Source organism: Sporolactobacillus sp. KGMB 08714, assembly GCF_036598985.1.
In the GTDB taxonomy this organism is placed as follows: domain Bacteria; phylum Bacillota; class Bacilli; order Bacillales; family Sporolactobacillaceae; genus Sporolactobacillus.
Window position 1 is genome coordinate 57,672 of the sequence record NZ_JAUUBW010000023.1, and the last position, 115,343, is coordinate 173,014.

The following is a 115,343-nucleotide window of genomic DNA, read 5'->3' on the forward strand; positions in this document are numbered from 1 at the left end:
ACCGTCGATTTTTCCAAAAAACGATCGCTTTGCACGGGCGCCAGTCTATCCTTTTGAATATCCATGCGGCGGCTTATTCCGCTGAAAAAGAGGGTTATCCTGCACGGACAGGCGTTATCCGGCAGAAACACCCGAATGTTCTCTTCGACCTGCCGCGAAGTTCTGTGAATCATGGCAGGAGTCGCCGGGCTATCAACAATAAACGGACCGGAATCAATAAGTGCGAATAATCGGAACATCAAGATTGTACCTGATTGATTGAATCAACTGTGGCAAGGAGTTCAGTCGTTAAACTCTTGCCGGGGCGATACTCCGCCGGAATCGGGTGAATCGAGCCCATTTTAGGGCGAAAGCTCACTGTTCCAGGGCGATTCATTCTTTTTTCGGGGCGATAAACTCTTGCCGAGGGCGATACTTTGCCGGAATCGGGTGAATCGCGATCATTTTGGGGCGATAGCTTGCTGTTTCAGGTCGATTAACAAATTTTTCGGGACAAGAATTCTCGGACCGATACTGGCCGGCGGCTCGGCTGCATGGATCGGATTTTAGTGCATGATCGACCGTTAGCAGCTGTTTATCGGTCGTCCCAGGGAGTTTATCGGTCGTTACACCCGGCTTTTCGGTCGTCAACGATGCTTAATCGGTCTTCAGCAGGTACACCCGATTGATCAGCCGTGACAGAAGTTTATCGACTGTCACAGGAGCTTTATTGCGTGAAAACGCTATCTGTCTTTCGCGAGATGGTCTCAGAAAAAGCCGATCATCAATTGACGACAGGCACAGCAGGACAATGAGCTGGGTACCCGTAGTTAAAAAAACACGGGTACCCTCTAATTATTTCGAAAAGCGATCACTTTGCACGGGCGCCAGTCTATTCTTTTGAATGTTCATGCGGAGAGCGGTTTATTCCGCTGAAAAAGAGGGCTATCCTGCACGGACAGGCGTTACCCGGCGGAAACACCCGATCGTTCTCTTCGGCCTGCCGCGAAGTTCTGTGAATCGTGACTAAAATCGCCGGGAAACGCCGGCGAATCAGTAAAGCGCAATTTACCGCCGATTCTTTGAGCTTTACTGGTGATACTCAGCTATCTACTGACGATTTCCGGCACGGTTTATATGAATAGACAGAGGACGAAAGAAAAGTCCTGACTATTTTCCGGAATTCAAACCTCTGTCCGGGCATTCCAAAAAAGTCAATCATGGCCCGCGTTAATTTATTGGCCTTCAGAAGGGCGGACGGTGCATTCCCAAACCACGTCTGCCAGGTGAGAAAATTCATTAAAAAAATAAATGATGTAAACGCTTTCTAATTTTGGCCTTTTCCATTATAATGAAAACTGTTTGGGAAAGTATGAACATAGTGTGACACGCGAGTGACGAATGTGTTATCTTTTGTCGAAAAAAGTCTATTTGTAATTTTAGTCACAGCAATCAGGCCCCTACTGAGATAAAATACCGCCTTTATGCTATAATGTGAATGCTTATCGGAATTTACCTCAAAGAGGGGCCCAAAATTCGGCAGAAACAGGAGGGGGGAAAAGAGAGACAATGATGAAAAACTTCAAGATGAAAGGATTGGCTGTTCTTGCGCCGTTATTGGTCCTGCTGACCGGATGCTCAGATAAAATTACTGTTCTTAATCCTCAGGGACCCGTGGCCCGGGAGCAATATCATCTGATCGTCTGGTCGCTGATCATGATGAGTCTGGTTTTAGCAATTGTTCTCATTATCTATATTTATGTACTTGTCCGGTTTGGGCGTAAAAACAATAAGGGTTTTGATCCGAATGATACGGGAAACAGAAAACTGGAAATCATCTGGCTGATTGTGCCTGTCGTGATTTGTATTTTGCTTGCTGTTCCGACCGTGCGGACGCTTTATGCGCTCAACGATCCGCCGAAAGCGACGGCTAAGGCTCCGGCCGTTCTTAACAGCAAAACGATGACAATCGATGTGACGTCCGCTGACTGGAAATGGCTGTTCCGCTATCCGGGCCAGAATATCGAAACCGTGAATTATGTCGTGATTCCAGCCGGGATTCCGGTGAATTTCCGTCTCCATGCTTATGACGCCATGAATGCTTTCTGGGTTCCGGAACTCGGCGGACAACAATACACAATGACGGACATGTCAATGCATGTCTGGCTGCAGGCGGATAAGCCGGGAACGTACGCCGGGCGGAGCTCAAACTATTCAGGCCAGGGTTTTGCACATATGACGTTTAACGTCCTTGCCAAGTCGTCGTCTGATTTTGACAGCTGGGTCAGCGACGTCAAGAAAAATCAGCCTGCGCTGACGATGAGCAAGTACAAGCAATTGCTGAAACCGGACAGTGTGAAACCGATGACCTTCTCATCTTACCCAAAAGAAATCGAAAAGAACCTGAACAAGGCACAAATGGAAGGTACAGAATCGGGAACATCCATGGATCATTCAGATTCCATGCCGGGTATGAACATGTCGGGTAATAGCGGGAAAGGGGGGAACAACCCGTAATGCAAAATATCACAAATTTTCTCAGCCACTTCTTTGTTACCGGCGATCCGATGATTTACGGAGCAGACGTCTCCATTGCTCTTGTCTCGATCGGAATCATTTTTGTCCTGACCTATTTGAAAAAGTGGAAATGGCTCTGGGACGAATGGCTGACGACCGTGGATCATAAACGGATCGGCATTATGTATATTATTGCCGCATTGCTGATGCTGTTCCGCGGCGGCATCGATGCGCTGATGATGCGCACGCAGCTGGCGCTGCCCAATATGCATTTTCTTAGTGCGGAACATTATGACCAGGTCTTTACCACACACGGCACGATCATGATTATCTTCGTCGCCATGCCGTTTCTTTTCGGACTGATGAATATTGCCATCCCGCTTCAGATCGGTGCGCGCGACGTTGCGTATCCTTTCCTGAACGCGTTGAGCTTCTGGCTGTTCTTTTTCGGTGCGATGCTTTTCAACCTGTCCTTTGTCATCGGCGGTTCGCCGGACGCCGGCTGGTCGAGCTACGCGCCGTTTGCCGGGGCGGAACTGAATCCGGGAGTCGGGCAGAACTATTATCTGATCGGTGTCCAGATCTCCGGTATCGGGTCGCTCGCGACCGGAATCAATTTTCTGGTGACCATTCTGAAAATGCGCGCACCGGGCATGAAATTATTTAAAATGCCGATGTTCTCGTGGTCGGTTCTGATCACATCGGTGATCATCATCTTCGCATTCCCGGCTTTTACCGTTGCTCTTGCACTGATGACGATCGACCGTCTTTTCGGCGCCCATTTCTTTACGATAGCTGCCGGCGGTTCGCCGATGCTCTGGGCCAACCTGTTCTGGTTCTGGGGGCATCCGGAGGTCTATATCGTGCTGCTTCCGGTGTTCGGCATTTACTCTGAAGTGATTGCGACGTTCGCCCATAAGACACTGTTCGGATACGTCGTCATGGTCTGGTCGATGGTCGCCATTTCTTTTTTGAGCTTTCTCACGTGGCTGCACCACTTCTTTACGATGGGCAATACGGCGCCGGTCAATGCTTTCTTTTCGATATCGACAATGCTGATTGCGATACCGACCGGTGTAAAGATTTTCAACTGGCTGTTTACCCTGAATAAGGGACGAATAGAGTTTACAACGCCGATGCTCTGGGCCCTTGCATTTATTCCGAACTTTACGGTCGGCGGGATTACCGGTGTCATGCTGGCAATGGCGCCTGCCGACTATCAGTACCACAACAGCTATTTTCTGGTCGCCCACTTCCACAGTACGCTGATTGCGGCCACCGTCTTCGGAATTTTCTGCGGCCTCCATTACTGGTGGCCGAAGATATTCGGCTATCTGCTCAATGAAAAGCTGGGTAAATGGTCGTTCTGGATATTTATGATTTCGTTCAATATCTGCTTTATGCCGATGTACTTCCTTGGGCTGATGGGCATGACGCGGCGTATGTACACTTATCCGGCCGGACTCGGCTGGGGGCCGATCAACTTCATCATCACAATCGGTGCGTTCGGCATGGGCCTCGGCTTTATCATCATGGCACTGAATATCGTCTGGAGCGCCATTCATGGAAAAAGAGACACGACAGGCGATCCGTGGAACGGCCGTACGCTCGAATGGTCGACCGCTTCTCCCGCTCCTGAATACAATTTTGCCCATATTCCGACCGTATCGACGCGCGATGCTTTTGAAACCATAAAGGAGGAAAAGAGAAAGGGCGGGAAGCAACCGCAGCGGCCGTTTAAACCGATCCATTTGCCGAATAACACAGGCATTCCGTTCATCATGTCGGCCTTTATGTTTGTGGCCGGATTCGGATTCGTGTTCAAATGGTACTGGATGGGCATCCCGGGACTCGTCGCCGTCGCCATCTGTATGATTGTTCGTTCCTTTGTTTACAATGATTACCATTACATTTCGGTTGACGAAATTGAACGCACTGAGCGCGCTGCGGGGAGGTTATCATAATGGCTGAATCCATCCTGGACGCAAAAGACAAAAAGAACATGCCTCTGGAGTACTCGACAGAAGAGGGAGATCTTCGCATCGTCGGATTCTGGATTTTCCTTGCCGCCGAACTGGTTCTTTTCGGTACATTGTTTGCCAGTTATCTGGTGATGCAGAGCCATACCGCGGGAGGGCCGACGGCAAGGGATCTGTTTAAAATCAATCCGGTCATGGCCGAAACGATCATCCTTCTGGTCAGCAGTTTTACATGCGGCCTCGGTACGCTTGAATTGCGCCGCCATCATGTAAAAGGACTGATCGGCTGGCTGGTTGTGACGGTGATTCTCGGACTCGCCTTTATTGGCCTCGAAGCAAATGAGTTTTATTCGTATGCCGTACACGAAGGCGCACCGATCACGAGAAGCGCCTTTCTGTCGGGGTTTTTCGTCCTGCTCGGTACGCACGGCGTCCATGTGTCGCTGGGGATTGTCTGGGTGACTTCGATCATCATCCAGCTTGCGCAGCGCGGCATCACAGCCGTTACCGCAAGAAAAGCATTTATGGTCGGCCTTTACTGGCATTTTCTTGACGTCGTCTGGATCTTCATCTTCACAGCAGTTTATTTGACAGGGCTGGTGATTTAAAATGCATGAAAATGAAAATCAGGCAATCAAACAGGAACAGACAGGTTTTCCCTGGAAACAGGTTATCGGACTGATCCTCTCGCTGGCACTGACCTTTCTCGCTTTGTGGGTGGCAGTCGGCCTTTCTCTGCCGGTTCATGTCACGCTGACGATTATTGTCGCACTGGCGATTTTCCAGGCGCTGATTCAATTGTTCATGTTTATGCATGTAACTGAAGGCACCGAACCGGTGCACCAGATTCTCGGTCTCCTGTTCGGCATCTTTGTAGCTTTTGCCATGGTTGCCGGCTCGATCTGGATTCTTGCCTATGTTATTAAATAGAACACAAAAAAAAAATTAAAAACGAAAAGCGGACGGGATCATCCTTACGGGGAATCCCGTCTTTTTTTTAATGGATTGATTTCTCCATTGCCCCGTTTAAACGACTGGCATTTTTTGATTGCTTTGTGATCTAATTTGATTGATATTGACTGATTATCCCTTTATAATAAATATCTTGGGAGGGTCAAAAATTGATTTCCGGTTCCTGCGCGGGACGGCTGCAGCAACCGAAGTGAATCACACGGATGGAACGTATGGTCCGCAAAAGCGATGAAAGGTTGAAACCGGCAATAAAGAGGGAAAATGATCAGGCAAACTGTATCCTTCCGCCTGTATGTTTTTATCGCTTTGCTCCCCCAATAAATGAATCATGAAACCAAGTCCGGCGGGGTACGGAAATAATAACAGATGAACAGGGGCTGATCACTGGTGATCTATACATGCACACTGAATCCGGCAGTCGACTATTTCCTGCAGATCGACCATTTCAGGGCCGGAGAACTGAATCATGTCGAAACGGATCGAAAAATGCCCGGCGGGAAAGGGATTAATGTATCGCGGGTGCTGAATCATCTGGGACAGACGTCAAAATGCCTCGGTTTCATCGGCGGCTTCACCGGCAATTTTATCAAGGAGCAGCTCGCCGGAGAGGGTATCGAAACGGATTTCGTCCCCGTGAACGGGGATACGCGAATCAATGTGAAGCTGAAAAGCGACACGGAAACAGAGATCAACGGCGTCGCTCCGCAGATTACGGACAGCCAGCTGGACGCGCTTTTTGCGAAAATCGCCGGATTGACGGCGGAAGACATTCTGGTGCTGTCGGGCAGTGTGCCCGGCACCCTTCCGATAACAATTTACAAGGACATGATTGAAAAAGTCGCTGCCGGCCGGGCAAAAGTCGTGGTCGATACGAGCGGCGAGGCTTTCGAAGAGGTCGTCACGGCTAAACCGTTTCTGATTAAGCCCAATCATCATGAGCTCGGCGAGTACTTCGGCGTGATGATTAAATCTGCCGACGATGTGAAAAAATATGGGAAGAAACTTGTCGATCAAGGAATCGAGCATGTCATCGTATCCATGGGCGGAAAGGGAGCCGTCTACATAGATAAAGACGAATATCTTTTCGCTCCTCCTGCCAAGGGCGTGCTCAGAAACTCTGTCGGCGCCGGGGATTCTCTGGTCGGCGGTTTCCTCTCCGAATACGCTGTCAGCGGCAGCTTCCGGAAAGCTTTTCAGAAAGGCGCGGCTGCCGGAAGTGCGACGGCTTTCTCGGTTGATTTGTGCAGCAGGGAAAAAGTAGAAGAACTCCTGCCTCAGATAAAAGTCAGCAATATTTAAAATAAAAGGCTATGGAGGAACGGAACAGGGCAGAAATCCCTGTTCTGCTTTACGCGGAACCGGCCCCTATCAGCCCCTAATTGTGACAAATCTTATACAAGAAATTGCACTCGCTTTCAATATAAATGACGACTTGCTATAATAACTAGTGTCATGCTTTCCGGTGTAAAAAATAGCCGTAAATGGCTTGCAAGTAATGAAAAAAATTTACAAAGGCCTGTGAAATCGTCATTTACGGAAGCTGCACACCGGCAGACAGAAGCGATCCGGTACGCTTCACAGCCCGCGGGACAAAGGCCGGAAATCAAGGCAGCCGTGCCTGTCATCGATAATCTGGCCGGCAGCGGGATCGCAAGGTTGCGACGGATCTGACGAGAAGCGGTTTCATAATCGCTGAATTCTTAAAATTTGAAGGGCTGGGTGAGTCTGATCATGACTGAAAAGATTAAGGGTATTGCCGCATCTGCCGGCATTGCCATTGCTAAGACGTTTATTCTGAAAAATCCGGATCTGACTTTTGAGAGGAAAACGGTCGACGACAAAGCGGCTGAAAAAAAGAGGCTCGATGCCGCGCTCGAAATCTCAAAAAAGGAACTGACAGAGATAAAGGGAACTGCTGAAAAAGAGTTGGGCAAAGATAAAGCCGATGTCTTTGCCGCCCATCTGATGTTTCTCAGCGATCCGGAGTTTGTCGGCGCAATCGCCAATAAGATCAATGATGAAAGCCTCAGCGCCGAAGCCGCGCTTGAGGATGTATCGACATTTTTTATTCAGACTTTTGAAAGTATGAAGGACAATGAGTACATGAGAGAAAGAGCGGCAGATGTACGCGATGTGTCCAAAAGGATCCTGGCCCATCTGCTCGGCGTTTCTTTCACGTCTCCGGCAAGCATCACGGAAGAAGCCGTCATTATAGCTGAAGATCTGACCCCTTCGGATACGGCTCAGCTCAACCGTAAATACGTCAAAGGATTTGCAACGAACGTCGGCGGCCGCACATCTCACTCGGCGATTATGTCCCGTTCGATGGAAATTCCGGCCGTTGTCGGCACAAAAACGGTGCTTGAAAAGGCAGAGGAGGACCAGCTTGTCATCGTCGACGGCCTGAACGGCGAGGTCATTCTCGATCCGAGCGAGGAAGAAATTAGAGAATATCGCGCGAAGCAGGCCGCCTTTAAAGAACAGCAGGAAGAATGGAAAAAGCTGGTCAATGAACCGACGAAAACGAAAGATGACGTTCGCGTCCTGCTCGGCGCCAACATAGGCAATCCGGGCGACGTAACCGGAGTTGCCAACAACGGCGGCGAAGCGATCGGACTGTACCGGACGGAATTCCTTTATATGGGCCGTGACAGCCTGCCGTCGGAAGATGAGCAGTTCGAAGCATATAAAGAAGTTCTCGAAAAAATGGAAGGAAAACCGGTAGTGATCCGGACACTTGATATCGGCGGCGATAAGAAGCTGAAGTATCTGCCGCTTCCACAGGAAATGAATCCGTTCCTGGGCTTCCGCGCGATCCGGCTCTGCCTGGAGCGTCAGGATATATTCCGTACCCAGCTTCGCGCCTTGCTGAGAGCAAGCGTATTCGGCAAACTGCAGATTATGTTCCCGATGATCGCGACCGTCAATGAACTCCGTGAAGCGAAGAAGATTCTGTTTGAAGAGAAGGACAAGCTTGTTGCTGCAGGGACCCGGGTTTCCGACGACATTGAGGTCGGGATGATGATGGAGATCCCGGCATCCGCTGTGCTGGCGGATCGCTTTGCCAAAGAAGCCGACTTCTTCAGCATCGGCACAAACGATCTGATTCAGTATACGATGGCAGCCGATCGGATGAACGAGCATGTTTCCTATTTGTACCAGCCTCTGAACCCGGCGATTCTCCGCCTCGTCAGCCGTGTGATTGATGCGGCACACAAAGAGGGACACTGGGCAGGCATGTGCGGCGAAATGGCCGGCGATGCGACAGCCATTCCTGTTCTGCTCGCCCTCGGCCTTGATGAGTTCAGCATGAGTGCGACATCGATTCTTCCGGCAAGAACTCAGCTGCTGAAGTTGTCCAAGGAAGAAGTGGCCAAGCATAAAGAAGCGATCCTGAATCTGGATACGGCGGCAGACGTACTCGATTATGTCAAAGCGAGAATGAGCTGATCCTCATTTTGTTATATTAAAAGACAGGCCCGGAATCATAATGTGATTCCGGGCCTGTCTTTTTGCGGCCTATGGATGGGGAGAGCGATACCGGAGTGCTATCGGCTGGTTCAGGCAGTGGGACTCCCAGCTGCTGAAAACAGCAGGCCCCGGGTAAGAAAGCCTCTCTCTAAATCGGCTGCGCGATTATTATTTCAGCAAATCCGTGAAAATATTTTTGACTTTCGGTGTAACCGCGTGACTGCCGCCCTGATTCTGAGTGTTCTCGACGACCATCGTGACAAGCAGCCGCGGATTGTCCGTATTGTAGGCGACAAACCATCCGTTTTCCCGCCCGGCCTGATTCTGCTTCATCTTGAACTCGGGTGTTCCGGTTTTCCCGGCAAGGGTGAGGCCGTTAATCTGAGCGTCATGGGCGGTGCCGGCCGGGTTGCTGACGACCTGAATCAGATCCTGGTTGAGAAGCCGGGCCGTTGCCGGCGACATCACGTTCTTTTTCCACATTTCCGCAGGCGCGTCAGTCTTGATCAGGCGCGGTTTGATGATACTTCCGTCATTGACGAACGCGGAGTAGATGAGCGACAGATGCAGGGGATTGACGCTGACCTCGCCCTGACCGTATCCGGAATTGGCAAGCAGCAGCGAATCATTCAGATTTCCGCTGCTGGAAAGTGTTGACGGCTGCATCGGATAAGGCACGGGCAGCGTCTCGCCGAATCCGAATTTTTTGGCATCGGCCGCAAAGGTCTGACCGCCGATCTTCAGAGCGGTTTGAGCGAAATAGATATTGTCCGACAGGTACAGCGCCTGCTCGAGATTGACACTTGGCGAGCTGTCGAGGCGGGTGACATAGAAATCTCCCCATGACTTGCTGTCCTGCCATTTAAGGCCGTTGATTGCAACCGATTGTGCCGGATTAATGGCTTTGCGGTCAAGCGCAATGGCAGCCGTGACCGGCTTGAAGACCGAACCGGGAGCGGAGGCGGAAGCAAAACGGTTTTCCAGCGGCTTCATCGGATCGTTGCTCAGCTTCGCATAATCTGCGGCGGAGATGCCGAGAGCGAAACTGTTGGGATCATAAGACGGTGTGCTGACCAGCCCGAGAATATCGCCTGTTTTCGGATTGATCGCTACGGCTGAACCGGCGCTGTTTTTCATTTCCTGATAGAGCGCATCCTGCACATTCCGATCGATGGTCAGCTGAATGTTCCGGCCGTTTTTCGGCGCCGTTTTGGCAATGATGCCGGTCTGCTTGCCGGATTTATTAAGCCGGGCAATCGTGGCACCGTCGTGCTGACGAAGCTGATTTTCAAAAAGCTGTTCCAGCCCGGTGATTCCGATCACGGATGTGTCGCTGTATCCTGCATTTGGATTCTTTTTAAGCAGTTCGGCCGTTATCTGGCTGACATAGCCGGTCAGATGTCCGCTCGCCGGGCCGTCCGGATAAATCCGGCTTTCAACGTTTGTCCGGACGACGCCGGGCAGCGAGGTGGCCTGCCTGATCAGGCTGACGTTTCCGGCGCCGATGGTTTTAATCGGAACAAAGCTGTCGGCCTGAACCCATGAAGCGGCCATCGCGTCGTTGATCTGCTGAACGGACACGCCGAGAATTTGGGCGAGCCTGCTGATTGTCCGGGCCTTCCCGCTCCCTGTCCCTAATTGACCGGGAACGACGCCGATGCTCGCTGCGCTTCCGTCTATAGCGAGCGGTTGTCCGTTGCGGTCGAGAATTTCACCGCGCTTGCTCGGCACGGTCTCGACATTGACGGTGTCCCCTGTCTTTAATCCGGGCAGAATCAGCGAAGGCTGCCAGTCCACGTACCAATTTTGCCGGTTGTTGCGTGTTTCCTGCGTCATCTGAACGGATTGCGAAAAACTGACCGGGCCGGCGAGGGTTGCGAGGGCCGCTTTAAAAGATACGGCATTCTTTTTTTCCTGATCCGTTTTCTGAACGGCTGCCGTCATTTTTCCGGCTGAAATGCCATTATAGATTTTCTGATAACGTGCGACAAAAGCCGACTTGCTGATCGTTTTTTGAGAACTTTTTGAAAGAAACCCGTACATTGCTGTAAAATTTTTACTCTGCCATGCCTTAACATACGCCTGAAATCTGCTTTCCGCCGTCGGCTGCCTGCTTCCGCATCCCGCAAGCATAAGCAGCGCGGAGACCAACAGAACGGCAAGTGCTGAATAATGTCGAAACCGCATGAAGACACCTCCGTTTCGTATCTGAAAAAGATGGACGATCTTGTTAAAAAATGAATCATCTGCGTGCATCGGATCATAATGGGACTATTTGATTACAGACACCTTTTTCTATTATAGCCGATCGGCAACGGACCGGCGTGACGATTCGCTTCATCGTATCCGGGCGTAAGAAACATTTTTCGCTGCCCGCCCGGATAAAGATTAAAAGAAAATTTTTACAGGCAATGACGGTTTTATTGCCGACAGACGCGGGACGTCATGGTAGTATGAAAAGAGGACGGAGGACTGCAGATGGAAACCATGAAACTGGTGATTTTGGAAACGAGCGATGTTCACGGGAACATCTATCCGATCAGCTACGCCAACAATGAACGAAGGGATCTCGGCATGGGCAGGATTGCCACTCTTGTACGCCGGGAGAGAAAAGCCTGCCCGAATGTCCTCCTCATTGACGACGGTGATATGATTCAGGGAACTCCGCTCCTTTATTATTATGCCCGCTTTGATGACCGGCGGCCGAACCCGATGATCGTGCTGGCCAACCGGCTCGGCTACGACTGCGCTGTATTCGGCAATCATGAATTCGATTTCGGCATCGGCCTGCTTGCCGAAACTGTGCGAAATTCGGCATTTCCGTGGCTCGCAGCCAACATACTGGATCGCAAAACCGGCAAGCCCTTTTTTGGAAGGCCGTATATTATAAAAACATTTGCAAACGGCCTGCGGGCTGCTGTACTGGGACTGACAACAAAATACATACCGAATTGGGAAAATGCGGAAAATATTCCGGATATGCAGTTTGCGGATCCGGTTGAGGCGGCAAAAAAGTGGGTGCCGGTCCTGAAAGAACGGAAGCGGGCAGATATTATTATCGTGTCCTATCACGGCGGTTTTGAGCGGAATCTGGAGACGAGCGAAACTGAGGGAAAGCCCACCGGGGAAAATCAGGGATACCGGCTGTGCATGGAGGTGCCGGATATTGACGTCCTGCTGACCGGACACCAGCACCGTCTGATCGGCGGCCGGCAAATTAAGGGTGTAACCGTGGTTCAACCGGGTTCGAACGGCTCTTTTCTTGGAAGAGTGACGCTTGATCTGGTCAGAAAAGGCGGACGCTGGAGCATCACCGGCAAAGTGTCGGATCTTCTTTCTGTCCGCGCCGTACCCGAGGATAGAGAGCTGCTCAAGCTGACGGACGGCTATGAAAAAGATACCCAGGCCTGGCTGGACAGACCGCTTGGCAGGATTGAGGGGGATATGACGGTCGGCGATCCGATGGACGTCCGCATGCACGATCATCCGCTGATCGAATTTATCAATGACCTGCAGATGAAGGTTTCGGGAGCGGATATTTCGTCAACGGCGCTGTTTAACAATGAGTCGCCGGGGCTTCCGCACGACGTGTCGATGCGCGATATCGTTGCTAATTACATCTATCCGAACACACTGAGAGTGATCCGGATCAGCGGGCGCGATATGCTCGATGCGCTGGAACGGTCGGCTTCCTATTTCAAACAGTATGACGGAGAGCCGCATAAAGACGGGGAGAGCTTTACGGCGCCGAAACTTCAGCACTATAATTATGATATGTGGGAAGGCATCGACTATGTCATTGATATTTCGAAACCTGTGGGGAGGCGCATTACGAAGCTGGAATATCACGGCGAGCCTGTTCAGATGGGCCGGAACTATGATGTGGTCATGAACAATTACCGTTCAGGCGGAGGCGGCGACTATCTGATGTTCCGCAATAAACCGGTTGTCAAGGATATCCCGGTTGACGTGTCTGAAATCATAGCGAACGAAATACTTGAAAAAAAGGTGATCCGGGCTAAAGTCAACAATAACTGGAAGCTGATTCCTTCCCGGCAGGATGGGGCATGATCGGGCAGATAAAGGTCTTGATTTGTTAATTAAAAAATCCGGCCGCAATCACGACCGGGCATTTGGGAGAGGTGTGCTGCTGTTGAAGAAACATATATTGACCAATGACTGGGAGCCGATTCTCGAACCTGAATTCCAGAAAGACTACTATTTGAAACTGAGAACATTCCTGAAGCAGGAATATACAACGAAAACCATCTATCCGGACATGTACGATCTGTTCAACGCGCTGAAATACACACCGTATGAAAAGGTGAAAGTGGTGATCCTCGGACAGGATCCCTACCATGAACCGGGACAGGCACACGGACTCAGCTTCTCCGTTAAACCGGGTGTGCCGCAGCCGCCGTCGCTGCAGAATATTTTCAAAGAGCTGCATGACGATCTCGGCTGCCCGATTCCGCATCACGGCTGCCTGATCGAGTGGGCGCGCCAGGGCGTGCTGCTGCTCAACACGGTGCTTTCCGTCCGCCGCGGAGCCGCCAACTCTCACAAGGGTATGGGCTGGGAACAGTTTACCGACGCAGTGATCCGCGATCTGAATAAACGTGAAAAGCCGATCGTATTCATTCTCTGGGGACGCAACGCCCAGGCGAAAGCGGATCTGATCACAGAAGACCGTCATTTTATTATCAAGTCTTCCCATCCGAGCCCGTTTTCCGCACGCTATGGGTTCTTCGGAAGCCGGCCTTTTTCACGGGCCAACCACTATCTCGAATCAGCCGGAGAGGAACCGATCGACTGGCAGATTTCTATGGAAGAACCGAGTATCCCGTTGGAAACCAAATAAAAAGTCCGTCGGAACGAATCTTCCGGCGGATTTCTTATATATTAACTGAATTATTCTCTCGGCTCATGATCAGCCGCAGTCTGTGTCTTCACCCGGCGGAGGATGGAAAACTTTCCGCTTTTCCGGGCCCGAGTCAATTGTTCCGAGTAGTGGCCTGAACCTGAAATGGCCAAAAAACAAGATCGTTTTTCCGGAGCTAAGGGAGCCCGCATAGGATAATAAAAATCAGTGTGTCTCCGTCTTCTTTTTTACAGATCCAGTTTTTTCTCAAGCAGCCATCCGGCAAGCATGATGAGCAGCCCGCTTAGTACCCAGCCGATGAGGACGGCGGGGATCGGGAGTGACGGTATCTGAAGAGACTGGCCGGATGCCTGTATCCATTCCGATGGGTCGCCTATACTCCAGCCCATGCCCCAGCCTATGCTCAGGACGATCCAGAACAGCGGGACAGCCGGACGCCACTTCGTCCTGATCAATGTACCGTAAAGGAGACCGAAGGCGATAGCCAGAGGAAAAAAGCATATATCGAGAAGGAAAAAATAAAGGCCCGATTCGGCAAAAACTCCAAAATCTTGCAAAGACAGACTTGCACTGATCAGCGTTGCGTAGCCTCCGAACAAAAAAATCAGAACATAGGCGGCGAGAGCAATCAGAAGACTCCTCATTAAACCGGCGATAAACTTTGCCAGAATCAGTGTCTGCCGGGAATAGGGCAGGGTCAGCCACCATCCGACCGTTTCTCCTTTCCATTCCCGTACGATTCTGGAGATAGAGAGTCCGAACATGGCCCAGGGAAGGCCCAAAAATACAAACCAAATATAGTTCAGCTGTATCGTGTGAAATAAAGAAAAATAAGTCGTCAGAATCAGAATAACAGCCAGGAAAAACAGACCGTAGGCAAGCTGCCACTGTTTGCTCATCCATTGGCGCCTTCTGCGGTGTCTGCGCCGGAATTCATGTCTGACCAGCGGAACGAGAACGGATTTAAGATTCGGTTCCATCTTATCTTTCCTCCTCGCGGTAGAGCTTCTTTGACAGGGCATCGATCGAGCCGTACTGCCTGCGCAGCGATTCTGCCTCGCCGGACAGTGCCACGCGTCCCTGTCTCAGGAAAACAACATCATCGAACAGGCCTTCCGCTTCGTAAATTTCATGTGTGCTGATCAGCAGCGTCTGCTGCTTCTCGCTGAGCGCGTCAATCAGGACGTCTATAATGTGTTCCCGCGAGCTGCCGTCTATTCCGGAAAACGGCTCGTCAAGAATCACAAGCGGAACGCGGCGGGCCATACATAAAATCAGCATCAGCCGCGCTTCCTGCCCCTTCGACATCTCGCTGGCTTTCAGATCCCGCGGAAGACGCATGATCTCTGCAAGCCGGCCGGCCTCTTCGCGATCAAAACCGGGAAGAAAACGGCTCCCCCATTCGATGCCCTGATCGGCAGTATAATCGCTGTACCAGCGTGCACGGTCGGGCAGATAAGCTATTTCGGCATCGCTGCGCCATCCCGGTTCCTTTCCGAGTACCTCGATCTGTCCGTTATCGGGCCGGACAAGACCGACAATCATTCGGAAAAAGGTTGATTTTCCGGCACCGTTCGCCCCGAGGACGCCCAAAACCCGCCCTTTGCCGACATTCAGTGTCAGGTTCTCAACGGCAGCCCGGCTGCCGTATCTTTTTGTGAGTTCTTTTGCGGAAATCACCGGCTCGGACATTTCATCGTTCCCCCTTCTTTTTTTTGATCGTGTTCAGAAAAGACTGTATTTCCGTCCACCTGAATCCAAGGCAGTACATATTTTCTAAAAACTGATTGCTGTAATCAAAAGCGAGCCGTTCTTTAAAACGTCTGATCTGGGCTGCCGATTCTGTTACAAACGTACCCTGGCCGCGCCTTTTCTCCGTCAGTCCGTCACGCTCAAGTTCCTGATAGGCGTGCATGACTGTGTTCGGATTAATTTTTAATTCATGAGCCATTTCCCGGACAGAAGGAATTTTTTCCCCTGCATGAATCGTTCCCCTGGCAATAAAACGGCGCATCTGCGTGAGTATCTGTTCGTAAAGAGGGCGGCTGAGATCAAGCGTAAGCAGGAGCGGCCCGACCTGCCGCTCATTCATGGAACAACCTCCATTCGGATTCATGCACATTATATGTTTCACGTGTATTATATCATATAATACACATAAAAAAGAAATGCATGCAAAAAAATTCCGGCTGCAGGCCGGAATCATGAGTCCTTGGCGTCAAAACACGCGCTGCTCGTTTTTCTCACCACTTTACGGTTTATTAAACCTTGATCCCCGGGAGGAAAAAGCAAGTTTGGCCTGCCCCCTTCTCGGAAATCTATGAAAAATGCGCGGACCGTCTCCGCGTGTACGGCCGATGACAAGCAAAAAAATCAGGTAGGAGGCAGCGATACCGGCGATCGACCATAACGTCGCCGTCATACCGGCATGGTCGATCGAGAAACCGGTAAATGCAGGGAAAACGGCCGATCCGAGACCGGAAAGGCCGGCAATGACCGGCGTGACCAGGTGGGCGCTGTCCGGGATCGAATAGTTGGCATAAACGAGCGTGATCGAATAAAGGCCGGACATCATCAGGCCGAGTGTCGTGACAAAAAAGTAGCCCATCGGCGCGTTCTTCAGAGTGATAAACAGAATCAGCGAAAGAAGCGCTCCGCAGATATTGATCAGCAAATAAATATTATAGGCAACTCTGCGTATGATCACCCCGGTTAATGCCCGCCCGACGACCATTGCTGCCCAAAAAACGCCGATGCTGATCGACGCGTCGTATGCCACGACATCCAGATAGTTCATAAAAATCGATGACAGAAAGTTGTTCAGGCTGCCTTCAAGCCCTCCGTACAGAAAAACAATCAGGGCAAACAGCCCGAGCGTGATCCATTTTCGGCCCATCCGCAGCGGCCCGGATTCTGCAAGGCCGGAAGCATCCAGCCGCTCCGACGGCACGGCGGCTTTTTTTGAAAAGGAGATCTGTGTCCAAACGACGGCCAGAATGAGGGCAAGTACAGATGTTACAACGAACAGATAGCGCCATATATTCAGCGCGATGAACAGGCTGGCCATGATCGGCATTGTAAACGCGCCGAGACCGAACGATACTTCGAGATAGCTCATGGCAACGGCCTGCCTGCCGATAAAGACTTCAATGATCATGGTGGCGACAACGACGCCGATGGCGGCCTGCCCCATACTGTTTATGAAATAGAACGCCATGAACAGCGGAATGGGAGGGAGGAGCAGAATGCCGAGCTGAGCCCCTGCGATAATCAGAGACGAGACGGTCAGCAAAGGTTTCGGCCGGAATCGGTTATTCAAATAGGAAGAAACGAGCACTCCGGCGAGAAAGCCCATAGCGCCAATAAAAATCAGCTGCCCGCCGATTGTGTACGAGACTTTGTAATACGCCAGCAGCTGAGGCAGTACGGATCCGATGGAAATAGCAGTCAGTCCGGTCAGAAAATACAAGGCGCATGACGCTAAAGTAAATTGACGCATAAGCCACTCCTTTTTAGGACGGATTGAAAATGGATAAATGAAAAAAGTAAAGAAGACGTGAAGAACATCTGTCCGCTCACACATTTTTTAAATCACAACTCAGTACATTGTAGCAGGATTGCCCACCCGATTAAAGATATTTTTCGGACGTTTTTTAAATAGTTTCCGGGACCGTGCATCCGCAGAAAACAGGGGTCCGGATCGAACTTCATCCGGACATTTTAAACCCCTTCCCTCTATAAAAAACGGGTTGCGGAGTGATGTGCAGAGGTACAAGCAAAAAAGACTTTTTATAATAAAATGAAAAGAAAAATCCTATTATGGTTTGAGAGAGGACTTGGTCTGATGACATTCAAACTCTATCTGGATCCGGGGCACGGCGGCAAGGATCGCGGCGCTTCCGCATACGGATTAACGGAAAAACAGGTGACCCTTTTGATTGCCGACCGGATCCGGGAAATCATCGAGCGGGAATATACGGATGTAAACGTAAGAATGAGCAGGGAAAACGACACGGAAGTTTCAGTGGAGGAGCGCGTGCGTGCGGCCAATTTGTGGGGCGCCGATTTCTTTCTCAGCCTTCATGTCGATGCCGGAGACGGGACGGGTTTTGAAGACTGTATTTTTACGAAAGCCGGAAATGGTGTGGAAACATACCGGTCGACCATTCATCGGGCAGTTCTCCGAGCGACCGGCTGGGCGGACAGAGGAAAAGGAAAGGCAGATTTTTCCGAACTGATGAAGAGCGGGATGCCGGCCGTGATGACAAAGAACGGGTCCATTGAGACGCGGGCGGATAATACAAAGCTGCGATCTGAGATGTTCATCGGGAAAATTGCCCGCGGCCATGTGAACGGCCTGGCCGCCGCATTCGGACTGAAGAAGAAAAAGGGCACCGATCAAGCGGGGCGTTTTCTGGTAAGGGTCCGGGCCCGGGATCTTTATTACTATGGCCGGCCCGACTGGTCGGCAAGGAACGGCCTTGTGCATAAAGGACAAGTGTTTGCCGTCGTCCGCACATTAACCGTTAACCAATCAAAAATGTACGCATTGAATAATGGCAACTATTTGACCGCCAATGAAAATTATGTGGAAAAAATTTTATAGTAAAGACATCCTTTTTTTTCTAAAATAAAGCCCGAAAATTCGGGCAAACCGGACAGGCAACTGACCGAAAGCAGGAAAATCCTTTTCTCCCTTCTCTGACCGGACAAAAAAATTAATTTAAATGGGCGTCCCCTCCATTCATGTATCCTGTCGAATCACGGTGTGAAAGCGCCGTCGATTTTTCCAGAAGACGATCGCTTGCATGGGCGCCAGTCTATTCTTTTGAATGTTCAGGCGGGCGGCGGTTTATTCCTTCGAAAAAAGAGAGATATCCGGTACGGACAGGCGTTACCTGGCGGAAACACCCGATCTTTCTCTTCGGCCCGCCGCGAATTTCTGTGAATCGTGGCGAAGACCGCCAGGAAAATGCCGGCGTATCAACAATAAACGGACTGGAATCAATTAGTGCGGATAATCGGAATGTACCTGATTGATTTAATCAATTGTTGCAGGGAGTTCAGTCGTCAAACTCTTGCCGGGGCGATACTTTGCCGGAACAGGGCGAATCGAGATCATTTTAGAGCGATAGCTCGCTGCTTCAGGTCGATTCATTCTTTTTTCGGGGTGATAAACTCTTGCTGGGGCGATACTTTGCCGGAACAGGGCGAATCGAGATTATTTTAGGGCGATAGCTCGCTGTTTTAGGGCGATTCATTCTTTTTTCGGGGTGATACTTTGCCGGAACAGGGCGAATCGAGATCATTTTAGAGCGATAGCTCGCTGCTTTAGGGCGATTCATTCTTTTTTCGGGGCGATACTTTGCCGGAACAGGGAGAATCGAGATCATTTTAGAGCGATAGCTCGCTGCTTCAGGTCGATTCATTCTTTTTTCGGGGCGATAAACTCTTGCCGGGGCGATACTTTGCCGGAACAGGGCGAATCGAGATCATTTTAGAGCGATAGCTCGCTGTTTCAGGTCGATTAGCAAATTCTTCAGGGCAAAGATTTTCGGACCGATACTGCCCAGCGGCCCGGTTGTATGGATCGGATTTCAGTCCATGATCGACCGTTAGTAGCTGTTTTTCGGTCGTCGACGGTGCTTAATCGATTTTCAGCAGGTACCCCGATCTATCATCAGCCGTGACAGAAGTTTATCGACTGTGAAAACGCCATCTGTCTTTCAAAAGATGGCCTCAGGAAAAGCCGATCATCATTTAATGGCACAGCAGGACAATAAGCTAAAGAGAGACTCATATTAATTTATTTTAAATGTATACCGTCCGACGTACATGCACGAAGAACGGCAGCCTGCTCCCAGTGGACGGAATCATTTATTCAGAATCTGGAAAAAACAAACCTTTTTGACAGGGCCTGAAAGAAGCGCCCGCCTGTGTATTTCGGATCATGGGACGGGTCCGCGCAGCAGGCCTTTTCCGGGTCTGGGCGACCACTCGGAGGAAAGCGGCAGCTCACGACGCGATATAGCGATTTTTCCTCCATATTGATATAATTAACTAAAAAGATTTATCAGGGAGGAAAAAGAATCATGGGGCAGCAGATTGCGTTTCAGAAAGCGGATCGGCTGAAGGTTAAGCCGGATCCGGAAAATCTCGGTTTCGGAAAGCATTTTACAGATTACATGTTTGAGATGGACTATACTGCGGCCGAAGGATGGCACGATGCCCGGATTGTTCCTTATGGCCCGATTGCGCTTGAACCCGCCGCAACAATCTTTCATTACGGTCAGGAAGTTTTCGAAGGGATGAAGGCCTATCGGGCCGAAGACGGGCGCATTCTGCTTTTCCGGCCGGAAATGAATATGAAACGGATGAACCAATCGTGCGCCCGCCTGAATATTCCGGCAATCGATGAGGTATTCGTGATTGAGGCGATCATGAAACTTGTCGCCGTCGAAAGGGACTGGATTCCTTCAAAACCCGGACAGTCCCTTTATATCCGTCCGTTTATCATCGGGACCGAACCGTTTCTCGGCGTTCATCCCGCCGAATCGTATAAGTTATTTGTTATCCTGTCGCCGGTCGCTTCCTATTTCGGCGATGCGGTTAGCCCTGTCAGGATTTATGTGGAAGATGAATATGTACGAGCGGTGAGAGGCGGAGTCGGGTTTGCCAAAACGAGCGGAAACTACGCGGCAAGCCTGAAGGCACAGTCGAAAGCCGGAGAGCTCGGCTTCGATCAGGTACTGTGGCTTGACGGCGTGGAACACAAATATGTTGAGGAAGTCGGCAGCATGAATATTTTCTTTAAAGTTGAGGGCGAAGTCTGGACGCCTGCCCTGAACGGGAGTATCCTTCCGGGTGTGACGCGCGACTCAGTCATTCGGCTGCTGCGGTATTGGGATGTTCCCGTCAAAGAGAAGAGAATTTCGGTTAAAAAGCTGTTTAAAAAGGCGGAAAAGCAGAAGCTCGAAGAAGTCTTCGGGACAGGAACGGCAGCCGTGATCTCTCCGGTCGGCTTCCTGAAATGGGAGGATCGTCTCATCAAGATTGGAAAGGGTGAGATCGGCCCACTCGCCAAGAAGCTTTACGAGACGCTGACCGGAATTCAGTCGGGCCGTCTGAAGGATGAGCTTGGCTGGACACGGGAAGTCACTGTTGAAGAAGCAGCGATGACTGACTGATGAGCCTGAAAAACAAAGCCTTTGCGCGCGGCATGCAGAGGCTTTCTTCATTTCATGCGAATAATAATCTAAATAGAGGTCTCCTCGGCATGTACCGCGGCCGTGGCGTGAAAGAAGCTATCATCTATTGGTACACAGTGGAATAAAGAGGGCAGTCTGCCAGTGCCCGTGGCGGAATACTCCTCTGGAGGGCGTATGAGGGGCAGACGGGTGGTCATTCCGGAAATACCGGCTGCTTTTCTTCCGCCTGCTGCATATTTATATGAATCGTGCCGAAAATCATCGGCCAACGCCGGTATATCACGGGTAAATAGCCGTTTATCATTGGTAGACTTCAGAATTTCGGAAGCAAGTGTGCAAAATCAACAGCAAAACGTAAAGAATCAACAGTCAACGACCTGAAATCAATATGTGTGAATAGCCGGAACTATAAAAGGGCTTTTGGCCGGTGAACGGCAGGGCGGTATCGACGCTCCGAAGGGATGAGAAATATGGAAAGCAGAGTGAACGGACGTGTCCGCTCGATTCAGATCAGCGGCATCCGTCGTTTTTTTAATAAAGTCAAAGACTATCCGGGGGCGGTTTCACTGACGATCGGTCAGCCTGATTTTCCGACGCCGGAGCATATTAAAGAGGCCGGGAAGGCGGCGATTGATCATAATCACACGGTCTATACAGCGAATGCCGGACTTCTCGGGCTGCGGCAGGCCGTTTCCGGATATGTCGCTGAAAAATACAATCTTTACTACGACCCGGAAACGGAAATCATCACTACGGTCGGTGCCAGTGAGGCGCTCGATCTCTCCTTCCGAACCATTCTCGAGCAAGGGGACGAAGTCATTCTGCCCGGACCGGCCTATCCGGGTTACGCGGCGCCGATCAGGCTCGCCGGCGGCGTTCCCGTCTATATTGATACGACCGGAACCGGCTTTAAGATGACGGCGGATCAGATTGCCGGCCGGCTGAACGAACGGACGAAGGCGGTTATTCTGCCGTATCCTTCCAATCCGACAGGCTGCGTGCTGTCCGCCGATGAACTGGCCGCCATTGCCGATCTGCTTCGGGATCGGGACATTTTTGTTGTCTCCGATGAAATTTACAGCGAACTTACGTACGGACGGAAGCACGTTTCCATTGCTTCTTTTCCGGGAATGAAAAAGGCGGCTCTCGTAATCAACGGACTGTCGAAATCGCACGCGATGACGGGCTGGCGGATGGGCTATGTGCTTGCCGACCGGCCGATTGCCGAACAGCTGATTAAGGTCCATCAATACGGAATTTCCTGCATCACCAGCATTACCCAGTATGCGGCGATCGAAGCGCTGACTGCTGGGAAGGACGACGCGGCGCCGATGAGAAAAGCTTATAGGCAGCGGCTCGATTACGTGCTCGGCCGGCTTGAAAAGATGGGCATCGAGGCGGTCCGTCCGTCGGGTGCATTTTATGTGTTCCCGTCGATTAAAAAATTCAGCATGACGTCTGAAGATTTCGCGCTGCATCTGCTTGAAAAGGAGCGGCTGGCGGCAGTGCCCGGCAGTGCCTTTTCTTCATACGGCGAAGGCTATCTGCGCCTGTCCTACGCCTATTCACCGGAAGTCCTCAAGGAAGGGCTCGACCGGCTTGAAAGGTTTGTCGGCGGCCTGAACGGATCATTAAGCTGATAGGGAGAAAAAGAAATAACCGGCTGTACCCGCATCGCTGTTTATGTCGGACTTTGATTAAATGAGGCAGAGCGCCGGAAATGACACCGCTGAAAAAATAAGGCATTCCAGGATCAAAGCGACTTTACCATTTTTCTGTGTTGCCGGGTACTCAGTTTTGCCGGCTCAACTGAACCGGCTGAATCAGCGCGAGACATTTTGTCGGGCTGAACATCCCTCCAGATGCAGATGCGGGCCATCGTGTGCTCTTCCGGAGAACGGGTATTGTCTTCTGAAAGACGATGTGAACGGCGATAATGCTTCTCTGACAGGTGATATCATTCGCGGACGGGTGTTAAATGCCGAAAATGTCCGACACTTTTCTTCCGTCTGCCGTCTATTCATGTGAATCATGCCGAAAATTGTCCGCAGGCATTGGAAAAGCACCGGTAAGTTGCAAAGCATCACCCGTAACTGCCGGCATATCGTTGGTAAACAGCAAAATATCAACATGGGAAATCACCCATAACGGCCTAGTAAGTGCAAATAATCGGAACGGAAGAAAGAAATTTTAACGGACATTTCAACAGTGATGGAACGCCCATCCTGAAGGGCCGGTTTGTTATCGATACCTTGGGACACAGTCTGCCGGCCTGATGGCAAGAGGAAAAAAGAAAAGGCTATCCTGACGCTGTCATGGATTAGGCAGGCACTCCAATCTTTGATTGTTCAAAGGGTGCGCAATAGAAAGAATAAAAAGGGACGTCTCATCGTCGAAAAATCGGCTGATGCGGCGCCCTTCTTTTCTCACTCGATCGCCAGTGTGTCGATGGCTTTCGGATGTTTCGGCCCGTGAATTTTCAATATTCCGTTTGAAAATGAGGCACGGGTGCGCGACCGGTCAATGGTATACGGAAGGACGATCAGACGTTCAGCCCGCTCAAACCGTCTTTCGTGTGTCTGGATGTTTTTTTCTTCGTTCTTCGTTTCCATTGAGACATCGTTTTCTATCGCAATCCGGATCCGGTCTCCCAACAGTTCAATATGAATGTTTTCCTGTTTCACACCGGGAAGTTCGGCTTCGACAATCCATTCATCCCCGGATTCGTATTGGCGGACGGAGAATCCGGCGAAAAACGAATGCTTTTCAAAAAAGTCGTCAATCGATTTTAAAATACCGCGAAAAGGATCCTGCTGAAAAAAGGTATCGATCTCATCCATCAGATTTCGTCTTATCGGCAATCGGGGATCCTGATGATCTTTCTGATCCATAATTATCAATTCTCCCTTCATAAAACCAATCTACTTCAGCATATGAGAAATTATATGAATGGTTCGGACGGATAGCGGACGCTTCCGCCGGGCTTCTGATTTTTGGGAAACAACGGTCCGGTTTGTTGAGCCTTTTCACGATCAGGCGCGGCGGCCGATCGTGAAAAGATCGATAGAATCGCTCAAAGTCGGTCGATTCTGAATGGCAGCGGCGGCCGCTGCATCCCGTCGACGGCCAGAAGAGGCGCCTGAAATCGGCCGGTGCCGGACATTTTACGTTCAGGCAGAAAAACGAAACTTGGCCGGATTGGGCGGATCCTGTGATAAAATGAAACTAGTATTTTCGCGGCATGCAAAGGCCGGAAAAAGGTGGTTTCATTGATGCAGGACGCTGTCCACAAAGTATTGAAACAATATTTCGGTTATGATGAATTGCGCAAGGGCCAGGGTGAGATTATTTCGTCTCTGCTGTCCGGCAAAGATACGGTCGGCATCATGCCGACGGGAGGCGGGAAATCGCTCTGTTATCAGATACCGTCCCTGCTTCTCCCGGGGACGACGCTGGTGATTTCCCCGCTGATCTCGCTGATGAAGGATCAAGTCGATGCTCTGGAGAATGCAGGGATTGCGGCGACGTTTATTAACAGCTCGCTTTCTTTCGGCGACGGCAAAAGGCGGCTGAACCAGGCAGCCGCCGGCCGTTACAGGCTGGTGTATGTGGCTCCGGAACGTCTGGAGGTTCCGGCTTTCCAGCAGGCACTTGAGAAGATGAACGTCTCGCTTGTCGCCGTTGACGAGGCCCATTGTATCTCGCAGTGGGGCCATGATTTTCGGCCGAGCTACCGCCTGATTGCGGATATGATTGCCCGCTTCCCGCGCAAGCCTGCCGTCGCCGCTCTGACGGCAACGGCCACTCCGCGTGTTACGGCCGATATCTGCCGGCTGCTCCATATTCCGCAGACCCACGTCGTCATCACCGGATTTGCCCGCGACAACCTTAATTTTCAAGTGATCCGCGGCCAGAATCCGGATGCTTTTTTGCGGGATTATCTAAAAAAGAATCGCGATCAGCCGGGCATTATTTATGCCGCGACGCGCAAAGAAGTGGATCGGCTCTGCGACAGACTGACAACAGACGGATTCGCGGCCGGAAAATATCATGCGGGTCTCTCCGAGGCAGAACGTGCGGCCGGCCAGGAGCATTTTCTCTATGACGATTTATCGGTGCTGGTGGCGACGAACGCTTTCGGCATGGGTATTAACAAGTCGAATGTCCGCTATGTGATTCATTACAATATGCCCCGCAATATTGAGGCTTATTATCAGGAGGCGGGCAGAGCGGGGCGCGACGGTGAAAAAAGCGACTGCATCCTGCTTTTTTCGCCGCAGGATATCCGGCTTCAGAAATTTTTTATCGAACAATCGGAAATGGACGATGCGCTGAAAAATGAGGAATATCATAAGCTTGAACAGATGGTCGGATACTGCCACACGGAGTCCTGCCTGCAGGCTTATATTCTCCGCTATTTCGGAGAACAGAATTCCGAGCCGTGCCGTCACTGCGGCAACTGTCTCGATACCCGCGAAAAAACGGATGTCACGACGGCGGCACAGAAAGTGCTTTCCTGTGTTAAACGGCTGCGCGAGCGTTACGGGAAAACGATGGTGACTAAGGTGCTTGCCGGGGCGGCCGATCAGAAAATCATTCAATATAAACTGAATACCCTGCCGACTTACGGTATTATGAAAGATTTGACACAGCGGCGAATCGGCGAATTTATCGATTTTCTGACCGCCGAGCAGTATTTGGCCCAGCAGGGCGGCGCCTATCCGACTCTGGCACTGACTGCCCGGTCGCTGCCGGTGCTAAAAGGAGAGACACACGTGCTGAAAAAGGGTGCGGTGCGGGCCGTGCAGCTTGAAGTTCATAATGAACTGTTTGAACGGTTGAAAAACGTGCGGAAGCAGCTCGCACAGAAAGAGTACGTGCCGCCCTATATTATCTTTTCTGATCAATCGCTCCGCGAAATGAGCGCGAAGCTGCCTGCGGAAGACCGGGAATTCCTGATGATAAAAGGGGTCGGACAGCAAAAACTGGAAAAATACGGACGCGTATTCATGAAAACGATAGCACAGTATGAAGCGGAGCGGGGCAGCATGAAGGCATCCGTTTCTCCGAACGAATGAAGACAAGAATTGACGATTGCAAAAGGGTTCTATAAAGGGTACAATGACTGTTGGTATTTAAGGCCGATCTCCTCGCATGGACCAGAGGAGGTAGAGGTTGCGGTGTTTAAGACTAGCGTATGGAAGGCATAAGGAAGCCGCTTGACTGTGCGTGAAAGGAAACATCGCCGAAGTGCGCCCGTTGCCTTAACGGGCGTGCTGGGCCCGCATCCGAAGAGGGGCGGGACTGTCACATGAAAACACATGTGATGTGCTATCGACGGAAGACATGGATGGAGAGAGTAAGAGAAGGCTGTATGGAAACATGCCGCCGCTCGGAAAGTCACACGTTTTGAGTGTCAGTTGAAAAAGTATCGCATAGATACCGGTAAGGTTGTGAGAAATTCTTTCCGGGATCGGCAGCCGTATCCGCGCGGGTCCGTGAATGACGCGAGTCGGACAGGCGCCGCCGGTATGTTCCGCCTTTTTTAACGATCCTCCCATGTATGATACATTTCGTCCGTCGTAAGCACGATGCGCTTCCGGCGGTTTTTATTTTCTTCATCTGTCTCCCGAGAGAACGAACAGAAAAAGGGGAGAAAAAGAAAGATGCAGCAGAAGATTGGAAGAAGCATGCAGTATGAAGAAGCGACAAAAAAGCCCAGAACATTAAAGCGCGGTCTGAAATCACGCCATCTGACGATGATTGCGCTCGGCGGAGCGATTGGCACGGGGCTGTTTCTGGCAAGCGGGAACTCGATCTATCAGGCGGGACCGGGCGGGGCCCTGCTTGCTTACGGCATCATCGGCATCATGGTCTATTTTCTGATGACAAGCCTCGGCGAACTCGCCGCCTTTATGCCGACGAGCGGTTCGTTCAGCACCTATGCAGCGCGATTCGTTGACCCGTCATTCGGCTTTGCGCTCGGCTGGAACTACTGGTATAACTGGGCCATCACCATCGCCAGCGAACTGTCCGCGGCAACGCTGATCATGAAATTCTGGTTCCCGGACAGCCCGTCGATACTCTGGAGCGGCCTGTTTTTGCTGATTATTTTTTTACTGAATGCCCTGTCTGTAAAAGGGTACGGCGAATCGGAATATTGGTTTGCTTTTATTAAAATTGCGACGGTCATTATCTTTATCGTTCTCGGCCTTCTGATGATTGTCGGGATTATCGGCGGCGGCGTGCCCGGTTTCCGAAATTTTACGATCGGCGACGCCCCCTTCCACGGAGGCTTTCTGGCGACGTTCGGCGTTTTTCTGGCGGCCGGCTATTCATTCCAGGGCACGGAGCTGCTTGGCGTCAGCGCCGGCGAAAGCACGCATCCGGAGAAAAATGTACCGAAGGCCATGAAAACAATATTTTGGCGGATCCTGCTGTTCTACATCCTGGCTATTTTTATCATCGGCATGATCATACCTTACACCAATCACAATTTGTCGATTACTGACACGATCATGGTCAGTCCGTTTACACTGGTGTTTCAGAAGGCCGGTCTTGCGGTCGCGGCTTCTGTCATGAATGCCGTGATTTTAACTGCGGTGCTTTCGGCCGGCAACTCCGGGCTGTATGCTTCGACGCGGATTCTTTATGCGCTTGCAAGAAAGGGCAAGGCACCCAGGCTTCTCGGCTTTGTCACGAAAAACGGTATTCCGCTCTGGTCGCTGATCATAACGGCGGCATTCGGCTTTCTCGCTTTTCTGGCATCGGGTTTTGGCGACGGTATCGTCTATAACTGGCTGCTCAGTGCTTCGGGCATGTGCGGATTCATTGCCTGGCTCGGCATTGCCGTCAGTCATTGGCGCTTTCGCCGGGCCTATTCCGCTCAGGGAGGAAAACTTGAAAATCTGCCTTATCGTGCGAAGTGGTTTCCATTCGGCCCCCTGTTTGCCTTTGCCGTCTGCATGATCGTCGTCATCGGTCAAAGCATGAACGCCTTTTCGGGCGGAAGGATCGACTGGGGCAACCTGATTGCTTCCTACGTCGGCATTCCCGTCTTTCTGGCCGTCTGGCTGATTGCCAAATGGAAGATGAAGGCGAAATTGATTCCCCTTGAAAAGTGCGATATCTCGCAGAAACACTATGCCGAATAAACGGATGGGACGAAATACGGCCGACTTATGGAAGCGCCGATCGCAGCGTGAATGCGTCATCCGCTCTTCTGGAAGGGATCTGTATTCTTCCGGACAGCAACGAGGGACGATATGCTCTTTCTGAAGGACGATATCACACGCGGCCGGGTGCTAAATTGCGGAAGTGCCCGATATTTTTCTTCCGTCCATTGTACATTCGTATGAATCGTGCCGAAAAGCGTCGGTAAATGCTAAAATCAACGATAGTCATACCGAAATCCGAAAATTCGCACCAAAATGTTAAACGGCCCTGTTTCAGGAGGGTTTGTCGGCCGTTGTATCCGGGTCATCGATTATCGGTCGACACACCAGGCTTATCGGTCAACGCAGCGATTTTATCGGTCGCCGTACTCGCTTTATCGGTCGATATACCGGTTTTATCGGTCATCGGATCCAGTTTATCGGTCGGCACAGTGGATTTAACGATCGGCTCCCGTGCTATCGGTCAACGCAGCGATTTTATCGGTCGCCGTGCTCGCTTTATCGGTCAATGTAGCGGTTTAATCGGTCGCCGTGCTTGCTTTATCGGTCGATATACCGGTTTTATCGGTCATCGCGGCAATATTATCGGTCAATGTACCTGATTTATCGGTCGTGCCCAAATGACGCCGGACTCACCCTGAATCCGGTTGATATCCAAATAGAACCCGGATTGAGGTTGCAGAATAGCACCAGTCATCGTCAGAAAAATGCGGAAAGTCGACTGTGACAGCTAAAGAATTAATAAGTGCGAATAATTGAAATTATAAGATATATATCACCAAGCATTTCCTCCTTTCAACAGCAACGGAGATCATCCTGAACGGCCGCTTGGCACTTTGGGATGCTGTTTGCCGACCTGGATGGGACTATATAAATTTATAATAAACAGCTGACGATGCGCCGTTCGATTTTATCGTCCTCAGCGGGTGCACCCGACTTCGGCACCGGGTATTGCGGCGGTCCGCTCGGTAGCGGCAGGCTTTGTTCCGGCAGCCAATGAAGCATTGCTTATAACGGCTCATCGTTTTTCGGATAGGAGCACTCCCCCGCTTCTGGCCGCACATCGACCGGCGGATTTATTTAGGTCTGCAGAAACCTTCAGGTCGCGGATTGTGAGTCCGGGCGCTTTCCGTGATAAACTGGACAGTGAAATAGAAAAGAGCGGTCCGTTTTTTAACGGAAAAACAACGGGAGGGGCTGTCATTGTTCCACTTTTTAGTACAAACACATAGCGGCATGTGGGGGATCATGGTGTTGCTGTTTATTCTCGGTTTCGCGTTCTATCGGCAGCGCGGATGGAAAATCGGCCTGAGGCTGGCCTATCTTGTGATGATCGTGACCGGCGTGTGGATGCTTGCGTTGAAGGGCTTCCCATGGCTGTTTATTTTAAAGGGTATTCTTGCGCTGATCCTGATCGGCATAATGGAAATGACGCTCGCCAGGCGCAAAAGAAAAGAACCCACTTTCTTTATGTGGCTTCTGATCATCGTTATTTTAATCGTAATTCTGCTGATCGGTTATGGAGTATTCTAAATAATGGCTGCGGCCATGAAGTGGCGTGTCAAAGGGCCGCCCGAAAATAAGAAATCGACAGGCTCATCTGAACCTGTCGATTTTTGTTCCGGAGTCTTAAAATTTTTGCCGATTATTTGTAAGAGTCCGCGAAAGTCCTTAATTGGCTTCGTCCTGCCATCGGTCGACAGCCTTTTGAAGAAGAAACGGAGGACTTTTTGACAGGAGGGAGGCTTCCACGAAAGATCCGGAAAGAAATTGTTTAATAAACTCGGATCTTGAATTTTACAAGGTTTTTGGAATCGGCCCCTTTTTACGGATCAAATCGGAACAGCCTGATCGGCCGGCAGACATTGTTTTGTTATACGTTCGTTGCCTGCAGGATGCCGGAAGCCTGAATCCTTTTTGCGGCTTCGCGCAGGCGGCCTTCGGGTTCCAGCAGTCCTGCACGCACAAACAGATCTCCATGGCTTCCGAATCCGATCCCCGGTGCCATGGCAACATGTGCTCTTTCCAGCAGTGCGCGGACGAACGTCTCCGAAGTATACCCGTCCGGTATTCTGAACCAGCAGAAAAAAGAGCCCTTTGGTGCCTGAACATTCCAGCCGATCGCGCGCAGGCTTTCGACAAGGACGTTCCGGCGCCGTTCGTAGCGTACGCACAGGTCGCGGACGGAGTCCTGGGGACCGAGCAGCGCAGCCGATGCGGCATCCTGTACCGCACCGAACACGTCGCTGTGTGCCATTTCATGAAAACGATTGAATGCCCGGATGATTGAAGCGTTCCCGGCGGCGAATCCGAAGCGCCAGCCGGCCATGTTATAGGTCTTGGACATCGTGCAGACTTCAATGCCCTGTTCTTTTGCGCCCGGCGTCTGCAGGAAACTGCGGGGGCGCACGCCGTCAAATCCGAAGGCGGCATAAGCGAAGTCATGGACGACGGGCAGATGGTACGCCCGGGCGAAAGAAAGGGTGTCGGCAAAAAATTGTTCCGTCGCTACGGCGCCTGTCGGGTTATTCGGATAGTTCAGCATCAGCAGCCGGGCTTTTTCCAGAATCTGATCCGGAATCGTCCGGTAATCCGGCAGAAAGTTATTTTCAGCGCGTACCGGAATGCCGTAGACGTCGGCGCCTGCAAGCGACGGACAGGAAAAATACATCGGATAGCCGGGATCCGTCGTGATCATGATGTCGCCCGGATTCAGCAGAATCTGAGGCAGTGCGGCGATGGCAATGGTTGCCCCGTCAAAAACCGTGATTTCCGTCTCGGGATCGAGCGGCACTCCGTATTCCCGCAAATAGAACGAAGCGATCGCTTCTTTGGCGCTTCGCTTGCCGCCGTACGGCGGATAGCCCTGATTCTCCGGAAGCCGCGCAGCGCGGCCGAGCGCCCGGACGATAGGCTCCGGAGTCGGCTGATCCGGACTGCCCGTTTCCAGATGAATCAGATCAATTCCTTTATTCTCAAACGCATCAATCATTCGGTCGATCCGGGCAAAATAGTTGCCGGGTATTGTCCGGACGAGTTCTGAAGGAATGAAATCAACCATGAAAAAGCCTCCAATTTCAACGGGTTATTCCTATTACATTATTCCAAACAAGAGAAATCGCAACAACGCACCGCTTATTTACAAGCCGCTTTGATCGGGCTTCGCTCCGGCCGATCGCTGTCCTGCATCTATTATCCATTGCGCGCAGGAATCCCTGGCCCCTTGGGCTGTGAAAAAGCAACAGACGAAAAAATTTTATCCCATTCATTCCTGCTCTGTCAATTTGGAACGGCTGCCTGATCCGAAGAGGCACACCCGCAGGTGCGGAGAATAGGATAGAGGGAAACGCCTAATCGATCATGAGGCGAATAGCGGCGCCCGGGACAAGGGCGGAAAGGATGGGACTATGTTTGTCTATACAGTGAAAGCGGGGGATTCTCTGTACGGCATCGGGCAGAGGTTTAATATTCCCGTTGACACATTAAGAACAGTGAACGGTCTGACGGCGACAAATATTGTCACCGGCCAGGCGCTGCTCGTGACCAGTGATGTTTATGTTGTGCAGCCCGGCGACAGTTTCTGGGCGATATCGCGTGCGGCCTTCGTACCCCTGAACGCATTAACGCAGGCGAATCCGGGCATTCGTCCGGAAAATCTGAGCCCCGGGATGAAACTGAATCTTCCCGGCATTGAGCGGCGCCCGGCAACCGTTCTCAGCTATACGCAGCTTCGGACGCCCGCCGCCGATCAGGCGCTGATTGAAAGCCATGCGCCTTACCTGACTTATGTAGGTTTATTTGAAACCCATTTTAACTGGAACGGCGATTTAAGCCCGATGAACGACAGGGCGGCGGTTCTGGCAGCCTGGCGCAGGCGTGTGACGCCGATCCTGGCGGTGACCAATCTATCGGAGACGGGTTTTAATCCCGCGCTCGTACAGCGTATGCTGAATGCTCCCGATGTACAGGCACGGCTGATCGACAACTTGATAAATCTTGCCACGTCGCATGGGTATGGCGGGATCAATATCGATTTTGAAGGGGTGCTCGCCGACGACAGAGAGGCCTTTGTTGCATTCCTGCAGGCACTGAAAGCGAGAACCCAATCAGCCGGAATCCGTCTGAGCATTGCCGTGCCGGCGAAAATGGACGACACGGTTCCGTGGGTAAAGGGCTATGACTATGAAGCGATCGGAGCCGTCGTCGATTTCATGTTCATCATGGCCTATGACTGGCACCATGCGGGCAACGAACCCGGACCGACGGCACCGATCGCCAATGTCCTCGGAACAGTCCGCTATGCGAGCTCTCTGATTGATCGGAACAAGATTATTCTGGGCACGCCGTTTTACGGCTATGACTGGGTGATTCCTTTTACCGGACAGAATCCCGGGCGGCCGATTACCAATCAGGCGGCAATCCAGCTCGCAATGAGCGAGCGGATTCCGATTAATTTCTCCGCAGCCGATCAGTCAGCCTATTTTTACTACACAGATGACAACGGGCAGAATCATGTTGTCTGGTTTGAGGATACACGCAGCCTGTTTAATAAGGCCCAGATCGCCTATAATGCAAGACTGGGCGGCATCGGCGGCTGGCAGCTGAATTTTGCCATGCCTCAGTATCCTTGGATTTTTACCCATTTCTTTCAGATCCGAAAAGTCTGAGGTGCCCGTCCGCTGTCTTATAAACGTATAAAATTTCAGCAGGTGATACGATCAGAGGCCGAACAAACGCGGCATCCCGGCGGCCTGCCCGGCGCCCGGCCGTCCATGGCCGCCGCAACGGAACTCCATGCTTCGCTTAAAGGCCTGCCGATCGGCAAGTTTTCTTTACGTGAATTCAGCCGTTTTTCGTGCTATCGTTGAAAGAGAAGCAGAAATGGTGAAAAAGCATGAAAGCGAGTGGAGCTCATGAGTGAAAAAGCAGTCGGTTTTATCGGGACAGGAGTCATGGGTCGGGGAATGATCCGCAATCTGATGAAGGCCGGTTTTAAACTTTACGTTTATAACCGGACAAAGAGCAAAGCAAATGAATTTTTAGCTGCGGGAGCCGTCTGGAAGGCCAATCCGGCCGCTGTTGCCGAGACGGCCGATATTGTGATCACAATGGTCGGCTACCCGCAGGATGTCGAAGCCGTTTATTTTGATGATGGCATACTTGACCACGCCAAACCGGGTGCTTATCTGATCGACATGACGACGTCATCGCCGCAGCTGGCTGAAAAAATCAGCGCGGCGGCGCAAGAGAAAGGGCTGCACGCATTGGACGCTCCGGTTTCGGGCGGGGATGTCGGCGCGCAGAACGGCACCTTGTCCATCATGATCGGCGGCGAAAAAGAGGATGCCGAAACAATGGCTCCTGTTTTTCGGGCGATGGGGAAAAAGATCGTCTATCAGGGCAGAGCGGGATCGGGGCAGCACACCAAAATGGCCAACCAGATTGCCATCGCTTCGAATATGATCGGTGTCGCCGAAGCACTTTCTTATGCGAAACACGCGGGGCTGAATACGGACAAAGTGATGGAAAGTATCGAAACCGGAGCGGCCGGCAGCTGGTCGCTTTCCAATCTCGGCCGCCGGATGCTGAAGGGCGATTTCGAACCGGGCTTTTATATCAAACATCTGATCAAGGATGAACGAATCGCACTGGACTCCGCGGAAAGTATGGGACTGGATACCCCCGGCCTTGCTCTTTCAAAGAAAATTTATGAACAACTTGCCGATGCCGGTGAAGAAAACAGCGGTACCCAGGCAATCTTTAAAAAATATTGGAAAGAATGAGCGGCGTTTCCGATAATCGGTGTATGAAGCGAAAAGAAAAAAGACTGCCTGCCGCATTCGGCCTTGAAAGTGTTCTGCTGATTTCGGCTTCAGCCGGTCTCCGCGCGTTTTATTAAGCGGAACAAGCGGCGGAACACAGTCGGGTGCCGGTGATCCGGCAAAGGAGAGATAATTAGATGAAAATTTTTATTGCCCTTGGTTCCCTGCTGGCATTTCTTTCGGTTTCTTTCGGCGCTTTCGGCGCTCATGTTCTGAAACCGCATCTGGGCGAACATTACTTTCCCATTTTTCAGACGGGTGTCCAGTATCAGATGTTTCACAGTCTCGGCCTGATTTTGATCGGCATACTCGCTGCAAGTGTATTCCGCGGGTCGGCCGGTCTGCTGCAATGGGCCGGCTGGCTGCTGGTACTCGGCACGGTTCTGTTTTCGGGAAGCTTATATGCGCTGAGCCTCAGCCGTGTTGATGCGATCGGCATCATCACGCCGTTCGGCGGCGTAGCCTTTCTGATCGGCTGGGCTCTGCTGTTTCTTGCTGCCATCGTGGGATAAGCGCATTCGGGAGTCCTTCCAAGTAAAAATGGGCCGAAGTGAAATGGGCGGAGCAGCTCACTCAGCCCGTTCTTTTCCTGTCCGCCGTCATCTTCCGGCTGAAGGAGGCGCGTAGGGATAACTGTATTCCAGAGGCTCGTTAAACGTAAAATAATTGACGAATACCATCGGAATCAGATAACGCACGTTCGTTTGCTTATCAACGACAATCACGTGGTCACGGCCCGCCGCTTCGATCGTGCCGGTGAATTTTTTTGCGTTCCATTCCGTGTTCCCCTCAAATGTCGCGTAGACGGTGGCGGTTTTCCCAAGATTGAGCCTCAAAATGTTTTCAATATAGGATTGCTCGACGAAGGCCGGTGCGGTCGCTGCAGGTGCCGCCTGCGACGGGACGGCGGTTCCCGCAGGAATGGTATAGGACGGATATGGATAAGGCAGAGCCTGCGGTGCCTGCGTTGTTGCGGGAGCTCCCGACGGCGTGGCGAACTGTCCGGGGAAGGGGAACGAAGCACTTCCCGCCTGCTGCGGTGTCGGCTGCCCAGAAGCCCTCTGGTTCTGGGATTCTCCGTATTCCGGATTGAATGAAGCGCCGTAAGGCCAGTTTTCCGGTGGAAATTGATCGCTCATGATTTGAATCACTCCTTAGAAAAGATTAACCGGCACAGTCTCACTAAAAAATGAAAAATCGGGCTTTCCAAAGCGGGTCCGGCAGGATCAGTAGACCCGCGGGCATTCTGTCGGAGTAGGAGCAAAAAAGCAGTGCGCCTTATAACGCCCGGTGTTCCATTGATTGAACCACTGAGCCGGGCACACGTCCAAGGGCTTAAAGAACCAAAGCGAATTCGCTGCCGGATTGAAGCGCTCGCCGTTGATGACGCGCCTTGCCAGCCTTTTGTCCTGCGAACGCGCGGCCTGATAGAAATAACCGTGCTGCGTGGCCTCAAATCCGCCGGGACTTTGAAAGACCATCTGCTGAATGCTTGTGATGCCGTTAAAGTCGAGACAATTGCCCAGAACCCGGTTGACGCCGACATTGCCGACCAGCAGCATGCCGAGCCGTCCGTCTCCTTCGGCTTCTGCGCGCATCAGCCGGGCAAGCAGCGATACGTCGCTCGATGTATATTGGATGACAGCGATGGCCGGACACCCCCTTTTATCCGAACATTCCGGTTTGCGGACAGATTTCATTGACGTACAACACAGGGCTGTTTGCCGTATACTTTTAAAGACTATGCGGCTTGAAGCAAATGATGACAAAAGCGCGGAAGGACGTCCGCATGCCGCCGGTCGGCAAAAACGGCCCGCTCCCGGTTCGGGGGGCGGGCCGCTCGGCCTTTTTGCCGTGTCAGACGGCGAGCATCTTCCTGAACTTTTCTTCATCCAAAAGCGGTCCGACATAAAACGGCCCGAATTCGCCGTAACGGGCGCTTACCTCGTCGAATCGCATTTCATAGACGATTTTCTTGAACTGGAGTGCGTCATCTGAGAAGAGCGTAACTCCCCATTCCCAATCGTCGAAGCCGACCGAGCCGGTGATGACCTGCGTGATTTTTCCTGCATAGCTGCGCCCGATCATGCCGTGGCTTTTCATCAGTTCGCGCCGTTTTTCCATCGGAAGCATATACCAGTTGTCGTCCTGATCGCGTTTTTTATCCATTGGATAGAAACAGAAATAATCAGATTTAGGCAGAAGCGGGTACAGGCGCTCCCGGACGCGGGGATGGGCGTACGGATCGCCCTTGCCGCTGCCGAGATAATTGCTCAGTTCGACAACGGAAACATAGGAGTAGGCCGGTACTGTCACTTCGGCAAATTTCGATTTATTGAAGGCTGTTTCCAGTTCGTTCAGCTCGTCCATCGTCGGTCTGAGCGACATGATGACGAAATCAGCCTTCTGACCGAGAATGGAATAGAAGGCGTAGCTGCCTTCGTGATTTTGTTCAATTCGGTTCCACTCCGCCAGAAAATGGCTGAATTCCTGAACGGCTTCCTCTTTTTCATGAGCTGAAAGGGCTTTCCATAAAGACCAGTCAATAGTTCGGAAATCATGCAGGCAGTACCATCCGTCGAGTGTCTCTGCTGCTTCGGCCACGATAAGTCACCTCTTTGTCTGTTTGCTACTTATTTACTATAGCACAGTGCGGGGGCTGTCTGCGACCAAGTCATCTGCAATTTTCACCCTAATCAAATTAATTTTCAGGATGTAGGATCGGCTCATTTAGTTTATACTGAAAATACGCATTAATTTTAATTGGAGGGGCCAACATGGCAGATTTGTTTGACAGGCTTAAAGCTGAGGTGAAGGAAAAGAAACCGACGATTGTCTTCCCTGAGAGCGGAGATGAACGGATTCTGGCGGCGGTCCGGAAGCTGGCGGACGAGGAAATGGTTCAGCCTATTCTGATCGGAAAGCGCGGGCAAGCCGTGCCGGAGATAGGCGCACTGGCGGATCAACAGAAAATTCTGTTCAGGCATCCCGAAACGGAAACGAAGCTGGACGAACTGGTTGAAGCGCTCGTTGCCCGCAGGAAGGGGAAAACCGACCGTGAACAGGCACGAAAATGGCTCGCTGATCCCGTATATTACGGAACCATGCTCGTCTACATGGGGGAAGCGGACGGGCTGGTGAGCGGAGCCGTCCATTCCACGGCGGACACGGTCCGGCCGGCGCTTCAGATTATTAAGTCCCAGCCCGGGAAGAAAAGAATTTCCGGATCGTTCATCATGGTGAGAGACACGGAAGAGTTTGTTTTTGCCGACTGCGGCATTAACATTACTCCGGACAGTGAAACACTGTCGGAAATTGTGGTGGAATCGGCCGAAACGGCCAAACTGTTCGGGATCGATCCGAGAATTGCCATGCTCAGCTTTTCCACCAAGGGATCTGCGAAAGATCCGGCAATCGATAAAGTGACCGAGGCTGTAAAACTGGTCAGGGAAAAGGCCCCGGAACTTCTGATCGACGGAGAGCTGCAGTTTGATGCTGCTTATGTGCCTTCCGTGGCTGAAAGGAAAGCGCCGGGCTCCCCGGTCGGGGGACGGGCAAACGTCTTTATTTTTCCGAATATTGATGCCGGCAACATCGCTTATAAGATGGTCCAGCGGCTCGGCAGCTTTGTAGCAATCGGACCGATTCTCCAGGGCCTGAATAAACCGGTTAACGATCTGTCGCGGGGCTGCTCGGCGGACGATGTCTATAAGCTGGCAATTATTACAGCGAAACAGGCATTATCGCTTCGCCTGCATCAGAAAGCCTGATTGCCTTTTTCCCAGTCACTGTCATCCGTTTTAAGCCAGGGAGGGGATGCACAATGAAGAAACTGAGTGCCCTGATCGCCGCGGTATCGGCTGTTTTCTTGATTGCCGGCTGTGCGAACGGCAGCGCCGGAAGTTCAGGCGGAGCCAAAAGTTCAGCCGGACAGAGCCAGGTACAAAACTCGGAAGCGGGCAGCAGCACGGCTGCCAGCCGGAATGCTCGAACGGAAAGCAGCGCCTCGTCGAACGGCTCGTCCGTTGAACAAGGGTCGCTTGAACAGACTCAGCAGGAAATCCGGTCGGCACTGAAAACGACGGCAGGCCTTAAACTTCCGCAGATGGTTCCTGTTCCGAAGGGTTATTATATTTCGGCGCTTGCGCAGCACACTTCTTCCGGTTATACGGTCACTTACAAACAAACGGCCCGTCCGCTGAAAGTGAATGACCCGTCGCTTTCGCAGGCCCGGACTCTTGTCACACTGAAGGCCACTGTTTATTCAAGCGACGCAGAAGCCGGGAAGCAGATTTCTTTTCACCGCTATGGTGCTTCCGACGGCCAGTCGACCGATCTCGGCCACCGGATAACCGGCTACACGTCGGCGGGAGCCGGTACGGCCGGCGTCTCTTGGAATGAAGGGCGCTGGACACTGATGGCCCTGTCTCCGACGCCCGATCAGGTCAAAGCAATCAGTCTGGCGAAAAGTGTCGTTGCCTATCTGGATGTATATCTGCTGCCTGTTCCGCATCAATACGGCATGATTCAGGTTTATACGGATAGCCGGAAAAGCCTGGCCATGTGGCAGGACGGCCGGACCGTCTACCAGCTCACGGATGCTGCCGATCCGATGAGCCTGGTGCAGATTGCTGTTTCGGTAAAATAATAGTGATAAAGAGCTTAAATTCTAAAATAGGTCAAGCAAGATTGAACCGGTTTCCTTATTGCGGAGCTGTCCCTGTTGATGGACAGCTCCGCAATTTTTTGCTGATTCGGGTGAACGGTCCGATGACCGGGAATAATTTGTATCCTCTTCAGGTAAGCGCCTGTCTGTGAAAAAATTTTACCGTTTTTGGTGTTATATGCTCTAAGTGGCATCTTAATTTCTATGGTTAATGAACCTGAACCTAGTCCTATCATGGACTACGCCGATACCGATGGGCGCAGTAGTTGGTGCACGAGTGCTGCAACTATGATAACGGAAATTGCATCGCACTAGACGATGGAGAGAAATGGATCTGCGTTCAGAGTATTTTCTACTCCCCACTGTGTCGAGGGTTCCAAGCGGCCGTTCTCCCGCTGGATAAGAGACTGGAAAGCGCCCTACTCTACTGAGGGAGTGAAAAACACTGGTCCTATGCGAGGCGCTGTTCCTCCTCAGCTCCAACCGAGCGAGGACTGTTGCCGGACGGGGGCGTTGCCGTGTGGAGCGCCGCGAGACAACGGAAACGATACGTGATTTCTGCGTATTTAGGACTGGGAAAAACCTGATAAATCAAGGCTTCCAGTCACGCGCCGACAGGGGGCCTGTGTGTTTGTTTTTCAAGGCCCGGAAAGTGCCCCTTTAAGGCCAGTAAATTCCCATTTGATGATTAGTGCCGGGGTGCCTATGAACAAAAAAGCCATCGACAACTCCACTACATCTGCTGCTGTCCCGCCTATCGTAAAAGAAGAAAATGCCCCGTTTGTGAAGAAAATCGGCAAGGCCGTTTACCGGGTGCGAGTCCACATTAGCACCGCTGGCAGGGAGACCATGAGTAACAAAATCAAACGAATACTCCGAAATGAGATCAACCGGATGTGATACTCAAATTTCGATAAAACAGTCTTCGATAATTTGTTAAAGCAGATAGCGTGACATTGGGGAGCTATTGTGCCGTTTTAACATTAAATGGGAAAATTCGCCGAATTTTGATTGAATCGCGGCGCAGAAAAAAGGAACTTTTCCTCTGAACCGGCTGGAAAAGTTCCTTCGCTTCCTGTTCAAACTGTTCTCGAATTTATCCACTCTATCTGCCGGCCGGCTCATATGTTGTGTGCGGCTAAACGACCGCAGATTTTTTGTTGAAAAATAGTCACCGATGTCGGCAGCCGATTGTCTTTTCTTAAAATGACTGTCCGGCCGGGTTCAGGAACGGCCCTTTTTAGTCTTTTCCGGACGGAAGCCTTCTTCGATCAAGTATTCCCGTGCCTCGAGATATGTCCGGAAGGTGCCGTCCAGCAGTTCTCCGGCATAGACATTCCAAAGCTCGTTTTCGTAAATCACCTCCAGACTCTGGCCGCTGCGGTTTATCCAGATTTCATGATCGACTCCTCCGGCGGTTGCGGCCTCATAGGCGCCTTCTGCGGACAGGGCATGAATCGCCTTTTTAATGATCCCGCGCAATTCTTCCTCCGAGAAATCCCGGATGTTGACCATGCCCTTTGCATCGGGTTCGTATCCGTCGATATCCTTAGCGTAGACGTAGCCGTTGCCATTGGGATGCAGATGATAAATGACGTTCTTTTTATCTGCGACGCTATCCGCATATTGGAAATTAATCCTTCCGAGCGAGACTTCTTTTTTCTTAAGTTCGGGAAATGATTCAATAATTGACAGTTTTTGCTGGTAATCAAGCATCGAGATTGTTCCACTCCGTTTACTCCAATTTTTCTTCGGTTTATTATAGCATACAAAGGACGGGACAGTGAAACGCGGCCGGGGGACTGCATCCGCCCGGTCCTTAAGATTGGATCAATTTCTTATCGGCGTTTTCTTTCACCGTGAAATGTTTCCGTAAGGAATGAACGTAACGAAAACGATTGCCGCAGATAAAATAATCCATCAAAAACTTGATTGCCCATGACGAAATCATGTCTAAAATATGAATGCTGCTTTGTGAAAAGGGAGCTTGCCCGCTCCCCTTTCCCACATAATTTTTATCTTTCAAATTTATTTGAACCTATCGTATTTAGTCGAAATAAAACACAAAAAAAGCCAGCAATTGTTGACGATTTTGTCAGTATATTATTTTAGCCATTAGCGTTTTATTTTCCCGTCACATGATTGCGGACTATAAACAGAACCGGAATAGCGCCAAGCTGCAGAAGCACCGATATTCCAGCCAAAGCCGGCAATGAAATACTGTAGATGGCACCCATGATAAAACTGCCCATAAACCAGAACAGCCCGAATGCGGTATTAAATATGCCAAAGCCGGTTGCACGGTGATTTTTGGCGACAAGGCCTGTGACGATCGATTGCATGATGGATTCCTGCGCGCCCATTCCGATTCCCCAAAAGATGATTCCAACGATAATGAGCGCCGTGTTTCCGGTGAGGAATACAAATGGTGCAAAGCATGCCGAGATAGCTGTTGCTATGATGAGCGAAAGCAATCCTTTTTTATCGTAGAGCCATCCGAAAAACAGGGCGGACAAAGCGTCGACTCCCATTGCAACGGCATAAAGAGCAGGAATCATATTGTCTGCGAAAAGATTCTGATGCACCAGATGATAAGATATCAGCGAGAAATCGGCAAATCCGGCGGCAATCAAACTAATAGACACCATGTAAAACCAGAATGAGTGTTTAAAATGAATCTTTCCTTCGGCTTCTTTGGTTCTATCAAATGCATCCGGTGTCGGATAGATTTTTTTTGATATCAGTAACATAATAACAGAGAGTATGGCGGCGATGCCAAGCACCAAAAAGCAAACGGCGTATGCATTTTTTGTACCGGACGAACCTTTCAACGTCAGGATAACAAAAAGAATGACCGGGCTTATAAATGCACCGAGTTGATCAAGTGCTTCCTGAATGGCGAATCCCTTTCCCGCGCCTACTTCACTTGCGGCAAAGGAAACCAGCGTGCTTTTGGAGGGTGTTCGGATCGCCTTGCCGAGCCGTTCGAGAATAATTAGTCCACAGGCGTAAATCCAGCCGTTTGCGGGAACGATTGCGAGTAACGGGATGGCTATAATATTCATTGCGTAGCCAACGATTGTCATCGTCCAATACTTTTTCGTTCTGTCGCTGATAAATCCGGTAACCAGCCGAAGAGCGTATCCGATAAATTCACCCAGCCCTGAGACAAAACCGACCGTTGCGGCGGTCGCACCAAGGAGTCCGAGGTAAGGACCGATGATACTTCTTGCACCTTCGTAGGCCATGTCAGACAGAAGGCTTACAATTCCCAGCAGAATGATAAAAGAATAAGCGGCTTTTTTCATATTGTTCATCATTCAAATCACGACTCTCTGTGTAATAACTTAATGATTGCCACAGCTGCAGCGCTCAGAATTGCAAGCCAGAACAGGACGATTACGGCGGAAACAACATAATTTTTCGGCTCTTTGTCCGTTTCAAGTTTTTGGGCCCTTTCACGGCAATCTTCCATAATCTCAGATGGAATCAGCCGGATAGCAAGCCAAATAAGGGCGGGAAGAACAATTGCATCGTCGACAAATCCCAGAACGGGTATGAAATCGGGAATCAGGTCAATCGGGCTGAAGGCATATCCCACGATGATAATGGGTAAGATTTTTGCGTAACCCGGTGTTCGCTTGTCCTGATACGCCAGCCACAACGCAGAAATGTTCATCTTCATTTGTCTGGCCCATAGCCGGATCCTGCTTATCAGATTATTCATCATTTCTGTTGTATACCTCGTCACTGAACCGGCTCAACAAATCTTCGGACTTCTTCAGTCTCTCAGCTGCTTCGGATTTGAAGGAGCAATCGAAATAGTCTTTTCGGATGATCTTGTTCAGCCAGATGTGCAGTTTTTTAATTTCGTGCTCGTTCTCTTCGACTTCTGCATAGGTAAAGTTTTCTCTTTCCGTTTCGCGTTTTATTTCATGCTCGAAATCATCACATTTATCAAAGAATTCTTTAAAATCCTGTTTCCGTTCACTGTTGAAACCGTCGATTATTTTTTGATTTTGGGCCTCGTCTTCGATCACCGTGACACAATAGATGGATTTGCCGCCGTTCTCGCTGATCTGTTTTTCAAGGGCTTTTAGTTCTGATTTTGCAGCTTCGGATTCCGGAAGTATCCAAATCGATTGCAAAACATTGAGCGCGGCAATCGACTTGAGCTTTCTCCAAACAGCCATCCTGTTCTTATGCATTTCTCTTGGAATCTGATAGATAATCGTTATCCAATTCATGATAGGACCTCAAATGCTTTTGTAACCAGTATAACATGTTATACTGGTTACAATATATTTTTATTGTCATATTATCAGATAATGATGATTTTTTGCCGCTTTACAAATTACTTTTATCGTCTATAAAGGCCATGCCGGGCATTGACACACGGGGAAGCAGCGGCCTCCGGAGTGATAGTAGTTGTTTTAACATTATGTAAAAATTTTTGCTTGTAATAACCTTTCTTATAAACTGTGCCGTCAGCCGGCCCCAAAAATCTGCGGGGACTCATCCAGGCCGGCGGATGGCGTTCCGTGTACGGCCCATGCCCGTCCGCTGCTGTTGAAAGGGGCCGGTGCCTGTTAAATATTTTTTCTCAGTTCTGATCATTCACGCTTATTGATCCTTTGGCCATTACTGTTAATATTCAGCGCTTAACCGATGATTCTTTGACTGTAACTGTTGATAGTGGGCAGTTTACTGACGATAGAGCGGCGGTTATTGGATAAGAGTATAGATTCTCCAGCCTATACGGACGATTTTCGTCAGGATGTCGGCATACGCAGCAGATTGCGGCCGTTTTCGGATTTTAACACCATCTGCGCATGATCCCGTTTAAGAAATCTATTGCCGCTCGCTATGCCTATACCTGCTCTAATGAACGAATGACGGATTCACACCCCCGTCCGGCCGGATACATGAGCCGAGCGGATGCCCGGTTTTTGTTTTATGTCTTAAATTTTCTATTTTTGAATTGACATGATTTTCCGCCTAGTGTACTATTTAACTAGCACAGCAAAACAAAGATAAATCAGTAACTGGGGGGTTGACGATGGCGGCTTGGACGGCCTTATTAAAAAAGGAGATGCGGCTTGGAGGCCCTGGCTTTTTGATTTTCCTCATATCTCAGGCTGCCGTGATGGCTCTTGGCATTTATCTGGCCTATCGAAGCGGCAGCCGTACAGCGATGGCTGTAACCGGCCTGATTTTAATCGGGTTTCATTTTCTTTATCTATTTGGTTACATGGTTGTCAATGTCTCTATGGAAAAAAAGACTTTTCATTTGTGGCTGCACAATCCGCTGCCCGGTTGGTCGCTGCTGGCCGCAAAACTCGTCAGCGGCATCATCTACATGACGTTTTCGCTCCTTGTGATTGGAATCTATACATGGATCGGGTATCTGATGTCAGGTCCAATCCCGTTGTCCCATGGGATGCATATCTATCGGACCGGCATCCTGGTTATTGCTTATATTTACTGGATTGCGATTTACATAGGGATTGTTTTTATCTTTCTATGGCTGGTTTTTCTCTGCCTAAGATCGAGAATGGGCCGTGCGGCGTGGGCGATCATGATTGCGGGCATGGGAGCCGCTGTCTTTCTGTTAGTTAAACTTACGCAATATGGAATTTTTGCAGCCATCACAGAATGGGGGAAATTGCCGACAGGGTTTGTTGATTATTGGATCTCATCCGGCGTGCATGTTTATTCGGATCCGGTATATCTCGGCAGTTACGTGTTGGATCTTTTCGTCATGGCGCTTTTCTTTGCTTTATCGGCCTGGCTGATGGATCACAGACTGGAAATGTTTTAAAAATCTGTACCGGAAATCGTACGAAAGAGGGTATGGAAGATGGCAGAAACGTTTAACCCCTCTGTACCGATCTATCTCCAGCTTGGCGAGCGCATCAAGAACAGAATCATCCGCGGAGAAATCGGCGTCGGCGAGCGGCTGCCGTCCGTGCGGGATCTGGCGATTGCTTCGGGTGTGAATCCGAATACGGTACAAAGAACCTATCGCGAGCTGGAGGAGGAGGGTATTGTGGAGAAGCGCAGAGGGCAGGGGACCTATGTGACGGAAAATCAGGAGGCACTTGGCCGGATGCGCAATGAGCTGAAGAAACGGCATATCTCCGCCTTCGTTTGCGAAATGAACGAAATGGGTTATTCGGAGGCCGAAATGCTGGAAGGGCTGAAGCACTACTTTGACGAAAATAGTACAGGGGAGGGAAGGCAATGATCCAGCTGGAGCATGTATCGAAACGCTATCTGACAAAAAGGGCGCTGAGGGACGTCAGCCTGCAGATTGAACCGGGACATATTGTCGGCCTGATCGGCTCGAACGGAAGCGGGAAGTCGACGACGCTCAAATTGATCTCCGGCCTCATCCGTCCGACAAAGGGAACGGTGCTTGTCGACGGCGTCATGGCAAGCAGGAAGATCTGTACGAAAGTCGCTTTTTTGTCGGAACTGGACGCCTACTATACTTTTTTCACGGTAAAACAGACGCTCGATTTTTACGAGCAGACGTTCAGTGATTTCAATCGGGCAAAGGCGGAGAAGATGATCGACTTCATGAAGCTGGACCGTGACCAGAAAGTCAGGCACTTATCAAAGGGCAATCGCGGCCGGCTGAAGATTGTCGTCACACTGTCCAGAGACGCGCCGTTCATCCTCATGGACGAACCGCTGTCGGGGCTTGATCCGATGGTTCGCCGCTCGATCATCAAAGGGCTGATTTCGTTCATCGATCTTGAAAAACAGACGGTTGTGCTGACGACGCATGAGCTTCATGAAGTCGAACCGCTGCTGGACACGGTCATCCTGATCAGAAATGGCGAAATTCTTGATATGAAAAGTGTCGAAGAAATTCGCAGCAAGGAAAATCTCAGTTTAGTCGATTGGATGGTGAAAGAGTATGAACAATAAGGCCGAAACCGGGAAGAAACCTGCGGTCAAATTGGAACACGTGACCAAGAAATTCGGCAGCAGGACGGTGATTGATGATCTGAGCTTTGAAATCTACGGCGGCGAGGTTTTTGGCTTTCTCGGCCCGAACGGTGCAGGGAAAACGACAACGATCCGAATGGTCGTCGGTCTGATGCGGATGACGAAAGGCAATATTTTCATCCAGGGGCACAGTGTAAGAGGCGAATTTAAACAGGCGATGCGCCAGGTCGGAGCGATCGTTGAGAATCCGGAGATGTACAAATTCTTGACCGGCTATCAGAACCTTATCCATTATGCGCGGATGATCCCGGGAATCGACCGGAAACGGATCGACGAAGTCGTCGGTCTGGTCGGCCTGAAAGAGCGGATTAACGAAAAAGTCAAACGCTACTCGCTGGGGATGCGGCAGAGGCTCGGCCTGGCTCAGGCCCTGCTTCACCGTCCGTCCGTTCTGATTCTCGATGAACCGACCAACGGACTCGACCCGCAGGGCATCCGCGATCTGCGCAATTATCTGCACGACCTGACGCGCAAAGAAGACGTCGCGGTGATCGTCTCCAGCCACCTGCTTTCGGAGATGCAGCTGATGTGCGACCGAATCGGCATTATCCAGGAAGGCAAGCTGCTCGGCGTGGAAACGGTCCATGCATTCGTTCAGGAAGGCGGAGAAAAAGTCCGCCTAACTGTTGACGATGGTACCATGGCTGCTCAGGTGATTAAAGAAAAACTGGCGATCGAAGCAGATGCGGTCGAGGCTCAGGCGATTGAGCTGGCAATCCATCGCGAAAAGATTCCGGTTGTCATCGATACGCTGGTCATGTCCAAGGTGAAGATCTACGGCGTCGTTTCGGTAACCAAATCACTGGAAGACAGATTCCTGGAAGTGACTGGAGGGAAAGGCCTTGTCTAACTTTTTCGCACTCATTCAAAATGAAAATATGAAAATTTACCGCAGGAATGCCACCAAAGTGATGCTGATCATCCTGCTTGGCATCATTCTGGCCGCCGGACTGATCATTAAACTGAATCAGCCGGCGCCCAAGGAGAATCCCCAGTGGAAGCAGACTCTGGCGCTGCAAAATAAGGCCTATCAGCGCGAGATGGCGCAGGTTAAAGGAAGTAAGCAGGCCGTCAATTATTACAAGCAGACGATTGCCACAAACCAGTACCGGATCGATCATAATCTCAAGCCGGCATCGGGGATGACCCTGTGGAGCTTTATCGAACAGTCTGCGCCCAATGCCGCCCTGTTGATCAGTATTTTCACGATCATTGTCGTTTCGACCTCGATTGCCAGCGAATTCGATACCGGAACGATTAAGCTGCTGCTGATCCGGCCGATCTATCGAACGCAGGTGCTGCTGTCCAAATATCTTTCGGCTTTACTGTTTGCCGTCTTCTGCCTGGTTGTCCTCTTTGTCTTTTCCTGGCTGATCGGGGGTATCATGTTCGGATTTGGCGGAGTCACCGAAGCTCATCTGAGCTATATTAACGGCAAGGTGTACGAAACAAGCTGGGTGCTTGCGATCTGGAAAAACTATTTGCTGAGCTGTGTATCGCTGTTCATGATGGTCACGCTTGCCGGACTGATCGCCTCGGTCTTCCGCAACGGCGGGCTGGCAATCGGTCTGTCTATTTTCCTGCTGATGGCCTCCTCGATCATCATCTCGCTTCTTGAGAGCTACAGCTGGGTGAAATATGTCCTGTTCGCCAACACCGATCTGACGCAGTACACAACGGGGACGCCGCTGCGCAGCGACATGACACTCGGCTTCTCGCTGGCCGTGCTCGCCGTCTATTATGTTGTTTTTGTGATTATCGGCTGGCTGTTTTACACGAAACGGGATATCAAAGCCTGAACGTTTGCATGCTTAAAAGTATTGTTGAGTCCGCGCCTGCAATGACGGTGCGGATTTTTTATTAATAAAAATGTTTATTTCCTCAATTCATGTATCCAGCCGTGCTGCTGCGTGAATACGCTTTCATTTATTCTGAAAAGCGATCGGCCTGTATGAGCGCCGGTTTATTCTTTCGAATGTTCCGGCGAAAAGGGGGGATATTCTGCGCGGAAAGGCGTTAAATGGCGGAAACACCTGACCTTTTCTTCAGCTTGCCGTGTATTCGTATGAATCATAGAGAGAATATCGCTGGGAAGTCGCCATGAAAAGGGGCGGCCGCCCCGAATCCGGCTAGAGACGCCCCGAAATAGAGAAAAGTTGCCCCAAATCCGGCTAGAGACGCACCAAATAGAAGTGGTCGCCCCGAAACGGGCTAGAGCCGCCCCGAAATAGAAAAAAGTCGCCCCGAAACGGGCTAGAGACGCCCCGAAATAGAGAAAAGTCGCCCCAAATCCGGCTAGAGACGCCCCGAAATAGAGAAAAGTTGCCCCAATCCGGTTATAGTCGCACCAAATAGGAGCGGTCGCCCCGAATCCGGTTATAGTCGCCCCGAAATAGAGAGAAGTCGCCCCGAAACCGGGTACAGCCGCCCCGAAATAGAGGAAAGTCGCCCCGAATCCGGTTATAGTCGCACCAAATAGGAGTGACCGCCCCGAATCCGACCGCCAGCTGTCACAGCGGGCCATTGCCTATTTTTAAAGGCCTGCCAAACAGCAGGTTTTATTTATCCGGGCCGGCTGTCCGAAAGTTGATGCTGTTTCCGGATCGGCCGGTCCGAAAATTAAAAGGTCCGGTTCGGTATAAAAGTCGATTTTTTCCCAAAATTTATCTTTTGAAAGGGATCTCGGGCTAAGATGATAAAGGGATAGATCTTTCAGGAAAAGTTAAAAATTGCGTTGTACGATGTTTTTGTCCGATGAGGATGCGGTGCACAATCGCGGTTAAGCCAGTAAGGAGGAAAGATCATGAAAAACATTTTTTCATTTAAGGTCTGTGCGGCGGCGTTTCGGGTAAAACCGATGATTCGTTTCTACCGTTACTGTGAAAAAATGGGACAGACTGTCTATGTCTATGGGAAAAACAAAGTAGAGAAGGTCCATCAATTGCCGGAATTGCTCTCTTTTCTGTTTGCCAATCTATCGCGGGAAAACGATTGTCTGGTTGTCGTGGAGGGCGATCATGTGAAACAGCTGAAAAGGACGCTGCTGAAGGTCGGCGGTGCAGGGATGCTTGCAGAGGGTTACGCCTGAATCATTTTCCGCCGTCGGGTCAAGCCGGCAGAAAATCAATCCTGTCCGGCCAACTGGGCAGAGGACGGCACAGCGATCCAGCCGAAAAGTATCGCGGCCTGCCTGCCGCGGATGAGAGTACGGGATAAAAAAAGTGAAATGAAGCCGCTGAAATCTCCAGTAATAAAGGGATTTCAACGGCTTTTTAATTGTCCGGTTCCTCAATCAGGCCTGGATGACCACTTTTGTATTAAAAGGCACATGCTCGTACACCCATTTCGCATCCGGAACAGTCAAATGAATGCAGCCGTGCGAATCTTTCTGACCCAGCTTTTCGGCATCGGCAGTGAGCACATGCTGATTTTTGTCCATCGGCACACTGTGAAAAAGGAATTCGCCGTGGTTTTTCCAAGAGACCCAGTATTTAGCCCCTTCATTATATTGAGGGGTATAGAACCATTGGCCGCGTTCGGCCTGAATGTAATAGGTACCGGTCGGTGTCGCGTTGTCCGGGTCGGTACCCAGCCCTGTCGAAACGATCATGGTGTACAGCGTCCTGTTGCCGGTTTTTATATACACTTTTTGCTGTTTGATCGAGACGTCGAGCCAGATGTTTTCGCCTTTTTTCAGGACGGGATAAGCACCTCCGGACGGAGCGTTCCAATTAACGGAGGCATGGGATGCTGAATTTGCCTGCGTCGATGATGTCTTTGCCTGGTTCTTCTGAGTGGCGGAAGTGTCAATTCTGGACTTCTGCTGATCCGAATGATCGGCCGAATTTTGGGCGCATGCGGCCAGTCCCAGGCCAATCACGAATGCCAGCAGGATACAGCTGCTTTTTCTAAAAAAATTCATGGGTAATCTTAACGTCGCCCTCTCTATAAAATAAGCTAATCATCATATTAAATAATTTCGAAGCCGGCCGGTCCAAAAAGAGGGCCGCCGTTCAATCCTGCTGCGGATGGATGGCATCGTTGCCGAACGCTTTTTCATTGCGGCGGATCATCCGCTCGTAATAGATGCCGAACTGCCTGCTCTCGCGATCGGAAAGAGCAGACGGCACGACTCGGCCGAGTGACTGTAAAGTCCGGAGAATGGCAGTGATGATCATGGAGACAGTCAGTCTCTGACCGCTGATTTCCGCGAGTGAAGCCATCACGAGCGGATCGATATTCGGGTAGGCGAAGCGGGTTTTCTCTCCTTGAAGACCCATTTTGTAAAAGTTGCGGATTAGCCGCGCCCGTTCCGGCCCGCTGCCGCCCACGCACAGATAGATCTGCACGGCGACGCCGTTTCTGATCCGGCGCTGCGAGATGCCGGCAAATTTTCGCCCCTTGGTGCTGAGATCATAGCGCCCCGGACAATAAGAACGGGCGATTTCTCCGGTTTCGAACGAAATGGCAAACGGTGTCAGCATTTTTTTTGTAAAGTCGACCATCGCCTGAAATGATTCGTCAATCGACAGCGGCTGTTCTTTTTCGGAAAAAATCAGCGTGAGATTCAGTACATCGTCATCCAGTACAACGGCCAGCCCGCCGGAATTTCTGACCGCATAGCGGTAGCCGGCGCGACGAAGGACCTGAAGTGCATCGTTCAAGTGCGGAAGCCGCGTATCCTGAATACCGAGCATGACCGTCCGGCGATGCACCCACAGCCTGGCCGTGCACGGAGACTCTCCTGCACCGACCGACCGGCACAGTGTATCATCAACAGCAAAAGACTGTCTGCCGTCAAAACCGCTGCCAAGTGAAGATTGGTCGATCACTCGCCAGACAGGCTGATCAAGGAGGAGAGACATTGCGCATCGCACCTTTCAATCTGTATCTCGTCTTATTATAACGTATGCCCGCCGCCGGTTGCACCGTATTTGCTGGAAAACAGCCATAGGGCTGATTCCGGAAACCGGCAGTCACGGTTCCGGCCGGGCTTTGCTGCTCACCCGAAAAATAGAGGCAAGGTCATGGGCGGCGGTGTCTGGCATCGTCCGGTTCAGAAAACGCATCGCTCCGCCCGCAGTTTGCCACTGCCGGCGGAGCCATTTCAGACTCCGGTGCAAAATAACACCGCAAAGAAGCAGATTCTTTTCCTTTCCGCACCGGTCGGGTTATGATGGCTTTATAACAGACGCAGGAGGTTTTACTTTTTATGAAAGCCGTTGTCATCGATCGATATGGAGGCAAAGAAGAATTACATGAAGTTCAAGTTGAAAAACCGGTTCCCGGCCCGCACCAAGTGATCGTGAAATTGTCCGCGACGTCGGTCAATCCGATTGACTGGAAGCTGCGTGAGGGTTTTCTGAAACAAATGTTTGACTGGCCATTCCCGATAATACTCGGTTGGGATGCTGCCGGAATCATTACGGAAGTCGGCGAGCAGGCCGCCGGATGGAAGAGAGGCGACCGTGTCTTTGCGCGGCCGGCGACCACGCGATTCGGAACCTATGCCCAATATACAGCCGTGGATGACGATCTGCTTGCCCGCATTCCGGAAAATATTTCGTTCGCCGAGGCAGCTTCTGTCCCGCTCGCCGGATTGACGGCTTGGCAGGCCCTATTTGATCATGCCGATCTGAAATCCGGGGAAAAAGTGCTGATTCATGCCGGAGCAGGCGGTGTCGGCAGCTTGGCTGTGCAGTTCGCAAAGGCACGGGGAGCGTATGTGATTGCCACGGCCGGAGCGGAAAACAGCGATTTTCTGAAATCGCTGGGCGCTGACGAAGTTATCGATTATCACACGGCGCATTTTGAAAATGTGCTCTCGAATATTGATGTTGTGTTTGATACGATGGGCGGAGAGATTCAGAAGGCAAGCTTTAAAGTGCTGAAAAAAGGCATGGGCAGGCTCGTTTCCATTACCAATGCGCCCGACCGGACGCTCGCCGAACATTACGGGGTGTCGGCGGTATCGATCTGGCTCAAGGAAAACGGCAAACAGCTCAGCGAAATAGCCGGTCTGCTTGCATCCGGAAAGGTGAAAGCAGTCGTCGGCTCCGAATTTTCTTTTTCAGAACAGGGAATCAAAGAAGCCCACGCCTTGAGCGAGACGCATCATGCGCGCGGAAAAATCGTCATTACGTTTGATTGAAAGGCCGGAAAAACCGGCGGGCAGCAAAAAGACGCCCGCATGCCGAACCTGGCCGGAAAGACGCCGGAACCGGCCGAAAAACTGATAAATCTGACCGAAAGACTAGAAATTCAGCCGGAAGAGCACCTAATTCGGCTGCCGGCTTTTCCCGGAATCCGAAGCGGGTCTAATGTCAGTTGAACGGCGGCCGTGTCAAGGCCGGATCCGATCCGAAATTTAAAGCGTGAATGCAAAACTGAAAATTGAGGCCGAAACGGTGAGCGGGTTCAGCACCCATTCACTGAATCCGGTGTGCATGAATGTGCCGGTAAAAGTGATGTGCGACTATTTTTTAACAACAAGACCATTGTTTGGCCGGATATCCTAAAAACGCCGTCGCGGATCGCGCCGAAACACCAGCGCTTACAGCCTCGCGCTGGCAGATAATGAAGAGGAAACGATCAATGCGCTCGATCGTCCCGACGGACGAAGCGGTCCCGTTCCGGGTAAAATTCCGGAGCCTTCCTCGTCCCCGGCAGAATTTTTGAAGAAATCTGATGCCGATCCGTCAAAAGCGGGCATTCGCTAAAACGATGCCCGCGATTTCAATTTAAAAAGGCTGGAAAAAGTCCTGGATGAATTCGGCCGTGACTTCCTGAAGAAAGTCCGAAAGGAGTTCCACGAGGAGAAAGCCGGACAACACTATCAAAAAGGACCGGAGCCACTCCGGTTCTTTTCTTTTAGGCTCTTGACAGCCTTTTTTATACGTAAAAGTATGGCTAACGGCCCGGCGCGATGTGTTAAAAAATCTGATCCGCTCCGCCCGATAAGCTCCCGCCCTGACCAATGGGACCGCTCCCTGCGGAATCCGCAGCCGCGTCGCACCCTATGCGGCCGGATCCGTTCCCTCAGCTGAGATGATCCAGTTTTTCCTTACAGAATCCGTCGTAGGGTTCGACTGCCGTCCCCGCCTTGAGCATTTCCTTAGCCAGCAAAGTCTGATCCTCGGATTCCAGTTCCTCCAATAAACGAATCATGATTTGTGAAAGCCGAATTTCCAGTTTTTCAATCAGTGAACCGCTCCACTCATCCTGGAAGACGGCAAGACAGGAAGGATTATAGATATTCAGTTTATGAATAAACTGTTCAGTGCGTGCGGCGAGCGGAATCTCCTTCAGAAGCAGCGGTTTAAGGTCTTCCATGAAATCGAGCAGATCGCATTCGAATTTTACGTTAAGGGCGACCGCTTCCCGGCTGATCATCAGTGCGTGATCGAGCGAATGCTGAAAAATTTTGTTCAGGTGGTTCAACTGGACGCGCAGACGGGTTTTTGCCTGAGAAGCGGCAAGCTCGGGCATGAATGTGTCGATCAAAGCCGTACGGGTCACAGAGCCGTGATTCATGATGATGTAGAAAAGCAGTTCCCTGGCGTGGCGCTGATTCCACTTGCCTTCAATGGGGCGCTCATCCCAAAGTATCTCAACGGTGCCCTTCATGACCGTCATTCTCAAAGAGGGACGGCGGATGTGCAGTTCACTGAATCCTTTGTCAAGAATCCTTTTTAATTCGTCTGCCGCTTTTTGGTGGGCTGCGGAGAAGGGGAAAGGCGCCTTTTGGCCGCGAATAAAAAAATTTAAACGGGCAGCCACAATTTTCGGCTGATCCAGTTCGATGAGATGCGAAGCCTCGGGAATAATGAGTCCTCTGCCGTTTGGCAGTTGTGAGGCAAGAATGACGGACAGATTTGCCGGGAATAACGGGTCGAATTCGCCGCTCATAATCAGAACCGGCAGTTTTAAGCGGCTCATTTCCCGAATCAGGCTGAAGCGATCGGCAAATGTCTGATCCGTCATCACAGTAATGATCTGTTCGAAATTCCGGGCCGACACACGGTTGAACGCATTTGTGATCAGCGTTGTTTTTCCGGGAGTAACCGGATACACATTTTCCGCAACAATCTTTTGGGTCAATAAGCGGCGGTCGACTGTAAACAGCCGAATGATCGTGTGTAATTCTTTTCTATAGATTTCTTCCGGGACATAAAAGGGCATGGACATAAAGCTCAGTGTCCGTACGAGGCGGGGATAGTTTTCCGCGAACAGAAAAGCAAGCACGCCGCCGAATCCGCTGCCTGCCAGATGGACGGTGTCAAGGCGCAGTGTGTGCATCAGCGACAGTATTTCACGGAAAAGCTTTTCAAATGAAACGGGGCCGGCACTGTCCGTCGTTTTCCCATGGCCGAAATAATCATAGACGAGAATGTTAAAGGACGGATCCAGAAACGGAACAAGTGCGTGCCAGACCGTTGAATCAACGCTCAGATCATGAAGCAGCAGCAGGGTCGGATTTTTTTTATCCAGATAGCGATAATCATAATGAAGACGGTAATCATCAATATGAAGGATCGGCACGATCAGTTCCTTCTTTCAGATCAGTAGATTTAGGGGAGGTTTAAACCGGGCCTTTGCCCGCCGCTGTGGGATGTTGCAGGATGTTCAGGTGCCTGAGGGCCTGCAGACGGACGGCATAAGGGCTGAAAGCGGGATGATACACGATCTCTTTATTGTTTTTGACAGGAATCCGTTTTCATCTGCTTTTTTGGCAGACACGGGCTTCTTGTTCCGCGGGTTTAACCTGTGTCGCGATCAGAAGGACGCTGCTCATACTTTTTACCCAGGCAGGTAAAAATGTACTATAAAATATTATAAACAAATCTTCAGAAATCGGAAGAAAAAAGAACTGAATCTTGCCCGATCCACGTTTTATCATTACAATAGAGAGCGTAAATTGGACGGCAGAGTTCGAAACCCTCCTCTGCCTTAGCAAAAAAACTACGGGAGCGATAACGAATGGATCACACAAAACAAACTGCCGGCGTCCCCTTCAGACTGCTCATCCTGGCGATGCTTTTTGCCACCTGCCTGATCGCCGCCAACCTCGCAGCATCAAAAATTTTCTCACTCGGCGGATGGTCAATGACCTCCGGCATTATTATCTATCCCTTAACTTTTCTCATCCTGGATAGCATGACGGAAATCTGGGGCAAGCAAGTCGCCCGCAAAATCGTCTGGATCGGGCTGGCGGCGAATATTCTCTTTACTTTGCTGCTGCAGGCTGCGGTTCATCTGCCGCCGTCTCCGTTCTGGAGCGGCCAGCGGGCCTATGCGGCCGTGCTCGGTGCCGTGCCGAGAGTGGTTTTCGCGTCTCTCTGCGGCTATACTGTCTCGCAAATGCTTGATATTGCCATTTTCATCCGGCTGAAGGAGCGTACGAATGGAAGAAAGCTGTGGCTGCGCAGCTGGATGAGCACCGCTGTCAGCCAGCTGGCCGATTCCACGGTATTCATGTTCGTCGGTTTTTCCGGCACGCTGCCTCTTGCCGTCATTCTTTCAACCATTGGCAGCGAGTATATTCTCAAATTCTCCTACTCGGTCATCGGTGTTCCGCTTATCTATCTGGCCGTTCACTGGGCGAGGGGAAAAGGACGGCCGGCTGCAGCGGTTTCGGAGATTCGCTGACAAGCATAATAATTGAAGCACTGGGAGGCGCCGATCATGACGGACAGAAAAAAAGAAGGGCTCACTCAGCTCGGCAATAAAGCAACAAACTACATTTTCGACTACGACCCGGGCGTGCTGGAAACATTTGAAAACGCGCATCCGGGCCGGGATTATTTCGTAAAATTCAATTTTCCGGAGTTTACGAGTCTCTGCCCGATTACCCATCAGCCGGATTTTGCGACCTTGCATATCAGCTATGTTCCGGCTGAACGGATGGTCGAAAGCAAATCGCTGAAACTTTATCTGTTCAGTTTCCGCAATCACGGCGATTTTCATGAGGACTGCATCAATAAGATCGCCGATGATCTGATTGCCCTGATGGATCCCGAATATTTGGAAGTGTGGGGCAAGTTCCTGCCGCGGGGCGGGATCAGCATCGATCCTTATGTCAATTACGGCAAGAAGGGCACCGTCTGGGAAAAAGTCGCTTTTGACAGGCTTTCAAGGCACGACATGTATCCTGAAAAAATCGATAATCGCTGATAAGGGTCAATAAAAAGCTTTTAAACAGGCAGCACATCGGCCGGGCTTCCGGCGATGGGGCGGCCTGTTTTGTTTGATCGCCATCGATCAATAAAATCTGCGCATTCAACGAATCCTATCAGATCCCCGCTCTATTTACATTAATTCGCGAAATGGTTCGTTCTGTGCAGAGGTACGGACAGCGGGATGGCTTGTCTGGAATCGAATGGTCTGCCCGGCCTCCAGGCCATCTCAAACACGAAACAATCGTTTGATTAGTTCCGCCGCGCCGGCTGTCATCACAAAAAAGCAATTTCCGGCGCCAAAACCAAGAAGACTGCCGCTGCGGCGGTACATCGATTGATTCGGACTCTATACCTCCCGGTGACCCATAATCAAACCTATGACTATGGCCTGGCCATTCGAAGATAGTCCGCTGTACGTTTCTATCCTCTATCCGCCTGACTGAAAAGATCCACCGGGCCAGGCCTCCTTTGGCATACCCTTTTTTGACCAGAAACTCTTAAAGATTCCGCTTTCTGCATTATTTTATTTAAGGGCTTAACTAATAGTAGAAGACCGCGGACAAGGCCCGGTAAAACACCGTCGATCGGAAAACCCGGCTTTACCGTATTAGCGAGGGCTGTGCCGTCTCAGGCCGAACGGGATCCCGCGTTCGGCCGCTTCTGCAACAAATTTTTAAAAACCTTTGAGGCATCTGCTGGCTGTCCAATGGGAGGCCGATCCCGAGGATCCACGTATTATACCGGGCAGGCTCCCTCTTTGGCCATCTCCGTAAACGGCTATTTCCAATGCCTTCCTTATAATAAAAAAAACGGCAGCCGGCAAATCATCGGGTCGTTTAAAAAGGCGCCTTCTTCACCGAAAAGGAACAGATAAAGGAAAACGGCGGAAATAAGCAGAAGCAGTTTGGTTCCTACCGCGTCAGCCTATAAATTTTGATCATTTTTTTGGTGCTGTGCCAATCGCTATCGAGGGATTTTGCCTTTCTTTTTTCACTTTTTCTCAAATAATCGGCGGATTGACGGACTTCATCCGAAGGAACGGAATTTTTTTCGGATAGTTCCAGCACAATAGCGCAGGAAGTTTGGAAGTCATGGATGTCTCCGATCGTCTGAAGCAGTTTTTTGAGCCTTCGGTAGAGTTTTTGACCCTTCATATCCAGAATCGGGAGAAATAACTCCAGGATCGTTTTGATTTTTTTACCCGCGATTCGGAACCGATGCAATTGATCGGGTGCGGAAAAATCGGTTTTTCTGCCCAGTTTTAAGTATTTTTTTAACATGACGCTCAGTTCGCTCCGGACATAATCGGAAACGGCCGTTTCAAGACGGGCCGAATCATTCCATTCAATCGCCGCCGGCCAGTCAATGGGCACTATTTTGGATTTTCCGTCCGGGCCTGCCAGTTTCTTGCGCAGACTGTCCGATAAATCCAGCCGCTCTGCCCGGACAATGCTGCTCAGGACGCTCGATTTGTTGAAGCGGCTGCAGTTCGAAATGAGAATATCTAAATCCCGTATGGCTGCCAGAGATTTGTTTAAATGTTTCAGTCCGCCGTTTAATGAATCGTAGCAGCCGCTTGTGATCATTTTTTTGATAAAGAATAAGAGGGAGCGTATCTTTCTGATTTCAAGGCGCATCTGGTGCACTGTTTCCACGGCGGAAGCATCCGACATAAAGTCTGCCGTGTCGGATTTCAATCGCTTTGAAGCGGACACTAGAAATTTGATCATCGTTTTTTTTTATGTCGGCATTGATTTCAAATGGCATGCTTTCCTGTTTCATCATCTTAACAACCCCCCTCGTTGTTTGTCTGAATGCTCGATTGTCTGTGTGATTGCGGTAGAATAGGTAAACTCTTAAGGAAACACAATATGAAGCGCTTTCATTTTTGAACTTATCCACTCTTGCCGCCGAAAAGGCATCGCCTATTTCTGCCAAGCCCGGGACGGTGAACCCCGCCGCAGCGGATTCTGTACGGCACCGGCCGGGAAGTTTTCTTGTTCACATCTGAATATGGAGACATTTCTCTATCTTTATTATAGAGAATGTGCGTTCTAATTAAAAGGACGGCCCAAATGGTGCAGCGAGGAACTTCATTGACATCATGTCGATGGAAAAAGTGTAAGAAAATGTCTCAGTCCAGTGAAGCAGACAAAGCGTATCTTTTTTGTCATAATAATTATCCACTCTCTCAAATAAGGAGCGCAGGATAGCCGCTGACCCGCCTGCGCGGCGGGTCGTTTAGACTGAAAATAAGGAACGGGATTGTGTACAAACAAGGAAATTTTCGGAAATCACAAATCTGTCTGTAAAAGCGTTGTGGATGGCTGTCCCTTTAATCATTGCCAAGAATTCAGCTGAGTTAAGGCGTCAATCAAGGTGTATGAAAAAGAGTTGAAAAGACGTGGTTACCTAGTGTCCGTTCACAGGATCTAGACAAAGAACGGTTTGATTTGAAGGGAAAAACTTTTAGTGACGTATAACAGGCAAAACGGGCACTTAAAATCGTGCCCATTCATGGTTTTTTTTTTTTTTAATAATCTATAATTTAAAACGTCTACGGTCATGTTGATAACCACATAGGCAATCAATCCCGGCATGTAATAATTTCCACCGGCATCAGGACGTATGAAAATATAGATTAGGAGAAGAACTAGAGAAAAAACCTTGATCGAAACGAAGACTTTGTTGTTCATATTTAGTATCCTTTTTATTTGTTGTAAGTTCTACTTATTTTACCTATGAAGTGTGTCCGTGCTGAATTACTATAGAAATAATAATCTGTTCTTTCCTTTAGTACAATTCTACCGCCATTGATTCTATTTACTAGCCATATTCTATAAATTTTTTCTGTGACATATTCGTTGGGAGCATATGCCGCGAGAAAAGTGTTTGCGATGACTGAGATGGCCCTAATTGATGCAAAAGGTATAAACTGAGTAACTCCCGCTATTACAGCAGATCTCGTTACGGCTAAAAATTTTTTAGAGTATTTAAGTGTTCCCCAATATTGCCAGCCCGTTACATAGGTAATGCCACCCCCACCACCTGATCCAGGATTCATCATGAACGAGATGATCTTTTTAGGTGTTGTGTTACTTGTATTTTGTAAATCAACATTGTTTAAAGATGCAGATGGGGCAAACGAAGGTGATACGCTAACTTTTGGTATAGTTGTAGCTGGCGTGGCAGCACTAGCTGAAGTTGCGAATAGGGCGAATGAGCCGAAAAACAAAGTGGACAATAACTGTCAGTATAATTTTCTTTAGCTTTAATAGTTTCATAGATGATTTTCCCCCCTTAGTTTGGAATACATCTATGATTGTAAACGTTGCCAATTAAAAAGACTGTCGAATTAGGGAGGATAATTGTAAATTTTATGCAAATATTTTAGAATTTGAGGATGTTTTTGAAAGAATCATTCAATATGGATCGTTATCATCTAGTGACTCAATATGAACAAATCGATCAGTTAATTCATGAACCCATCAATCTGAACTCATGTGTTCTGACCAATCCATATCTTCTGTTATTTTTGCCAAGATCTCCGGTCTCTCCACCGATTTTTCAAACCTCTTCTCTCAGCAATTCTTCACCTCTTCAAGAGTTAGATGTTTTTTCTTTTTCATATGACAGTCATAGTAATGATGTGGCTTCGTACTGTTAATTAGATCATTAATGCCTCTCAAAAATCAAACATCAAGATTTTGACTTTTGTCACTGAAAATTGTAAAAAATTAAGAGGAAAGAAATTTGTTTAAATGTTTCAGTCCGCCGTTTAAAGAGCGATTCGGACAATTGCCGCCGGACGGCGGCCGATTATCTTCCTGCTCCTTCCCGGTGGTCTGTATACGGCGGTTTCAGCATCCAATCGATGCCCGCTTTAAAGGGGCCCACCGTTCAGACGTTTAGAAAAAAAACAGTTGACTCTCCCGTGCGGAGGATCGTTTATACTAAGGAGGCGAGTATGGGCCGTGTACAAAATCGGGGAGTTTTCCAAAATCACAAACCTCACTGTTAAAACGCTGCGCTATTACGACGAGCAAAACATACTGACTCCGTCTTTTCGTAATGAAGAAAACGGATACAGATTTTATAACACTGCCGATTTTAAAAAAGCAGAACGGATTAAACTGCTTCGGAATCTTGAATTTTCCATTTCCGAAATGAAAGATATGCTCGGCCGCTGCGAAACGCCTTCTGATTTAACTTATTTTCTTGAGGAAAAGAAGGCGATGATCGAAAACAGAATTCTGGAAGAAAAATTTCTGCCGGATAAAATTAACTTTTATAGGAAACCGAAACAGGCGGAAGAAAATGGCCCGGATTACGAAATCGAAATCCGGGATATCGAACCGATTGCCGTGGCATCGATCAAATATAAAGGGAAATACAGCGATATCGGAAAGTATATGGAAAAGTTATATAAGGCCGCCGGCAGCCATACCGAGGGATGCCCCTTTACCCTCTACTACTCGGCTGAATACAGCGATGAAGCGGATATTGAATGCTGTCTGCCAGTCCCGGCGCAGCTGAAGCAGGCGGATGCGGCCGCGCCGGTCAGAGCCGTTTGTACGGAACATAAGGGCGGCTATAACAGCCTGAACAGGGCATATAAAGCTCTTCTGGACTATGCCGGGAAGCATCATTTCAGCTATCTCACGCCCTTCCGGGAGGTGTATGTTCAGGGACCGGGCAGGATATTTAAAGGCAATCCGAATAACTACGTAACGGAAATCATCATGCCGATCGGCAGGAGGCAGGAACATGGCTGCTGATAAATTAGACTATAAAAATGCGTTTAAAGATCTGTATCTTCCCCCGAAAAAACCCGTGCTCATTGATGTGCCGGCCATGCCTTTCATCATGGTCGACGGAATGGGCAATCCGAACGATGAAGGAGGAGACTATCAGTCGTCGGTTGAATTGTTATACGGCCTTTCCTACACCATTAAGATGAGTAAGAACGGAAAACAGCGGCTGCAAGGATACTTTGATTATGTCGTGCCGCCGCTTGAAGGGCTGTGGTGGATGGACGGCCGGGAGCTTGACTTATCGGATAAAGATCATTATAGCTGGACATCGATGATCCGCCAGCCGGAGTTTGTGACTGCTGAGGTGTTCCGTTGGGCATGTGCAGAGATTGCAAGAAAGAAGCCGCTGCTTGACGTATCGAAAGCCCGGTTTCAGACGTTTCAAGAAGGCCTGTGCGTGCAAATGATGCATATCGGTCCTTTTGAGAAAGAATCGGAAACCATGGCGCAAATGGAAAACTATATCGAAGGTCATCAGCTGAGGAACGCGATTTCAACAGTCCGGCCGGACGGAACGATCAAAAGGCATCACGAGATTTATCTGTCCGATCCGCGAAAATCGATGCCGGAAAAAAGAAAAACAGTAATCCGCCATCCTGTTGTGCCGATCGTTTCGTAATTGAGAGGAACAGGCGGCCACCGGCTTAATTCTAATAAAAACGATGCTGCGGGAAATGATTCATCTTGTCGAAGCAGCCGGCCGGTCTTTTCTGATGGGCAGCCGGTTTAACAGCTAAAATGAGAGAGAATGGCCTATCCAATCCGTCTATTCTTTCTCATTTTTTGCTGCATTTTTTCTGAGCGGCACGTCGCAGGGCTTCTTTCAAATGCTGCCGATAAATCCTGTCCGCCGGCGGGACGTCACGATTATGCCGCTGCACGGATGGCAGGACATTGCGTGGAAAATTTTTGCAGAAGATTTAGGCCGAAGATAAACGTTTTAAGCGCAAAAACTGCTGCCCCGTCTTGAAAAATATTATCCTCTCCAACGCTGCTTTCTGGAAATAAAGGTTTCTTCAGCGTGCAGTTTTTTTGAATTCCTATTCGGGCGGGCTGAAGAAACCGGCGGCTCATATTTTTTCATAAAGTGTCCGGCTTTTATGACTATGCCGTTTTTACCGATTGCCGGTGTCTAAGCGGCAGCGGAGATATTCAGATTCATAGAAGAAAATTAATTTTATATTCATCATGATGAATGACAAGATTTATTCATACCATTTCGTAAAATTTTCATATATAATTATGAAGAAAAAGTAAAGATTAGTTAACGATGACACAGGGTCTCTCGGCATGTGCAGGACTGAAATGCCTCTGGAGAGGAGAGTATAGATGATCAGGCAATTAACGGAAAAGGACAGAACGCTCGTCATGGATTTTGCAGGTGAACGTCCTGCAGAAAATCTTTTCATTCTCGGCGATATTGAAACGTTTGGCTTTGGCGGTGAACCGGTGATGGTATGGGGAGACTTTAATGAGACCGGAGCACTGATCAGTATCCTGCTCCGATACCGGGATAATTTTATTCCTTACGCGAAGCATCCCGATCAATTGGACGGAGAGGCATGGTCGGAAGTGATCAAGAACAACGGGAAACTGAGGATGCTTTCCGGCCTGAAAGAGATGGTTGAGCGGATTCTGCCTTTTATCGGGCAGCCGCCTCAGGATAGAAAACTTTGTTTCTATGCAAAACGTGAAGATCGCGAAGTACTGGATAAAGAGTCGATGCGCAAAGACGTAAAAATGCTTTTTCCCGAGGAAGCGGATAAAATCGTTCGGCTGCGGGCATCAATCCCAGAGTTTTCGGAACCGAAAGTAGATCCCGCCGATTTTCAGGAGAACATGGAAAAAGGTATTTCAAGAACCTATTATATTGAGAAAAACGAAGAGCCGGTCAGCGCGGTCTCGACAACGGCCGAGACGCGCCGAGCAGCGATGATTGTCGGTGTCTGTACAAAGCCGGGCTATAAACGGCGCGGTTATGCGACCAGCTGTCTGATCAAGACGATTGCTGCTCTGAAGGCGGAACACAAAGAACCGTGTCTTTTTTATAACAACCCGGAGGCCGGCAGTATCTACAAAAAACTCGGTTTCGAAGATATTGATCAGTGGATGATGGCGAGCTACAGGAAAATTTCATGAGACAGAGGGGCCGAAACGACGGCGCTGATCCGATGAGCCAACCGACAGGAGCCGCATGAGTCGTAAGGGCTTTTTTACTGTGAAGGCACAGCTATTAGAGGGGCCGGACCCCGGGGCCTGCCGGTATGGTATGAAGACGTACCGGCTTTTGCAGCAGAGGCTGTGCCGGAGACTGCGAAGCCAGGTTTTTTTCGAATAGTTCTGCCGGCAGCCCCGTATGTTCATGAACCGGAGAGTTTGCTATAATAGTCACACTGAGGGTTCGAAATTCCCGCCCCTCATGAAACAAAACTAGGGAGCGTTGCAACTGAAAAATTCGGCTGCTTTTCTTGAGAAAAAGCGTTCGGAACGGCGAGTGGTCCAGTTAGTTGGGTTCACGGACCTGTCCGGATGCCTATCAAGGGACAAGGGACGTCGTCCGACTTTGCGCTCTCCATTTTTGTTATGGAGAGTTTTTTTCATTCGCTTCTTTTTGCCAGCCGGAATGCTAAAGAGGCCTGTAATCTGAGCTCCAAAAGCTGAATCCGCACTGGATCCAATGCATCCGGTCGGGGGAAAGGATACATACACCAAGGTTCGTAAAAAGGCAGTGCCGTTTGTGCGCGGCCAAGGCAGCGGACGGAAAAAATACTTACCGGACCGCTGCCGCAAATGATTGAGGATCTAAACCGGGGAGGTGCCTGAAATGGCCAAAAAAGCAGTGGCTGTGCTCAGCGGAGGGCTGGACAGCACAACATGTATGGGTATTGCGAATCAGGAAGGCTTTGAAATTTATCCGCTGACATTCAGTTACGGTCAGCGTCACAGTCGGGAAGTTGTTCAGGCGAAAAAGGTGGCGGCCTATTACCGCGTGAAAGATCATCGCATTGTCAATATCGACTTTTTTAAGCAAATTGGCGGCAGTGCTTTGACCGATACGTCCATTGGCGTGCCGCAGGACGGAGATGGAAGCGCCATCCCCGTCACCTATGTCCCCGCCCGAAACATGATTTTTCTCTCTCTTGCAAGTGCTTATGCAGAAGTGCTGGGTGCAGAGACCATCTTTATCGGCGTCTCTTCCGTTGATTACAGCGGCTATCCCGATTGCCGCCCTGAATTTATCGACAGTATGAACCGGACGATCAATCTGGCCACAAAAACAGGGGTCACAAGCCGCGGCCTGTCCATTCAGGCACCGCTGATGCATCTGACAAAAAAAGAGACAATCGAGCTTGGAACGAGGCTCGCGGTTCCTTACCAGTTGACGACATCCTGTTACAATGGCGGAGACAAGGCCTGCGGCACATGCGACAGCTGCAGGCTGAGGATCAAAGGATTTCAGGAAGCGGGGCTGATTGACCCGATCCCCTATCAAATCGATATCGACTGGACCCGGCGGCCGTCACAGAACATGCCCGGCAGAGAATGAAGCCGCCGCCGAAAAAATGTTGCTGATAGAGATTTCATCCATCCGTCTCCGTTGCTCTACCGGCCAGATTCGGAGTTCTATCGGCGGAAACGAGTGCTCTAACCGGCCGAATTCGGAGTTCTATCGGCGAAAACGAGTGCTCTATCGGCCGGATCTGGGGTTGTATCGGCGGAAATGGGTGCTCTACCGGCCGGATCTGGGGTTGTAACGGCGGAAATGGGTGCTCTATCGGCCGAATCGGCGGAAATGAGTGCTCTATCGGCCAAATTCGGAGTTGTATCGGCGGAAACGAGTGCTCTACCGGCCGGATCTGGGGTTGTAACGGCGGAAATGGGTGCTCTACCGGCCGAATTCGGGGTTGTAACGGCGGAAATGGGTGCTCTATCGGCCGAATTCGGGGTTGTATCCGCGAAAATGAGTGCTCTATCGGCCGAATCGGCGAATGCTCTTTCTCTGATTTGTTGATCAAACTGCTAAAAAATATGAGTATCTCTTTAGCCCATTTTCCTGCTGTGCCCTCAGATGATGATCGACTTTTCCTGAGATGATCAATCCCGAAAGACAGAGAGTGTGTCCGCGATCAAACTTCTGCAACAATTTGATAGATCAGGTGCCGCGAAACGGGCACAGCGACCGATAAACTGCCGCCGACGACCGATAAGCCGGCACAGCGACCGATAAACTGCCGGCGACGACCGATAAAGCTGGCACGACCCGATAAACTGCCGGCGACGACCGATAAAGCCGGCACGGCGACCGATAAACTGCCGGCGACGACCGATAAAGCTGGCACAGCGGCCGATAAACTGCCGGCGACGACCGATAAAGCCGGCATAGCGGCCGATAAACTGCCGGCGACGACCGATAAAGCCGGCATAGCGGCCGATAAACTGCCGGCCATGATCGATAAAACGGGAACAGCGGTTAATAAGGCTCCGGCCGCGGCTGATCCATCAATCAGGGACAATCTTTCTGTTCTGATTATCCGCACTTATTGATTCCAGTCTGTTTGCTGTCGATTTTCCGCACGTTATTATCGATATTCTGCCATTTACCGTTGATATTTTGCTTTTTACTGCTGATAAGCTGGTATTTCCTGCCGATTTTCACCACGATTTACAGGAATCCGCGGCGGGCGGAAGAAAAAGATCGGACGTTTTCGCCATGTAACGCCTGTTCTGCATGATAGCTCTCTTTTTCAGCGGAATAAATCGCCGTTCGCAGGAACATTCAAAAGAATAGGCTGTCGCCCGTGCCGAGCGATCGCTTTTTGGAAGAATTGCCGGCGTTTTTGCGCCGCGGCCCGACTGAACGGATGGGGATATCCATTAAAAAAATATGGCCGCCGTCGGACGAGGCCATATTTTTTCTACCTATTATATATAACTAAGTAATTTTTAGCGGCAGCTGCGTGCCGAGTCAATTGACCGAGTTTTGAACGGCTTCGACGACGGGCACCTTTCCTTTTTTTCCCCTGCTGGCCCAGTACGAAGCCAGGACCGAACCGGACATGTTGTGCCAGACGCTGAAAAAAGTGCCCGGAATGGCGGCGGCCGGTGAGAAGAAGGCCATTGCCAGCGATACGCCCAGTGCGGAATTCTGCATGCCGACTTCAAAGGTGATCGAACGGCTTTTCGGATGATTCATGCCGAGCAGCCGGCTGAAGAAGAACCCTAATGCAAAGCCTAGCAGATTATGCAGCATGACAACGGGGATCAGGATCAGAGTACTCGCTGCAAACAGTGACGCGTGGTTAGCGGCAACGACGCTGCTGGCGATCAGAATAATGGCAATTGTTGAGACGAGCGGAAGAGCTTCAGCCCCTTTTTCGACTTTGTTTCCTCCGAATGTGTGGACAAGTACGCCCAGAACAATCGGCAGGATGACAATTTCAATCACGCTGATAAACAGGGATCCGGTAGGAATACGAACCCAGCGGCCTGCAAGCAGCCACAGGATCAGGGGCAGCATGACCGGAGCGATCAGTGTCGAGACAGCGCCGATTGAAACGCCAAGCGCGACGTCGCCCTTTGCAAGGTAACACATGACATTGGATGCCGTGCCGCTCGGACAGCAGCCTACTAATATCACGCCGACAGCCAGCGCATTTGGCAGATGAAAAGCCAGGCAGAGTGCGTAGGCGACCAAGGGCATAATCAAATAGTGTGCGCAGACACCGACGATTACATCTTTAGGCCTCTTAAATACTGCGGCAAAGTCGGACCTTTTCAGAGAGACGCCCATGCCGAACATGATCAAGCCGAGTAGAAGAGAAACATACGGCAGAACCCAGAGGATCAGGTTCGGCTGAAAATAACTGATAACTGCGCCGGCGAGGACGAATAGCGCAAAATATTTTCCTAAAAACCGTCCTGTGGAAACAATGGCTTTCATGATGCTTCATCCCTTCTGTTTTCAAATATCTATGAAGTCTCTGAAAAATTATTTTGCGGTACCGGCCGCTTTTTTCTCTTGTGCTGCATCGTTCCAGGCTTCGGGCAGCCGCATGACGCCTCCCGTATGAGCGGAAGTGACGAGAGCCGCATAGCGGGCCAGATAGCCGCTCCTGACTTTCGGGACAAAAGGTTTCAACTGATTCCGGCGATCGGCCAGTTCCGACTCCGAAACGTCAAGATGGACGGTGCGTTGCACTAAATCTATGGTAATGGTATCGCCGTCTTTGACGAGGGCGATCGGCCCGCCCGCCGCCGCTTCCGGGGAAACGTGCCCGACCGATAGGCCGCGCGTCGCGCCGGAGAACCGTCCGTCCGTAAGCAGCGCCACATCTTTTCCGAGGCCGCGTCCGACAATAGAGGATGTCGGTGCCAGCATTTCCGGCATGCCCGGTCCGCCTTTCGGTCCTTCATAACGGATGACGACAACGTGGCCTTTTTTGACCGTATGATTGTCGATTGCTTCAACCGCCTCATCGTGTGAATTGAAACAGATCGCTTTTCCGGTGAATGTTTTGATGGACGGGTCGACGCCGCCGACTTTGATGACCGCTCCTTTCGGGGCGATATTCCCGAAGAGGACGGATAAACCGCCGGTCTTGCTGTACGCCTGATCAAGCGGATGGATGACTTTCGGATTTTTAATGTCGGCCTGTGCGACATTCTCGCGGATTGTCTGACCGGAAACGGTCATTCGATCGGGATGGATCACGCCGCCCATATCGGTCAGCACTTTAATGATGGCCGATATGCCGCCGGCTTCGTGGACATCCTGCATGGAAAAGGCAGAGCTTGGAGCGATTTTGGCGAGGTAAGGAACTTTTTCCGCGACGCGGTTGATCCGTTCGAGGTTATAATCGATGCCGGCTTCTGAGGCGACGGCCAGCATGTGGAGTACGGTATTTGTCGATCCGCCCATTGCCATATCGAGCGCGAAGGCATCATCGACAGCTTCCGGTGTGATCAGGTCCCGCGGCCTGACCTGATTTTTAACCAGATCCATCAGCTTAAATGCCGATTTTCGGATTAAGTTGCGCCTTTCTTCGGAAACTGCGAGAGCGGTGCCGTTTCCGGGGAGCGCAACTCCGAGCATTTCCATGAGACAGTTCATCGAATTGGCGGTAAACATTCCGGCACAGGATCCGCAGGTGGGACAGGCCGCTGCTTCAATATCGAGAAATTGCTCTTTTGAAATCCGCCCCTCTTTAAAGGCGCCGACGCCCTCGAAAACCGAAGACAGCGTCAGCGCTTTTCCGGTGGCCGAGAGACCGGCCTTCATCGGCCCGCCCGAACAGAAAATGGCGGGAACATTGGTGCGTACGGCTGCCAGCAGCATCCCCGGCGTGATTTTGTCACAGTTCGGGATATAGAAAACTCCGTCAAACCAGTGGGCGTTGATCATCGTTTCGGCAGCATCGGCAATCAGTTCGCGGCTCGGCAGCGAGTAACGCATGCCGATGTGACCCATGGCGATGCCGTCATCCACACCGATCGTATTGAACTCGAACGGGACTCCGCCGGCTTCCCGGATCGCCTGTTTGGCGACATCGGCCAGTTTCCGGAGGTGGACATGTCCGGGAACGATATCGACATATGAATTGCATACTGCAATGAACGGCTTACGCATATCCTCCTCGTTTTTCACCACTCCGGTGGCCCTCAGCAAACTGCGCGCCGGTGCCCGGTCAACGCCCTTCTTGATTTCGTCGCTTCTCAATGTTTCTTCATCCTCTCTGTTTTTGGCTTTACAAAAAATACAACGAGTTCCGCATTGCCCGGCTTACCTTTCCAGAGATCCGCCGACTCCGCCGGCAGAATGCAGATCGTACATCCACCGGATTGAGACGGCACCGACGCTGCCTGCCGGCCGTACTTCCGCCGGATGCAGCGGCCTTTGAGCTGCACAGGCCATGACAGTCCATGCATCCACAGAATGCACCGGTTCCCGGCGGCGTTAACCGCCGGACAGCGTGTTCTCAGCGGACGTTCTTTCCGGTCGAAGTTCCATCACCCCTTTACCATGGCAAAAATCTCTCCACCGGCGTTTCTGTCCCGGCGAAGACTTTTTGTTGAAACCATTCTGCCAGCGCCGCTGCATAAACGGCATAGAAAAAGGCTCCCATTCCGAACTGCGGATGGGAGCCTTGTACCCGGATCCCATTTGAAGCCAATTAGGACCCGGACAGTCGTTAGTTTTTTCACGATTGTCAGGATCCTAACTAATAAGAATAATGCTCAACAACACTCGGTCATCAAATGGGAAAGTCATGATGATTAACTCCTTGTCTGAATAATTTGTCGCTTTGGTATAGCTCAATATAACACCCGTCCAAAAGAAAGTCAACCCAAGTTTACAAATTAAATACGCTCTTTAAAAAAATCAGATATCGGCCGAAAAGGTTCCATCATCTGTTTATCTTCCGCATAGGAAAGGGGAATTTACGATTTCCACCAAAATTTTACAGACCTTTTTTGCTTCCAACTATTGGCCTTAATTTTTGAAATTAAAATTTTTTAAAAGTTTTTAAAAAAGGTTGACTGATTTTTTTATCTGGATTAGTATGTGTGACAATCCTCTCAAAAAATCGCTTTCAGAAACTGGCTCCGGAGCCGTTTGTTCGGAATCGAAAAGTTGGCGGGGAGAAACGGACTTTTGAATAGAGCGATCGCAGGATCTGCTGATTCAGCGAGTCTATTTGCCAAATCAATGGGACGGAAAAAGACCCGGAACTTAATAACAAAAATCTGAGAAGGAAGGGGAACGCGCGTGGATGTCAGAACAAAAACCGCAGCCGCAGCGGGGTCACATTTGGAAACGGGTGCCGATGTCATGATCCGGTCGATCCTCCGGGAAGGAACCGACGTCATCTTCGGCTATCCGGGCGGGGCCGTCCTGCCGATTTATGACGCGCTTTACAGACAGAAAGTCAGACATATCCTGGCCAGACACGAACAAGGGGCAATTCATGCGGCGGAAGGCTATGCCCGCGTTTCTGGAAAACCGGGCGTAGTCATCGCGACAAGCGGTCCGGGCGCGACCAATCTGGTAACCGGGCTGATGGATGCCTGTATCGATTCCTTGCCGCTCGTTGTTTTTACCGGACAGGTGTCGACCCAGGTTATCGGAACGGACGCCTTTCAGGAAGCAGATGTGATTGGAATGACCATTCCGGCGACCAAATACAGCTTTCAGATCGAAAATACAGATGATTTGCCAAGAATAGTCCGGGAAGCTTTTTATATCGCGACGACGGGGCGCCCGGGTCCCGTGCTCGTCGATCTGCCCAAGGATATTTGCGCGGCGGCAGTGAAACGGGAGCGGCCGGGTACGGACATGGATCTCCCGGGCTATCGATTCCTGAAGGAGCCGAATGTGGCGCAGGTCGAAAAACTGGTCCGTGCCGTTGAAACAGCTGAAAAACCCGTTCTTCTGACGGGAGCAGGCGTCATCCACGCGAAGGCGGCGGATCTGCTGCGTGCTTATGCAGTAAAGCATCATTTGCCTGTCGTCAGCACGCTGCTTGGACTCGGCAGTTTTCCGGCGTCCCATCCGCTTTTTCTCGGGATGGCCGGCATGCACGGAACGTATGCGGCCAATATGGCCCTTTCGGAATGCGACCTGCTCATCAACATCGGATCGCGTTTCGATGACCGCCTGACCGGAAATCCTGCCCGGTTTGCGCCGGGCGCAGCTGTCGCCCATGTGGATATCGATCCTTCGGAAATCGGGAAAAACGTCCGGACGGTGATTCCGGTTGCAGGAGACGCCCGGGCCGTACTTAAAAAATTGCTGCAGGCAACGGGCCCGTCCGGAGACAGGCACCGATGGCTGGAACATCTGAAGCAGTATGCCGGAGCGCACCCGCTGTCTTTCGGCACAGACGCGGATGACGGGGGGATGGCCCCTCAGAGCGTAATCCAACATGTTTTCCGCCATACCGGCGGCGATGCGATCGTGACGTCAGACGTCGGACAGCATCAGATGTGGACCGCTCAGTATTATTCTTTCGACCGGCCCAATCGCTGGGTGACATCGGGAGGGCTCGGCACGATGGGCTTCGGTTTCCCGGCGGCGATCGGCGCGCAGATTGCCGAACCGGAAAAAACAGTCGTATCGATTGTCGGCGACGGCGGTTTTCAGATGACGCTTCAGGAACTGGCCGTGGTTGCCGAGCTGAATCTGCCTGTCAAAATTGTTATTTTGAACAATCATGCGCTGGGCATGGTCAGGCAGTGGCAGGAGGCTTTTTATGACAAAAGGTACGCCCATTCCATTCCTTCCGTGCAGCCTGACTTTGTCCGCCTCGCGGAAAGTTACGGCATCCGCGGTGTCCGTGTGGCTGCGGAGGAGGATGCGCGCCGCGTGTTTCCCGAAGCCCTCCGGGATCCCTACCCCTGGGTGATCGATTGCCGGGTCAGGCAAATGGCCAATGTTTTCCCGATGGTCGCCCCGGGGAAAGGGCTTAATGAAATGATCGGGGTGTAAACAATGAACAGAACCGTTCACGCAAAGGTTTCTGCTGAAAAGGACGCTCTGTCCCGGGTCGCTGCCGTTTTTTCCAGATACAGACTGAATATCGGCAGCCTGACGTACCAGAGATCCGGAACGACGTCCGATATGAACATCGTGACGGATATTAAAAATGAACGGCAGGCCCGGCAGCTGATCGGCCAGCTGAACAAGCTGGTCGACGTGATTTCGGCAGCCGATATCTCGGAACCGTCTGCGAACAGGAAGCGCGGCGAAGAAGAAAATACGGCAACGGGAACAAATGGCAATGGCTGAACCGCCTATCGGTTTCGGGAAGGGCCTTCCGCAGCCTGGAAGAATGCATGAAAAAATCGGAAAAAACAAAGGGGAACTGCAAAATGACAGCCAATGTTTACTATGACAAAGATATCGATGAAAGCGTTCTGCGCGGCAAAAAGATAGCTGTTCTCGGCTACGGCTCGCAGGGCCATTCACAGGCACAGAATCTTCGCGACAGCGGATTCCAGGTGATAATCGGCGTCAGACCCGGCAAATCATGGGACAAAGCGGCCCGTGATGGATTTGATGTCAGATCGGTCAAGGAAGCAGCTGCAGAAGCGGATGTCGTTATGATGCTGCTGCCGGATGAGCGGCAGACACAGGTTTACTATCAGGAGGTTGAATCCGGACTGAAACCCGGCAATGCGCTCGGCTTTTCCCACGGTTTTAACATCCATTTCAGCCAGATCGTTCCGCCGGACTTCGTCGATGTCTTTTTAGTTGCACCCAAGGGTCCGGGCCACTTCTGCCGCCGGGAATATCTTAATGGCGGCGGCGTTCCGGCTTTTGTCGGCGTGGAGCAGGATGCGACCGGTCAGGCTGAAGCGCTTGTTTTCGCCTATGCTAAGGGCCTTGGAGCAGCCCGTGCCGGTGTTCTGAAAACCACGTTCAAGGAAGAGACAGAAACCGATCTGTTCGGCGAACAGGCGGTGCTGATGGGCGGGCTGACTCATTTGATCCAGGCCGGTTTTGAGACATTGGTCGAGGCAGGCTATCAGCCGGAAAATGCCTATTTTGAAACGTGTCACGAAATGAAGATGCTCACCGATCTGATCTATGAAAACGGCCTGACAGGCATGCGCTACTCCTGTTCCGATACGGCAAAATTCGGCGATTTCACAGTGGGTCCGTATATCATCGATAAAGATACGAAAGCCCGTATGAAAAAAGTGCTGGAGGATATACAATCCGGTAGATTTGCCCGCAACTGGCTGCTCGAAAACAAGGTTGGCAGGCCGATGTTCAACGCGCTCATGGAAAGAGAGAGCAATTCGGAACTGGAACGGGTCGGCAGAAAACTGCGCAGGCTCATGCCGTTTGTCAAACAAGGCAAGCAGGACAGTGAAGACATCACTGAAAATGTTGCTCAATAATTGCTGGAATCTGAAAGAAATCAAAAAAAATAGCGGTTTCTGTCCGGATGGGCGGCCTGGCGGAAACACCGTATTTCCGCCTTCCCGTGCCCGCATTTTCTGATGAATGATCAGGCGGGGCGCAGTAAGAAGCGACGGCGGCCGGCTGTCCCACACCCACAGGCCGCATTGAAAAGCAAACTCAAAAGGAGTGTGAAGATTTTGGGGATTCCTTGCAACTAACCGACATATTCGAGGCAATGCGCTGTCTCGGCCCGTATGTCCATAAGACACCAATGGTCGAGTCGGCGACGTTCGACCGTTTAACGGGCGCACACCTGCACTTTAAACTGGAAAATTTCCAGCGGACCGGATCGTTCAAGCTGCGCGGGGCGCTGAACAAGATGCTCCATCTGCCGCTGCTGCCGCCGGGAGGGATTGTCGCCGCTTCGGCCGGCAATCATGCTCAGGGAGTCGCCCTCTCCGCGTCAAAAAAGGGGATCAGGGCCAAGATTTTTATGCCCGCTGCTACGCCGAAAGCGAAAGTACGGGCAACGGAGGCATACGGTGCGGACGTCGTCCTTGCCGGCGGCTCCTATCAGGAATCATACGAGGCGGCAGCAGCGGACTGTCAGGCCAGCGGCGCGGTATTGGTGCACGCCTTTGATGATTTTGAAATCATGGCCGGACAGGGAACGGTCGCTTTGGAAATGCTGCGGCAATGTCCGGATCTTCAGACGGTCCTGGTACCTGTCGGCGGCGGCGGTCTGGCGGCCGGCACGGCAACGTGTCTGAAAAACATCAGACCGGATATCCGGGTGATCGGCGTGCAGTCCGAACGGTGTCCTTCAGTATTCAATCTTTTTTATCATACCGGTCCCGTCAAATCGGAGCACGTGGGCGGCCTGGCGGAAGGCATCCTTGTGAAAGAAGCCGGCCGGAAAACTTTCCCGCTGATCGCCCGTTATCTCGATGATCTGGTGACCGTATCCGACAATGAGATCGCACAGGCCATGATCCTGATGCTGGAGCGGGGAAAACTGCTCGTCGAAGGAGCGGGAGCCGCTGCGTTTGCCGCGGCCCTGTCCGGCCGTTCCGCCATTCGCGGAAGGCATGTCGGCGTGATCGTCAGCGGCGGAAATGTCGATCTGGAGATGCTGCCCGAGGTCAAAAAAATGGCTGAGCGGTGCGAACGGGCCGGTTCGGCGGAGTAGCGCAGAGCGCGCGGACAGCGTTTCAGGCGGGATATCGGGGCAGAGGACGTCCATCTTAAAATTTTCGCGCGGGGAAAGCCGGACTCCCGCTGCTGCCGCGCTGCACGCTCCGTTTTTCGTAAAAGGCAAAGAAGGGGACGGTGCGATGATCATTAATGCAAACCATGTCAGCTGGCGGCGCCAAAATAAAGAGGTGCTGAAAGACGTGACCTGGCATGTGAGAAGAGGGGAACATTGGTCTCTGGTCGGACTGAACGGTTCAGGGAAGACGACACTGCTGAAAATGATTAACGGCTATATCTGGCCGTCGAGCGGAACGCTGTCGGTGCTCGATATGCCGTTCGGCAAGGGGGACCTGCGCGAGCTGCGCAAGAAAATCGGCTGGGTCAGTTCCGCGCTCGGAAACGAGCTGCGCCCGCATGAACTTCCGGAAGAAATTGTGCTGAGCGGTAAATTCGCTTCCATCGGGCTTTATGAAGCCGTTCATCCGCAAGACGTCCGCAAAGCGAAAGAATTGCTGGAGCTCATGCATTGTTCGCCGTTTGCTTCCAGGCCGTACGGCACGCTTTCTCAGGGGGAAAAGCAGCGTGTCCTGATCGCCCGTGCCATGATGGCATCTCCCGAGCTGCTGATTCTGGACGAACCGTGCAACGGGCTTGACATCTTTGCCCGGGAACGGCTGCTGACGCTGATTGAGGAATTTACCGAATCGGAAAACGCTCCGACAATGATTTTCGTCACCCATCATGTCGGCGAAATCCTGCCATGCTTTTCCCATACTCTGCTGCTTAAAGAGGGCGCGGTCTATCAGTCCGGATTGACCGCCGACATCATGACGCCGGAAAACATGACCGCCTTTTACGGCGGCGGAGTCATTGTCGAACGGCACGGCGGCCGGCTTTCAATGGCCATCCGATCATGAGAAAGAAGAAAGATTCAATATTTTTATTATCATTGACAAAATTCTAAAAACGTGTATCATAAAATTCACAACCTTTTGAGTTTAAAAACAAAGCGGCCGGCATTTTCAACTGCCAGCCGTGCGATAAATCGATGAGGAGGAAAAAATCGCGGCGCGGTGCCTTTCAGAGAGCCGGAAGCGGGTGAAAATCCGGCGGCGCCCCCGATGATGCGCTCACCTCCGAGTGTCTGCCTGAAAAGGAATGAGTAGGGCGGACCGGGTGTTTCTGACACCTGTTAAGAAAAAGGCAGGTTCAGCGTGATCTGAATCTGCCGCCGAGTCGCTATTTCGCAAGGAATAGCGAAAGCCGGGTGGTACCGTGAAAAGAAGCCTTTTCGCCCCTGCAGTCGCTGCAGGGCGCGGAGAGGCTTCTTTTATTTTTTATAAAACAAGTGTGTCAACGAGTTCGGTAAAAAGAGAGACGGCCGGGATCTGTGATTGTGATGAAAATATGAGAAAGGAGTTTGCGAAAATGGAGAAGGTTGAAATTTACGATACGACACTTCGTGACGGAGAACAGTCGCCGGGATGCAGTCTGAACGATGATGAAAAAATGAGGATCGCCCTGCAATTGGAACGGCTCCGCGTGGATGTCATCGAAGCGGGTTTCCCCGCTTCTTCGCCGGATGATTTCAAGGCAGTGGCCGCCATTGCCGATGCGGTAAAGAGCAGTACGGTTACCGGGCTTGCAAGGTGTCTGAAGAGCGACATCGACGCCGCCTGGCGGGCATTGAAAAACACGGAAAATCCGCGCGTACACGTATTTATTGCAACATCGCCGATACACATGGCTGATAAACTGCACATGACACCGGCCGACGTTCTCGATTGCGCCGCTCAATCGGTCGGCTATGCCAAACGGTTCTTTCCGCAGGTCGAATTTTCGGCGGAAGACGCCACACGCAGTGATCCGGCTTTTTTAGCAAAAGTTGTGACGGCAGCGATTGACGCTGGAGCAACGGTCATCAATCTTCCCGATACGGTCGGCTATGATACACCTCGGGAGTATGCGGACATGTTCACCTATATTCGGGAATCCGTACCGAATGCCGACCACGTGTGTTTTTCCTGCCACTGCCACGACGACCTCGGGATGGCGACGGCGAATACGCTCGCTTCTCTTCAGGCCGGAGTCCGTCAGGTCGAATGTACGATGAACGGTGTCGGTGAACGGGCCGGCAACGTCGCTCTGGAAGAAATAGGCGTTGCGCTGCATGTCCGCCGGGATACGTACAAAACGTTCACCCGGCTGAAGCTGGATGAAATCAAGCGGACGAGCGATCTGGTCAGCAGACTGATGAACAGCCCGGTTCCGAAGAATAAAGCAGTTGTCGGAGCCAATGCCTTCGCCCATGAGGCGGGCATTCATCAGGACGGGGTGCTGAAGAACCGGGCAACCTATGAAATTATGTCGCCGTCGCTGATCGGGCTGGATACCGGCCGGCTGGTGCTCGGGAAACATTCCGGCCGTCACGCATTCAGAATGAGGGCGGCAGACCTGGGCGTGCAGCTGTCGGAGGAGCAGGTTGATCAATCTTTTAAAGCGTTCAAGAAAATGGCGGATGAAAAGAAGGAAATCAGCGACAAAGATCTTCTGTCATTGTTCGCACATACGGGGAAAACGAAGATCACCCATTGAAAACGAAAGGAACGGGGGAATGGAAATGACAAGGACGATTACGGTGCTTCCCGGCGACGGGATCGGCCCGGAAGTGACGGGATCCGCTGTCCGTGTGTTGAAAGACGTTTTTGAAAAAAAAGGGTGCAATGTGCGGTTTGTCGAAAAACGCATCGGAGGGGCCGCTATTGATGCGGACGGCACGCCGCTTCCTCAGGATACAGTTGACCAGTGTGCGGCGAGCGACGCAGTTTTATTCGGGGCGGTCGGCGGTCCGAAGTGGGATCAGCAGTCAATGCGGGTCCGTCCCGAACAAGGGCTGCTCGGCCTCCGCAAGACGCTCGGCCTTTTCGCCAATCTGCGTCCGGTCAGAACGTTTGCACCGCTGCTCGGCAACTCGCCGCTGAAAAGAGACTATGTGGAACATGTCGATTTCGTAATCGTCCGCGAGCTGACGGGCGGCCTTTACTTCGGCACACCGAGCGAGCGGCGCGGCGAGCAGGTCGTCGATACACTGGCTTACAGTGTCGGCGAAATTGAACGCGTCGTCGAAAAAGCTTTCCGGCTGGCCGAAGGAAGAAAAAAGAAACTGACTTCCGTCGACAAAGCCAATGTGCTGGAGTCAAGCCGCGTCTGGCGGGAAGTCGTGAACGAATTGTCCGGCCGCCATCCGGATGTTGCGGTCAGCCACTTGCTGGTCGATTCGGCGGCGATGCAGCTGATCGTCAATCCCGGCCAATTTGACGTGATCGTCACAGAGAATATGTTCGGCGACATATTGAGCGACGAGGCCTCCGTCATTAGCGGATCGCTCGGCATGCTGCCGTCGGCAAGCCTGCGGGCGGATAAAATCGGCCTGTATGAACCGGTGCACGGATCGGCTCCGGACATAGCCGGACAAGGAAAGGCCAACCCGCTTGCGGCGATCCTGTCCGCCGCGTTTCTGCTCCGCTATTCGCTCGATATGGACCGTGAAGCGGCACTTGTCGAAAGGGCGGTTTTAAAAGTTCTCGAACGCGGCTTCCGCACGGCGGATCTGAAAACCGGCGGGGAACAGATAATCCCGGTCAATACTGCGGAAATGACCGATCAGGTTATCGCCGCGCTGAATGAAACTTTTTGAGCGATGAAAAAAGCATGCAAGTTAAAGGGCATGCCTGTTTGATCCGTGTACGCAGCCGGTCCGCGGCCCGGCTGTCATGAACTCCCCTGAAAAGTGATATGTTCCGGGATGGCAATCAATTGCGGAAAGACGATTTTTCTGAAAGATGAAGAATTTCGAAAGACCCGATCATTCGATCATGCATCTGCTGCGTGTACCGGCGAACCGCAGGGGCCCCGGTCTGATGAGATAGTCGGTTAAAGCTTCAGGAAAGGAAGGAATGGAATGAAACCACGGACAATAATCGAAAAAATATGGGAAAATCACCTGATTCACCGTGAGGAAGGAAAGCCCGACCTGCTCTATATCGATCTCCACCTTGTTCACGAAGTGACCTCCCCTCAGGCGTTTGAGGGGCTGCACCTGAATCGGCGGCAAGTCAGGCGGCCGGACCGGACGTTCGCGACTGTCGATCATAATGTGCCGACGACGGAAAACCGCGAGACGAAGGATCCGGTTTCCAAAATTCAGATTGCCGCATTGGAAAAAAACTGTGCGGACTTCGGTATTGAGCTGGCGGACGTTTATCGCCCGAACCAGGGAATTGTCCACGTCATCGGCCCCGAACTAGGTCTGACTCAGCCTGGGAAAACGATCGTCTGCGGCGACAGCCACACGTCGACTCACGGCGCGTTCGGGGCGATCGCTTTCGGCATCGGTACGAGCGAGGTGGAGCACGTGCTGGCAACTCAGACGCTGTGGCAGAAACGGCCGAAAACCATACAGATCCGGGTGAACGGCAGACTCGGCACGGGAGTGGCCGCGAAAGACCTGATCCTGGCTATTATCGCGAAATACGGTATTTCGGTCGGCACAGGCTGCATCGCCGAATATACGGGCGAAGCTGTTCGCAATCTGTCGATGGAAGAACGGATGACTGTCTGCAACATGTCGATCGAGGCAGGAGCCAGGGCCGGTCTGATCAGTCCGGATCAAACGACGGTCGAATACATCCGCGGCCGACGATTCGCGCCGAAAGGCGAGGCGTTCGAACGGGCAGCGGAAGAATGGCTGGCGTTGGCGACTGACGAAGGGGCGGTTTATGACCGGACGATTGAGATCGATGCGGCTGAAATTGAACCGCAGGTAACCTGGGGTACGAATCCGTCCATGGGATCGTCGATTAAAGACACAATTCCGGATCCCGGCTCTTTCGGTTCCGAGGAGAAAAGGAAGGCCGCCGAAAAAGCTCTCGCCTATATGGGTCTGCAACCTGGAACCCCGATAGCCGCAATTCCGATTGATGTCGTCTTTATCGGATCGTGTACCAATTCGCGGCTGAGCGATCTTCGCCAGGCGGCGGAAATCGTTCGCGGCAGGCATGTCCATCAGGACGTCCGTGCGCTGGTTGTTCCCGGATCGCAGCAGATCCGGCGCCAGGCGGAACAGGAAGGGCTGGACAAAGTCTTCACAGATGCGGGCTTTGAATGGCGCCAGTCCGGCTGCAGCATGTGTCTCGGGATGAACGACGATATTGTTCCGGCGGGAAAACGCTGTGCGTCAACGTCCAACCGCAATTTTGAAGGACGCCAGGGGGCCGGTTCGCGGACACACCTTGTCAGCCCGGCGATGGCCGCGGCTGCAGCGATCAGCGGCCATTTCGTTGACGTCAGAGAAATTGAGAAAGTGCACTGATTGAGGAGGTAAATTCATGGAACCATTTCGAACTTTTACAGGGCTTGTCTGCCCGATGGACCGGGCAAATGTGGATACCGATCAGATTATTCCCAAACAATTTCTGAAGCGGATCGAACGGAAAGGATTCGGCGAATGTCTTTTCTTTAATTGGCGCTTTAACAAGGACGGCGGCAGAAATCCGGATTTTGTATTGAATCAGCCCAAATATGCAGGAGCTTCTATTCTTGTCGCCGGCAATAACTTCGGCTGCGGATCTTCACGGGAACATGCGCCCTGGGCCCTGCGGGATTATGGCTTCAAGGTGATCATTGCCCCCGGTTTTGCCGACATTTTTTATAATAACTGCCAGAAAAACGGGCTTCTCGCCATACGGCTGGACAAGGAAAAAACGGATGTGCTGATCGCCTATGCCGTGAAAACGTCCCTCCATCTAACCGTTAATCTGCAGGAACAGCTGATCTCGGGGGACGGGTTCAGCTACACGTTCGCTATCGATCCTTATCAGAAAGAGATGCTTGTTAAAGGCCTTGATGAAATTGCCGTGACGATGGGGTACGAAGATGAAATTGCCGCATACGAACGGAAACACGCAATGTACGCTTGAAAAGCGGCCGCTCCGGGTAGGCCGCGCTGCCGCGGCAGCGGAGAAATGCCTGATTGAGCCGCATCATGATTTTGCCGGCCGGATCGGTAAAGATAAGCCGGCTTGAATCAAACACCTCCCGGGCAGGAAACCTGCCGGGAGGTGTTTATGTGTTTCAGCATTATGTTGCCGGCTGTTCCGGCACCGCCGCTTTTCATTCAATCGGTGTTGCGCTGCTGCGGATGAAGGCCGGTCTGCGCTCATTGTAAATGATCCAGCCTCTTCAGCAATTGGTGATAACGATTCAGTGTCTCCCTGTCCTCCACTTTCCGGCCGGATTGATAAAAGGACACGGCTCCCGTTCCGCCGCCGATCTGATGACGTTCTTCCAGAATCCGTTTCAGGTTCTTCGCCGTTCCCACGCTGCCGTCAATAATGTCTGTTTTTTCAGGAAACAATTTTTGAATGCTGTCCTTGAAGAACGGAAAATGGGTGCATCCCAGAACCACGGTGCCGTATTGATTCGGGTCAAACGGTTTCAGCTGTTCTTTTAAGTAAGGCACAACCTGATCTTCCTGAAAATGAAAGGCCTCGGCCAGGGTGACAAGCCCCGGAAGCGGGAGGCCGTCGACAATATCGTGCTTGTCGACGCGCTCGACCAATTGGTGAAATTTCTCTTCCTTAAGTGTCAGCCTTGTTGCCAGCACCAGCACTTTCTTATTCTCTTTCTCACTTTCCAGAACGGCCGGTTTTACCGCGGGCTCAACGCCGAGGACCGGGAAGGGACAATATTCGCGCAGATCTTCAATCGCTGCGCTGGTCGCCGTATTGCATGCGATCACCAAGGCCTTTAAGTCATGAGCCATCAGGAAATCCGCCGCCTGGAAAATATATTTTTTGAGTTCGTCTTTAGATTTTTCTCCGTAAGGTAAATGCGCCGTATCCGCATAGTAAATATAGTCTTCATTCGGCAATAATTTGATGATCCGGTACAATACGCTCATTCCGCCGATACCAGAATCAAAAACGGCTATTTTCATCGAATTCACTTTCTTTTGTTTAATTTTGTCGTTCAATCGGTTTCAGTATAGCATCTTTTCGCGTCCATATCATAAGTCTGATTATCTATAACGTCTTTTTCGCTTTTTTCCGGACCGGCAATTTGCCGATGACAATGCCATAAATTGGATAACGGCCAATTTTCGCAGAAGCCTTTTATAGAAATCAAGCGGGACAGGCTCTTGAAGGGAACCGTTCAAAACATAGGATTTATAAAAATTCACATACCGCTCTTGGAATGAGAATGCCGGTGCAATCCAGATGGAAAATGCTGTAAGTCGACTTCCATAAGAATAAGTGAAAGTGTGATAAACAATCCTCCGAAAAATAAATGGGCTGTTAAATGATCATAACCAAAAATGATCGAAAAAATGCTGCCAAAAACGCCTTCAAGCATCATAATCAGTCCGGCAGATGTTGCGGTAGTATGTTTCTGTGCCAAAATCTGCAAGGTTTGACCGACAAATGAACAAATGACGCCTACATAAATCAAAGGCCAGAGCGCAACGGACCAATTGACGGCTGCGAACTGTCCGACCCCTCCCGGCAGAAAAAAAACGAATCCACCTGCTGCCTGGACGGCCGCCAGCATAAAAGCGATCACGCTGACATCCGCTATTTTTGCTCCGTAACCCAGATACACGATGGAGCCTGCGTAAAACAGCGCGCAGATCAAAGAGTATACATCGCCGAGATTGAAAGTGAACGCCCGATTCAATACTCCGGTCAGTACGGCCATGCCGAGCAGGCAGAAAAGCAGAGAAATCACGCTTTTAACCGGAATTTTTTTATGAAAGACGATCCAGGCTATGATCGGGATCATCACCACATAGGTTGAGGAAATAAAAGCATTATCCGACGGAGTCGTATACAAGAGGCCGATGGTCTGCGTCATATATCCGCCAAAATTGAGCAGCCCGGCAATCAGCCCGATTTTGAATTCCAGGCGGGTCATTTTTAAAATGTTTCTGTGAAAGAGCATAAATGCCAGCACAACAAAAATAACGCCGCGGAAAAAATTGATGAATCCTGAAGACGCATGGGCATCGAGTACTATTTTTATAGCGACAAATCCGGAGCCCCAAAAGACAGAAGCTAACAATAGCAGCCCGTTTGCCATTGATTTCGTCATTCCGTGCAGCCCCCCCTTGCTATTATCATAAAAAATCCCGGCTTTGAAAAGAGACAGGATAAGTTTTCCCCTGTTTTGTTTTTACCGGCGGCGAGGCGATATGAGGAATGAAATTCCCTTTCCGGCAGCGACCGATAAACGAGGAGCAACAACTGATCGACTCGCGGCCGTGATCGAAAAACCGGGCGCGACCGATAAACTCCTGGTCCCGACCGATAAACGCAGTGCAACGACCGAAAAATTGCCTGTGCCGACCGATACAGAGCCAAGGCAGACCGAAAAACTGCCTGGCGCGACCGAAACCATAGTTTCCGGCCGATAATCGTCTGTCGCCGCCCGCAAAATAGCAGCTCACGTTCGATCGACTCGCGGCCGTGATCGAAAAACCGAGCGCGACCGAAAAACTGCCTGGCGCGACCGAAACCATAGTTTCCGGCCGATAATCGTCTGCCGCCGCCCGCAAAATAGCAGCTCACGTTCGATTAACTCGCGGCCGTGATCGAAAAACCGAGCGCGACCGATAAACTCCTGGTCCCGACCGATAAACGCAGTGTAACGACCGAAAAACTGCCTGGCGCGACCGAAACCATAGTTTCCGGTCCGTTTACTGCCGATTCTTTGGCTGTTCCTGTCGGTTCTCCCGCACGTTATTGGCGATATTTCGCGCTTTACTGATGGTAAGGCAGCGTTTTCCGGCGGTTTTTGCAGCGATTTACAGGAATACGCGGCCGGCCGAAGAAGAGATCGGTCGTTTCCGCCATTTAACGTCGGTCCGGCAGGGTATTTTCCTTTTCAGCAGAATCAATCGCTGCTCGCATGAACATTCAAAGGAATAGACTGCCGCTCGTATAAGCAGATCGCTTTTCGGAAAAACAGAAAACGTTTTCACACCGCAGTCCGGCTGGCCACATGAATTGGAAGAACAGCATTTTATCTTTAATATTAGATAGAGTGAAAGTTATTGACATCGTTTATCAATGTACTATACGGATTTCATAAAATCAACCGGCCGGGCGATGACATAGAAACAAAGAATCTTCTGTCCGAAGCATGCGCTGTCCGTCATGGCGCAGAAGCCGCTGCGCTCCGTGTATGTTTCGGAGGAGGGCGAACGGAAATGCAAAAACGGAACGAGATGAATGGCAAAGAAGAGAAACACAGGGAGGGTTCCTGTTTAGACAAGCCGCGCCGGCCGGCCGTTCCCTTTTTTGCATAAAAAAGCTATAATGGGTCACAGAGCCCTCCGGAAAGGCCTCGGATACGGTGGCTGAACGGAGAAAAATAACAGGGGCGTGGTCGTCGTGACCCAACAGTTTGAGAGGCTGGATGAAGAGAAAGTTTTCAAGGATCCGGTGCATCGCTATATTCATGTCCGCGACCGGCTGATCTGGGATCTGATCGGCACTGCGGAATTTCAGAGGCTGAGGCGCATCCGCCAGCTGGGGACGACATTTCTGACTTTTCACGGGGCGGAACACAGCCGTTTCGGCCATTCGCTCGGCGTCTACGAGATTACACGCCAGATGATTCATATTTTTAAAAACAGAAATGACTGGGACGACTCAGAGACGCTGCTCTCAATGTGCGCGGCGCTGCTGCACGATGTCGGGCACGGGCCGTTCTCGCATTCTTTTGAAAAGGTGTTCGGCACCGATCACGAACAGTATACACAGGCGATCATTCTCGGCGATACGGAGATTCACCGCCTTTTGGAACAGGTTGACGGCGATTTTCCACAAAAAGTTGCAGATGTGATTGGGAAAACGTACAAGAACCGGCTGGTCGTCAGCCTGATTTCCAGCCAGATTGACGCAGATCGGATGGATTATCTGCTGCGTGACGCCTATTTCACGGGCGTCAGCTACGGCCATTTCGATATGGAACGGATCTGGCGTGTGATGAGGCCCCGTAATGATCAGATCGTTTTCAAGCTTTCGGGCATGCACGCGGTGGAAGACTACATCATGAGCCGTTATCAAATGTACTGGCAGGTTTATTTTCATCCGGTGACACGAAGCGCCGAAGTTATTTTGACCAAAATCCTTCACCGGGCCAAAATGCTGTATCGTTCCGGATTCAGATTCAAGTATCGGCCGGTTCCGCTGCAGACGCTTTTTGAGGGCAGGATGACGCTTCAGGATTATTTAAGGCTGGACGAATCAGTGATCATGTACTTCTTTCAGGTCTGGCAGGAGGAGGATGATCCGATTCTCAGCGACCTGTGCCGCCGCTTCATAAACCGCCGCCTCTTTAAATACGTCCAGATCTCAAAAGATCAGCTGAATGTTGACGATAAATTAAAAGAAGCATTCATCGAGGCGGGAATCGATCCGGAGTATTATCTTGAGGTCGATTCTTCTTCGGATTGCCCATATGATTTTTATCGTCCGGGTGAAGAGGAAGAACGTCAGCCGATTCAGCTGCTGATGCCGGACGGCAAGCTGCATGAATTATCGCAGGAATCGGATGTCGTAGGCGCGATTACGGGAAAAAGGCGTACCGATCATAAATTGTATTATCCGAAGGACAGGGTGCTCGACCTGCCGAATCACTCAAAAGCAAAAAAAGAAATATGCGAACTCTTGCATATATGAAAAAGTACGGTGCACTGTCCGCAGATGCGGCAGCTCCAGCAAGGCAGGAGATGTTCGCCGCACAGAGCATGATGATTCCGAAGCAGTTCACAGGATGTACTTTCACGGAACGCGGTGACTTTTGCGTGATGCACAGGGCGTACGGACAGAAGCTGTGTACGTTCCTGACCGAAAATTCTTTTTTCGTTGGAAGATCCTCAAACCATCTGTTCACCGCCGTCTCAGATTCAAAGTTATGGACCATCCGCAATAAAGCAGAGCGCTTCATTGAGCGGCAATGCAGCCATTTTCTCGGGAGACTGTGACAACAGAGGCAGAAAAAGCCGATTTCCATGTGCTCACAGAAACACACGGCCGGACAGTCAACAGAAAAGAGCGGCCAATCATCAGTAAATGGCCACGAATCAGCAGTTCATCGCAAGGAGGCTTCAGTAACGCCTGAAGAATCGACAGTAAACGGCCTGGAACCAATAAGTGCGAATAGCCAGAAACCGATTCGCTTTTTGGCAACGCCGAAACCTGTCTACGATAGCGGCCAAGCCATGCCGGCCGCAGTTTGAAAATGGCTGACTTGTTTTTGCCGCTGCGGCCGGACAATACAGATAAAATCAATATTAATCGGGGGGAATTTGCAAAAATGCTGGAGGATCATGCTAAAATTGCGGCTTTGATCGATCAGGCAGGCGAGATCGCCGGCAGAAAGAAGCTGCAGAAAATGGTATACATACTGCAAAAGATAGGTTTTCCGTTTCATGAAACCTATCGCTTTCTTTTCTATGGGCCTTATTCCGAAGAACTGACGATGCAGCTGGAAGAATTGTGCGATTTCGGTTTCCTTTTAGAAAAACAGAAGGAGACAGGCGGCAAACGCCGCTATTGCTATCGGCTGACCGAAGAAGGCAGAACTTTTCTGGCGCACGCGGAAAATCAGCTTCCGTCTGTTAAAAGTGCAGTGGAAAAGCTTAATGCCGAGACGGCTGCCTTTCTCGAACTCGTATCCATTCTGCTTTATTTCGATCGGCTGCCCCGCGAGTCGGCCGTTGAAAAGGCACAGGCAATCGGGAAACATTTTAATCAAACCGATGTGCGGCGGGCATATACTTTTATAGCTGCGCTCTACGCAAATAAACCGTTCGGGCCGTCCGCCCGGATCAGGGGGAATAAAAATGTTTACATTCAGGGTGGATGACGAAATTCAGCTTAAACTGTTAGAACAGCCTGACGCGTTCCCGCTGTTTGTTCTGATCGACAGACAGCGCGACTATCTGCGGGAATTTCTCCCCTGGGTGGATCGTGTCACATCGGCGGAAAATTATTTTGCATCGATTGCCGGCTGGACGGAACAGTTTCGCCAGGGACTGGGATTTCAGGCCGGAATTCTTTATCGCGGCGAACTGTGCGGGATGATCGGCTTTCATCCGTACGACTTACAAAACCGGAGAACGAGCATCGGTTACTGGCTCTCCGGAGACAGGCAGGGAAAGGGCATCATGACACGGTGCTGCCGGGCGGTTATTGACGATGCCTTTGAAACGACAGCTGTAAACCGGATCGAGATCGGGGCGGCCACCCAGAATGCAAAAAGCCGGGCAATTCCCGAACGGCTCGGTTTCGCACATGAAGGCACAATCCGCGATGCCGAATGGATCTATGATCATTTTGTCAATCACGAAATATACAGCCTTCTGAGATCGGAATGGCGGAAGGCCCGCCTGAAAAAAGCGAACCCATAAAAAGCACGTTCCCTGCCGCGATAGCTGGGAACGATACTTGAAGTTTTCTGCAAGCAGGCGGCAGCCGTCCGGCCCGGATGCAGAACAGCCGCGTTAAGCAAACATTTGTTTAAGTTTCTCCGCGCGCTTCGGGGGACGGAGCGCGCGGACGATCGTCATTCAGCCCGCCGGCTCTCTGCCGTATGGAGGTAAACGGATTTTATTTTTTTTGCGAGGACCGTGCCGGCAGCGAACGTACTTTCTCCGTGGATACGTCCGCAGATCCGTTCCGCGTATCTGCGAGCCGGATGGAGCCATCTTCCTTCTGCCTGATTGAGCGCGTTTGCGTAAATTTCAGGCAGATTTTTCTGCCGGACGAAAGAACGGAGCCTGCCGAATACATAGCGCATCTGATACGCCAAGGGATCGGAGACGGCCATCCGTGCCGCCTCATCGGATAATCGATCCGCCCATGCCTGGCTTTCGCGGTCAAAAGGTTCGTCTTCCTCCTGGGCCGCCCACATTAAGTAAAGATGCATCAAATACAAGTCATCAGGATTGATACCCTCTGCATAGAGCGGATTCAGATCCGGAATGCGCAGTTCGATCCGGTCGGCCTCGGGCCGCCACATGAGGTCTTCAAATCCTTTTCCCTTAATCCTGACAAGCTGATACAGCTCGCGCGGACTTTCAATAAGCCCTGTCTCCACGGCAGACGACAGCGAAGCGAGATACGCGGCGGGATTCGAATAATCAAGATAGACCGGTTCGATGTTTTTATAGCCGGAAGCGCTGAGACGGGCGGATCGGTAACAGACGCCGCCGTGCGTCTCGGGGCTTGCCGACAGCAGATGAACAAGAAAAAAACGATAGCGCATCGCTACAGCTGCCATCTTCAGATAAAGCCGGTTCCGTTCTTCTACGCCTGCTCCCTCATTGTACAGATTTTCTTCGGCAAATGAAAAATTAAAATGAATGCCGCAATAGAGTTGTCTGCGCCGTCCGTATTTTTGGGCGAGATAGGCGCGGTAGTCGTTTTTATCTTTTCCCGCCGGACCGAAGTCCGCTATTGGGATCCGCTCCTCCGCAGGCAGGCGCGCGGGCGGGCTGCTCAACGGCCAGAGCAGCTCGGGGCCGATTCCCCGATAGACTTTTTTTATCAGGTATTTTTCACGGAACAGCAGCTCGGGAAGAGAGGTCGAAACAGGTGTGATGATTTCAATCTGACTCTCAGAAAAATCCGTTGTAATTTCGGGGTTGGTCAGTTTGTCTCCGAATGCGGCAGGATGGGGCGTCAAGGCCAGGGATCCGTCCGGATTAATTCTTAAATTTTCCCGTTCAAGTCCGAAATAACCCTTTGTCATCAGACTTGAGTGGGAAAGTCGTTTGTCGTCAGGCATATATTATTCCTCGCATTCATTAATTTCAAAACCGTTCCTGCACGATTCATCTTCCGTTCAGAGAGAGATAGGGGAGTGCTGAAAAATCTTAAATCGTCGGCTTAACTACTCTGAGTTTAATGGATTAAAAGATGGATTTCAATTATTTGAACAATCGGCCGCAGTGGGGAAACAACGGAAGAAAGAAGTAGAACAGCGGTTGAAAAATTCAATTCATAGTTGACTTATAAGAATATAGGAATTAATATGAGGTCAATCACATCATTTAAAGTGATAATTGTCTATTTGTTGAATTTTCTTTAAACAATCAAGGGAAAGGGGGGAAAGAGAATGTCCATGATAAAGAGATCGCCAAGTGCCGGACAATCATGCATAAATAAAAATAAGATGACACTATTTGACTGGCCGGCCGGAACATCTACTGGAATTTTAAAATCCCGGATTCAAAAAAAGGAGTAACGGCTCAGCACCCACGACGTCCCGAACCGTTACCCGCAACACACACTCTTTATTATATCAGTACTTTCGAAAAATCGCATCCGAACCGTCATTGTACATTAGCCTGCCGCCTCTTTAAATGACAAATGCCTGATCATAGTGCCCGAAGAAGAAACATTAAAAATAATTGGGGTGAGACAGGTTTGGAGATCAGTATCGATATCAGAAATAAATCGTTTGCCAAGGGACAAAGGGTCATGACTGTGCTTGATGATATTCACCTCGACATTGATAATGGTGAATTTATCACCATTATCGGACCCAGCGGCTGCGGGAAAAGTACTCTGTTAAAAATCATCGCCGGCCTGGATTCTGATTATGAGGGCAGTGTTCAAATCGGTAAACGTGCGGTGAACCGGCCCGGCATCGAACAGGGATTTGTTTTTCAGGAACATCGTCTGTTCCCGTGGCTGACCGTTGAAGAAAATATCGCCGGCAATCTGCCGCTCAAAAAAGCGGCCATTCGAAAAAAAGTGGATGAGTTAATCGATATTGTCAGACTCAGAGGCTTTGCGAAGGCCTATCCTAAAGAATTGTCCGGAGGAATGTCGCAACGGGTGGCAATTGCCAGAGCTTTATTGAGAAAACCGGGAGTTTTATTACTGGACGAACCATTCGGAGCGCTGGACGCTTTTACCCGCCGGCATTTGCAGGAGGTCCTTCTGCAGATTTGGCTGGAAACGGAGACAACCATGATTTTAGTCACACACGATCTGGACGAATCTGTTTATCTCGGCAATCGTGTCGTTGTCATGGGGACGCATCCGGGAAGGATACAGCGGCTGATCCGCATCGATCTGCCGTTTCCCCGCCAAAGGACACATCCGTCGTTTCAAAAAATAAGACAAAACGTGCTGCAGGAATTTGAAAGCGCTGATGAATTTTCATTAGTCAGACAACAAAACCAGTGAGTGAGTGATCATGATGAAAAAACAATCCGTTTTACTTTTCATCGTCGGATTTCTTTTACTGATGACCGCACTGTCCGGATGTGCCGCGAACCAGGCAAACGGGAAGGCGAACGGCACTGAGACGATTGTAAATATCGGCATTCAGCAGAACGTCGATCCCCTGCTTCTGGCGAGGGAGAAAGGATGGTTCGAACAAGCATTTGCCAAAGAGCATGCCAAGGTGCAATGGACGGAATTTCAAAGCGGTCCGCCTCAGATCGAAGCGCTTTCCGCCAATCATCTTGATTTTTCAAGTGTGGGCAACTCTCCGGTGATTTCGGCTCAGGCAGCAGGTATTGGATTCACGGAGATTTCAAACACACGTATCGGAGGTAAAGCGGATGCCATACTGGTTTCCAAAGGAAGCGCTATTAAAACAATAAGAGATTTAAAAGGCAAAAAAATTGCTGTTGCCAAAGGATCGAGCGGATTCAACCTCTTGTATGAAGCATTGCAGCATGCCGGATTAAAAGATTCCGATGTACAAATTATCCAGCTTCAGCCGGATGAGGCGCAGGCTGCTTTCAATTCAAAAAAGGTCGATGCCTGGGCGGTATGGGAACCGTTTGTTTCTTATGAAACCATAGAGCATCAGGCCGGAGTGCTCAGTACCGAGTCGGATCTGAACAGCCTGTCGCCAAGTTTTCTTCTTGTACGCTCGCAATTTGCCAAAGATCATCCGGATCTGACCGTGACTTTTTTAAAGGTTTATGAACAAGCGCGATTATGGCAAAATAAGCATTTTAATGAGGCGGTTGCTATCTATGCGAAAGCTAAGAACCTGGATAAAAGGGTGGTCGTCAGTGCATTAAAAAGTAATCCGTCAATTAACGTGCCGATTTCGGAAAAGATCATTCATGCTCAGCAGAAGACGGCCGATTTCCAATTATCATTAAAGATTATAAATAACAAAATCGATACCGGCAAAGTAGTAGACAACCAGTACATCGAAAAAGCATTGAAAAAATGACAGAAGCAGGTGAATGCTCCATGAGCAAGAAGGAAATCGTACATGCGTTTCCCACCCTGCCGAAATTTCAGGTTTCAGGGTTAATCATTCGGCCGTTTTCAAAAAGTCAGGTCAGTAAGTTCCTGTCCGGGCTCATTGTCCCTTTTCTTATCCTGCTGATTTGGCAATTAATCGGTTCTTTAGGATTTTTCACAAAAGCGGTTCTGCCGACCCCCGCCGAGATCCTGTCGGCGGCCGAGAATTTGACGGTTGACGGGGTTCTGTTCCCGGATCTTGGGATCAGTATTGCCCGGGCTGCGGGAGGGTTTGCAATCGGGGGAGGGCTGGGTCTGATTTTTGGTCTGATTGTGGGGCTGTCCGTAAAATCGGAAAACGTTCTTGATCCGAGCCTGCAAATGGTGCGGACCATCCCGCATCTGGCTGTGGCGCCTCTATTCATATTGTGGTTCGGTCTGGGGGATACATCGAAAGTTCTGCTGATTGCCATGGGCGCTTTCTTCCCGATTTATGTCAATACATTTCTGGGTATCCGCCGGGTGGATGCAAAGTTCTTTGATGTAGCACGTGTTCTTGAATTCAGCAGATGGAAAAAATTGAAGCTGCTTATTATTCCGGCCGCGCTGCCCAATATACTGCTCGGCATCCGTTTATCAATGGGAGCGGCCTGGTTATCTCTTGTCGTGGCCGAGCTGATGGGCTCGACGGCAGGAATAGGCTATATGATTATGGATGCCAGGCAGTTCAGCAATACGGATGTCGTTTTTGTCGGCATCATCATTTTCGCGATTGTCGGCAAACTGACCGATTCGCTTGTGAAACTTATGGAGCGGCATTTCTTAAAATGGCAGGATACTTATAAAGGCGGCATTTAAAATTCGTACAAGGCCAGTTCCTAAATAAAATGTGATTCGGGGGAGCATAATATGGAAATTTTCTGGTTTATTCCGTCACATGGAGACGGCAGGTACTTAGGGACGACAAGAGGAGGAAGGGCCGGTTCATACGGTTATTTTAAACAAATTGCTCAGGCGGCGGATCAGCTGGGCTATAAAGGAGTGCTGCTTCCGACGGGAAAATCCTGCGAGGATCCGTGGCTGCTTGCCGCGTCGCTAGCATCGGTAACCGATCATCTGCGCTTCCTTGTTGCCGTCAGGCCGGGGTTAATGTCGCCGACTCTTGCAGCCAGAATGGCGGCGACATTGGACCGCATCTCTGAGGGCCGGGCGCTGATTAACGTTGTGGCCGGCGGGGACCCTGTAGAGCTGGCGGGCGACGGACTGTTCCTGGATCATGATCAGCGTTATGAAGCAACGGATGAATTTTTAGAAGTATGGAAACGTTTATTAAGCGGAGAAAAGGTTTCCTTCCGGGGAAAACACGTAAAGGTAGAAAACGGCAGTCTTCTTTTTCCGCCGGTTCAGAGACCGCATCCGCCGATCTTTTTTGGCGGATCTTCTGAAGCCGGGATTAGAGTGGCGGCAAAACACGCCGATGTTTATTTAACATGGGGAGAACCTCCGGAACAGGCGGCGCAGAAAATTGCCAAAGTAAAAAAACTGGCAGAAGAGCGGGGAAGAAAAGTTATATTCGGCCTCAGGATCCATGTGATCGTCCGTGAAACGGAAAAAGAGGCCTGGGAGGCAGCGGACCGGCTCATCGGCTATGTTGACGATAAGGCAATCCGGGAAGCCGATCAGGTGCTTTCAAGATATGATTCGATCGGCCAGCGGCGGATGAGCCGTCTTCATTCTGCCGGGAATAAGAGCAGAGAAAGATTGGAGATCAGCCCGAACCTGTGGGCGGGTGTCGGACTGGTCAGAGGCGGCGCAGGAACGGCCCTGGTCGGTGATCCTGAAAACGTTGCAAAACGGCTTCTTGAATATCGCCAGGCGGGTTTCGAGCGCTTTATTTTGTCAGGCTATCCGCATCTGGAGGAGGCCTACCGGGTTGCCGAATTGTTGTTTCCCCGGTTGCCGCTTGAGTTTGACCGCAAGCCGGTAACCTTTAATTACGGGGAAATGATTGGGAATGCCATTTCGCCTAAATTTATAAAAGTCTGAAGAGAAAAAGCCGTTTTATTTATTAAAGAATAAAGTTGCATGCTTAAACGGCGATGAATCAAGTCTGCAGAATCAACAGGAGCGTCCGAAAGCCGCTGTTCGGCTTTCAGACGCTCTTTTCCGTCATTTGCGGGGAATGCGGCTCTTTTTCAGGACTCCGGATCGGCCGTTGCTACGGCTTTGCCTCGTGCTTTATGGTTCCTGCAGTTCTTCCATATGATTCAGCAATTTTTTAAGCGCCTTGAGGTCGTCGAGAGACAGAGTGAGGCCCTTGCCCATTTTTTCACCATCCGGTGCCCAGTCTCTCAAATCGTATTTCGGCGCCCGTCCGTTCCAGCTGATGATGTTCAGCTGTTTCTGCCACCCTTTCGGCGATTCGGAAAGGGTGCCGACGCGTTTGACGATTTCATATTGAATGCTGCTCATTATTTTGCACCTCTGATCTTAGAATAAATAGTCAGTCGTCTGACGCCGATTGCCCGGGTCAGATAAGAATGAAATGTTCGCGAAACCATGAATCGCTGTTCAGCACTTCACGGCTGTCCGCGATGATGTGCGGTTCGCCTTCCTCGTCCTGTGTCACAAGGTGGCCATCCTCATCCTGATCGGCCATATAAAAATTGTTGACCTTGAAAAGCAGCCGGCCTTCCAGTAAGCCCAGCGCAATATCGTCCGTTTCCCCGTACACATTTTTAATGCATCGGACCAGAATCATGTCAGTAAATCCCCCAGATTAAAAGAATACTATTATCAGAATAAGGGTTGTCTCCCAATTTGGCAATGGTTGCAGGAATCTGAAGAGACATGAAAAAAAAGTCCGGCCGGCTGCCGGCTCAGAACAGATCGACTCACAGCCGCCCCCGGCCGTTTTAGAAGCGGAAAGCGGATCCATGTGATAAAATAGCTCTATCAAATGAAGCGAGTCTGCGAAGGGATGAATGATTTGGATATTTTTCATCAGGACGGGAAAAAATCAGGATTTAACATTATAAAAGGCGACGCGACAAAGGGCCATGGCGGTTTCGGTGCGGGCCTGGTTAACCTCGATAATCTGTCTCCGGTCATTATCGATGTCGAGGCGGGAACGGCTGCCGTGGATATCGGCGCGCTTCACGCCCGCAGCGACGTCGAAAGGCGTATCCGTTTTTCTAAAGATAAGGCTGATCTCCAGGGCGGCGGGAAGAAGTACTGGCTCGTTTGGGTGAATACGGAAATTACAAAAGAGGGTCCGCATTTCTCGGGGGCGGGAGCCGCCGAAATGATCATCAACCGGCAGATCCGGCGCGGTTATAAAATGCTTGCCGATCATGTCAATAAAATGGATAAAGCACTGAAGGGCAAAGTCGCGATTGACGAGATGGACGCCCCGTCGAAAAGAGTGCTGCGCGATTTTTTAGAAAAGGCCGATCCGGGTCAGTGGCAGCGGGCGAACGCCGAATTGAAGGAAAAGCTGGAAAAGAGTGACCTGTAAAAGGGGAGCTGAGCCGAGGCCGCGGGAATAAGGTCCCGGCTGCATGTCTCCTGTATGCAAAGTGCAGCGGCTGTGCCAGGAAATGCAGACAGCCGGCTTTAAATGATCGGGGTGTCCGTCCATCGCGGCGAAAGGCAGACGATCAACCGGATCAAATAGTCGGAGTGCAGCTTCATGGAATCCGGTGAGGGCCACTCTTTTAAAAAATTTCAAAAGACTCCGGATGCGGAAAAGTTCACTCGGAGGCCGGACGTTTCGCCTTCGTATCCGTTCCGTACTTTATTCGGATCCTGCGGGCTGAAGCCCTGAAGATCGTTCTTGCCGGCATTGTTCTTTACCACCAGTGGAACAGCCGGTACAGGAAGCTCCTTTCCCGGAGAGGCTGCTTTGCTTTCGTGTCCGGATGGCCTTGCGAGGCGCTGCAATGCAGAATCGGTTCGGTCCCTTTGACAAAATAAGTCGGCCGGCCAGGGCATTGCGCAGAGGCAAGCAGCCCGGATTTTGGATCGATGCTGACACGGATCACTCCTTCAGGCGGCGTGAAAAGGTTCTTTGGGGTGCCGTCCAGTGCGGATTCCATGAAATGAGACCAGATTTCTTTAGCATAGCTGCCGTCGGGATAGGTGTTGATGGTTTCCCCCTTATCGTAGCCGACCCAGACGGTGGAGACGAGATCGGGCGAAAATCCGGTCATCCAGCTGTCGGTCGGCGTCGAGCCGGTTTTAGCCGCCAGGGTGTGGGTCAGCATGTTTGCGACCGTTCCGCCAGTCACTTTTGTATAGCCATTCAGCCGGCTGTCGAAGATTCCGGTCATCATCTGTGAGAGAACAAACGAAGCCTGTTTGTTCAGAACCTGTTTTTTTTCGGGGTGCCATTCATAGAGCACGCGGCCCTGACCGTCGGTTACCTTTGTGATGAACTGGGGATTGATTCTTGCACCTTCGTTGGCAAAAGTGGCGTATCCCCTGGCCATCTCCAGCACACTGACCGGTTCGGATCCGAGCGCAAGAGACGGAACGGCCTCAAGCGGGCTGGTGATCCCGGCAAGCCTGGCTGCTTGAATCATTTCCCCCATGCCGATCGCCAGATGGGTCTTCACGGCAAAGATATTGTCGGAAAGCGCGAGAGCCTGGGCCATCGTAATCGGGCCGTTTGCATAGTAGCCCCCGAAATTATTGGGTGCGTAAGTCGCTTTGCCGTTATCGAACGTAAAAACCGTCGGCATGCTTTTTAACAGAGTAGCCGGAGTAAAGCCGTTTTGCAGCGCCGCATAATAAAGAAAGGGTTTAAAGGTTGAACCGGGTGCGCGTTCCGCTGAAATGGCCCGGTTATACGGGCTTTTTTGATAGTCGCGTCCGCCGATCATTGCCGCGACACCGCCTGTTTTCGGATCAAGGGCAATAAGAGCGGTCTCCAGGCCGGAATTTGCCGGGAGTGTTTTTCGTACCCAGTACTCGGCGGCCTGCTGAGCATTGGGGTTGAGCGTTGTGTACACCTTAAGCCCGCCTGAAGCCAGTTCTTTCTGACTGAAATGCAGCCGGGTCAGCTCCTGCCGGACCGCATCCTGAAAATAGGGCGCTTCCTCCGCTGTTTTTTCCCGGCCCCGGACGAGGCGGACCGGAGCGGAATAGACGGCCTCTGCCTGTTTTTTTGTCAGAAATCCGCTTTCAACCATCGATTCAAGAACGGTCTTCTGCCGCATCTTTGCTTGATTATAATGAAGAAAAGGGGAATAAAGGCTCGGAGCATTCGGAATACCGGCCAGCATGCTGGCCTCCGCAAGCGTCAGGTCGCTTGCATTTTTGTTAAAATAGGTTTTTGCCGCTGCTTCAATGCCATACGCACCTTCGCCGTAATAGATCGTGTTCAGATAGCCTTCCAGAATATCTTTCTTCGATTCATTCATCTCGAGACGCAGTGTATAAAACATTTCTTCCGCTTTGCGCTGCCATGTCCTGTTATTCGTCAGAAAGAGATTTTTAGCATACTGCATGGTGATGGTGCTTGCCCCTTCGGCGTTTGAAAAACTGCGCAGATCGACCATGGCCGATCCGGCGATCCGCCGGAAATCAAATCCGTGATGCTGAAAGAAACGACGGTCTTCGACGGCCAGCGTCGCCATTTTAATGGGAGAAGACATCGTGTCAATGGAGATCCATTGGCTGCTTTTTCCCTGCCATTTCCCGATCGGCTGCTGCCGGTCATCATAAAAAACGGCAGGCTTTGCTGCCGGAATATCCATCGGTCCGGCCAGTTTCGCTGCCGCGAGAAGGATGCCGAAAGATGCGAGGATCACGGCCGCCAGCAGCGCGCCGAGACGGGCCGCCCACTTCAGATAGTCTTTATTTGTTTCCCGCAGCCGCCGGATGAAACGCATCTTGGAACCTCCTTCAGTCCGCTGTTCAGTGCTGATTGTCCTTGTGTTTTTCCTTTGCTTTTTCTACATTATGGTTTAAGGAGAGTTTTTCTAAACACCCGTTCCGGCTTAAACTTTCATTTTTCCGGCAATGCTTGAGAGACGGAACCGGCCGCGAAATGTCTGGATAAAAGCCGCTGCCGGATGGACGCAGATTTGGCAGAAACAGGTCGCACCTTGTAAAAAAAAAGCGGACTGAGTCTTGCCCGAGCGGAAGCATTATTTTATAGTAAAGTAAGTATGAATACAGGTGCGATTGTCTGATAGACGGACTTGCAGTCTGAGCGGAGGTGAGCGGATGAAGACTCATGAGGCCGAGATTGTCTTTACGAGCCGGACGATGAACAGGCAGCAGCCTGATGCCGATCAAATGACAAAATCCGTGCTGCGGGGACGCATTGCCGAAGGTGCGGGGAGTCTGTACCTGATTTTCAGTGCGGCGGTTCCGGAAGCCGGACCGGCCGATTATACAATTAAAATAAGCGGAGACGGCCGGGAGGCGCTGATTCGGCGCAAGGGCGCCGTTCCGCTCAGGCAGCCCCTGTTCGTCGGAACACCGGCGGAAGGGACGTACGAAACCCCCTTTGGAAAGCTGAAAACGGAAGCAACGGCATTGAAGATAGAATCATCCTGGGATCGGGAAACCCGTTCCGGAACGGCCGGCCTTATTTACGAAATGATGCTGGAGGGACAGTATAGCGGCCGATTCCGGCTCGATTTCCGGTTCAGAGGGATGAAGCAAAGCACTGATGATGGAGTCTGAACGCAATTTTGGAGGTTATAACATGACGATTGTCGAGCAAGTCAAGCAGCAATTAAAAGAAGAAATAAAACAGGCTGTGGTGAAAGCGGAACTGGCTCAGCCGGATCAGATTCCGGCTGTCGTTCTCGAAGCACCGAAGGATAAAGCGCATGGTGATTTTGCGTCCAATATGGCGATGCAGCTGGCGCGGATTGCGAAGAAGCCGCCGCGCAAAATCGCGGAAGAACTGGTTGAACATTTTGATAAAGAAAAGGGGCATATCCGCAAAATTGAAATCGCCGGGCCGGGATTTGTCAATTTTTTCCTGGATAATCGTTATCTGACGGATCTGATTCCGACAATCATCGAAGCGGGCGACAGATACGGCGCGACGACAAGCGGAGCCGGTAAGAAAGTGATGATCGAATTTGTCTCGGCCAATCCGACCGGAAATCTTCACCTTGGCCACGCGCGCGGGGCGGCAGTCGGCGACACGCTCTGCAAGCTGCTGAGGAAGGCCGGTTACGAGACGAGTGCTGAATATTATATTAACGACGGCGGCAACCAGATCACCAACCTGGCTGTGTCGCTTGAAGCGCGCTATCTTCAGGAACTCGGCAAGGATGCGGAGATCCCGGAGAACGGCTATCACGGCAAGGACATCATCGGACTGGCGAAACAGCTTGTGGCGGAGTACGGGAATACGCTCTCCGAAAAACCGGATGAGGAACGGATCCGGTTCTTTCGCCAATTCGGCGTCGGGCATCTCATGCGCGGCATTAAGAAAGATTTGGCCGACTTCCGGGTCACGTTCGATTGCTGGTATTCGGAGCGTTCGCTTTATGAAACGGGAAAAGTGGAGAATGCACTCGAACTTCTGAAAAGCAAAAGCGAAACGTATGAAAAAGACGGTGCCGTCTGGCTGAAAACCACTAAATACGGCGACGATAAGGACAGGGTCCTCGTTAAATCGGACGGCTCGTACACCTATTTTATGCCGGACATTGCCTACCATAAAGATAAGTTTGACCGCGGCTTTGACCGGCTGATCGATGTGTTCGGCGCCGATCACCACGGCTATGTGCCGCGGATGAAAGCAGCGGTGCAGGCACTCGGCTACGAACCCGGCCATTTGACTTTCCAGATTATTCAGCTTGTCAATCTGTTCAAAAACGGGGAAAAAGTGAAAATGAGCAAGCGGACCGGCAAAGCGGTCAGCATGCGCGAACTGATGGAGGACGTCGGTGTCGATGCGGCGCGTTATTTCTTCACGATGCGCAGTTCGGACAGCCATCTCGACTTTGATCTGGATCTGGCCATTTCCCACTCGAATGAAAATCCGGTTTACTACATTCAATATGCCTATGCCCGGATCGGCAGCATGCTGAAGAAAGCCGAAGCATTCGAACCGGCCGATTCCGCGGATCTTGATCTGGAGCTGCTTTCCGGTGAGAAAGAAATTGATTTGCTCAAAAAGCTGGGTGAATTTCCTGCCGTAGTCGCGGAAAGTGCCGCAAAACTGGCCATTCAGCACATTCCGTCCTATTTGTTTGAATTGGCGTCCAGCCTGCACAGTTTCTATAATGCGGAAAAAGTTCTGGACGAAGACAATGTCCCGCTCAGTAAAGCCCGTGTTGCTCTGATGAAAGCCGTCCGCATTACATTGAAAAACGGCCTGGATCTGATCGGCGTTTCCGCTCCGGAAAAAATGTAAACAGAAAACAGCAGCACGGCCCCCGATCGGAGGCCGTGTTTATTTTTAAAATCAAGACAACGGTTTTCGCTTTTCGTTTTCCCGGCCGTCAGACAGGCACAGGCCCCTTTGCAAGGATCATAAAAAGGGGCTGAGCCAGCCGGAACCGGCCGATTTCAGTTTTTCAAGAGGAGATCGTTCCCGGATCGCTTTCAACGTGACGGCAACCGACTCCTCGCGGATCTCCTTGTCAAACTGATCGAGAACGCTGCGAATAAGCGCGGGATCCTCGGTAAAACCCGAGAGTTCGTCGTTCCAGAAAAAACTGCGCCGGTCAAAATTGGCGGTGCCGGTGTAGCAGAGACGCCGATCGACGACAAAAACCTTGGAATGATAAAAGCCCTGATAGAAGTGGTACACGCGCGCACCTTTCTCGACAAGCGGACGGAGATAGAGATAAGAAGCCGGCTTGACGAACGGATGATCTTTTTTCATCGGCAGCAGAATCGTCAGCTCGACGCCGCGGTTCAGACAGCCGAGCAGCACGTTCATCAGTCCGGGACTTGGGATGAAATAAGGCGAGCCGATCATGATTGAGGAGCGGGCGGCCATGAATCTTTCGGCAAAAATATCCTCGATTTGTTTGCCGCTTGTTGCAATTAAGGCAAGCTGTGACGGCCCTTTGGTCGGCGCCGGGAAAAAAGCGGAGCTGTCCGCCGGCCGGCCGGCAGACAGCCGCCAGTCTTCGAGAAACAGGCGCTGAAGGTCGGCAACGCTTTCGCCCTCCACTCTCAGATGATTGTCATGCCAGGACCCCGTCTCCGCCTTATTGCCGATGTATTCCCGGCTGACGTTGAAACCGCCGAAAAAAGCAGTATGCCCGTCGATCACGGCAATTTTTCGATGATTGCGCCGGTTCAGGTAATAAAAAGTGAACGGAAATCCCGGCCTTCCGGAAAAAGCAATCTGCACACCGGCCCGGGTCAGTTCGGCTCTTTTCTTGCGGATGTCGCCGCTATTGAGATAATCGACCATGAGACGGACTTCGATACCTTCTCCGGCTTTCTTCTTCAGAAGATCAAGCCATCTGTTTCCGACATCGTCGGTTTTAAAAATAAAAAAGGATAAATGAACGTGGCTGCGGGCGTTTTCAATCGATTCCTGCATATCATTGAAGAGATCCCGCCCGTTTGTAAAATAACGGAGGCGGTTCATCCCGGTTCTAAACGGGCCTTTCGGAAGCGTCGGACGCTTCACCTTAATGCCTGTGTAAATATCGAGCAGGATGCCGGCAGTCAAAAGAACGGCCAGCAGCAAAATAATCAAAACGGCAGCGAGCAGGGCAGTCATCGATAGTTTGTTCCTCCAATCTGATTTTCACCGGTTCTCTGTTTCCGGATCCGGAACGGTAAAGCGTCTTGCTCTTAATATATCCCAATTTCAGCCGTGTATCGACAGAGAGAATGCGAAAGGCCGATTCAGGCTGATGCAGAAACGGAGAACTGCACATGCGGATCTGTCCGAAAAGATTCATGGGACCCGGACTTGATTTTAACATAGAAACAGATTATTGTATAAACTGTATAACCTTGTAGCGATCTTGCTCATCCTCGTTAAAGGCCGATCGGCTGCCGGGACTTCCGGTTATCGATAAAATTCTGTCAGCCGGCTGTCCCGTGAGGAGTTGAACGTGCCGGAACAGATGGTTCCGGCGGGAGCATTGCCCTCATTAAAGGGGGGGCATCGATGAAAGGAAAGGATGTTTCCATTGGCAGAACACGCAGTCGAGCAATCAAAAGTGGATCAATTGTACGATATATTGGCGAAAAGCAAGGAACCGAAGTCGTTTTATGAAATGACGGATCAGGTCTTTGAAAAAGGCGAAATTGAGGCGGACGACGGTGAAACGCTTGCCCGTCTGTACACGACGCTGTCGCTTGACGGACGGTTCCTGAGTCTCGGTAATAATCTCTGGGCTCTGCGCAACTGGTATCCGCTCGATCAGCGCGAAGACGACGCTGCCAAATCGCTCGGGCAGGCCGAAGCGCATAAAAGAAAAAGCAAGCTTGCCGAAGACGGATTCGATGATTATGACGAGTCGTACGACGAGGACGATGCTGACGATGATTCGGACGATGACGACGATCAGGATCTGGCTGACAATAATTCGGATGACGACGACTATGATGATCATGACGACGATGACGATGTCCAGCGCATTAAAAGAAATGTCAGCATCGACGACGAAGAAGAATGATTTCGGCGGGGTGTCTGCTGTTTTGCTGACAGTCCGGGAGCAGGAATGACTGCGTTTTTACGGACAAGGACTCTTGATTCACATCGGCAAGTCTGTTAGAATTGCAAAGGGCTATTATAGAACCGGTTTAATAAGGCAAAAGCGGGCCCTCCCAGGGGAGTGGTTTCGCTTTTGTTTTTTTATAAATTTATAAAAAAGAAAGCAGTTCAGCCGGATGCTGCGATGCACAACCGTGATGCTGTGAGAAGGGGGAAACGAAGAGGATGACAAAGTATATCTTTGTAACAGGGGGCGTTGTGTCGTCTCTCGGGAAGGGGATCACTGCTGCTTCCCTTGGACGGCTGCTGAAAAATCGCGGACTGAAGGTCACGATCCAGAAATTCGATCCGTACATTAATGTGGATCCGGGGACGATGAGCCCGTATCAGCATGGCGAAGTTTTCGTCACCGATGACGGAGCGGAAACCGATCTCGATCTCGGACATTATGAACGGTTTATCGACATTAATCTGAACAAGAACAGCAACGTCACGACGGGCAAAATCTATTCGACCGTGCTGAAGAAGGAACGACGGGGCGATTATTTAGGAAGAACGGTACAAGTAATCCCCCATATTACGAACGAAATTAAGGACCGTGTTTTTCGTGCCGGGACAACGACGGGCGCTGATGTTGTCATTACGGAAATCGGCGGCACCGTCGGCGATATTGAAAGCCTGCCGTTTCTTGAAGCGATTCGCCAGATCAAGAGCAACGTCGGCCTGGAGAATGTGCTTTATCTCCATTGCACACTGATTCCTTATCTGCGGGCGGCCGGCGAGATGAAGACGAAACCGACGCAGCACAGTGTCAAGGAATTGCGCAGCCTGGGCATCCAGCCGAATGTCATTGTTGTCCGTACAGAACTGCCGATCTCGCAGGAAATGAAAGATAAGATCGCTTTGTTCTGCGACATCGATAAAAAAGCAGTGATCGAGGCACGCGATGCGGAGACACTGTATCAGGTCCCGCTGCAGCTTCAGGATCAGCACCTTGACGATATTGTCTGTGAAAAACTGCAGCTTCCGGCCGGAACAGCCGATATGAGCCAGTGGCATGATCTTGTGGACAAGGTTCTTCATCCAAAGAAGCAGGTTAAAATCGGGCTTGTCGGGAAATACGTGGAACTTCAGGACGCCTACATCTCGGTTGTCGAAGCGCTGAAACACGGCGGATACAACTTTGACGCCGAAGTGCACGTCGAATATATCAATTCAGAAGATCTTCATCCCGGCAACGTCGATGTCTTGAAAGATGTCCGCGGCATCATCGTCCCCGGCGGTTTCGGCGAGCGCGGCATCGAGGGAAAAATTCTGGCCATTCAGTATGCACGCGAACACAAGGTGCCGTTCCTGGGCGTCTGTCTCGGCATGCAGCTGGCATCGATTGAGTTTGCCCGTCACGTGCTCGGGCTGTCCGGCGCCGATTCTGCGGAGTTCGACGAGACGGCTGCGGAACCGATTATCGATCTTCTTCCGGAACAGAAGGATGTCGAAGATATGGGCGGAACGCTGCGCCTCGGCCTTTATCCGTGCAAGATACGCAAGGAGACGAAGGCTTATGCGGCTTACGGAAAGGAAATTATCTATCAGCGCCATCGCCATCGCTACGAATTCAATAACGAGTACCGCAAGCAGATGGCTGAGCATGGAGTCGTTTTTTCCGGACTGAGCCCGGACAACAGGCTTGTTGAAATGATCGAACTCAGCGATCATCCGTGGTTCGTAGCCTGCCAGTTTCATCCTGAGTTCAAGTCAAGGCCGACACGTCCCGAACCTCTATTCCGCGATTTTGTAGGTGCGGCACTGAAAAATGAACGTTAAAACCTGTACTTCCTGCCTGAATCTGCACGATTCTGCATCAAACGGATTTTCACCGGCAGAAATTGAATCCGGCAGGCGGATGAATCATTTCCGCCTGCCGTCTTTTTTATTGAGAAAAGTTCACTTTTAAATGAGACAAAAAGAAGGACATTCGTTAAGCCGCCTAGAATATTCAGAAAGTATTCCAAAATGGTGAATTTGTGCAGCCGACATGAAATCAGGCATCCTCAGACAGGAAAAGAGGCACAGGAATGGAAAATACTGCAGCGGATCATGGCGTGAAACTATTGATCGTGGATGACCAGTATGGCATCCGGCTTCTTCTCAATGAAATTTTTCAAAAAGAAGGATATCGAACCCTGCTCGCTTCGAGCGGCCCGCAGGCGCTGAAGGCGGTTCATGAACACGATCCGGTACTTGTCCTGCTGGATATGAAGATTCCGGGCATGAATGGCCTCGAGACTTTAAAAAGGATCAAGCAGGAAAAGCCGGAAGTTAAAGTTGTGATTATGACCGCATACGGCGATCAGGATATCATTCGAAATGCAATAGCCGGCGGTGCGATTGCTCATTTTTCAAAACCGTTCGATCTTCAGGAACTGACGGATCTTGTAAAAAGGGAAGCGCCGCCTGAAATACAGACGAATCGCTAAAAAAATGAAACAGGCCGACGTACCGGCTGCGTCATCCAGCGATCCTGCAACGAGCGGCGGCACGATTTTCTTTTTTGTGCTATACTGTGGGTGATAGCTCAATGCACGGCATCGTACAAGGGATCCTTTATCCGTGAAAGGCGGAGAGCAGACGGGTTTGCACCAGATTTTTAAAAGGCGGAATGCGGTCCGTAGACTTCGGATCTGAAAAAAACTTTTCTAAAAATGGTAAGGATACCTATGTCCGTACATAGAATGATTTAGCCGGCCTGCCCATTTTTCAGCGGAGATTCTGCCGATTTTTCCGGCGATTATGAGAATGGCTTACAAAGCGATTGAATCGAAAAGGAAGAATTTTGACCATGGAAAAATTACTGATTGAAGGCGGCCACATTCTGAGCGGCTCCGTTCAGGTGAGCGGAGCAAAGAACAGTGCGGTCGCACTGATCCCGGCGACTATTCTTGCCGACTCGCCCGTAACTATCGACCAGCTTCCCGATATTTCGGATGTCCAGACGCTTTGCCGGCTGCTTCGCGAAATAGGCGGCAAAATTACTTTTCATGATAATACGCTGATCATCGATCCGAGAGAAATGGTGGACATGCCGCTTCCGAACGGTTCGGTTAAGAAGCTTCGTGCCTCGTACTATTTGATGGGGGCGATGCTCGGCCGTTTCCACAAAGCCGTCATCGGCCTTCCGGGCGGATGCAACCTGGGGCCGCGTCCGATTGATCAGCACATCAAGGGTTTTGAAGCACTCGGAGCCAAAGTGACGAATGAACGCGGTGCGATTTATCTGCGTGCAAAGGAACTGAGAGGCGCACGGATCTATCTGGACGTGGTCAGCGTCGGGGCGACGATCAACATCATGCTGGCTGCGGTCAGGGCTAAGGGTCAGACGGTGATTGAAAATGCGGCCAAAGAACCGGAAATTATTGATGTGGCAACGCTTCTGACAAGCATGGGCGCAAAGATCAAGGGAGCGGGTACCGATGTGATCCGTGTCGACGGTGTCGATACGCTCCACGGCTGCCGCCACATGATCATCCCTGACAGGATTGAGGCAGGAACGTTCATGATTATCGGCGCGGCGGAAGGCCGGGAGCTTCTGATCGACAATGTTATCCCTCAGCACGTGGAATCGCTGACGGCCAAGCTGCTTGAGATGGGAGCGGATGTCCAGGTCGGCGAAGACCAGATCCTCGTTTCGAAAAGCAGGGGAAGCCTGAAAAGCGCCGATGTAAAGACGCTTGTCTATCCGGGATTCCCAACCGATCTGCAGCAGCCGCTGACCAGTCTGCTGACACAGGCGGTCGGAACAAGCATTATTACCGATACAATTTACGGAGCACGTTTCAAGCATATTGATGAATTGCGGCGTATGGGTGCCAGTGTCAAAGTGGAAGGCCGGTCGGCCATTCTGAGCGGTCCAGCAGGGCTGGAAGGAGCACGCGTCAAGGCGACCGATCTTCGGGCGGGTGCCTCTCTTGTGATTGCCGGGCTGATCGCTGACGGCATTACGGAAATTGCCGGCGTGGAGCATATTGACCGCGGCTACGACCATCTGATGGAAAAGCTGCAGGGAATCGGTGCTCATGTCTGGCGTGAACCGCTATTGGATGAGGAGGTCCGCGAAAGCCTGAAGGAGCAGGAATAAGCCCATCCGGCTGAAGCGGAACTTTCGCAAGCAGAGTTAGAGCTGCAGAAATGAATGACAGAGGATCCGCTGCGGCATACGGACCCTGATATTTATAAATATGGAACAGAGGCGGCGCACTGGCCGGGATTTTTCGTCCGGATGATGCGCGCCTTTTTTTAATGCTTCGTTATAAAAGCGCTTTCCAAAAGAGGCTAAATAGTGTATCATATTTAATGAAATATAACTCATATATGACATGTGACAGCAATCTCTTTGAAAAGGGGCTAATGACGTGGAAAGAAGTTTGTCAATGGAACTTGTCCGGGTGACGGAAGCGGCAGCCCTGGGATCGGCAAGATGGATGGGGCTTGGTAAAAAAGATGAGGCGGATGAAGCGGCAACTTCATCCATGCGTCGTGTTTTCGATACGATTCCGATGCGCGGAACTGTTGTGATCGGCGAAGGGGAGATGGACCATGCACCGATGCTTTATATCGGTGAGCGGCTCGGCACGGGCTGCGGACCCGAAGTCGATGTCGCGGTTGATCCGCTTGAAGGAACGAGCATCGTAGCGGCAGGTTCGTGGAATGCGATGGCTGTGCTGGCGGTCGCCGATCACGGCCATCTGCTGCATGCGCCGGATATGTATATGGATAAGCTGGCTGTCGGATGCGAAGCGGCGGGGAAGGTCGACATTGATGCTCCGGTGGCCGATAATCTGCGGGCGGTAGCGAAGGCCAAAGGAAAGGACGTCTGCGATCTGGTCGTGACCGTTCTGGACAGGGAACGGCATGAACGGCTGATTGCCGAGATCCGCAAAGCGGGGGCGCGAATCAAACTGATTCCCGCGGGAGATATTGCCGGTGCGTTAAATGCAGCATTTGACAAGACGGGGGTAGATATGCTGCTTGGGTCGGGAGGCGCACCTGAAGGCGTGATTTCGGCGGTGGCAATGAAGTGTCTGGGTGGTGATTTCCAGGGCCGGCTTCTGCCCCGCTCCGTTCATGAAAAGGAACGCTGCCGCCGTATGGGGATCGAGGATCCGGGCAAGGTCCTGCGCATGGAGGATCTGGTCAGCGGCGATGATGCGATTTTTGCCGCTACAGGCGTAACGGACGGCGAATTGCTGCGGGGCGTTCGTTATCCCAAGGCGGACCGGGGCGAGACCCATTCACTGGTCATGCGTGCAAAATCGGGCACACTCCGTTTTATTAACGGGGCACACATCCTCAGCCGGAAACCGGGTCTCGTGCTTCCTGAAATACAGGTAGTCTGAGAAAAGGGATTAGAAGAACATATTGAAAAGAAAAAATGGAAAAACGCGGATGAATTGTTTTCCGTGTTTTTTATTTGCCCGAAGGTGCAGCCGGAACAGCGGACGGCAGCGGAAATACCGTCCCGGTCCCAGTCTGCCGCCGAAGTTTTCGTTTTTTTAATGTTGTAAGAGTTGCTAAAACGGGTATAATGTGATAAAAAAGAAATAGAATAAGTTTAAAATCGGGTGAATTAGGCAGTTCGATCAGTGGCTCAGTCTGCGATCTGATTATGGAGACGGGTTGTCCGTTTCCTGATCGCCTCATCAGCTTGTGTTCGCGCAAGTGATACTCTTTCAAATGAGCTCCAGTTTTCTCTCCGGCGCACAGCAACGTGCGGGCTTCTTACATTTCGGGCATGAAACCATGCCGACGGCAAGCATCAGCATGAGACCTTCTAAATTAAACACCTTTCACCATAAAAGACAATCGAAAAAATGGCAATACAACTCTAAAGAAGTGTGGTGCGATAATGACAATAACATTAGCAGAATTGGAAAATATGAAACTGAAAGAATTATATGAGCATGCTAAGGAATTCAAAGTATCCTATTACAGCAAACTGACCAAACGCGAACTGATTTTTTCGATATTGAAGAAGCAGGCGGAACAGGATGGGCTGTCCCTGATGGAAGGCATTCTGGAAATCATTCCGACGGAAGGGTTCGGTTTCCTGCGCCCGATCAACTATTCACCGAGTTCGGAGGATATTTATATTTCTGCTTCACAGATTCGCCGCTTCGACCTGCGCAATGGCGATAAAGTAACGGGCAAGGTACGGCCGCCGAAAGAAAACGAGCGCTATTTCGGCCTGCTGAGGGTTGAGGCGATCAATGGGGAAAATCCCGATACGGCGAAAGAACGGGTCCATTTTCCGGCGCTGACTCCGCTCTACCCGAACCGGCAGATGATTTTAGAAACAACGAGAGAAAGCTTTTCGACGCGGATTATCGATATGATCTCTCCGGTCGGATTCGGGCAGCGCGGACTGATTGTCGCGCCTCCGAAGGCCGGAAAGACAACGCTGCTGAAAGAGATTGCAAACAGCGTCAGCATCAATTATCCGAACGTGGAACTGATGGTTCTGCTTGTCGATGAGCGGCCTGAGGAAGTGACGGATATCGAACGCTCGGTCAAAGGAGATGTCGTCAGCTCGACCTTTGACGAAGTGCCCGAGAATCATGTAAAAGTATCGGAGCTTGTGCTTGAGCGGGCCATGCGTCTCGTTGAGCACAAGCGGGACGTCGTCATCCTCATGGACAGCCTGACCCGGCTGGCACGTGCCTACAATCTTGTCATTCCGCCGAGCGGCCGCACGCTTTCCGGCGGGATCGATCCCGCGGCTTTCCACAAACCGAAAAAGTTCTTCGGTGCGGCGCGGAATATTGAAGAAGGCGGCAGCCTGACGATTTTGGCCACGGCGCTGATCGACACGGGATCGCGTATGGACGACGTGATTTATGAAGAGTTCAAGGGAACAGGCAACATGGAACTGCACCTCGACCGCCGTCTCGCGGAACGGCGCATTTTCCCGGCAATCGATATCCGCCGTTCGGGAACGAGAAAAGAGGAACTGCTGATCAGTCAGGATCATCTTGAAAAACTGTGGACCATGCGCAAGACGATGGATGAATCACAGGAATTTGTGGAACATTTTTATAAACGGATCAGGGAAACCAAGTCGAATCAGGAATTTTTCGATCTGTTTGATAAGGAAAAAAGCGGCCTGATTCATGCACAGAGCTGACAGCACGTTCATTGTGCGGCCTGCTGCGGCCGCTCTTCGTTTCGGTATAGACGATTTTCTGCCGGATGAAGGCTGCGGCCGCCTGTCTACGCAAGCACGCGGAACGGACGCTTGCAAATCGCCGGCCGGCTTGCTATAATACTCGTTGTGCATTATGCTATCAGACTCTGGCTTGAGAGAACAGTCAGGGCGAAAAGGAGATGAATGAGATGAAAGCAGGCATCCATCCTGATTACCATCCCGTTGTATTTATGGACGCAAGCACCGGTTTCAAATTTCTGAGCGGTTCTACAAAAACATCGAATCAAACGATCAAGTGGGAAGACGGCAACGAATATCCGCTGATAACGGTCGAAATCAGTTCCGATTCGCATCCGTTTTATACAGGCCGCCAGAAATTTGCAGACAAGGGCGGCCGTGTCGATCGATTTAAGAAGAAATATAACATCAAATGATCTGGTTTTGATATTCGGCAGGAAATTAAAACGGCTTTTTCGATCGGCACAGGATTTGTTTTTCAACTGTGCCATGCGGAATCGGCCGTTTTCGCTTTTTTGAACCTGAGAGGCAGAAAATGCGGGCAGGGCATCCTGCCTGTTTTTTTATACCGCGGAAAGTATAAAATAGGATAAGCGGCCGAATGGGAAGCGCCGCGTCCTGCGGCCCCGTCCCTGCAGCGAAGGCCTGTCTGCGCCGGAGGCCTGGCGAGGCCGGATTTTCCAATGAAAATAATGCTCGGCCTTAAGGAAAAACCTTGGCTGTTTAGCCGCCGGCCGATTCTTTTGCAGCGCAGCCGGTCGGATCCGGCCGGGTTCTGATAGGAAACACACGCTGAAACACGGGAAAGCTGCTGAATCCGGCCGGCGGTTAGATCGGAACAATGATTTTTAAGACGCGGAAGGGAAGAAAAAAATGGCACAGCTCTTCTTCAAGTATGGAACGATGAACAGCGGCAAATCGATTGAGATCATTAAAGTCGCGCACAGCTACGAGAAACAGGGGAAACCCGTTCTGCTGTTTACATCGGGTCTGGACAATCGGGACGGAGTCGGATCGATTTCCAGCCGGATCGGATTCAAGCGAAAGGCGATTCCGATTTTTCCCGAAACCGATATTTTCAGCATCGTCTGCGATTATCAACCGCGGCCTTACTGTGTTCTGGTCGATGAAGCCCAGTTTCTGACGAAAGTCCATGTGCTTCAGCTGGCGAAAATAGTCGATGAATGCCATATTCCCGTGATGGGATTCGGACTCAAAAATGATTTTCGCAATGAGCTGTTTGAAGGAAGCAAGTATCTGCTGCTCTATGCCGACAAGATCGAAGAAATAAAAACGATCTGCTGGTTCTGCGAGAGAAAAGCAACGATGAATCTGAGGATTGACGGCAACGGAAAACCGGTCTACAGCGGCGATCAGATTCAGATCGGCGGCAATGAGAGCTATTATCCGGTCTGCAGGCGCTGCTATCTGCATCCGCCAATCTGACACGGTTCGTCCGCCTGTTTTTGACGCGTTAAAGAAACGTATAATATAATGATTAAAGAATCATACACGGATGCCGGATGCTTTTCTGCAATAGATGGGGTGAAAAAATGTTTGAACGATTACAGACGCTGGAGGAGCGCTATGAGAAACTGAACCAGCTTCTGGCCGATCCCGACGTGGTCAACAATCCGAAAAAGCTGCGCGACTATTCAAAGGAGCAGTCGGATCTTCAGGAGATCGTCGCCGTCTACCGGAGTTATAAAAAAACGATTGCTGAACTCGGCGATGCGAAAACCATGCTCGACGACCGGATGGACGCCGGTATGAAAGAAATGGTTCACGATGAGATCGACCGTCTCGGGGCCGAGAAAGCGTCGCTTGAAGAGCGGCTCAAGCGGCTGCTCATTCCGAAGGATCCGAACGATGACCGCAATGTGATCGTTGAGATCCGCAGTGCGGCGGGCGGCGATGAGGCGGCACTGTTTGCGGGCGACTTGTTTAAGATGTATTCACGTTACGCCGAACAGCAGAACTGGAAGACAGAGATTGTCGATGCCAGCCCGAATGAAATCGGAGGCTATAAGGAAATCGTCTTTATGGTTACCGGCAAGGGCGCATATTCCAGGCTGAAGTATGAAAACGGCGCGCACCGCGTTCAGCGGGTGCCGGAAACGGAATCGGGAGGGCGGATTCACACGTCGACCGCAACAGTAGCCGTTCTTCCGGAAGCAGAAGAGGTCGAGGTCGAGCTGAACGAGAAGGACATCCGTGTCGACCGTTTCGCTTCCAGCGGTCCCGGCGGGCAGAGCGTCAACACAACGATGTCGGCGATCCGGCTGACACATATCCCGACCGGCATTGTTGTCTCCTGCCAGGAGGAGCGATCGCAGATCAAAAATAAAGAAAAGGCGATGAAAGTGCTGCGCGCCCGCGTCTATGACAAATATCGAAGAGAAGCGCAGGCGAAGTACGATTCGACAAGAAAATCGGCAGTGGGCAGCGGAGACCGTTCCGAACGGATCCGTACTTACAACTTTTCTCAGAATCGCGTGACCGATCACCGGATCGGGCTGACCGTTCACCAGCTCGACCAGGTCCTGAACGGAAAACTTGACGAAATTATCAACGCGCTGATTTTAAATGAACAGGCGAAAAAAATGGAACAGGCGGATGTCCGGTGACATGGAAACGATTTGAAGCGCTCAGGTGGGCGTCCTCTTTTTTAAAAAAATACAATCGCGACGAAAACATCGGCGAAATTCTGCTTTGCAGCAGGCTCGGCCTGACGCGGACGGATCTTCTGGCCGATATCCGCGAACCGCTCTCGGATCAGGACGCCGCCTGGCTGAGAGAGCATATCATGGAGCATGCGCTGAAAGGGACGCCTGCCCAGTATATGATCGGACAGACGCCGTTTTACGGCCGCCTGTTCAAGGTGACTCCCGATGTACTGATTCCGCGCCCGGAAACGGAAGAACTGGTTTACCGGGTCGGGGTCTGGGCCAAGCGATTTTTCGCTGCCGGCTCCCGATTGTCCGTCTGCGATATTGGGACCGGCAGCGGAGCGATTGCCGTGACGCTTGCTCTGGAACATCCCGAATGGCGGGTGGCCGCAGTCGATATCTCAGCCAATGCGCTTGTGATTGCCGAGGAAAACGCGAAGATTCTGGGGGCGCCGGTCCTGTTCCGGAAGGGCAGCCTGCTTGAACCGTTCAAAGGCGGAGCGTTCGATGTGCTTGTTTCCAATCCTCCCTATATATCCTGCCTGGAAATGGGGGAATTGAGCGACACGGTGAAGAATTATGAACCGCATCTGGCCTTGTTCGGCGGGGAAGACGGCCTCGATTTTTATCGCCGGATTCTGCAGATACTTCCGGCAATCATCGGGAGCAGGCCCCGTATTCTGCTGGCGTTCGAGATCGGCGCTTCGCAAGGCCCGGCGGTACAGGCACTGGTGGAACAGGCATTTCCGGGCCGGATTGAAAATCTGGCGGTTGAAAAGGATCTGTCGGGGCGCGACCGCAACGTTCTGGCTGTCATCGAGAAAAAATAATCTCCGCCGGGCATGTTTAGTTTCCCGTCTTCCTGACTACAATGTCGGATAAGGAGGCGGGTCTCATGAAAAAATCCTTATCCGCATTTATTCTATTATCTATCACTCTAGCATCTGTTTTTTTCTTCTGGCAAAACGGTCCGTTCCAGGCGGCCGGGCAGGGACCGATCCCGCAGGATGCGATCCGGCTGCGTATTCTTGCAAACAGCGACACGCCCGCCGATCAGGCAGTGAAACGCCAGGTGCGCGATGCGGTCAACAGCAACATCACCGGCTGGGTCAGAGATCTGAAATCGGAGAAGCAGGCCGATACGGTCATCCGCTCTCACATGCCTGAACTGCGGCAGATTGTCAGGCAAACGCTGCGCAAGGTTCATGCAAGTGAGACTTTCAATATAAAACTCGGAGAGGCGGACTTTCCGACAAAAATGTACGGAAATTATGTCTACCCTGCCGGAAAATATAAGGCTCTGGTGCTCTCACTCGGTGACGGGAAGGGAGCCAACTGGTGGTGTGTCCTGTTTCCTCCGCTCTGTTTCCTCGACTTTTCCAACAGCGAGGCGGTCAGGGACAACTATACAAATGGCATATCCGGCTCTGCGCAGAAGGCTTCAATGAAAACCGCAGCGGCCGGCCGGGCAGGGGCTCAGGCCAAGCAGGTTGAAGTTCACTCGTTCGTCTTTGACTTTGTTGTGAAACTCTGGGATGCAGTGATGGGATAAAAGGCGGGGCTCGCGGCGGACCGTTGAGGGGCACAGCCTAAGAATGGTAAAATGGTGTATACTGATAGCAAATATAAAGCAAACGGACCGGCCGAAAAGCCGGTTTTTGCAGTGTGGTGATCTGAAAGCAAACGGGACGGAGCGGTTAATTTATTGAATAAAAAGGAGAAATCGTCATGGTAGAGACAAAACAGTGGCGGGCGGATCCTCAGGCCGCCGGGCTGGAAAATGATCCGCAGATCAAAGCTGCGGCGCAATGCCTGATCGAAGGTGAGGTCGTCGCTTTTCCTACGGAAACGGTGTACGGACTGGGGGGAAATGCGAAATCAAGAGAACCGATTAAGAAAATATATGAAGCAAAAGGAAGGCCGAGCGACAATCCGCTGATTGTTCATGTTGCGACGCTGGAGCAGGTCAGGGAAATCTGTACGGAGATCAATCCGATTGCCAAAAAACTGATGGATACTTTTTGGCCGGGGCCGCTGACCCTCGTTCTGCCTTCGCGCGGCGAAGTATCCGATGCAGTAACGGCCGGACTGTCGACCGTAGCGATCCGAATGCCGGACCATCCGGTAGCCCGCGCGTTGATCCGTGCAGCCCATTTGCCGATCGCGGCCCCGTCGGCGAATCGGTCCGGGCATCCGAGCCCGACGAAAGCCGAGCATGTACTGCATGACCTGGACGGCCGTATCGCCGGAATCATTGACGGCGGCGAGACCGGGGTGGGCGTCGAATCCACTGTTGTCGACTGCACAACCACGCCCGTTACCATTCTTCGTCCCGGAGGCATTTCCCGCGAACAGCTGATTGAGGCAATCGGTCCGGTTGCCGACGACCCGGCCATGACCCGCCCGGATCAGACTCCAAAAGCACCGGGAATGAAGTACAAGCATTATGCTCCGGAAGCCGTCATGTATCTAGTGCCGGGCGGCGGGGAACAGATCCGCGGCCTCGTCGCTCACGAGAAAAACAGCGATCGGCGGGTCGGCGTTCTGACGACGGAAGAAAACAGAACCCGTTATCCGCTTGCCGATGTCGTGCTTGCCTGCGGCCGGCGAAGTGAGCCGGAAAGCGTTGCCCACAATCTGTTCGCCGTACTCAGGGATTTTGACAGCAGAAAAGTCGATGTAATCTATAGCGAAACGTTTGCGGAAGAAGGCATCGGCAAGGCGATTATGAACCGTCTGTCCAAAGCGGCGGCCGGCCGGGTCATAGAGTAGGAAACGTCCGGCTTTTGCAGAAAGAGAACCGGGCGCTGCCTGCTGCCCGGGACCGTCGGGCAGACATAAAAGATAGATGCTTGATTAAACGTTTATTTCATAGGTTGGAATTCCGTAAGCCCAGATTTTTTCTTTTTTGAAGAAGAAATCTGGGCTTCTGTGCGCAGAGCGGCTTCATGTGAAGCCGCTGTATCCGCAATTTGGCATTCTAAGCCGCGCAGCATCTGGCTTTCTCATCAAAACGTTTCATTTCTCCTTCTATTGTCCGGTGGACATGCATAAAGTGATTTACGGGACAGGAAGGGGGGAGCGGGCTTGACGGCAGCTGATCTGATCGGCGAAGGCATGACCTTATGTATGATGGCGCTGGCTCTCGGGATGGATGCCTTTTCTGTGTGCATGGGAATGGGCATGAGCGATTTTCGGCTGAGACAGGCCGTGAAAATCGGCACGATGATCGGTTTTTTTCACTCGCTGATGCCGCTTGCCGGCATGGCTCTCGGGCACATTCTGTCCCATCGTTTCGGTGATATTGCCGGAAGAGCCGGCGGCGTTCTTCTGATTCTGATTGGGATCCAGATGATCTTTTCCGTAATGAGCCGTGACCGGGGACCGAAAGAATTGATCTACACGACAGACGCCGGACTGATGCTTTTTGCCATCAGTGTCAGCATTGATAGTTTTTCGGTCGGACTCAGCATGGGCATTTTCGGAGCGAGAGTCATGTTCACGATTCTCCTTTTCGGCCTGCTGAGTATGATTATGGCCTGGGCCGGTTTTTTTGTCGGAAGACGAACCCATCGTTTTTTCGGGCGGTATGGGGAGGCGCTGGGCGGCATGATCATGTTCATATTCGGCTTAAAGCTGCTGTTTCACCTTCATCTCTGACCGAAGGCGAACGGAGCATTTGTCAGGCTGACTCATGTAGTTCAAGATGGGTCCGATCTGCAGAATGCGGCAGGCGGATACAGTGATAAATGGGTGACGACCGATAAACATGAGCGGAAGGCCGATAAATCTCAGCTGATGACCGATAAATCGAATAAAACGACTGATAAACCTGTATCGACGACCGATAAACTCAGCATAACGACCGATAAACATGAGCGGGAGGCCGATAAATCTCAGCTGATGACCGGTAAATTGAATAAAACGACTGATAAACCTGTATCGACGACCGATAAACTCAGCGTAACGACCGATAAATTGCGCTGAGAAGAGCAGACACAGGGGAGTCATTCCCGTCATAGCCGAGAATAGCCGGAACGCAGCATTGCCGCTTCCGTGGAGTTTAACCTTCTCGATTCGATGCGTAAGTTCCATGGGACTTTCTCTGCTCCAAGGATAGACGGCCTTAACCCTCCTCTGACAAAAGGAAACAAACTAAAGCAAACTGTGCATATTCTCCTTGTATGTCCCGTTCGCTCCTCTTTTTTTGCGTTGATTTCCGCTTTTTCAACACAGAATTTCCCGGGGAATTGTCGAGAGCGGGCTTAAAAATTTCCGACGGAATGTCGAATCGGTGTCCAGCCGTGCCGGAGGGATTGGTGAAAATCAGATGTTTTGATTCTGTCGGGATTTTTCCGCTTGTGATTGTATCGTCTGCCTTTTTGTAGAGGCGGACGGATTTATTTTATACGCCGGCCCTAGACATGCTTGAACATTCGGCTTCCCACAGATTAGGACATCAATTCGTGCTCAACCTGTTATAATAAACTTAGTAGGCAGAGAACTTCTCTCGAACAAGAAGGGAATGGAAATGGAAGTACTCAATGAGGATATTATAGAAGAAGTAGGTCGGGCACTTCATGATCTTGAGAAAGCGATGGCTTTCGATGCCCGCCATCTGCTTGTTTTAGGGTGCAGCACAAGCGAAGTGGGCGGAAAACGCATTGGTACGTCGGGCTCTATGGACGTGGCGGCGTCGATCTACCGGGCTGTGGCAACCTGCCATG

100 protein-coding genes, 1 pseudogene and 1 riboswitch (1 of these 102 only partly in view) are annotated in these 115,343 nt (G+C 51.1%); of the genes and pseudogenes, 72 read left to right on the top strand and 29 right to left on the bottom strand.

The genetic code is table 11. From position 1 onward, the window contains the following. Positions 1-1,551: 1,551 nt before the first annotated feature. The 6 genes from qoxA to ptsP all read left to right on the top strand — a co-directional run bounded on the left by qoxA (position 1,552) and on the right by ptsP (position 8,897). On the top strand, positions 1,552-2,496 hold the full coding sequence (gene qoxA, locus Q6A92_RS11085; RefSeq protein ID WP_274398996.1) for a cytochrome aa3 quinol oxidase subunit II: 945 nt from the start codon (positions 1,552-1,554) through the stop codon (positions 2,494-2,496). After that, on the top strand, positions 2,496-4,460 hold the full coding sequence (gene qoxB / locus Q6A92_RS11090) for a cytochrome aa3 quinol oxidase subunit I (RefSeq protein ID WP_274398994.1): 1,965 nt from the start codon (positions 2,496-2,498) through the stop codon (positions 4,458-4,460). Before qoxA ends, qoxB begins: the two co-directional genes overlap by 1 nt. Continuing rightward, positions 4,460-5,083, top strand: a complete 624-nt coding sequence (gene qoxC / locus Q6A92_RS11095) for a cytochrome aa3 quinol oxidase subunit III (RefSeq protein ID WP_274398992.1) — start codon at positions 4,460-4,462, stop codon at positions 5,081-5,083. Before qoxB ends, qoxC begins: the two co-directional genes overlap by 1 nt. Position 5,084: 1 nt before the next feature. Continuing rightward, the gene (qoxD, locus tag Q6A92_RS11100) at positions 5,085-5,405 is read left to right on the top strand and encodes a cytochrome aa3 quinol oxidase subunit IV (RefSeq protein ID WP_332238203.1); all 321 of its coding nucleotides are present in this window, start codon (positions 5,085-5,087) and stop codon (positions 5,403-5,405) included. Between the two features lie 429 nt (positions 5,406-5,834). Beyond that, complete coding sequence (gene pfkB / locus Q6A92_RS11105; RefSeq protein WP_332238205.1) at positions 5,835-6,746, top strand: 1-phosphofructokinase; 912 nt, start codon at positions 5,835-5,837, stop codon at positions 6,744-6,746. Between the two features lie 432 nt (positions 6,747-7,178). Further along, on the top strand, positions 7,179-8,897 hold the full coding sequence (gene ptsP, locus Q6A92_RS11110; RefSeq protein WP_332238206.1) for a phosphoenolpyruvate--protein phosphotransferase: 1,719 nt from the start codon (positions 7,179-7,181) through the stop codon (positions 8,895-8,897). A 189-nt stretch (positions 8,898-9,086) separates the two neighbouring features. Here ptsP and Q6A92_RS11115 read toward each other — a convergent pair whose 3' ends face one another. Then, positions 9,087-11,105, bottom strand: coding sequence for a penicillin-binding transpeptidase domain-containing protein (locus Q6A92_RS11115; protein WP_332238207.1), 2,019 nt, complete (start codon positions 11,103-11,105; stop codon positions 9,087-9,089). Positions 11,106-11,396: 291 nt separating this feature from the next. Here Q6A92_RS11115 and Q6A92_RS11120 point away from each other — a divergent pair, with 291 nt between their 5' ends. Together Q6A92_RS11120 and Q6A92_RS11125 are read left to right on the top strand one after the other, a co-directional pair. After that, a complete protein-coding gene (locus Q6A92_RS11120) occupies positions 11,397-12,989 on the top strand; it encodes a bifunctional metallophosphatase/5'-nucleotidase (protein ID WP_332238208.1) in 1,593 nt (530 codons plus the stop codon). A gap of 82 nt (positions 12,990-13,071) precedes the next feature. Beyond that, positions 13,072-13,779 (top strand): uracil-DNA glycosylase, encoded by a 708-nt coding sequence (locus Q6A92_RS11125; protein ID WP_274398984.1) that lies wholly within the window; start codon positions 13,072-13,074, stop codon positions 13,777-13,779. Between the two features lie 248 nt (positions 13,780-14,027). Here the strand turns inward: Q6A92_RS11125 and Q6A92_RS11130 are convergent, their stop codons facing one another. The 4 genes from Q6A92_RS11130 to Q6A92_RS11145 form a co-directional block, all read right to left on the bottom strand. Then, the gene (locus tag Q6A92_RS11130) at positions 14,028-14,780 is read right to left on the bottom strand and encodes an ABC-2 transporter permease (RefSeq protein WP_274398983.1); all 753 of its coding nucleotides are present in this window, start codon (positions 14,778-14,780) and stop codon (positions 14,028-14,030) included. Position 14,781: 1 nt separating this feature from the next. Next, positions 14,782-15,492: an ABC transporter ATP-binding protein gene (locus Q6A92_RS11135; RefSeq protein ID WP_274398981.1), complete on the bottom strand. Its 711-nt coding sequence runs from the start codon at positions 15,490-15,492 to the stop codon at positions 14,782-14,784. A 1-nt stretch (position 15,493) separates the two neighbouring features. Then, positions 15,494-15,892, bottom strand: coding sequence for a GntR family transcriptional regulator (locus tag Q6A92_RS11140; protein ID WP_332238210.1), 399 nt, complete (start codon positions 15,890-15,892; stop codon positions 15,494-15,496). A gap of 159 nt (positions 15,893-16,051) precedes the next feature. Beyond that, entirely contained in the window at positions 16,052-17,299 is a 1,248-nt protein-coding gene (locus Q6A92_RS11145; protein WP_332238211.1) for an MFS transporter, read from the bottom strand. A 345-nt stretch (positions 17,300-17,644) separates the two neighbouring features. Between Q6A92_RS11145 and Q6A92_RS11150 the strand changes: the two genes are divergently transcribed. From Q6A92_RS11150 to Q6A92_RS11160, 3 genes are all read left to right on the top strand, one after another. Then, complete coding sequence (locus Q6A92_RS11150; RefSeq protein ID WP_332238212.1) at positions 17,645-18,406, top strand: N-acetylmuramoyl-L-alanine amidase; 762 nt, start codon at positions 17,645-17,647, stop codon at positions 18,404-18,406. Between the two features lie 1,486 nt (positions 18,407-19,892). Further along, positions 19,893-20,987 (top strand): branched-chain amino acid aminotransferase, encoded by a 1,095-nt coding sequence (locus Q6A92_RS11155; RefSeq protein ID WP_332238213.1) that lies wholly within the window; start codon positions 19,893-19,895, stop codon positions 20,985-20,987. A 491-nt stretch (positions 20,988-21,478) separates the two neighbouring features. After that, positions 21,479-22,648 (top strand): aminotransferase A, encoded by a 1,170-nt coding sequence (locus tag Q6A92_RS11160; protein WP_332238214.1) that lies wholly within the window; start codon positions 21,479-21,481, stop codon positions 22,646-22,648. A 786-nt stretch (positions 22,649-23,434) separates the two neighbouring features. Here the strand turns inward: Q6A92_RS11160 and Q6A92_RS11165 are convergent. Then, on the bottom strand, positions 23,435-23,899 hold the full coding sequence (locus Q6A92_RS11165) for an Hsp20/alpha crystallin family protein (protein ID WP_332238215.1): 465 nt from the start codon (positions 23,897-23,899) through the stop codon (positions 23,435-23,437). Positions 23,900-24,280: 381 nt separating this feature from the next. Here Q6A92_RS11165 and recQ point away from each other — a divergent pair, with 381 nt between their 5' ends. The 4 genes from recQ (at position 24,281) to Q6A92_RS11185 (ending at position 29,716) form a co-directional block, all read left to right on the top strand. Next, a complete protein-coding gene (gene recQ, locus Q6A92_RS11170) occupies positions 24,281-26,086 on the top strand; it encodes a DNA helicase RecQ (RefSeq protein ID WP_274398969.1) in 1,806 nt (601 codons plus the stop codon). Between the two features lie 83 nt (positions 26,087-26,169). After that, positions 26,170-26,350: riboswitch (Lysine riboswitch) on the top strand. A 324-nt stretch (positions 26,351-26,674) separates the two neighbouring features. Then, complete coding sequence (locus Q6A92_RS11175) at positions 26,675-28,162, top strand: amino acid permease (RefSeq protein ID WP_332238216.1); 1,488 nt, start codon at positions 26,675-26,677, stop codon at positions 28,160-28,162. 314 nt (positions 28,163-28,476) lie between these two features. Further along, positions 28,477-28,785, top strand: a complete 309-nt coding sequence (locus Q6A92_RS11180) for a hypothetical protein (RefSeq protein ID WP_332238217.1) — start codon at positions 28,477-28,479, stop codon at positions 28,783-28,785. A gap of 601 nt (positions 28,786-29,386) precedes the next feature. Then, positions 29,387-29,716, top strand: a complete 330-nt coding sequence (locus tag Q6A92_RS11185) for a DUF1516 family protein (RefSeq protein ID WP_274398964.1) — start codon at positions 29,387-29,389, stop codon at positions 29,714-29,716. Between the two features lie 340 nt (positions 29,717-30,056). Here the strand turns inward: Q6A92_RS11185 and Q6A92_RS11190 are convergent, their stop codons facing one another. Next, complete coding sequence (locus Q6A92_RS11190) at positions 30,057-31,244, bottom strand: aminotransferase class I/II-fold pyridoxal phosphate-dependent enzyme (protein WP_274398963.1); 1,188 nt, start codon at positions 31,242-31,244, stop codon at positions 30,057-30,059. 346 nt (positions 31,245-31,590) lie between these two features. Between Q6A92_RS11190 and Q6A92_RS11195 the strand changes: the two genes are divergently transcribed. The 3 genes from Q6A92_RS11195 (at position 31,591) to Q6A92_RS11205 (ending at position 34,517) form a co-directional block, all read left to right on the top strand. Continuing rightward, a complete protein-coding gene (locus tag Q6A92_RS11195) occupies positions 31,591-32,850 on the top strand; it encodes a glycosyl hydrolase family 18 protein (RefSeq protein WP_274398962.1) in 1,260 nt (419 codons plus the stop codon). A 246-nt stretch (positions 32,851-33,096) separates the two neighbouring features. Then, entirely contained in the window at positions 33,097-33,966 is an 870-nt protein-coding gene (locus Q6A92_RS11200) for an NAD(P)-dependent oxidoreductase (protein ID WP_332238218.1), read from the top strand. 176 nt (positions 33,967-34,142) lie between these two features. Beyond that, positions 34,143-34,517, top strand: a complete 375-nt coding sequence (locus Q6A92_RS11205) for a DUF423 domain-containing protein (protein ID WP_274398959.1) — start codon at positions 34,143-34,145, stop codon at positions 34,515-34,517. Positions 34,518-34,604: 87 nt separating this feature from the next. On the opposite strand, the gene gerQ is transcribed toward Q6A92_RS11205, so the two are convergent. The 3 genes from gerQ to hemQ form a co-directional block, all read right to left on the bottom strand. Continuing rightward, positions 34,605-35,144 (bottom strand): spore coat protein GerQ, encoded by a 540-nt coding sequence (gerQ, locus tag Q6A92_RS11210; RefSeq protein WP_274398957.1) that lies wholly within the window; start codon positions 35,142-35,144, stop codon positions 34,605-34,607. Positions 35,145-35,231: 87 nt separating this feature from the next. Continuing rightward, on the bottom strand, positions 35,232-35,654 hold the full coding sequence (locus tag Q6A92_RS11215; protein ID WP_274399198.1) for a cell wall hydrolase: 423 nt from the start codon (positions 35,652-35,654) through the stop codon (positions 35,232-35,234). A gap of 208 nt (positions 35,655-35,862) precedes the next feature. Continuing rightward, positions 35,863-36,609, bottom strand: coding sequence for a hydrogen peroxide-dependent heme synthase (hemQ, locus tag Q6A92_RS11220; protein ID WP_274398956.1), 747 nt, complete (start codon positions 36,607-36,609; stop codon positions 35,863-35,865). A 173-nt stretch (positions 36,610-36,782) separates the two neighbouring features. Here hemQ and pta point away from each other — a divergent pair, with 173 nt between their 5' ends. The 4 genes from pta to Q6A92_RS11240 all read left to right on the top strand — a co-directional run bounded on the left by pta (position 36,783) and on the right by Q6A92_RS11240 (position 39,571). Further along, entirely contained in the window at positions 36,783-37,775 is a 993-nt protein-coding gene (pta, locus tag Q6A92_RS11225; protein WP_332238219.1) for a phosphate acetyltransferase, read from the top strand. 53 nt (positions 37,776-37,828) lie between these two features. Beyond that, positions 37,829-38,653, top strand: a complete 825-nt coding sequence (locus Q6A92_RS11230; RefSeq protein ID WP_274398954.1) for a hypothetical protein — start codon at positions 37,829-37,831, stop codon at positions 38,651-38,653. Between the two features lie 287 nt (positions 38,654-38,940). Next, entirely contained in the window at positions 38,941-39,102 is a 162-nt protein-coding gene (locus Q6A92_RS11235; protein ID WP_274399197.1) for a cysteine-rich VLP protein, read from the top strand. A 196-nt stretch (positions 39,103-39,298) separates the two neighbouring features. Beyond that, positions 39,299-39,571 (top strand): transposon-encoded TnpW family protein, encoded by a 273-nt coding sequence (locus Q6A92_RS11240; RefSeq protein WP_274398953.1) that lies wholly within the window; start codon positions 39,299-39,301, stop codon positions 39,569-39,571. A gap of 324 nt (positions 39,572-39,895) precedes the next feature. On the opposite strand, the gene Q6A92_RS11245 is transcribed toward Q6A92_RS11240, so the two are convergent. The 4 genes from Q6A92_RS11245 to Q6A92_RS11260 all read right to left on the bottom strand — a co-directional run bounded on the left by Q6A92_RS11245 (position 39,896) and on the right by Q6A92_RS11260 (position 42,918). Continuing rightward, the gene (locus Q6A92_RS11245; RefSeq protein WP_332238220.1) at positions 39,896-40,387 is read right to left on the bottom strand and encodes a hypothetical protein; all 492 of its coding nucleotides are present in this window, start codon (positions 40,385-40,387) and stop codon (positions 39,896-39,898) included. 407 nt (positions 40,388-40,794) lie between these two features. After that, a complete protein-coding gene (locus tag Q6A92_RS11250) occupies positions 40,795-41,991 on the bottom strand; it encodes an MFS transporter (RefSeq protein WP_332238221.1) in 1,197 nt (398 codons plus the stop codon). 5 nt (positions 41,992-41,996) lie between these two features. Further along, positions 41,997-42,356 carry a YkvA family protein gene (locus Q6A92_RS11255; RefSeq protein WP_274398948.1) on the bottom strand — a complete coding sequence of 120 codons (360 nt, stop codon included), beginning with the start codon at positions 42,354-42,356 and terminating at the stop codon, positions 41,997-41,999. Between the two features lie 34 nt (positions 42,357-42,390). Continuing rightward, positions 42,391-42,918, bottom strand: a complete 528-nt coding sequence (locus Q6A92_RS11260) for a Chromate resistance protein ChrB (protein ID WP_332238222.1) — start codon at positions 42,916-42,918, stop codon at positions 42,391-42,393. An 812-nt stretch (positions 42,919-43,730) separates the two neighbouring features. Here Q6A92_RS11260 and Q6A92_RS11265 point away from each other — a divergent pair. From Q6A92_RS11265 to Q6A92_RS11290, 6 genes are all read left to right on the top strand, one after another. Beyond that, positions 43,731-44,492 (top strand): hypothetical protein, encoded by a 762-nt coding sequence (locus tag Q6A92_RS11265; protein ID WP_274398946.1) that lies wholly within the window; start codon positions 43,731-43,733, stop codon positions 44,490-44,492. 39 nt (positions 44,493-44,531) lie between these two features. Further along, entirely contained in the window at positions 44,532-44,918 is a 387-nt protein-coding gene (locus Q6A92_RS11270) for a GntR family transcriptional regulator (protein WP_274398945.1), read from the top strand. After that, a complete protein-coding gene (locus Q6A92_RS11275) occupies positions 44,915-45,607 on the top strand; it encodes an ABC transporter ATP-binding protein (RefSeq protein ID WP_332238223.1) in 693 nt (230 codons plus the stop codon). The genes Q6A92_RS11270 and Q6A92_RS11275 overlap by 4 nt, the downstream gene beginning before the upstream one ends. After that, the gene (locus tag Q6A92_RS11280; RefSeq protein ID WP_332238224.1) at positions 45,597-46,538 is read left to right on the top strand and encodes an ABC transporter ATP-binding protein; all 942 of its coding nucleotides are present in this window, start codon (positions 45,597-45,599) and stop codon (positions 46,536-46,538) included. The genes Q6A92_RS11275 and Q6A92_RS11280 overlap by 11 nt, the downstream gene beginning before the upstream one ends. Continuing rightward, on the top strand, positions 46,531-47,487 hold the full coding sequence (locus Q6A92_RS11285; RefSeq protein ID WP_274398942.1) for an ABC transporter permease: 957 nt from the start codon (positions 46,531-46,533) through the stop codon (positions 47,485-47,487). The genes Q6A92_RS11280 and Q6A92_RS11285 overlap by 8 nt, the downstream gene beginning before the upstream one ends. 1,004 nt (positions 47,488-48,491) lie before the next feature. Continuing rightward, positions 48,492-48,776: a hypothetical protein gene (locus tag Q6A92_RS11290; protein ID WP_274398941.1), complete on the top strand. Its 285-nt coding sequence runs from the start codon at positions 48,492-48,494 to the stop codon at positions 48,774-48,776. A 204-nt stretch (positions 48,777-48,980) separates the two neighbouring features. Here Q6A92_RS11290 and Q6A92_RS11295 read toward each other — a convergent pair whose 3' ends face one another. Then, complete coding sequence (locus tag Q6A92_RS11295) at positions 48,981-49,610, bottom strand: L,D-transpeptidase (RefSeq protein WP_332238225.1); 630 nt, start codon at positions 49,608-49,610, stop codon at positions 48,981-48,983. Positions 49,611-49,701: 91 nt separating this feature from the next. Then, on the bottom strand, positions 49,702-50,553 hold the full coding sequence (locus tag Q6A92_RS11300; protein ID WP_332238226.1) for a lipoate--protein ligase family protein: 852 nt from the start codon (positions 50,551-50,553) through the stop codon (positions 49,702-49,704). Between the two features lie 347 nt (positions 50,554-50,900). Here Q6A92_RS11300 and Q6A92_RS11305 point away from each other — a divergent pair, with 347 nt between their 5' ends. Beyond that, positions 50,901-51,839 carry an NADP-dependent oxidoreductase gene (locus tag Q6A92_RS11305; RefSeq protein WP_274398937.1) on the top strand — a complete coding sequence of 313 codons (939 nt, stop codon included), beginning with the start codon at positions 50,901-50,903 and terminating at the stop codon, positions 51,837-51,839. An 887-nt stretch (positions 51,840-52,726) separates the two neighbouring features. On the opposite strand, the gene Q6A92_RS11310 is transcribed toward Q6A92_RS11305, so the two are convergent. Beyond that, a complete protein-coding gene (locus Q6A92_RS11310; RefSeq protein ID WP_274398936.1) occupies positions 52,727-54,229 on the bottom strand; it encodes an alpha/beta hydrolase in 1,503 nt (500 codons plus the stop codon). Positions 54,230-54,667: 438 nt separating this feature from the next. Between Q6A92_RS11310 and Q6A92_RS11315 the strand changes: the two genes are divergently transcribed. Both Q6A92_RS11315 and queF read left to right on the top strand, forming a co-directional pair. Beyond that, complete coding sequence (locus Q6A92_RS11315) at positions 54,668-55,336, top strand: queuosine precursor transporter (protein ID WP_274398934.1); 669 nt, start codon at positions 54,668-54,670, stop codon at positions 55,334-55,336. A 36-nt stretch (positions 55,337-55,372) separates the two neighbouring features. After that, positions 55,373-55,861 carry a preQ(1) synthase gene (gene queF / locus Q6A92_RS11320; RefSeq protein WP_274398932.1) on the top strand — a complete coding sequence of 163 codons (489 nt, stop codon included), beginning with the start codon at positions 55,373-55,375 and terminating at the stop codon, positions 55,859-55,861. A 916-nt stretch (positions 55,862-56,777) separates the two neighbouring features. Here queF and Q6A92_RS11325 read toward each other — a convergent pair. Beyond that, positions 56,778-57,521 carry a CHAD domain-containing protein gene (locus tag Q6A92_RS11325; RefSeq protein ID WP_332238227.1) on the bottom strand — a complete coding sequence of 248 codons (744 nt, stop codon included), beginning with the start codon at positions 57,519-57,521 and terminating at the stop codon, positions 56,778-56,780. Continuing rightward, complete coding sequence (locus tag Q6A92_RS11330) at positions 57,493-57,651, bottom strand: hypothetical protein (RefSeq protein ID WP_332238228.1); 159 nt, start codon at positions 57,649-57,651, stop codon at positions 57,493-57,495. The genes Q6A92_RS11325 and Q6A92_RS11330 overlap by 29 nt, the downstream gene beginning before the upstream one ends. A gap of 1,280 nt (positions 57,652-58,931) precedes the next feature. Between Q6A92_RS11330 and Q6A92_RS11335 the strand changes: the two genes are divergently transcribed. The 6 genes from Q6A92_RS11335 (at position 58,932) to Q6A92_RS11360 (ending at position 64,692) form a co-directional block, all read left to right on the top strand. Then, positions 58,932-59,135, top strand: coding sequence for a hypothetical protein (locus tag Q6A92_RS11335; RefSeq protein WP_332238229.1), 204 nt, complete (start codon positions 58,932-58,934; stop codon positions 59,133-59,135). 705 nt (positions 59,136-59,840) lie between these two features. Next, on the top strand, positions 59,841-60,644 hold the full coding sequence (locus Q6A92_RS11340) for a MerR family transcriptional regulator (protein ID WP_274398925.1): 804 nt from the start codon (positions 59,841-59,843) through the stop codon (positions 60,642-60,644). Next, positions 60,634-61,299, top strand: a complete 666-nt coding sequence (locus Q6A92_RS11345; RefSeq protein ID WP_274398923.1) for a GyrI-like domain-containing protein — start codon at positions 60,634-60,636, stop codon at positions 61,297-61,299. The genes Q6A92_RS11340 and Q6A92_RS11345 overlap by 11 nt, the downstream gene beginning before the upstream one ends. A gap of 710 nt (positions 61,300-62,009) precedes the next feature. After that, positions 62,010-62,819 (top strand): GNAT family N-acetyltransferase, encoded by an 810-nt coding sequence (locus Q6A92_RS11350; protein WP_332238230.1) that lies wholly within the window; start codon positions 62,010-62,012, stop codon positions 62,817-62,819. Between the two features lie 685 nt (positions 62,820-63,504). Further along, positions 63,505-64,227, top strand: coding sequence for a 7-cyano-7-deazaguanine synthase QueC (queC, locus tag Q6A92_RS11355; RefSeq protein ID WP_332238231.1), 723 nt, complete (start codon positions 63,505-63,507; stop codon positions 64,225-64,227). Between the two features lie 174 nt (positions 64,228-64,401). Then, positions 64,402-64,692, top strand: a complete 291-nt coding sequence (locus Q6A92_RS11360) for a hypothetical protein (protein WP_332238232.1) — start codon at positions 64,402-64,404, stop codon at positions 64,690-64,692. A 115-nt stretch (positions 64,693-64,807) separates the two neighbouring features. Here Q6A92_RS11360 and Q6A92_RS11365 read toward each other — a convergent pair whose 3' ends face one another. The 3 genes from Q6A92_RS11365 to ilvD all read right to left on the bottom strand — a co-directional run bounded on the left by Q6A92_RS11365 (position 64,808) and on the right by ilvD (position 68,397). Then, positions 64,808-65,194, bottom strand: a complete 387-nt coding sequence (locus Q6A92_RS11365; protein WP_332238233.1) for a hypothetical protein — start codon at positions 65,192-65,194, stop codon at positions 64,808-64,810. 452 nt (positions 65,195-65,646) lie between these two features. After that, positions 65,647-66,621: a bile acid:sodium symporter family protein gene (locus Q6A92_RS11370; protein ID WP_274398913.1), complete on the bottom strand. Its 975-nt coding sequence runs from the start codon at positions 66,619-66,621 to the stop codon at positions 65,647-65,649. 48 nt (positions 66,622-66,669) lie between these two features. Then, positions 66,670-68,397 (bottom strand): dihydroxy-acid dehydratase, encoded by a 1,728-nt coding sequence (gene ilvD / locus Q6A92_RS11375; protein WP_274398911.1) that lies wholly within the window; start codon positions 68,395-68,397, stop codon positions 66,670-66,672. Between the two features lie 1,050 nt (positions 68,398-69,447). Here ilvD and ilvB point away from each other — a divergent pair. The 9 genes and pseudogenes from ilvB (at position 69,448) to leuD (ending at position 79,760) form a co-directional block, all read left to right on the top strand. Continuing rightward, positions 69,448-71,166 carry a biosynthetic-type acetolactate synthase large subunit gene (ilvB, locus tag Q6A92_RS11380; protein WP_332238234.1) on the top strand — a complete coding sequence of 573 codons (1,719 nt, stop codon included), beginning with the start codon at positions 69,448-69,450 and terminating at the stop codon, positions 71,164-71,166. Positions 71,167-71,169: 3 nt separating this feature from the next. Further along, on the top strand, positions 71,170-71,466 hold the full coding sequence (locus Q6A92_RS11385) for an ACT domain-containing protein (RefSeq protein ID WP_274398908.1): 297 nt from the start codon (positions 71,170-71,172) through the stop codon (positions 71,464-71,466). Positions 71,467-71,549: 83 nt separating this feature from the next. Continuing rightward, complete coding sequence (gene ilvC, locus Q6A92_RS11390) at positions 71,550-72,584, top strand: ketol-acid reductoisomerase (protein WP_332238235.1); 1,035 nt, start codon at positions 71,550-71,552, stop codon at positions 72,582-72,584. 239 nt (positions 72,585-72,823) lie between these two features. After that, a complete protein-coding gene (locus tag Q6A92_RS11395; RefSeq protein WP_274399196.1) occupies positions 72,824-73,777 on the top strand; it encodes a threonine ammonia-lyase in 954 nt (317 codons plus the stop codon). Positions 73,778-73,922: 145 nt separating this feature from the next. Then, positions 73,923-74,699, top strand: coding sequence for an ABC transporter ATP-binding protein (locus Q6A92_RS11400; protein ID WP_332238236.1), 777 nt, complete (start codon positions 73,923-73,925; stop codon positions 74,697-74,699). A 511-nt stretch (positions 74,700-75,210) separates the two neighbouring features. Next, positions 75,211-76,341: pseudogene (locus Q6A92_RS11405) on the top strand (2-isopropylmalate synthase); the annotation flags it as partial. A 61-nt stretch (positions 76,342-76,402) separates the two neighbouring features. Beyond that, positions 76,403-77,479: a 3-isopropylmalate dehydrogenase gene (gene leuB, locus Q6A92_RS11410; RefSeq protein ID WP_274398903.1), complete on the top strand. Its 1,077-nt coding sequence runs from the start codon at positions 76,403-76,405 to the stop codon at positions 77,477-77,479. Positions 77,480-77,743: 264 nt separating this feature from the next. Beyond that, positions 77,744-79,153 carry a 3-isopropylmalate dehydratase large subunit gene (leuC, locus tag Q6A92_RS11415; protein ID WP_332238237.1) on the top strand — a complete coding sequence of 470 codons (1,410 nt, stop codon included), beginning with the start codon at positions 77,744-77,746 and terminating at the stop codon, positions 79,151-79,153. Between the two features lie 16 nt (positions 79,154-79,169). Further along, on the top strand, positions 79,170-79,760 hold the full coding sequence (leuD, locus tag Q6A92_RS11420) for a 3-isopropylmalate dehydratase small subunit (RefSeq protein WP_274398898.1): 591 nt from the start codon (positions 79,170-79,172) through the stop codon (positions 79,758-79,760). Between the two features lie 239 nt (positions 79,761-79,999). On the opposite strand, the gene murI is transcribed toward leuD, so the two are convergent. Continuing rightward, entirely contained in the window at positions 80,000-80,779 is a 780-nt protein-coding gene (gene murI / locus Q6A92_RS11425; RefSeq protein WP_332238238.1) for a glutamate racemase, read from the bottom strand. Between the two features lie 239 nt (positions 80,780-81,018). Then, positions 81,019-81,930, bottom strand: a complete 912-nt coding sequence (locus Q6A92_RS11430) for a DMT family transporter (RefSeq protein WP_274398895.1) — start codon at positions 81,928-81,930, stop codon at positions 81,019-81,021. Positions 81,931-82,030: 100 nt separating this feature from the next. On the opposite strand from Q6A92_RS11430, the gene Q6A92_RS11435 reads away from it, so the two are divergent. From Q6A92_RS11435 to Q6A92_RS11450, 4 genes are all read left to right on the top strand, one after another. Beyond that, entirely contained in the window at positions 82,031-82,252 is a 222-nt protein-coding gene (locus Q6A92_RS11435) for a hypothetical protein (protein WP_332238239.1), read from the top strand. Between the two features lie 979 nt (positions 82,253-83,231). Continuing rightward, complete coding sequence (locus tag Q6A92_RS11440) at positions 83,232-84,524, top strand: HD domain-containing protein (RefSeq protein WP_274398889.1); 1,293 nt, start codon at positions 83,232-83,234, stop codon at positions 84,522-84,524. Positions 84,525-85,161: 637 nt separating this feature from the next. Beyond that, positions 85,162-85,713 carry a YwgA family protein gene (locus tag Q6A92_RS11445; RefSeq protein ID WP_274398888.1) on the top strand — a complete coding sequence of 184 codons (552 nt, stop codon included), beginning with the start codon at positions 85,162-85,164 and terminating at the stop codon, positions 85,711-85,713. Beyond that, entirely contained in the window at positions 85,691-86,257 is a 567-nt protein-coding gene (locus tag Q6A92_RS11450) for a GNAT family N-acetyltransferase (protein ID WP_274398887.1), read from the top strand. Before Q6A92_RS11445 ends, Q6A92_RS11450 begins: the two co-directional genes overlap by 23 nt. Positions 86,258-86,412: 155 nt before the next feature. On the opposite strand, the gene Q6A92_RS11455 is transcribed toward Q6A92_RS11450, so the two are convergent. Beyond that, on the bottom strand, positions 86,413-87,636 hold the full coding sequence (locus tag Q6A92_RS11455; RefSeq protein ID WP_332238240.1) for a glutathione synthase: 1,224 nt from the start codon (positions 87,634-87,636) through the stop codon (positions 86,413-86,415). 641 nt (positions 87,637-88,277) lie between these two features. On the opposite strand from Q6A92_RS11455, the gene Q6A92_RS11460 reads away from it, so the two are divergent. The 4 genes from Q6A92_RS11460 to ssuD are packed head-to-tail and all read left to right on the top strand — an operon-like array spanning position 88,278 to position 92,114. Next, positions 88,278-89,045: an ABC transporter ATP-binding protein gene (locus Q6A92_RS11460; protein ID WP_274398884.1), complete on the top strand. Its 768-nt coding sequence runs from the start codon at positions 88,278-88,280 to the stop codon at positions 89,043-89,045. Between the two features lie 13 nt (positions 89,046-89,058). After that, the gene (locus Q6A92_RS11465) at positions 89,059-90,054 is read left to right on the top strand and encodes an aliphatic sulfonate ABC transporter substrate-binding protein (RefSeq protein ID WP_332238264.1); all 996 of its coding nucleotides are present in this window, start codon (positions 89,059-89,061) and stop codon (positions 90,052-90,054) included. Between the two features lie 20 nt (positions 90,055-90,074). Further along, on the top strand, positions 90,075-90,926 hold the full coding sequence (locus Q6A92_RS11470; protein ID WP_332238241.1) for an ABC transporter permease: 852 nt from the start codon (positions 90,075-90,077) through the stop codon (positions 90,924-90,926). A gap of 51 nt (positions 90,927-90,977) precedes the next feature. Next, positions 90,978-92,114, top strand: a complete 1,137-nt coding sequence (gene ssuD, locus Q6A92_RS11475; protein WP_274398880.1) for an FMNH2-dependent alkanesulfonate monooxygenase — start codon at positions 90,978-90,980, stop codon at positions 92,112-92,114. Between the two features lie 192 nt (positions 92,115-92,306). Here ssuD and Q6A92_RS11480 read toward each other — a convergent pair whose 3' ends face one another. Both Q6A92_RS11480 and Q6A92_RS11485 read right to left on the bottom strand, forming a co-directional pair. Next, on the bottom strand, positions 92,307-92,540 hold the full coding sequence (locus Q6A92_RS11480; protein ID WP_274398877.1) for a YdbC family protein: 234 nt from the start codon (positions 92,538-92,540) through the stop codon (positions 92,307-92,309). Positions 92,541-92,598: 58 nt separating this feature from the next. Then, positions 92,599-92,829 carry a hypothetical protein gene (locus tag Q6A92_RS11485; protein WP_274398875.1) on the bottom strand — a complete coding sequence of 77 codons (231 nt, stop codon included), beginning with the start codon at positions 92,827-92,829 and terminating at the stop codon, positions 92,599-92,601. 219 nt (positions 92,830-93,048) lie between these two features. Here Q6A92_RS11485 and Q6A92_RS11490 point away from each other — a divergent pair, with 219 nt between their 5' ends. Further along, entirely contained in the window at positions 93,049-93,585 is a 537-nt protein-coding gene (locus Q6A92_RS11490) for a YwhD family protein (protein ID WP_332238242.1), read from the top strand. Positions 93,586-93,919: 334 nt separating this feature from the next. On the opposite strand, the gene Q6A92_RS11495 is transcribed toward Q6A92_RS11490, so the two are convergent. Continuing rightward, positions 93,920-95,962, bottom strand: a complete 2,043-nt coding sequence (locus Q6A92_RS11495; protein WP_332238243.1) for a transglycosylase domain-containing protein — start codon at positions 95,960-95,962, stop codon at positions 93,920-93,922. 337 nt (positions 95,963-96,299) lie between these two features. Here Q6A92_RS11495 and Q6A92_RS11500 point away from each other — a divergent pair, with 337 nt between their 5' ends. Both Q6A92_RS11500 and argS read left to right on the top strand, forming a co-directional pair. Then, positions 96,300-96,764: a DUF1934 domain-containing protein gene (locus Q6A92_RS11500; RefSeq protein WP_274398871.1), complete on the top strand. Its 465-nt coding sequence runs from the start codon at positions 96,300-96,302 to the stop codon at positions 96,762-96,764. Between the two features lie 22 nt (positions 96,765-96,786). After that, a complete protein-coding gene (argS, locus tag Q6A92_RS11505; RefSeq protein WP_274398870.1) occupies positions 96,787-98,457 on the top strand; it encodes an arginine--tRNA ligase in 1,671 nt (556 codons plus the stop codon). A gap of 117 nt (positions 98,458-98,574) precedes the next feature. On the opposite strand, the gene Q6A92_RS11510 is transcribed toward argS, so the two are convergent. Further along, positions 98,575-99,786 carry a phospholipase D-like domain-containing protein gene (locus tag Q6A92_RS11510; RefSeq protein WP_274398869.1) on the bottom strand — a complete coding sequence of 404 codons (1,212 nt, stop codon included), beginning with the start codon at positions 99,784-99,786 and terminating at the stop codon, positions 98,575-98,577. Positions 99,787-100,195: 409 nt separating this feature from the next. On the opposite strand from Q6A92_RS11510, the gene rpoE reads away from it, so the two are divergent. From rpoE to Q6A92_RS11585, 15 genes are all read left to right on the top strand, one after another. Continuing rightward, on the top strand, positions 100,196-100,693 hold the full coding sequence (gene rpoE / locus Q6A92_RS11515) for a DNA-directed RNA polymerase subunit delta (RefSeq protein WP_332238244.1): 498 nt from the start codon (positions 100,196-100,198) through the stop codon (positions 100,691-100,693). A gap of 263 nt (positions 100,694-100,956) precedes the next feature. Further along, a complete protein-coding gene (locus tag Q6A92_RS11520; protein ID WP_274398866.1) occupies positions 100,957-102,555 on the top strand; it encodes a CTP synthase in 1,599 nt (532 codons plus the stop codon). 251 nt (positions 102,556-102,806) lie between these two features. Next, positions 102,807-103,208 carry a response regulator gene (locus Q6A92_RS11525; protein WP_274398865.1) on the top strand — a complete coding sequence of 134 codons (402 nt, stop codon included), beginning with the start codon at positions 102,807-102,809 and terminating at the stop codon, positions 103,206-103,208. A 362-nt stretch (positions 103,209-103,570) separates the two neighbouring features. Next, positions 103,571-104,866 carry a UDP-N-acetylglucosamine 1-carboxyvinyltransferase gene (locus Q6A92_RS11530; RefSeq protein WP_332238245.1) on the top strand — a complete coding sequence of 432 codons (1,296 nt, stop codon included), beginning with the start codon at positions 103,571-103,573 and terminating at the stop codon, positions 104,864-104,866. Between the two features lie 274 nt (positions 104,867-105,140). Next, positions 105,141-106,124: a class II fructose-bisphosphatase gene (glpX, locus tag Q6A92_RS11535; protein WP_274398863.1), complete on the top strand. Its 984-nt coding sequence runs from the start codon at positions 105,141-105,143 to the stop codon at positions 106,122-106,124. Positions 106,125-106,633: 509 nt separating this feature from the next. Continuing rightward, positions 106,634-107,908, top strand: coding sequence for a transcription termination factor Rho (gene rho, locus Q6A92_RS11540; protein WP_274398862.1), 1,275 nt, complete (start codon positions 106,634-106,636; stop codon positions 107,906-107,908). A gap of 209 nt (positions 107,909-108,117) precedes the next feature. After that, the gene (locus tag Q6A92_RS11545) at positions 108,118-108,363 is read left to right on the top strand and encodes a type B 50S ribosomal protein L31 (protein ID WP_274399193.1); all 246 of its coding nucleotides are present in this window, start codon (positions 108,118-108,120) and stop codon (positions 108,361-108,363) included. A gap of 457 nt (positions 108,364-108,820) precedes the next feature. Continuing rightward, positions 108,821-109,393, top strand: coding sequence for a thymidine kinase (locus tag Q6A92_RS11550; RefSeq protein ID WP_274398861.1), 573 nt, complete (start codon positions 108,821-108,823; stop codon positions 109,391-109,393). A gap of 107 nt (positions 109,394-109,500) precedes the next feature. Continuing rightward, a complete protein-coding gene (gene prfA / locus Q6A92_RS11555) occupies positions 109,501-110,574 on the top strand; it encodes a peptide chain release factor 1 (RefSeq protein ID WP_274398860.1) in 1,074 nt (357 codons plus the stop codon). Next, positions 110,571-111,446 carry a peptide chain release factor N(5)-glutamine methyltransferase gene (gene prmC, locus Q6A92_RS11560; protein ID WP_332238246.1) on the top strand — a complete coding sequence of 292 codons (876 nt, stop codon included), beginning with the start codon at positions 110,571-110,573 and terminating at the stop codon, positions 111,444-111,446. The genes prfA and prmC overlap by 4 nt, the downstream gene beginning before the upstream one ends. 65 nt (positions 111,447-111,511) lie before the next feature. Continuing rightward, on the top strand, positions 111,512-112,168 hold the full coding sequence (gene spoIIR / locus Q6A92_RS11565) for a stage II sporulation protein R (protein ID WP_332238247.1): 657 nt from the start codon (positions 111,512-111,514) through the stop codon (positions 112,166-112,168). A gap of 176 nt (positions 112,169-112,344) precedes the next feature. Then, on the top strand, positions 112,345-113,388 hold the full coding sequence (locus Q6A92_RS11570) for an L-threonylcarbamoyladenylate synthase (protein ID WP_274398855.1): 1,044 nt from the start codon (positions 112,345-112,347) through the stop codon (positions 113,386-113,388). Between the two features lie 345 nt (positions 113,389-113,733). Continuing rightward, on the top strand, positions 113,734-114,276 hold the full coding sequence (locus Q6A92_RS11575) for a manganese efflux pump MntP (protein WP_274399191.1): 543 nt from the start codon (positions 113,734-113,736) through the stop codon (positions 114,274-114,276). A gap of 93 nt (positions 114,277-114,369) precedes the next feature. Then, on the top strand, positions 114,370-114,603 hold the full coding sequence (locus Q6A92_RS11580; protein ID WP_332238248.1) for a hypothetical protein: 234 nt from the start codon (positions 114,370-114,372) through the stop codon (positions 114,601-114,603). 544 nt (positions 114,604-115,147) lie between these two features. Then, positions 115,148-115,343 carry the 5' portion of a TIGR01440 family protein gene (locus tag Q6A92_RS11585; protein WP_274398854.1) on the top strand. 377 nt of this gene lie beyond the right edge of the window, so the window shows 196 of its 573 coding nt (coding positions 1-196); the start codon lies at positions 115,148-115,150; its stop codon lies beyond the right edge, outside the window.

Bases quoted from the DNA above. Each gene is read 5' to 3' on its own strand.
- qoxA (WP_274398996.1), top strand. From the start codon at position 1,552: ATGAAAAACTTCAAGATGAAAGGATTGGCTGTTCTTGCGCCGTTATTG.
- qoxB (WP_274398994.1), top strand. From the start codon at position 2,496: ATGCAAAATATCACAAATTTTCTCAGCCACTTCTTTGTTACCGGCGAT.
- qoxC (WP_274398992.1), top strand. From the start codon at position 4,460: ATGGCTGAATCCATCCTGGACGCAAAAGACAAAAAGAACATGCCTCTG.
- qoxD (WP_332238203.1), top strand. From the start codon at position 5,085: ATGCATGAAAATGAAAATCAGGCAATCAAACAGGAACAGACAGGTTTT.
- ptsP (WP_332238206.1), top strand. From the start codon at position 7,179: ATGACTGAAAAGATTAAGGGTATTGCCGCATCTGCCGGCATTGCCATT.
- Q6A92_RS11115 (WP_332238207.1), bottom strand. From the start codon at position 11,105: ATGCGGTTTCGACATTATTCAGCACTTGCCGTTCTGTTGGTCTCCGCG.
- Q6A92_RS11120 (WP_332238208.1), top strand. From the start codon at position 11,397: ATGGAAACCATGAAACTGGTGATTTTGGAAACGAGCGATGTTCACGGG.
- Q6A92_RS11130 (WP_274398983.1), bottom strand. From the start codon at position 14,780: ATGGAACCGAATCTTAAATCCGTTCTCGTTCCGCTGGTCAGACATGAA.
- Q6A92_RS11135 (WP_274398981.1), bottom strand. From the start codon at position 15,492: ATGTCCGAGCCGGTGATTTCCGCAAAAGAACTCACAAAAAGATACGGC.
- Q6A92_RS11140 (WP_332238210.1), bottom strand. From the start codon at position 15,892: ATGAATGAGCGGCAGGTCGGGCCGCTCCTGCTTACGCTTGATCTCAGC.
- Q6A92_RS11145 (WP_332238211.1), bottom strand. From the start codon at position 17,299: ATGCGTCAATTTACTTTAGCGTCATGCGCCTTGTATTTTCTGACCGGA.
- Q6A92_RS11150 (WP_332238212.1), top strand. From the start codon at position 17,645: ATGACATTCAAACTCTATCTGGATCCGGGGCACGGCGGCAAGGATCGC.
- Q6A92_RS11155 (WP_332238213.1), top strand. From the start codon at position 19,893: ATGGGGCAGCAGATTGCGTTTCAGAAAGCGGATCGGCTGAAGGTTAAG.
- Q6A92_RS11160 (WP_332238214.1), top strand. From the start codon at position 21,479: ATGGAAAGCAGAGTGAACGGACGTGTCCGCTCGATTCAGATCAGCGGC.
- Q6A92_RS11165 (WP_332238215.1), bottom strand. From the start codon at position 23,899: ATGGATCAGAAAGATCATCAGGATCCCCGATTGCCGATAAGACGAAAT.
- recQ (WP_274398969.1), top strand. From the start codon at position 24,281: ATGCAGGACGCTGTCCACAAAGTATTGAAACAATATTTCGGTTATGAT.
- Q6A92_RS11175 (WP_332238216.1), top strand. From the start codon at position 26,675: ATGCAGCAGAAGATTGGAAGAAGCATGCAGTATGAAGAAGCGACAAAA.
- Q6A92_RS11190 (WP_274398963.1), bottom strand. From the start codon at position 31,244: ATGGTTGATTTCATTCCTTCAGAACTCGTCCGGACAATACCCGGCAAC.
- Q6A92_RS11195 (WP_274398962.1), top strand. From the start codon at position 31,591: ATGTTTGTCTATACAGTGAAAGCGGGGGATTCTCTGTACGGCATCGGG.
- Q6A92_RS11200 (WP_332238218.1), top strand. From the start codon at position 33,097: ATGAGTGAAAAAGCAGTCGGTTTTATCGGGACAGGAGTCATGGGTCGG.
- Q6A92_RS11205 (WP_274398959.1), top strand. From the start codon at position 34,143: ATGAAAATTTTTATTGCCCTTGGTTCCCTGCTGGCATTTCTTTCGGTT.
- gerQ (WP_274398957.1), bottom strand. From the start codon at position 35,144: ATGAGCGATCAATTTCCACCGGAAAACTGGCCTTACGGCGCTTCATTC.
- pta (WP_332238219.1), top strand. From the start codon at position 36,783: ATGGCAGATTTGTTTGACAGGCTTAAAGCTGAGGTGAAGGAAAAGAAA.
- Q6A92_RS11230 (WP_274398954.1), top strand. From the start codon at position 37,829: ATGAAGAAACTGAGTGCCCTGATCGCCGCGGTATCGGCTGTTTTCTTG.
- Q6A92_RS11245 (WP_332238220.1), bottom strand. From the start codon at position 40,387: ATGCTTGATTACCAGCAAAAACTGTCAATTATTGAATCATTTCCCGAA.
- Q6A92_RS11250 (WP_332238221.1), bottom strand. From the start codon at position 41,991: ATGATGAACAATATGAAAAAAGCCGCTTATTCTTTTATCATTCTGCTG.
- Q6A92_RS11255 (WP_274398948.1), bottom strand. From the start codon at position 42,356: ATGAAGATGAACATTTCTGCGTTGTGGCTGGCGTATCAGGACAAGCGA.
- Q6A92_RS11260 (WP_332238222.1), bottom strand. From the start codon at position 42,918: ATGAATTGGATAACGATTATCTATCAGATTCCAAGAGAAATGCATAAG.
- Q6A92_RS11265 (WP_274398946.1), top strand. From the start codon at position 43,731: ATGGCGGCTTGGACGGCCTTATTAAAAAAGGAGATGCGGCTTGGAGGC.
- Q6A92_RS11270 (WP_274398945.1), top strand. From the start codon at position 44,532: ATGGCAGAAACGTTTAACCCCTCTGTACCGATCTATCTCCAGCTTGGC.
- Q6A92_RS11275 (WP_332238223.1), top strand. From the start codon at position 44,915: ATGATCCAGCTGGAGCATGTATCGAAACGCTATCTGACAAAAAGGGCG.
- Q6A92_RS11280 (WP_332238224.1), top strand. From the start codon at position 45,597: ATGAACAATAAGGCCGAAACCGGGAAGAAACCTGCGGTCAAATTGGAA.
- Q6A92_RS11290 (WP_274398941.1), top strand. From the start codon at position 48,492: ATGAAAAACATTTTTTCATTTAAGGTCTGTGCGGCGGCGTTTCGGGTA.
- Q6A92_RS11295 (WP_332238225.1), bottom strand. From the start codon at position 49,610: ATGAATTTTTTTAGAAAAAGCAGCTGTATCCTGCTGGCATTCGTGATT.
- Q6A92_RS11300 (WP_332238226.1), bottom strand. From the start codon at position 50,553: ATGTCTCTCCTCCTTGATCAGCCTGTCTGGCGAGTGATCGACCAATCT.
- Q6A92_RS11305 (WP_274398937.1), top strand. From the start codon at position 50,901: ATGAAAGCCGTTGTCATCGATCGATATGGAGGCAAAGAAGAATTACAT.
- Q6A92_RS11315 (WP_274398934.1), top strand. From the start codon at position 54,668: ATGGATCACACAAAACAAACTGCCGGCGTCCCCTTCAGACTGCTCATC.
- queF (WP_274398932.1), top strand. From the start codon at position 55,373: ATGACGGACAGAAAAAAAGAAGGGCTCACTCAGCTCGGCAATAAAGCA.
- Q6A92_RS11330 (WP_332238228.1), bottom strand. From the start codon at position 57,651: ATGATGAAACAGGAAAGCATGCCATTTGAAATCAATGCCGACATAAAA.
- Q6A92_RS11335 (WP_332238229.1), top strand. From the start codon at position 58,932: ATGAACGAGATGATCTTTTTAGGTGTTGTGTTACTTGTATTTTGTAAA.
- Q6A92_RS11345 (WP_274398923.1), top strand. From the start codon at position 60,634: ATGGCTGCTGATAAATTAGACTATAAAAATGCGTTTAAAGATCTGTAT.
- Q6A92_RS11350 (WP_332238230.1), top strand. From the start codon at position 62,010: ATGATCAGGCAATTAACGGAAAAGGACAGAACGCTCGTCATGGATTTT.
- queC (WP_332238231.1), top strand. From the start codon at position 63,505: ATGGCCAAAAAAGCAGTGGCTGTGCTCAGCGGAGGGCTGGACAGCACA.
- Q6A92_RS11360 (WP_332238232.1), top strand. From the start codon at position 64,402: ATGGGTGCTCTACCGGCCGGATCTGGGGTTGTAACGGCGGAAATGGGT.
- Q6A92_RS11370 (WP_274398913.1), bottom strand. From the start codon at position 66,621: ATGAAAGCCATTGTTTCCACAGGACGGTTTTTAGGAAAATATTTTGCG.
- Q6A92_RS11385 (WP_274398908.1), top strand. From the start codon at position 71,170: ATGAACAGAACCGTTCACGCAAAGGTTTCTGCTGAAAAGGACGCTCTG.
- ilvC (WP_332238235.1), top strand. From the start codon at position 71,550: ATGACAGCCAATGTTTACTATGACAAAGATATCGATGAAAGCGTTCTG.
- Q6A92_RS11395 (WP_274399196.1), top strand. From the start codon at position 72,824: ATGCGCTGTCTCGGCCCGTATGTCCATAAGACACCAATGGTCGAGTCG.
- Q6A92_RS11400 (WP_332238236.1), top strand. From the start codon at position 73,923: ATGATCATTAATGCAAACCATGTCAGCTGGCGGCGCCAAAATAAAGAG.
- leuB (WP_274398903.1), top strand. From the start codon at position 76,403: ATGACAAGGACGATTACGGTGCTTCCCGGCGACGGGATCGGCCCGGAA.
- leuC (WP_332238237.1), top strand. From the start codon at position 77,744: ATGAAACCACGGACAATAATCGAAAAAATATGGGAAAATCACCTGATT.
- leuD (WP_274398898.1), top strand. From the start codon at position 79,170: ATGGAACCATTTCGAACTTTTACAGGGCTTGTCTGCCCGATGGACCGG.
- murI (WP_332238238.1), bottom strand. From the start codon at position 80,779: ATGAAAATAGCCGTTTTTGATTCTGGTATCGGCGGAATGAGCGTATTG.
- Q6A92_RS11430 (WP_274398895.1), bottom strand. From the start codon at position 81,930: ATGACGAAATCAATGGCAAACGGGCTGCTATTGTTAGCTTCTGTCTTT.
- Q6A92_RS11435 (WP_332238239.1), top strand. From the start codon at position 82,031: ATGAGGAATGAAATTCCCTTTCCGGCAGCGACCGATAAACGAGGAGCA.
- Q6A92_RS11445 (WP_274398888.1), top strand. From the start codon at position 85,162: ATGCTGGAGGATCATGCTAAAATTGCGGCTTTGATCGATCAGGCAGGC.
- Q6A92_RS11450 (WP_274398887.1), top strand. From the start codon at position 85,691: ATGTTTACATTCAGGGTGGATGACGAAATTCAGCTTAAACTGTTAGAA.
- Q6A92_RS11455 (WP_332238240.1), bottom strand. From the start codon at position 87,636: ATGCCTGACGACAAACGACTTTCCCACTCAAGTCTGATGACAAAGGGT.
- Q6A92_RS11465 (WP_332238264.1), top strand. From the start codon at position 89,059: ATGAAAAAACAATCCGTTTTACTTTTCATCGTCGGATTTCTTTTACTG.
- Q6A92_RS11470 (WP_332238241.1), top strand. From the start codon at position 90,075: ATGAGCAAGAAGGAAATCGTACATGCGTTTCCCACCCTGCCGAAATTT.
- ssuD (WP_274398880.1), top strand. From the start codon at position 90,978: ATGGAAATTTTCTGGTTTATTCCGTCACATGGAGACGGCAGGTACTTA.
- Q6A92_RS11480 (WP_274398877.1), bottom strand. From the start codon at position 92,540: ATGAGCAGCATTCAATATGAAATCGTCAAACGCGTCGGCACCCTTTCC.
- Q6A92_RS11485 (WP_274398875.1), bottom strand. From the start codon at position 92,829: ATGATTCTGGTCCGATGCATTAAAAATGTGTACGGGGAAACGGACGAT.
- Q6A92_RS11490 (WP_332238242.1), top strand. From the start codon at position 93,049: ATGAATGATTTGGATATTTTTCATCAGGACGGGAAAAAATCAGGATTT.
- Q6A92_RS11495 (WP_332238243.1), bottom strand. From the start codon at position 95,962: ATGCGTTTCATCCGGCGGCTGCGGGAAACAAATAAAGACTATCTGAAG.
- Q6A92_RS11500 (WP_274398871.1), top strand. From the start codon at position 96,300: ATGAAGACTCATGAGGCCGAGATTGTCTTTACGAGCCGGACGATGAAC.
- argS (WP_274398870.1), top strand. From the start codon at position 96,787: ATGACGATTGTCGAGCAAGTCAAGCAGCAATTAAAAGAAGAAATAAAA.
- Q6A92_RS11510 (WP_274398869.1), bottom strand. From the start codon at position 99,786: ATGACTGCCCTGCTCGCTGCCGTTTTGATTATTTTGCTGCTGGCCGTT.
- rpoE (WP_332238244.1), top strand. From the start codon at position 100,196: ATGTTTCCATTGGCAGAACACGCAGTCGAGCAATCAAAAGTGGATCAA.
- Q6A92_RS11520 (WP_274398866.1), top strand. From the start codon at position 100,957: ATGACAAAGTATATCTTTGTAACAGGGGGCGTTGTGTCGTCTCTCGGG.
- Q6A92_RS11525 (WP_274398865.1), top strand. From the start codon at position 102,807: ATGGAAAATACTGCAGCGGATCATGGCGTGAAACTATTGATCGTGGAT.
- Q6A92_RS11530 (WP_332238245.1), top strand. From the start codon at position 103,571: ATGGAAAAATTACTGATTGAAGGCGGCCACATTCTGAGCGGCTCCGTT.
- rho (WP_274398862.1), top strand. From the start codon at position 106,634: ATGACAATAACATTAGCAGAATTGGAAAATATGAAACTGAAAGAATTA.
- Q6A92_RS11545 (WP_274399193.1), top strand. From the start codon at position 108,118: ATGAAAGCAGGCATCCATCCTGATTACCATCCCGTTGTATTTATGGAC.
- Q6A92_RS11550 (WP_274398861.1), top strand. From the start codon at position 108,821: ATGGCACAGCTCTTCTTCAAGTATGGAACGATGAACAGCGGCAAATCG.
- prfA (WP_274398860.1), top strand. From the start codon at position 109,501: ATGTTTGAACGATTACAGACGCTGGAGGAGCGCTATGAGAAACTGAAC.
- spoIIR (WP_332238247.1), top strand. From the start codon at position 111,512: ATGAAAAAATCCTTATCCGCATTTATTCTATTATCTATCACTCTAGCA.
- Q6A92_RS11570 (WP_274398855.1), top strand. From the start codon at position 112,345: ATGGTAGAGACAAAACAGTGGCGGGCGGATCCTCAGGCCGCCGGGCTG.
- Q6A92_RS11575 (WP_274399191.1), top strand. From the start codon at position 113,734: ATGACCTTATGTATGATGGCGCTGGCTCTCGGGATGGATGCCTTTTCT.